Here is a 115,343-nt window from a genome sequence, read left to right as displayed (position 1 = left end):
GCGGGAGGAACATGATGGTCCGCGCCTGCTCGTGGACGATCTGGCCCAGGGACGTGGCCAGCACATTGTCGGAGAGCTCCACGAAGTTGCCGTGGGTCAGCTCGCAGCCCTTGGGCCGGCCGGTGGTGCCGGAGGTGTAGATGATGGTGGCGAGATCGTTGAGCGAGGCCTGACTGCGGCGGGCTTCGAGTTCCTCGTCGCTGATCCCGCTGCCGGCGGCGCGGACCTCGTCGAGGGCGTCACCTTCCAGCTGCCAGACGTGCCTCAGCCCGGTGAGGCCCTCGGAGCTGGCAGCCTGCCGGATGATGTCCTCATGGTGGGCGGACTCGCCGAAGGCGGCGACGGCGCCGGAGTCGCCGAGGTTCCAGGCAACCTGTGAGGGGGAGGACGTTTCATAGATCGGGACCGAGACGGCGCCGGCAAACCAGATCGCGAAGTCGATCAGGGCCCATTCGTACCGGGTGCGGGACATGATGCCGACCCGGTCGCCGGCAGCCACGCCGCTGGCCATCAGGCCCTTGGCGAGCAGGGAGACATCGGCCAGGAAATCGGTCGCCCGGACGTCCTGCCACTGGCCTGCGGCGTCGAGCCGTGAGAACAGGGCCGGGTTGGACGCCTTCGCGGCCTGGCGCAGGACCAGGTCCGTTACGTTCGTCTCCGGTGGGACGGTGACCAGGGGCGGGACACTGATTTCTCGCACGATAGCTCCTTTGATATCCATTGGCCCGCAAGGGGGGTACGACTAACAGTAGTATGTGGCCCCGGCGGGGTGTGTTCCACTTCACCTACTGGCGAGTAACTTTACGGTCAAGGCCCGTGTTGCGCCACCCGGGAGAGGGCCGGCGGCCCGGCCGCGCCGCTCGCTGAGGGCCCTAGAATGGGGAACGATGCATACTCCAACACCCGGCCAGAAGCCCGGACCGCAGCGCAGGACGGCCGCCTGGCGGCGCCGGATGCAGGGCTTTTCCGGCGCCTCCGAGGCCGGCAGTTTCCGTGAACACCTGCGGCTCGGGCGCAAGGGCCTCGCGATCGGCGTCGACATCGGCGGCACAAAGGTGGCGGCCGGCGTTGTGGACGCGGAAGGGCGCATCCTCAGCCAGGCCAAGCGGTCAACGCCGGGCAGCGATCCGCGCGCCGTCGAGCAGGTGATCGTCGAACTCGTGGAGGAACTGGGCCGGGGCCACCGCATCTGGTCGGTCGGCATCGGCGCGGCCGGGTGGATGGACCTCGACGGCGCCACCGTGCTGTTCAGCCCGCACCTGGCCTGGCGCAACGAACCGCTGCGTGAGAACCTGCAGCGGCTGCTCCGCCGTCCGGTGCTGCTGACCAACGACGCCGACGCCGCCGGCTGGGCGGAGTGGCGCTTTGGCGCCGGGAAGGGCGAGAGCCGGCTGGTCTGCATTACCCTGGGCACCGGAATCGGCGGGGCCATGGTGATGGACGGGCGGCTCGAACGTGGGCGCTTCGGCGTGGCCGGTGAATTCGGCCACCAGATCATCATGCCCGGCGGCCACCGCTGCGAGTGCGGCAACCGCGGCTGCTGGGAGCAGTACGCCTCGGGGAACGCCCTTGGCCGGGAGGCCCGGGAACTCGCCGCAGCCAACTCGCCGGTGGCCCAGGAGCTGCTCAAAGCAGTGCACGGCCATGCCGACCGGATCACGGGCGTGGTCGTCACCGAACTCGCCAAGGCCGGCGATCCCACCGCGCGTGAACTCCTCGAAGACGTGGGGGAATGGCTCGGCCTGGGACTGGCGAACCTGGCGGCGGCCCTGGACCCGGGAACCTTCGTCATCGGTGGCGGGCTCTGCGACGCCGGCGAACTCCTCGTGGAACCGGCGCGGAAGGCCTTTGCCCGGAACCTGACCGGCCGCGGGTTCCGCCCGGCGGCCACGATTGAACTGGCCGCGCTGGGCCCCAATGCCGGGCTGATCGGCGCGGCCGACCTTTCCCGGGTCAGCAGCCGCATGCGCAGCTAGCCGGCGCGCGGGCGGCTCCGCAGCCGCCAGCCGGACAGCAACCGGCTAAACGCGGGCCCCGTCGTCGTTCTCGTCCTTCTCCTGCGGCAGCTTCATGATCAGGAACACCACCGACGCCGCGAAGGCGACCACCATGCCGACGACCGCCAGCAGCGGTGCGCTCCGCCAGAAAATGGCGGACAGCATCAGCGCGATCGGGCCGCCGACGGCGCCCAGCCATGCGAGCATCGTCAGCGGGTCGGACCCGGCCAGGCTGGGCGGCTCTTCGGGGACGAACGCTCCGTCGTCGTCGTCCGGCTCGTAGTCCCGCGGGCCGGAGGCGCCCTGGCCGGCCGCGGCGTCGTCACTCCCGCCCAGCGAGGCCGCCCGGCCGCCGGCCGGGGGTTCGACCGGTGCCGGTGCCGGTGCCGCAAGGCCCAGCGGGTCGAAGTCGCGGAACGTCCGCGCGGCGGGGCTTCCGGCGTCGGCGCTGCCGGCCGGACCGGAGTCGGTGCCCTCCAGCCTGGCGACCAGATCCAGCCAGACAGCGTCGTCCTCGTTGGCGCTGGAGTCCGGGGAATCGGGGTCCGGCGAGCCCGGGTCGAATCTAGTCATCTGCCGTTTCTTTCTGGCTGGCACCGGCGGCGCCCGGGTTGGGCCCTTCCACGACCGACCGGATGAACTCCGCTGTGCCGCGGAAGATCTGTGGCGCGTCGTTGTCCATGGTAGCCACGTGGTAGCTGTTCTCCAGCCGGATGACCTCCAGCGCGGCGTTGCTCAGTCCGCGGCGCAGGGCGGCCAGGCTGGCGTCGGAAACGACGTGGTCCACGGTGGACCGGTAGACCCGGACCGGGGCCGTGATCCGGGGCAGCAGCCGCAGGGTGTCCTTGAACATCTTGTTCAGCTCGTGGGCCGCCGCGACCGGGGTCCGCGGATAGGCGCCTTCATCCACGCCTTCCTTGAGGATGTCATTGGCGATCGCCGGGGTGCTCTTCAGCACGAATTTCAGGATCCCGGCCAGCGGCGCGCGGGGATCATCGATGACCAGGCCGGGGTTCACCAGCACCGCCCCGGCCACGGGGCGGGTGGCCGCCAGCCGCAGCGCGAGGGCGCCGCCCATCGAGAGCCCGGCCACCACGACGTGGTCGCACTCCGAGGCCAGTTCCAGGTAGGCGGCGTCGAGTCCGGCATGCCAGTCCTGCCAGCGTGTCCGGGCCAGTTCCTGCCAGCTCGTGCCGTGCCCGGGCAGCAGCGGCATCCGGACCGCGTAGCCGGCCGCGGCCAGGGACTCGGCCCACGCCCGGACGCCGTGCGGGCTGCCGGTGAACCCATGGGAGACCACGACGCCGGTCCGGGGACCGGATCCGGTGAACGGACTGCTGAACGGCGAGTGGTCGGCGGCTGTGCTCATGGATGCTCCGTGGTTCATGGCTGTTCAGTTCTTACTGGCTGAGGGCCTGCGGGGACAGTGGACTGGGCTGGGGACGGGGCCGCGTGCTCCCGGAAGAAGCGGGCGGACTGCGAAAAGATTACGGGAGCGTCGACGTCGAGCGTTGCAACGTGGCCGCTGGACGGCAGCGGGACCACCGTAAGGTCCGGCGATCCGAGGCGCCCGCGGAGCAGCTCCAGCGAGGTCGGCGGCACCACCGCGTCCGTGTCGGACTTGAACACGATAGCCGGAACGTCGACGGCGGGCAGTTCGCGCAGGGTCGCGGTGAAGAGCTTGCGCAGTTGGTGGACGGCCGCGAGCGGGGTCAGTGAGTAGTCGCCGTCCTGGGTGGCGGCCGCCGTCGACTCCGTCTCCTGGAGCGGGACGGTGGTGCGCTGCAGGTACTTGAGCAACCCGATGTAGCGCACCCGGCGGTCGTAGAAACTGAGCCCGGGGTTCACGACGGCGACGCCGGCCACGCGGTGGCGGGCAGCGGTGCGCAGCGCGATGGTTCCGCCCATGGACAGGCCCGCCACGAAGCAAGAGCGGGTTCCGGCGGCCAGGTCCAGGTACGCGGCCTCGAAGGCGCCGTACCAGTCCTGCCAGCCGTGCCGGGCGAGATCCCGCCAGTCGGTGCCGTGGCCGGGCAGCAGCGGGACGGAGACGGCGAACCCGAGGGAGGCCAGGTGCTCGGCCCAGGGAAGCACACTCAGGGGGCTACCGGTAAAGCCATGGCAGATCGCGACGCCGGTGCCCGCATTGGCGCCGTGGCCGGGGTAGCGAAAAGCGGCAGGCGCCACTGGAGTGCTGCTTTCGCTCATGAGCCCATCGTGTCACTGTTCCCGACAAAACTCACTAGAGTAGGGTGTCACTGAAGTCCTGGCCGGGTCCGAAGAAGGGCCGGCCAGACGCCTGCCGGAGAGGTACACCACGTGTTTTATTGGTTCATGAAGACGTTCGTCCTTGGGCCGGTCCTGAAGACGCTCTTCCGGCCGTGGGTCAAAGGCCTGGACAATGTTCCGGCCGAGGGCGCCGCGATCCTGGCCTCCAACCACCTTTCTTTCTCCGATTCCATCTTCATGCCGCTGATGGTGCCCCGGCCGGTGGTGTTCCTGGCGAAATCCGAGTACTTCACCGGCAAGGGAATCAAAGGCAAACTGACCGCCGCCTTCTTCCGGCTGACCAACCAGCTGCCGATGGACCGGTCCGGGGGAGCGGCGTCCGCCCGCTCGCTTGATGCCGGCATGGATGTGCTGAAGAACGGTTCGCTCCTGGGCATCTACCCCGAAGGCACCCGCAGTCCGGACGCCCGCCTGTACCGCGGCAAGGTCGGGGTCGCCCGGCTCGCCCTGCAGGCCCGGGTCCCGGTGATCCCGGTCGCGATGATCGGCACCGACGAGGTCCAGCCCATCGGCAAGCGGATGCCCAACATCCGCCGGATCGGGATGATCTTTGGCGAACCGCTGGACTTCAGCCGCTACTGCGGCATGGAAGACGACCGCCTGATCCAGCGTTCCGTAACGGACGAAATCATGTACGAACTGATGCGGCTCTCCGGCCAGGAATACGTCGACGAGTACGCCGCCGTCGTCAAACTGCGTCTCGCCGGAAAAGCCACCGAGGCACCGGAGGCCGGCGCCGGCCAGGAACCGGAGACGCCCGGAACTGTGTGACGGGGCGCCCGCGGTCAATGACGCCGGGCGCCGCCGTTCAACGCGGAGGCAACTATCCTTAGAGGGTGACTGAGCTATCTGCGCCTTCGACGTCCCTGAACAACTCCACGCCGGCGGGCCCCGCCCCCGCAGGCTCCGCTTTTGCCGGTTCTGCTTTCACGAGCACGGCCCAGAGCGGCGCCGCCAACTATCCGGGACTGGACCACTGGCGGGAGCTGCCTGCCTCGCAACAGCCCAGCTGGTCCGACGCGGCAGTCTTTGAGGCCTCGGTCAAGGAACTCTCGGTGCTGCCGCCGCTCGTCTTCGCCGGCGAAGTGGACATCCTGCGCGAACGGCTCGCCGCGGCCGCGCAGGGCAAGGCGTTCCTGCTCCAGGGCGGTGACTGCGCGGAGACCTTCGAAGCCGCCACGGCGGACAAGATCAGCGCCCGGGTCAAGACCATCCTGCAGATGGCCGTCGTGCTCACCTATGGCGCGGCGATGCCCGTGATCAAGATGGGCCGGATGGCGGGCCAGTTCGCCAAGCCGCGCTCGTCCAACGACGAAACCCGCGACGGCGTCACGCTGCCGGCTTACCGCGGCGACATCGTCAACGGCTATGACTTCACGCCGGAGTCCCGCGCGCACGACGCCAGCCGGATGCTCAAGGCGTACCACACCTCGGCATCGACCCTGAACCTGATCCGGGCGTTCACGCAGGGCGGCTTCGCCGACCTGAGGCTGGTGCACCAGTGGAACAAGGGCTTCACCGAGAACCCGGCGCACGCGCGTTACGAATCCCTGGCCCGCGACATCGACCGGGCCATCAAGTTCATGTCCTCCTGCGGCGCGGACTTCGAGGCGCTTAAGCGCGTCGAGTTCTACGCCAGCCACGAGGCGTTGCTGCTGGACTACGAGCGGGCCCTGACCCGCATCGACTCGCGAACCGGCCTGCCGTACGACACCTCGGCGCATTTCCTGTGGATCGGGGAGCGCACCCGGGAACTGGACCACGCGCACGTCGATTTCCTCTCCCGCGTCCGCAACCCGATCGGCGTCAAGCTTGGCCCCTCGACCACCGGCGAGGACGCCCTCCGCCTGATCGACAAGCTTGACCCCAACCGGGAACCCGGCCGCCTGACCTTCATCACCCGGATGGGCGCCGGCAACATCCGCGAGAAATTGCCTCCCATCGTCGAGCGCGTCACCGCCTCCGGCGCCCAGGTCCTCTGGGTCACCGATCCGATGCACGGCAATACGGTGACCTCGCCCAACGGCTACAAGACCCGCAACTTCGACGACGTCATCGACGAGGTGCGCGGCTTCTTCGAGGTGCACCACGGCCTCGGCACCGTTCCGGGCGGCCTGCACGTGGAAATGACCGGCGACGACGTGGCCGAGTGCCTCGGCGGCGCCGACCCGATCGACCAGGACGCCTTCCTGGACCGCTATGAATCCGTCTGCGATCCGCGGCTGAACCACATGCAGTCCCTCGAAATGGCGTTCCTGGTGGCGGGAGCCCTCGCCAAGCGCTAAGCCGCGCCGGCCGACACGGGCCGATGCCGCAAGCGGCGACGCCACAGACAGTAAGAGCTCCGCCCCGGCTGTTTCCAGCCGGGGCGGAGCTTTTACTTATTTGGCAGAAGTCAGGTCACGGTGATCGTGACGAGTGAGCCTTCGGGCTGCCGCCCGGTCTTGTCCTGGCCGGCCACCAGGCCCAGCACGGATGAACCGAAGGCGTAGTTGACCTTCACCTCGAAGCCGGCATCCTTGAGGGCCTGCACCGCCTCCTCCTCCGGCTTGCGGAACACGTCCGGGACCTGGACGAATTTCGGCCCCTTGGAGATCGTCAGGGTCACGGCGCCGCCCTTGGTGAGATTCCCGGTGGCCGGGTCCTGGCCGGCAACCGCGCCCTTTGGCACCTCCCGGTCGAAAACGGCTTCCGGGGCGACGACGGCTTTGAGCCCGGCGGCTTCCAGCGTTTTCACCGCGGTCTCCTGGTCCTTGCCGCGCAGCTCGGGCACCGGGATGGGCCGCGGCCCCTTGGAGACCGTCAGCCCCACGGCTGTCCCGTGCTTGGCGGGGGTGCCTTTGCCCGGCTTCTGGGCCAGCACGGTTCCAGCCGCCGCGGCCTCGTCGTAGCGCTCGGTGACGGGGCCCAGCGCCATGCCGGCGCCATTGAGGGCCGTCTTCGCCGCATCGAGCGACTTGCCCGTCAGCTGGGGCAGGGGAAACAGCTCCGGACCCTTCGAAACGGCCAGCGAGACGGACTGGAATTTCCGGACCACCTGACCCGCCTGCGGCTCCGAGCCGACCACGAGGCCAGGGGACACGTCGTCGTCAAAGACGTCCCGGGTGGTCGACTCGAAACCGGCAGTGCGGAGCAGCTGCTGTGCTTCGGCCACGGTCTTGTTGGCCAACTGCGGAATGGTCCCCGGAGACCCCGGGCCCATGCCGAAGAACCAACCGGCGCCGGCCGCGAGCAGCGCCACCAGGACCAGCACCAGGATCCAGGCCAGGCCCCGGCGCCGCGGGTCGCCCGTCCGGAGGCTTCGGCTGGGGGTCGCGGCAGCACGCTGCCGCGCCTTTTCCTCCTCGCGGTCCTGCTTGCGTTGTGCACGCTTGCTTGCCGGCTCCGGACGGCCGTCCGGAGCATCCTCAGGATAGGCGCCAAACTCTCGTTCCTCCGGCGCGGCGAGCGGACCGTAAGCGCCGGGCCGTGACCTGCCGGCGAGGACGGTGGTGGGGTTGCTGCCGCGGTTGATGACTTCCGTGGGCTGCTGGAGGCCACCGAGGAATTCCGTGTGTGCCTCAGCGGCGGCCGGGCGGGGTTCCGTCGCGGGCCGCCCGGGTGTGGAACCGCCGGGGCCTGCCGCCGCGGCGCCGGCAACGGGCGCCGCAAGGGCGGCCGGGGGCCGCAGGTCCAAGTCGGCGTCGCTGAGGTTGGTGCGGATGTGTCGAAGTTCGAAGAGCAATGCATTGCCGTCGACGGGGCGCTTGTCCGGGTCGTTCGCCGTGCACCACTGCACGAGCTCGTCGAGTTCTTCGGCCAGCCCCGGGACCAGGGCCGACGGCGGCCCGACGGTCGAGTTCACGTGCTGGTAGGCGACCTGGATGGGAACCTCGCCGTCGAACGGCTGGCGACCGGTGATCATCTCGTAGAGCATGATCCCGAGTGAATAGATGTCGCTGCGGGCGTCGGCCTGCTGGCCCAGCACGAGCTCGGGGGAGAGGTAGGCGACGGTCCCGATCAGGGCGCCGGTGTTGGTCGTCGTCGTGATCGCCCGCGCCAGCCCGAAGTCGCCGATCTTGATCCGGCCGTCGTCGGCGATGAGCACGTTCTCGGGCTTGACGTCGCGGTGGATGAGGCCGGCCGCGTGGGCGGCTCCGAGTCCTTCCACGACCGGGTCGATCAGCGCCAGGGCAAGCCTCGGCGTGAGGGCTCCCTTTTCCTTGATCACGTCCCGCAGCGTGTGCCCCTTGATGTATTCCATCACCAGGTAGGCCAGCGGGCCGTCGTCGCCCTGGTCCAGGACGCCCACCACGTGCGGGTGCGACAGCCGGGCGGCGGCCTTGGCTTCGCGGCCCAGCCGGTCCAGGAACTGCGGGTCTCCGGCCATGTGCGGATGCAGGACCTTGAGCGCCACGTCCCGCTCGAGCCGCCGGTCGGTGGCGAGGTACACCGTGGACATCCCGCCTCGGGCCAGCTTGGATCGAATCAGGTACCGGTTGTCCACCAGGGTCCCGACGAGAGCGTCCGATGTGTATTCCTGCACCCTTTGATCCTAAGCTCTGCACGGAAACGGGCCCGGATTGACATGCAACCCGGACCCGTATCGTTACGCGACGGAGGTCTCAGCCCCGTGCGATGCTGGCGGTTCTAGCTGAAGGTCTTCTGCAGCGCCTTGATCGACGCCACATAGGCCTTCGTATCCTCGTACATGCCCTTCGTGCTCACCGAGTACTGGCCCTGGTAGTACCCCGCGATGGCGTAGTCCAGGTTCTTGCTGGTCGCGACCAGTTGGCGGATGATGGCGATGCCGGCCGTGGCGTTGTCGTACGGATCCAGCAGGTTCAGCTTGCGGCCCACGAGTTCCGAGGCCCACCCTCCGGAGGACGGAATGACCTGCATGGTGCCGATCGCGTTCGCGGGGGACACCGAGCGGTGGTTGAAGCCGGACTCCTGGTAGGCGAACGCCATGGCCAGCGACGGCGCCACACCCATCCGGCGTGCGGTGTCCGCCACGATCTGCTTCATCTGCTCGCGGGTGGGAACCGGCGAGGCATTCAGCAGCGCCTTGTTCTGGTTGGCGGAGCTGACGACAGCCTTCGGGTAGCTGAACCCCAGGAACGTGCTGGGCACGAGCGGGGTCACGGTCGCCGCGGGCTGGCTTGAGGCGGGCTTCAAGGTCCCGGTGCCGGCACCGGGAATGACGAGCTTGTGGCCGGGGTAGATGATGCTGCTCATGGTCAGCCGGTTCGCCGACAGGACGGCGGAGAGCTTTACGCCGTGCCGGGCGGCAATACCGGAGAGCGTGTCACCGGATTTGATCGTGTAGGACCCCGAGCTGACTGGGGCCGGGGCGGGCTTGGGGGCGGGCTTCGGCGCCGCGGTCCGGACCGGCGCGGGTGCTGCCGCGGCGGCGCCGATGTTGATCCGCTGGCCAGGGTGGATTACCGAGCGCATGTTGAGCCCGTTCCGGCTGAACACGTCCGACAGCTTGACCCCGTGGCGGGCGGCAATGCCGCTCAGGGTGTCGCCGGACTTGACCGTGTAAACGCTGCCGGCGGACCGGACCGGAGCAGCCTTCGCCGGGACTGCCTTGGCCGGAGCTGCCTTGGCCGGAGCTGCCTTCGCGGCGGGGCCGCCGGTGAGCTTGATTTTCTGGCCAGGGTAAATCACGGAGTTGGCGCGGAGCTTGTTCAGCGTAAGGACGGACTGGGTGCTCAGTCCAAACTTGTGGGCGATCGCGCTGATCGTATCGCCGCGGACGATCGTGTACTGGGCCGGTGCGGCGACCTTGGCGGGGCGTAACGCGGTCGGCAGCGCTACCGCAACCTCGGTTGCCGGAATCCGAGCCGAGGGCAGTGCCGCGGCGGCCTGACCCTGCGCCTTCATGGCCGCCGCCAGCGTCGCCGGGATCGCCCGGGGGCGGGATTCGGCAGCAGCGGGCTGTGCGATCGCCAAGGAGGAGAGCATGACGGCGGGGAGAGCCGCCGTCGTCGCCGCAATCAGCGGGAGGCCGGGCCTCGGGTTGGGCTTTGGCGAACGTGACGTCGTCATGGGAAAGATCCTCTTCTCAGCGGCGAACCCTGCAGCACGGACAGTGTTACTGGTGTTACCAGTGTGACTGAAGATACTGCAGTTACAAATGTGATCTATGCGAATCTCTCATGAATTGCGAATTAGCACAAGAACTGTTTGACATTCTGCAACGCGGCTATTGGGAGTGTCGGCCCAGGGGCCCCGGCCGGGGCCCGCGAAGGCGTCCGCGCCGGCGGCCATTTCGCAGTCCCTTTCATACGCCGGGTTAAGCGGTCGCATTATTGGGTCGTGGCTGACTAGGCGCATTCCGCCCCGGCATGGCAATCTTGATCCGTGAGTACTGTAGAAAGCCTTGTAGGCGAATGGCTGCCCCTGCCCGATGTAGCCCAGCTGCTGAACGTTTCCATCACTAAGGTTCATGCGCTGCTGGACGAGCGCGCGCTGGCGGCAGTGCGGATCGGCGACCGGCGGATCCGTTCCGTGCCCGCGGCGTTCATCCAGGACGGCCACCCGGTGGAGAGCTTGAAGGGCACAATTGTTGTCCTCGCCGACGCCGGCTATTCGGACGAAGAACTCATCACCTGGCTGTTCACGCCGGACGAGTCCCTGCGCGGCCGTCCGATCGATGCCCTCCGCGAAGGGCGCAAAACCGAAATCCGCCGCCGGGCACAGACCATGGCCTGGTAGTACGGCCCAAAAGTAAGCCCTGGTAATACGGCAAAGGCCGTGGACGGCGGATCCCGCTGTCCACGGCCTTTTTCGTCTCCGTTTTCGTCTGCCTGCGTGTTTTGGCCTTGCGTTTAGGCGGTGCGGCTGACGGCGGCCTCAGCCAGTTTCCGGAGCGCGGTCTTGGGCAGCTCCTCCAGCGGCAGCAGGTCCAAGGCGTCGAAGGCGGCCCGGCCGAATTCCTCGATCAGGACCTCCGTGGCCTGCAGTGCCCCGCAGTCGACAATGATGCGGCGGATCTCCTCGACGTCGGCGGTGCTCAGGTCCGGGCTGCCCAGCTTCGCGTCGAGAAAGCTCGATTCCGCCGGCGCGGCCTGGTCGAGGGCGAAGGCCACCAGTACCGTACGCTTGCCCTCGCGGAGATCGTCACCGGCCGGTTTGCCGGTGGTGACCGGGTCGCCGAAGACGCCCAGGACATCGTCGCGGAGCTGGAAAGCCTCGCCCAGTGGGAGGGCGAACGCGGAGTAGCCGCGCAGCAACTCGTCGGAGGCGCCGGCCAGGGCGCCGCCCAGCGCGAGCGGATGCTCGGTGGAGTACTTGGCCGATTTGAAGCGGATGATCGACTGGGCGCGGCTGACGGCGCCGGCACGGTCGCGGTGCGGCCCGGCCACCTCTTCCAGGATGTCCAGGTACTGGCCGGCCATAACTTCGGCGCGCATCAGGTTGAAGATGAGCCGGGCCTGGCTGCCCGAGGCGGCCCGGTCGCCGATTTCGGTGAACGATTCCTCGCTGAAGGACAGGCACAGGTCGCCGGTCAGGATCGCCGCCGCGTGGCCGAAGCGCTCCGGATCCAGGGCCCAGCCCTGGCTCGCGTGCAGTTCACTGAAGCGGCGGTGCACGCTGGGGCCGCCGCGGCGGGTGTCCGAGCGGTCAATGATGTCGTCGTGGATCAGTGCCGCGGCCTGGAACAGCTCCAGCGCCGAGCCGGCCGTGACCACTTCGCGGGCTCCGGCGCCGCCCCCGGCCCCGCGCCAGCCCCAGTAGCACATCAGGGCCCGGAGGCGCTTGCCGCCGGTGACCAGGTTGGAGATGGACCCCATCAGCGGGTCGATGTCGGGGGAAATGGCGGACATCACCGTGGTGCGGGCGGTGAGGAAGTCGGTCAGCTTGCCGGCGACGGCGGCCACGAAGTCCGTCTGCTCAACCCGCAGTTGTTCGGCCAGGCTCACTTGACGGACTCGGCGGCGACGTTGGCGCCGATCGTGAAGGTGGAGACCCCGGCGGCCTCGACGACGGCGAGATTCACGGTTTCATTGTCCCCGCGCAGGAAGTCCTTGGACGCCACCGAACCGACGGTGCCGCCGGGGACTGCCTTGAAGCCCTGGCTTTCCAGTTTCTTGCTGTAGTACGCGACCACTCCGGCCGCCGGCGAGGTGATTTTCGCCACCAGGGCGACGGTCGCGGGAGCACCGTTCTTGTCGAAACTGCTGGATTCCACCTGTGCGCCAGGCATGACCGGCAGCAGCTTCTTCGGGAAGCCCGCAACCAGGGCACCCACAGTGGCGGAGGTGCCGGGCTCGGCGGACGGGCTGGGAGGGGCCGTGGTGGAGGGCTGGGCGGTGGACTGCGCCGCCGGCGCAGACGCAGACGCCGAAGGCGACGGGGCTCCCGGGCCCGGGGTGCACGCGGCCAGGGCCAGCAAGGCGCCGGCGGCGGCAACGGCCGTCACGGCGCGTTTGCGCTCTCCAATAACCTTCACGGGGACATTCCTCCTGGTGTTGACGCCGGATCCAGCCTCCAGTTTAGTCAGTACCTGCGCATAGGATTGATGCGTGGGGCCGGACAGGGAAAATCACATCGATAAACACAGCGGGACACAATCCAGCGAGGCGGGCCTTCGCGAACTCCGGCGCAGCAGCATCCTGCACGTGGACATGGACGCCTTCTTCGTCTCGGTGGAACTGCGCACCCGTCCGGAGCTCAAGGGACGCCCGGTGATCGTGGGCTATCCGGCGGACCGCTCGGTGGTCCTCTCGGCTTCCTATGAGGCCCGCAAGTTCGGGGTCAAGTCAGCGATGCCCATGGCGGTGGCGGCGCGGATGTGCCCTTCCGCCGTCATCATCGAACCGCGGCACAAGCTGTACTACGAGGTGTCGGGACAGATCATGGCCATCTTCGGATCGATCACCGACCTCGTGGAACCCCTGAGCGTCGACGAGGCCTTCCTCGACGTCGGAGGTGCCATCCGGCGGCTCGGTCCGCCCCGGGACATCGGCGAACTGATCCGGCGCAGGGTCGAGGGCGAGCTGGGCATCACGGCGTCGGTGGGGATCGCGGCCAGCAAGTTCGTCGCCAAGATCGCCTCGACCCGGTGCAAGCCCGACGGCCTGCTGCTGATCGGTCCGGACGAGACGGTGCCCTACCTGCATACCCTGCCGGTCAACGCCCTCTGGGGAGTCGGTGCCAAGACCGTGGAGGTGCTCGCCCGGATGGGGATCCGGACGGTCGCCGACGTCGCCGCAACGCCGCTGCCGTCACTGCGCAAGATCCTCGGCGCCACGGGGGAGCACGTGTACCGGCTGTCGTGGGGGATCGACCCCCGGCCGGTGACGCCGGTCCGGCTGGAAAAGAGCATCGGGGCGGAAGAGACCTTTGCGGTGGACACCGCCGACGACGCCCTGCTGCACCGCGAGCTGCTCCGGCTTTCGCACCGCACGGCGGAAAGGCTCCGGAGCGCCGGGATGCATGCCAGGACGGTTGCCTTGAAGCTGCGCTACGCGGACTTCTCCACAATTACCCGCAGCCGCACCGTCAGCACGCCCATTGACAGCGCCCAGTTGCTTTACGGCGTCGCCGTGCAGTTGCTCGAGTCCGTTGGCCAGCGGCCCATGACCGTGCGCCTCGTGGGGATTAGGGCGGAGCAGCTCGAGGAAGCCGCCCAGGCGCCGCTGCAACTCAGCCTGGACCGCCGGGATGACAACTGGCGCGCCGCCGAGCAGGCCCTGGACCGCGTCACCCGCAAGTTCGGCAACAAGTCGGTTCTCCCGGCCCGGTTGCTTGACCCGGGGCCGGCCGCCGAGTGAGCTGGCAGTGCACGGGCGCAGGCCGTCCCGGTCGGCACTGGCGGGGCTGCGTCCAAGGGGCGGGCAGGCGCCGCGAAGCCGGGCCTAGCGTCTTTCAGAACAGGGCGCAACAATCTATCCTTAGATATACATAGTTTTCGAACGACTGGATCGAACGTTCGGGTTGCCGGCCATGCCAACTAAACACCTTTCAGGGAACCGCGGATCCTTATTTCACCAATGACGGGAAACAAGGAACCAGCCGGCCATCCCGGTCGTTAGGGTTTTAGGGACAAGGACCGCGTCAAATCTGGACGTTGGTCGACTTAAGGAGGTCGTGATGCCGCTCTCGGAGCACGAACAGAAGTTGCTTGAGCAACTTGAGAAGCAGCTGCACGAGGACGATCCCAAGTTTGCCAGCTCGATGGGCTCGGATCCGGGTCGCTCCTGGTCCACCCGTCATCTGGTCATCGGGGTCCTCGGTGCCCTCGCTGGCATCCTGTTGCTGTTGCTGGGCGTCTCGTTGCAGAGCATCATCGTGGGTGTCCTTGGCTTCGTCGTCATGGGTGCCGGCGTTTACTTCGCGACCATGCGCAGCGCGGGCGGCAAATCCAAGTCCGGAGCCGCCGGCCGGAAGCCGGGCAAGCCGCGCAGTTCCTTCATGAGCAACCTGGAGGAGCGGTGGGAGGAAAGGCACCGCGGGGACGCCTGACACGTTCCCGGTTCCGTCGCCGCAACCGCCCCTCCATTCCGCCCCACCGCGACCTCCGGTAGGCACCTAAAGACCCGCTTCGGCGGGTCTTTTGCCGTTAAGCCGGGCATCGACTGCTACGTAGGTGCCCTTCCGGCTGCCCGGCCTCCCCGGGGCAAATCCCTCCACTGCGCCCCACTTTTGACGCTTCCCTTTATTTGCAACGGACATTTGTTTGAAAACTCGCCCAAAATTGCTCCAAAATGTCCCCGATGTCGTTGACGGGGGAGCGAAGTGGAGTAATGTGGAGGACGTAAGAGGGTAGTGGCAGCACAGGGGACGTTGGACTTCCTACAACAGACAGGCGGTGGGCCGTGTTTCTCGGCACTCATTCGCCACGTCTGGACGAAAAGGGTCGAATCATCCTCCCGGCGAAGTTCCGCGAGGAACTTGCCGCCGGCCTGGTTCTCACGAGGGGCCAGGAACGTTGCATCTACGTCTTCAGCGAGGCGGAATTCGGCCGGGTTCACGAGCAGATGCGGGAGGCTCCAATCTCCTCCAAGCAGGCTCGTGACTACATCCGCGTTTTCCTCTCTGGAGCCTCCGACGAGGTACCTGACAAGCAGGGGCGCGTGACGATTCCGCCGGCGCTCCGGGAATACGCAGGTCTCGGCAGGGAACTGGCCGTCATTGGCGCCGGCACCCGCGCGGAGATCTGGGACGCCCAGGCCTGGAACGAGTACCTGGCCGAAAAGGAAACAGCCTTCTCGGAAACCGACGACGCCATCCCGGGGATTCTCTGAAGCCCCGCAGGCGCCGGCACCATCAGCACCAACCGTTTCTTGATCGAGATCTCCAGCCGCCCATCCGGCAGTTCACCTGGCTCACTTCCCCGGAGCCAGGCGGGCCGCAGGGTAGGCGCGGATGGGGATCTGGACCAAGAAGCACACCACCCGACAGGTACTTCCCGCAACGAAAGGACGCAGGCATGAGCGAAGACTCCAACCAGGCGAAGCCTACGTCCGAACGCCATGTACCGGTCCTCAAGGACCGGTGCATCAATTTGTTGGCACCGGCTTTCGAAGAAGCGCGACGCCGCGGCGAGACGCCCGTCGTCGTCGATGCGACGCTCGGCATGGGGGGCCACTCCGAAGCCATGCTGCAGCGGTTTCCGGACCTGCACCTGATCGGCATCGACCGTGACGAGGAGGCTCTCGCCCTGGCCGGCGAACGCCTCAAGCCTTTCGCGGACCGGATCGACCTGGTCCACGCGGTGTACGACGAAATCCCTGAGGTCCTCGAAGACCTTGGCTTCACCGAAGTCCACGGCATCCTGATGGACCTCGGCGTTTCCTCGCTGCAGCTCGACGAGCGCGAACGCGGCTTCGCCTACTCCTTCGACGCGCCGCTGGACATGCGGATGGACACCAGCCGCGGCCAGACCGCCGCCGACGTCGTGAACAACTACAGCGAAGAAGACCTCGTCCGGATCATCCGGAAGTGGGGCGAGGAGAAGTTCGCCGGCCGGATCGCCAACCGGATCGTCGCCGCCCGCGCCGAAAAGCCCTTCACTACCACCGGGGAACTTGTCGAGACCATCCGCGCCGTGGTGCCCTCCGGTGCCGCCAAGTCCGGCGGCCACCCCGCGAAGCGGACCTTCCAGGCCCTCAGGATCGAGGTCAACGAGGAACTCGAGGTCCTGGAGCGTGCAATTCCGGCGGCCGTGGCCTCGATCGCCCTCGGCGGCCGCGTCGTCGTCATGTCCTACCACTCGCTGGAAGACAAGATCGTCAAGGGAGTCTTCCAGGCCGGTTCCAAGTCCTCGGCCCCGCTCGGTTTCCCGGTGGAGCTTGAGGAACATAAAGCCGAACTCAAGACCCTGACGAAAGGCACCGAGGTGCCCACCGCCGCAGAAATCGCAGAAAACCCACGCGCTGCCTCCGCCAGGCTCCGCGCCGTGGAACGCATCAAAGCCAGGAGAGTCGCATGAGCACCGCCGCCGTCAACAGCTTCCCCGTTGCCACAGCTGCCACGGCCCGTGCCCTCCCGGACCTGCACCCGGGTGCGCCCGCACGCAAGTCCCGCACTCCGCTCTCCGTCGTCCGCTCCGTTCCGCGCAAGCGCCGGGCACCGTTCGTCGTGATGTGCTTCGGAATTCTGGCCCTTGCGCTGATGGCGGTGCTGGTCCTGAACATCTCCGTCTCCTCGGCGCAGTACCAGCTGGTGGAGCTGCGGGCCAAGCAGTCCACGCTGACCAAGCAGAACCAGGACCTCACCCAGCAGGTGCAGAATTTTGACGCCCCGCAGAACCTGGCTGCCAAGGCCACGGAGCTGGGCATGGTGGCCTCCACGGTCAAGGGCCAGATTGACCTGTCCACCCTCGCGGTGACCGGCCAGGCCAAGCCCGCCGTCAAGGGCGACGCCCCCGGTGCCGTCATTGCCGCGCCGGCCGTTGCCGGCCAGGTCAATGTGGTTCCGGCCGCCACGGCGAATGAACCCCTCCTGAGCCGCAAGCCGGCCGCGAGCATTCCGGCAGCTGCAGGCGGTGCACCGGCCGTGCCCGCTGCAAAGGCTCCGGCCGTCCGGGCGCCCGCCCTGTCCGTGAACCTGTACGGCGGCTCCGTTCCCGCCCCCGCGCAGAAGGTCCCCGGGAAATAGCCGACGGGACCGACCACCAGCCCAGGCAAGCAGCAAGGAAATATCGTGGCGCAGAACACCGGCAAGGCACGGACAGGCAAGACGCCGAGCGCCACGCGGCGACTGCGGCTCGGGCTGGGCATCATGCTCACGCTCCTGTTGGTAGTGGGCGGGAAGCTGTTCCTGGTGCAGGGCCTCGACGTCGGCGGCATGGCTGAGGCAGCCCTCAAGAACCGGCTGAAGCCGATTGAGCTGCCCGCGGAGCGCGGCAGCATCCTTGACGCCAACGGCACCGTCCTGGCCAGCAGTGTGATCCGTTACAACGTCGTGGTTGACCAGACCGTCAACACCAACACCGAATCCTTCCCGCGGCTCGAGAAGGTCGACGGGAAGGACACCGTCGTCAAGATCCCGCGTGACCAGGGCATCGAAGAGCTCGCGACCGTGCTCGGCATGAAGAAAGACGACCTCAAGGCGGCGGTGACCGGGACGTCGCGCTACTACATCGTGGCGAAGGACATCAGGCCCGACGTCGAGGACCGCATCTCCAAACTCCAGGTGCCCGGCATCGTCACCGAGGGCACCAGCAAGCGGGTCTACCCCAACGGCTCGGTGGCGGGCGGAATCGTCGGCTTCCTCAAGGACGGCACCACCGGCCAGGCCGGGCTGGAGCAGACCCAGGACGAGGTGCTCAAGGGCACAGCGGGCAAGCGGCTGTTCGAGATTGGCGCCGACGGGCTGCGCATCCCGGTGGGCGTGGACCAGTTCACGCCGGCCGTCAACGGCAAGGACATCAAGCTCACGCTGAACTCGGACCTGCAGTACTTTGCCCAGCAGGCCATCCAAAGCCAGAAGGACAAACTCAGCGCGGAGTGGGGCATCATCGTCGTCTCAGACGCCAAGAACGGCAACATTATCGCGATGGCCGACACCGACGCGCCGGACCCCAATGATCCAGGCAAGGTCGCCGCCAAGGACCGCGGAGTCCGTGCGGTGACCGCCGCCTACGAGCCGGGCTCGGTGGAGAAGATGATCACCGCCGCGTCCGCCATCGAGGAGGGCACCGCCCGGCCGCTGGATAAATTCATCATCCCGCCGAGCTACACGGTGGACGGCCAGACGTTCACCGACGCCTTCGAACACGGCACCGAGAAGAGGACCCTGGCGGGCATCGTAGGCTATTCCATGAATACCGGGACGGTCATGGTGGGCCGGCGGCTCAGCAAGGAAAAACGGCACGACTGGCTGCAAAAGTTCGGCATCGGCGAGGCACCGGACATCGGCTTGCCCGCCGAGTCCAAAGGCATCCTCACGCCGGCCGACCAATGGGACGGCCGCCAGCAATACACCGTGCTCTTCGGCCAGGGCGTGGCCCAGTCGACGCTGCAGACGGTCCGCGCCTACCAGAGCATCGCCAATGACGGCGTCATGGTCCAGCCGCGCCTGATCGACAGCTACATCAACCCGGACGGCACCGAAGAGAAAGTCCCGGCCAAGCCCACCCGCCAAGTTGTCTCCAAGAACACCGCCAAGCAGGTCCGCGACATCCTGGAAAGCGCCGTCACCGAAGGCGAGATCAAGGACGCCGCGATTGACGGTTACCGCGTGGGCGCCAAGACCGGCACCTCCGAGTCGCCGTGCGACGACGGCAAGTCGGGTTTCTGCGGCTACACGGCCTCGATGGTGGGGATGGCGCCGATGGACGATCCGCGGTTTATTGTTGAAGTGGTCCTGCAACGGCCCAAGGGCAGCATCTACGGCATCACGAACGGACCCGTGTTCCGTTCGGTCATGAGCCAGACGCTGCGCACGTACAACGTTGAGCCGTCCACCGGCAAACCGGTCAGGCTGCCGCAGTACGCCAAGTAGCACCCAGCTTCACGAGTCAGCAGCAACAACCAGTTCCACGCAGCAGGGCCTGCGTGCGGGGCAATCCTCCGCGCGCGGCGCACGCTGCCCCAGTACCGCAAACGGAGATCCCCTTGTCAGAGCTCAATGCCCAGGACGCGGCCGCCGCGCCGTCCGGCCAGGACTCCACTTCGGCGTTCCGGCCGACGGCGGTTGCCGCGGTGCCGCTCGAAACCATCGGTGAGTGGATCGGCGTCGTCGTACCCGGCTCCTCCGCCGCCGTCCCGGTCACCGGGATCTCGCTGAACTCCCGGGCCGTCCAGCCGGGGGACCTGTACGTCGCCCTGCCCGGCGCCACCCGGCACGGCGCGGACTTTGTGTCCCAGGCGGTCGACGCCGGCGCCGTCGCGGTACTGACCGACGACGCCGGCGCCCGCCTCCTGGCGCTCTCCAACGACATCTCCGTGCCGGTACTGCTGGCCGATGAGCCGCGCAGCCTGGTCGGGCGCCTCTCCGCGCTGATCTACCAGAGCCGGCCGGAACACGCCGCGGCGCCGGCCCTGTTCGGCGTCACCGGAACCAACGGCAAGACCACCACCACCTACTTCATCAACTCCCTGCTCCAGGCGCTGGGCAAAAAGACCGGGTTGATCGGGACCATCGAGATCCTGGCCGGCGGCGAAGCGATCCCCAGCCTCCTGACGACCCCCGAGTCGACGGACGTGCACGCCCTGCTGGCCCTCATGCGCGAACGCGGCCTGGACGCCGCGTCCATGGAGGTCTCCTCGCACGCCATCTCCTTCCACCGGGTCGACGGCGTGGTGTTCGACGTCGCCGGCTTCACCAACCTCACCCAGGACCATCTGGACCTGCACGGGACCATGGAGGAGTACTTCCAGACAAAGGCGCGGCTCTTCACGGCAGAGCGCGCCCGTGCCGCCGTCGTGACCGTTGACGATGAGTGGGGCCGAAAGCTGGCCGCTGACGCCGGCATCCCCGTCACCACGCTCGCCACGGGCTCCGACGCCGCAGAAGCGGTTGCTCCGGGAGCGGACTGGAGGGTTGTGGACCCACAGCCGCGCGGCCTCGGCACCGAGTTTGGCCTGCGCCACCGGGACGGTACCGAACTGCGCCTGCACACCGGGCTGCCCGGCAGCTTCAATGTCGCCAACGCCGCCCTGGCCACGGCCATGGTGCTCGCCACCGGTATCTCCGCGGCCGAGGTGCAAGCCGCCCTGGACAGCGCGGACCCCTTCACCGTGGCCGTCCCCGGCCGTATGCAGCTCGTTGCGACGGCTCCGGCCGCCGTGGTCGACTTCGCCCACAACCCGGATGCCCTCGCCCGGGCGCTCGAGGCAGTGCGCTCCCAGACGCCGGGGTCCAAGGTGATCGTCGTCTTCGGCGCCACCGGCCAGCGCGACCAGGGCAAGCGGCCGGCGATGGGAGCGATTGCGGCCCGGCTTGCGGACATCGTGATCGTCAGCGACGACGACCCGCACGATGAGGACGCGGCGGCCATCCGCGCCGACGTGATGGCCGGAGCCATCGAGGCCAAAACCGCGGAGGGCCTCGGCTGCACGGTCCTGGAGGTCTTCCCCCGCGACGCCGCCATCCGCAAGGCGGTGGAACTCGCCGGCCCGGAGGACACCATCCTGGTTGCCGGGCGCGGCCACGAGGTCTGGCAGGAAGTCAAGGGCGTCAACCTGGCGCTCGATGACCGGGTGGAGCTGCGGACCGCCTTGACAGTACGAGGATTCACCGTTCTCGATGACCAGCGGATAGAGTCCTAAACCGAGATGATTGCATTTACAGCGGCGGAAATCGCCGAAATAACCAACGGCCGGCTGGCCGCCGAACCGGGCCTCACGCCCGGCTCTGTGGTGACCGACTCCCGCGAGGCCACGGCGGGTTCCCTCTATGTGGCCAAGCCGGGGGAGGCCGCCGACGGGCACGATTTCGTGGCCGCCGCCTTCGAACGCGGTGCCGTCCTGGCCCTAGTGGAGCGCGACGTCGCCGCCGCTGACGGGCAGAATTTCCCCGCAGTCGTCGTTGCGGACTCGGTCCTTGCCATGGGCGCCCTCGCTGCTGAAGCGGTGCGCAGGATCCGTGCCCGCCGCGCAGCCCGCGGCGAGGAACTCACCGTGATCGGGATCACCGGGTCCGCGGGAAAGACCACCACCAAGGACCTGCTGGCCGGGATCCTCGCCGAACACGGCGAAACGGTGGCGCCCCAGGGTTCCTACAACGGCGAGGTCGGCGTTCCGCTGACCGTCTTCAAGGCCGGCTATGAGACCCGCTACCTCGTGATCGAGATGGGCGCCACCGGCGTCGGGCACATTCGCTACCTCGCGGACATGGTCCGCCCGGAGATCGGTGTGGTGCTGGCCGTCGGCACGGCCCACGCCGGTGAATTCGGCGGCGTCGAAAACATCGCCCTGGCCAAGGGCGAACTGGTCGAGGCCCTCCCCGCCGACGGCACGGCCGTGCTGAACCTGGACGACGCGAGGGTGGCTGCGATGTCCGCGCGGACCTCCGCGACGGTCCGCGGTTTCTCCGCCCAGCCCGCCCGGGGCGGCCAGCAGGCCGCCATCCAGGCCGAAAACGTCGAGTTGAACGCCGGGGGAAGCCCTGAATTCGACCTCCTGCTTCCGGGCGAGAGCGCGCGGCACCACGTCTCGGCCAAGCTGATCGGGGCCCACCACGTGGGCAACCTGCTCGCCGCGGCCGGGGCGGCCCACGCCGCCGGAATCCCCGGCGCGCAGATCGCCGCCTCGCTGAGCGCCCAGGCGGCTGCCAGCCGCTGGCGGATGGAACGCACCGAACGGCCCGACGGCGTGACCATCATCAACGACGCCTACAACGCCAACCCCGAATCGATGCGCGCCGCCCTGCGGACGCTGGCGGACCTGGGCCGTGGCCGCCGGACCTGGGCCGTGCTCGGCGCGATGCTGGAACTCGGCGAGGACTCCATCCGGGAGCACACCGCCGTCGGCACCCAGGTGGTCCGGCTCAACATCTCCCGGCTGCTGGTAATCGGACGCGAGGCCCGAGCGCTCTACGTCTCGGCCGTCAACGAGGGCTCCTGGGGGGACGAATGCCTGTTTGCCGAAACCGCGGACGAGGCCTACGAAATCCTGCGCTCCGAACTGGAGCCCGGTGACCTCGTCCTCTTCAAGTCTTCCAACAGCATCGGGCTGCGCCATCTGGGGGATCGGATAGCATTACCCCCACATGCGCCGGACGCGCCGGCCGGAAGCTCGGCCGGAAACGCTGCTGAATCCGCCGCCGGAACCGCCACTGAAGGGAGTGCGCTGCTGTGATCGCACTGCTGATGGGCTCCGGTCTGGCCCTGCTGCTCTCCTTCCTGGGGACCCCGCTCTTCATCCGCTTCCTGGTCCGCAAGAGCTACGGACAATTCATCCGGGACGACGGACCCACCTCGCACCACACCAAGCGCGGCACGCCGACAATGGGCGGGACGGTGGTGGTGGTCGCGGTACTGGTCAGCTACGGCATCACGCACCTGGTCATGTGGATGATGAACCCCCGGTCGCCGGGGCCGTCCGCCTCGGCCCTGCTCCTGCTCTTCCTCATGGTCGGCATGGGCCTGGTCGGGTTCCTGGACGACTTCATCAAGATTTCCGCGCAGCGCAGCCTGGGCCTCAATGCCAAGGCCAAGCTGATCCTGCAGGCCGCGGTCGGCATCATCTTCGCGGTCCTGGCCCTCAACTTCCCGGACGAGAACAACGTCACACCGGCGTCGTACCAGATCTCGCTGGTGCGGGACATCCCGTGGCTGAACCTCGCGTTCGGCGGCACCGTGCTGGGCGCCATCCTGTTTGTGCTGTGGTCCAACCTGATTGTCACCGCAGCGACCAACGGGGTAAACCTCACGGACGGCCTGGACGGCCTGGCCGCGGGCGCCTCCGTGATGGTCTTCGGGGCCTACACGATCATCGGGATCTGGCAGAGCAACCAGGCCTGCGGCTCGCCCCGGCAGGCCGGCGCCGGCTGCTACACCGTGCGTGACCCGCTCGACCTCGCCTTGCTTGCCGCCATCCTCAGCGCCGCGCTGGTCGGGTTCCTGTGGTGGAACACCTCGCCGGCGAAGATCTTCATGGGTGACACCGGGTCGCTGGCCATTGGCGGCGCCGTCGCCGGCTTCGCCATCCTGTCCCGGACCGAACTGCTGCTCGCCTTCATCGGCGGCCTCTTCGTCCTGATCACCCTCTCGGTCATCATCCAGGTCGGCTACTTCAAGATCACCAAGGGCAAACGGTTCTTCAAGATGGCCCCGCTGCAGCACCACTTCGAACTCAAGGGCTGGGCGGAAGTGACCGTCGTGGTCCGGTTCTGGATCCTCTGCGGGCTCTTCGTCGCCGCGGGCCTGGGCATCTTCTACGCCGAATGGGTGGTGCTGCTGTGAGCGGGAACATTCCCGAGCCGCTGGCCACGTCCCCGCGGCTGGACGCGCTGACCAGCTGGGACTCGGACTGGGCCGGCCTCCGCGTGGTCGTCACCGGCATCGGCATCTCCGGTTTCGCCGCCGCCGACACCCTGATCGAACTCGGCGCCCGGGTGGTCGTGGTGGACGCCGCGGACAGCGCGAAGGCGCGCGCCCAGGCGGACACCCTCCGGATCGTCGGTGCCGCGGACGTACTGCTCGGCGACGACGCCGTCGCGTCGGTGCCCAGGGTCGACGGCGAGAAGCCCGAACTGATCGTCACCTCGCCCGGCTGGCGGCCCGACCAGTCCCTGCTGGCCGCCGCCGCACGGGCACACATCCCGATCTGGGGCGACGTCGAACTCGCCTGGCGGGTCCGGGAACGCGAGGGCCGCAAGACGGCCGACTGGCTCACCATCACCGGCACCAACGGCAAGACCACGACCGTCGGCCTGACCGAATCGATGCTGCAGGCCGCCGGACTCAAGGCGATCGCGGTCGGCAACGTCGGCACGCCGATCCTGGACGCCCTCCGCGACCCGGTGGACTACGACGTCTTCGCCGTCGAACTCTCAAGCTTCCAGCTGCACTGGAGCCACTCCGTGTCGCCGGTCGCCAGCGTGTGCCTGAACGTCGCCGAAGACCACGTGGACTGGCACGGCTCCTACGACTCCTACCTGGCGGACAAGGCCAAGGTCTACGAGCGCACACAGAAGGCGTGCATCTACAACGCCGAGCAGATTGAAACCGAGCGCATGGTGGAAGACGCCGACGTCGTCGAGGGTTGCCGCGCGGTGGGCTTCACAACCGTCACCCCGGCGATCAGCATGGTCGGCGTCGTCGAAGGCCTGCTCGTGGACCGCGCCTTCATTCCCGAGCGCAAGGACAGCGCCGCCGAACTGGCGGCAATGTCCGACCTCGGACCCGTGGCGCCCCGGCACATGGTTGCCAACGCCCTCGCCGCGGCCGCCCTCGTGCGCGCCTACGGGGTGGAGCCGTCCGCCGTTCGCCAGGGGCTGCAGAACTACCTGCCGGGGGACCACCGCATCCAGCCGGTCGCCCGCCACGAAGGCGTGCTTTGGATCAACGACTCCAAGGCCACGAACCCGCACGCCGCGGCCGCCTCACTGTCCGCTTTCCAGAACGTGGTGTGGATCGCCGGCGGCCTGTCCAAGGGTGTGAATTACGACTCACTGGTCCGGGACAACGCCGCCCGGCTCAAGGCTGTGGTGCTGATCGGCACGGACTCGTCCGGCCTGCTGGCCTCGCTCCAGCGACACGCGCCGGATGTCCCCGTGATCGGCCAGGCCAAGGGTGACACTGAAAACGTGCAGACTGCCGAAACGGCCCACGCCGACGCAGGCCCCTCGCCAATTTACGGCGAGACCGTGATGGCACGGGCCGTCGCGTCGGCGGCACAGCTGGCCACCTCGGGGGACACTGTGCTTCTGGCCCCGGCAGCTGCATCCATGGATCAGTTCTCTTCCTATGCTCACCGTGGCGACGCCTTCATCGAAGCTGTCCGCGAGCTCGTGGAAGGGCAGGCTCAGACCACCGAGGAGTAGCAATGGTCAGCACGCCCACCCGTCCCGCCGCGGCGCGGACGGCCGCCCCAGGCAGTCAACCAAGCAGCAATACAGCCAGGACACCCGTTCGGACGGCGAGCACAAGAGCCGCGGCCGCCGGACCGGTTCCAACACCCGCAGCCCGGGTCCGGGGCTGGTACCGCGGCTTCTGGTCGGCACTGGAAGGCACCGGCAAGTCCCGGAACGGTTCCACGTACTACCTCATCCTCGGCTCCACCCTCGCGCTGACCGCGATCGGCATCATGATGGTGCTCTCCGCGTCGAGCGTGGAGGCGATCGCGGCAGGGGAGTCGCCCTACTCCGCAGCCCTGAAGCAGGGGCTTTTCGCGGCCATCGGCGTCTTCGTCATGTTCGTCCTGTCCCGTGTGAACGTGGTGTGGCTCAAACGCATCGCCTGGTTCGCCATCCTCGGGGCGCTCGTCCTGCTGGTCCTGGTGCTCCTGGTGGGCCGCAGCGCGCTGGGCAACCAGAACTGGATCGAAGTCGGCGGTATCACCTTCCAGCCTTCCGAGGCGGCCAAACTGGCGCTGGCGCTCTGGATGGCCACGGTGCTGCACGCCAAGGCCAAGCTCCTCCACCAGGCCAAGCACGCTCTAATTCCCGTGGTGCTCCCGGGGGCGGCCGCGGTGATCGGCCTGATCCTGCTGGGCAACGACCTCGGCACGGCCATGATCGTCATGATGATCACGGCCGCCGCCCTGTACTTCGCCGGGGTGCGGCTGTATCTCTTCGGCATCGCCGGTGTGGTCCTGGCCGTGGGCACGGTGGTGCTCGCCATCACCAGCCCCAACCGGGTTTGCCGCATCCTGTCCTGGACAGGACAGACCTGCGCCGACGGCTCGGACGTAAACTACCAGTCCACCAACGGCCTCTACGCCCTGGCCTCCGGCGGCTGGTTCGGCGTCGGACTGGGCCAGAGCCGGCAGAAGTACAGCTGGATCCCGGAGGCCCACAACGACTTCATTTTCGCCATCATCGGCGAAGAGCTTGGCCTGATCGGCACCGTCGTGGTCCTGGTCCTGTTCGCGGTCCTGGGCACGGCCATCTACCGCGTCGTGGTGGCCCAGCAGGATTTGTTCCACCGCGTCCTCGCCGGCGCGATCATGGTGTGGCTGCTGGGCCAGGCCACCGTCAACATGGCAGTGGTCACCGGCTTGCTCCCCGTTATCGGCGTACCGCTGCCGTTCATCTCCTACGGCGGCTCGGCCCTGCTGATGTCGCTATGTGCCATCGGCGTAGTGTTGTCGTTGGCCCGGGCCCAGATGGAGCCGAACATGCAGCCGAAGGGGATGCTCAAGTTCGGGCCTGCCGGCTTCGCCAAAGTACTCCGCAAGCGGGCGGGGGCCAGGAGCGCTGCCAGGCGTCCGGCCGCGGCGGCGTCCGCCAAGGCCCCGGCTGCCAGGCCGGCTGCCGGACCGATTACAGCCAGCTCGCCCGGCCGGAAGCCCGGCACCAGGACCCCCGCCCCCAAGAATCCCGCACGGAAGCGTACCTAGCCCACCATGAACACCAAGTCGTCCCTGTCCGTCGTCCTCGCCGGCGGCGGCACTGCCGGGCATATCAGCCCGCTGCTGGCCATCGCCAACGCCATCCTAGAGGTCCGGCCCGAGGCGCAACTCCTCGCCGTCGGCACCCCCGGCGGCATGGAAGCCCGCCTGGTCCCGGCCGCGGGGCTGGAGCTCGCCACGGTCAGCCGGGTTCCGTTTCCACGCAAACCTTCGATCGAACTGCTGCGGCTCCCCGGCAAGCTCGCCGGCGCCGTGCGGCAGGCCGGCGCCATCCTCGACGAAGCCAGGGCAGACGTCCTCGTCGGCGTCGGCGGCTACGTCTGCACGCCGCTGTACCTTGCCGCGTGGCGCCGCAAGATTCCGATTGTGGTGCACGAGGCCAACACCCGGCCCGGGCTCGCCAACCGCGTCGGTGCCCGGCTCAGCCGGCATGTGGCCGTAGCTTTCGCCGCGACCCGGCTGCGCGGGGCGCGGCACGTCGGCATGCCGATGCGGCGCGAAATCTCGGGCCTGGACCGGACGGCGGCCCGCGAGGCCGCACGCACGGCCCTCGGCCTGGAACAGGACAAGCCCACCCTGATCGTCACCGGCGGCTCCTCCGGCGCGCAGAGCATCAACCGCGCCGTCGCCGCCTCTGTCACGGCCCTGGCCGAGGCCGGCATCCAGACCCTGCACATCACCGGGCGGGGCAAGACCGTCCATGATGCCCAAGGCAAGCTGCTGGCCGCGCCCGGCTACCGCCAGGTGGAGTACGTCGACGGCATGGAACTGGCCTACGCCGCCGCCGACTTGCTGCTGGCGCGCTCCGGCGCCGCAACCGTCTGCGAGGTCGCCGCCGTCGGCGTCCCGGCCGTTTTCGTCCCGCTTCCGATCGGGAACGGCGAGCAGGCCCTGAACGCGGCCGGCCTGGTCGACGCGGACGCCGCGCTCCTGGTCGAAGACAGCGCCTTCGACGCCGGCTGGGTCGCCGGCCACATCATCCCGCTGCTGCGTGAGCCCGCCCGGCTGGACCGGATGGCCGCCGCCGCGGAACAGCTCGGCATCCGGGACGCAGACCGGCGGATGGCCGCCCTGGTCCTCGAAGCCGCGCAGTCCCCGGCCAGCACCGCCGCAACTCCGTGACCAGGACAGAACCGGCCGGAACAGCAGCTTTGAACGACCGAGCACTTTGAACGACCGAGCACTTTGAACAGCAGGCAGGAAGCGGTAAAGCAATGACCCAGGCCCAGAACGGCACCCCGCCGGCGGTCCGCACCCAGGACTCTCTGGGGCGCGTGCACTTCATCGGCATCGGCGGCGTGGGGATGTCCGCCGTCGCGCGCATCATGGTGGCCCGCGGCGTGCCGGTGAGCGGCTCCGACGCCAAAGACCTGCCGGTGATGGCCGAACTCGCCGCGGCCGGCGCGCGGATCGCCGTCGGCTATGACCCGGCAAACCTGGGCGACGCGCAGACCGTCGTCGCCGGTTCGGCCATCCGCCCGGACAACCCCGAGCTGGCCGCCGCCCGCGCCGCCGGGCTGCCGGTGCTGCACCGCTCCGAGGCCCTGGCCGCGACGATGGCGCAGGACACGGCCGTCACGGTCGCCGGCACGCACGGCAAGTCCACCACGACGTCGATGATCACGGTGCTCCTGCAGGGCGCCGGGCTGCACCCGTCCTTCGCCATCGGCGCCAACGTCCCCGCCCTGGGGGTCAACGCGGCCACCGGAACCTCCCCGGTCTTCGTCGCGGAAGCAGATGAATCGGACGGTTCGTTCCTGAACTACCGCCCGCAGATCGCGGTCGTGACCAACGTCGAGCCGGACCACCTGGATTACTACGGCACGGCGGAGGCCGTCTATGCCTCCTTCGACCGCTTCACCGAGCTGCTGCCCGCTGACGGCCTGCTGGTGGCCTGTGCCGACGACGACGGCGCCCGCGCCCTCGCGCTGCGCACCCGGGACCGGGGCAACACCCGCGTGCTCCTCTACGGCACCGCGGCGGACGCCGACGTGAGGCTGCACGACGGCGGACCGGGCGACGTCTGGATCTCGACGCCCGCAGGCCGCTTTGCCGTCGAACTCCAAGTGCCCGGCCGGCACAACGCGCTGAACGCCGCCGCGGCCTTCGCGGTGGCGCTCGAACTCGGTATCGCCCCGGAAACCGCCGCCGGCGCGCTGGCCAACTTCTCCGGCGCCTCACGCCGCTTCGAATTCAAGGGCGCGGGCCGCGGCGTGCGCGTCTACGACGACTACGCCCACCATCCCACCGAGGTCCGGGCGGCCCTCGCCGCGGCTCGCTCGGTGGCCGGCGAACACCGGGTCCACGTCCTCTTCCAGCCCCACCTGTTCTCCCGGACCCGGGAGTTCGCGCTCGAGTTCGCGGAGGCCCTCAACGCCGCTGACACCGCGCTGGTGCTGGAGATCTACCCGGCCCGGGAAGATCCCATTCCCGGCGTTACCAGCCAGCTGATCGCGGACCACCTCGGCCGGGGCGGACGGCTGGTGGGCCCCGGCGACGAGGCTGTCAAGGCTGTGCTCGAGGCCGCGGCTCCGGGGGACATCGTCCTCACGGCCGGCGCGGGCGACGTCACTGCCTACGGCCCGCTCATCGTCGAGGCGTTGACGGTCGAGGCGCCCGGTGGCTAGCACGCGCCGGCCCCCTTACCCCACCGGCCCGCGCGGGTCTGCCTCCGACCGGCCGGCGGCAGGGCAGGAGGACGTCATCTCGGCGTCCAAGGCGGACCACGCAGGCACCTCTTCCGCCGGCACGGCCCCAGCCGGAGACCCGGCCGGGGCCGGCACGCCGCAGCCTCGGCGCGGCAATGTGCTCGCCTTTCCCGAACCGAAGGCCAAACGGCGGCGCCGGATCATCCTCACGACGGTGGCCGCAATTGCGGTGCTCATCGCAGGGATCGTGGCAGCGGCCGTGTACTCGCCGTGGCTTGCCGTTCACACGGTCACCGTGGAGGGCAACCGGATCCTCAGCACGCAACAGGTCAAGGCCGCCCTGGCGCCGCTTCAGGGCAAGCCCCTGACACAGATCAGCGATGAGGAAGTGAGCGGGCTGTTGCAGCCCCTGGTCCAGGTCAAAGCCGTCACCACCCAGGCCCGGCCGCCGTCCACGCTTCAGGTCCGAATCACCGAGCGCGTCCCGGTGGCTCTGGTCAAGCAGGCCGAGGTGTACCAGCTGGTCGACGTCGACGGCGTGCAGCTCGGAAAGGCCAAGGACCCGGCTTCGATAAAGCTTCCGGTCATCGAAAGTGGCCGAGGCGCGCTGCCCAAGGACCTGTTCCACGCCATCACCGGGGTTCTCGGGGCGCTCCCGCCGGACGTCCTGGCCCGGCTCTCAGATGCCTCGGCCAAGTCCGTGGACGCCGTGGAACTCAAACTCGTGGACGGCCAGACGATCGTCTGGGGCAACGCGGGGGAGAAGGAGCTCAAAGCCAGGGTGCTCACGGCCCTGCTGAAGGCGCCCGCGGATCCCAAAAACCCAGTGGCAATCTACGACGTCAGCGTGCCCCGGCACCCGGTCACCCGATAGCTCTCCATCACTTACATCGCGCCGTGCGCGGGCGATAGTGGAAATGGTGCATCCGCCGGGACCCGGCGCAGCCACCAGGCAGCAAAAAAGCAGAAACGGACGGCATTTCCCCGGTATTACCGCGACACGCGGAGCCGGTTATTGAATGTCCTCTGGATAGGAAATAGCGTCACAGACATGAGTTACTTGACATAACTATAACCTTCAACTGGAAGGTTAAGGTTCAAAGCCTCAAGCTCGACTCCATCAGTTTTCGCAATAGAACACGAACAAGGGACACGTAACGTGGCAGCTCCGCAGAATTACTTGGCCGTCATCAAGGTCGTCGGCATCGGCGGCGGTGGCGTGAACGCAGTCAACCGCATGATCGAGGTCGGTCTTCGCGGCGTCGAATTCATCGCCATCAACACGGACGCGCAGGCGCTGTTGATGTCCGATGCAGACGTCAAGCTCGACGTCGGACGCGAACTGACCCGCGGCCTGGGAGCCGGTGCGAATCCTGAGGTCGGCAGGCAGGCAGCAGAGGACCACGCCGACGAGATCGAAGAGGTCATCCGTGGCGCCGACATGGTCTTCGTGACCGCCGGCGAAGGCGGCGGCACCGGCACCGGCGGCGCACCCGTCGTGGCCCGCATCGCACGCTCCCTCGGCGCGCTGACCATCGGCGTCGTCACCCGCCCGTTCACCTTCGAGGGCCGACGCCGCGCCGGCTCCGCCGAAGCCGGCATCGACGCCCTGCGCGACGAGGTCGACACCCTGATCGTCATTCCGAACGACCGGCTGCTCTCCATCAGCGACCGCAATGTCTCTGTGCTGGACGCCTTCCGCTCCGCCGACCAGGTCCTGCTCTCCGGTGTCCAGGGCATCACCGACCTGATCACCACCCCGGGCCTGATCAACCTTGACTTCGCGGACGTCAAGTCCGTGATGCAGGGTGCCGGTTCCGCGCTCATGGGCATCGGTTCGGCCCGCGGCGAAGACCGCGCCGTCAAGGCTGCCGAGCTGGCCATCGCCTCGCCGCTGCTGGAGGCCTCCATCGACGGCGCCCACGGCGTCCTGCTCTCCATCCAGGGCGGATCGGACCTGGGCCTGTTCGAAATCAACGAGGCAGCCCGCCTGGTGCAGGAAGTGGCCCACCCGGAGGCCAACATCATCTTCGGCGCCGTGATCGACGACGCCCTCGGCGACGAAGCCCGCGTGACCGTCATCGCGGCCGGGTTCGACGACGTCAAGGCCACCTCGCCGTCGATGGACCAGTCCCAGCCCGCTCCGGCCCGCCCTGCCGCTCCCGCCCCGGCTCCGGCCCAGGCGCCCGCTTCCGCGCCGGTCCAGCCGCTGCACGCCGGCGTCGGTGCGTCCGGGCTCAGCAACTGGGGCCAGCAGCGCCCCTCGGCCGTGCCTGCCGACTCGGGCTTTGATGTGGACCTGCCCTCCGTCGTCGAACCGGATCTCTCCGGCCGCCACTCGGACGACCTGGATGTGCCTGACTTCCTGAAGTAGGCATCGGTCCAAGAAGCAGCAATCAGCACCATGGCACTGCCTCCGGCGGTGCCATGGTGCTTTGGCGGGGTTACGGTGTTTGGTATGGGTTTTTCAATGATTTCGGTTCCTGAAGTGGCGGTGTGCTGAGTGTTCTCCTGGCGAGCTGAGGTGCGGCCCGGTGTCTGGGCGGCCTTCACCAACGTTGCGGCGGGCAACCTGGCGCTCCATGTCGGGGACAACCCGGCCGCGGTGCGCCGGCGCCGGGAAATGCTCGAGCGGGCCGCCGGGCTCGGCTCACGCCGCTTCCGGTTCATGAACCAGGTCCACGGCAGCGAGGTGGCCCTCATCTCCAGCGCCGGCACTGCCCTGGCCTCCGGCCCAGCGCACGCCGATGCGGCCACCGCCGATGCGCCAACCGCCGACGCCATGGTCTCCACCGGGGAGCCGCTGGCGGTCATGGTGGCCGACTGCGTGCCGATCGTGCTGGTGGGAGAGGGCGGCCCCGCGGAGCCGGTGCTCGGCGTCGTACATGCCGGAAGGCCGGGCCTGGCCGCCGGTGTGGTGCCGGCCGCGGTGGCGCGGATGCGTGCTCTGGGAGCCGCGGACATCGGTGCCTGGATCGGCCCTTCCATCTGCGGGACCTGCTATGAGGTTCCGGAAGCCATGCGCGCGGACGTCGCGGCAATCGTCCCGGCGGCCTGGTGCACGACCGCCCAGGGCACCCCGGGGCTGGACCTGCCGGCCGGGGTCCGCAGCCAGCTCGAAGCCGAGGGGGTCGCCGTCGAATACTCCGGCCGGTGCACCCGCGAGGACGAGGGCCTGTACTCCTACCGGCGCAACAGCCGCACGGGCCGGTTTGCGGGCCTGGTCTGGACCGGCGGCGAAGCTGCCGGAGCAGCCAAATGACCGTGCCGGCTGCAGCGGCAGGAGATCCGCGCCTCGAGCAGCTCCGCGAACGGCTCGACGCCGTGCGGCAGCGGATCAACGCCGCGGCGGCCGACGCCGGACGGGACGCCGCGCCGCAGCTGATCGTGGTGACCAAATTCCACCCGGCCGAGGATGTCGCGCGGCTCGCCGCCCTCGGCGTCACCGACGTCGGCGAAAACCGCGACCAGGAAGCAGCGGACAAGGCGGCCCGGCTGCAGGAACTGCAACTGCGCTGGCACTTCATCGGCCAGCTGCAAAGCAACAAAGCCAAATCCGTCGTGAAGTACGCCCACGCCGTGCATTCCGTGGACCGGCCGCAACTCGTCGACGCCCTGGCCAAGTCTGTACGCGCGGAGCAGGATCGAACCGGCCGCGGGGACCTCGAGTGCTTCATCCAGGTCAGCCTGGACGAGGACGCCGACGGGCACCGCGGCGGCGCATTGCCCGCGGACGTCCCGGCCCTGGGCGAACAGCTCTCCGCGGCGGCCGGACTCCGGCTGGCCGGCGTGATGGCCGTGGCGCCGCTGGGTGCGGCGCCCGAGGGGGCGTTCGAAAAGCTGGCGGAAATCTCCGCTCGGCTGCGCGCTGACCATCCGCAGGCCACGGCCATCTCCGCCGGAATGAGCCAGGACCTCGAAGCGGCCATCCGGTTCGGAGCGACACACCTTCGAATAGGCTCCGATATTCTCGGTCCGCGCCCGGCCTTGCGGTAGGTTCAACGTATTGGAAGGTAATGGCGGGGATTCCAATGAAGTGACTCCAGAACTGTCGAGTCACTAAGCGGCCCCCATACGGACACGATTAGGAGTCGACCATGGCTGGCGGTCTGCGCAAGACAATGATCTATCTTGGGCTCGCTGATGGCGACGAACACTACGAGTCCGAGCATCACACACCGCACAAGGATGAGGACGATTCCATGGAGCACGACCGCGAAGAGCGCCGCGCGCCGGCACCCGTCCGCGAAGCCCCCAGGGAAGAGCCCTACGCCGCTGAAGAGGAATACCGCGCACCCGTGACACCCATCAAGCGAGCGGCCGCCAGCCGCGAAGAGACCACCGGCCTCCGGCAGATCACCACGATCCACCCGCGGTCCTACAACGACGCCAAGCTCATCGGTGAAAGCTTCCGTGACGGCATCCCCGTCATCATGAACGTCACCGACATGGGGGAGGCGGACGCGAAGCGCCTCGTCGATTTCTCCGCAGGTCTGGTGTTCGGCCTGCGCGGCAGCATCGAGCGGGTGACCAACAAGGTGTTCCTGCTCTCGCCGTCGTACGTCGAAGTGATCGGTGACGACAAGAAGGTCAGCGAGACGCAGGCCGCCTTCTTCAACCAGAGCTAGCCCAGGATTCCCGTTCGGATGCCAGGCAGGGGTACCTGCCTGGCATCCGTGCTGAGGTTTCCGTGTTGGAATAGACGTGTTGGAATGGATGCGCAACCACTGTCAGGACACTGCGGTATCCGGAATGATCATGGAGATATGAGTTAACTCATGGGAATTGTTTTCGGACTTGTCTATATCGCACTGCTGCTCTTTTTTGTCGCCCTGATCATCCGCCTGATCTTCGACTGGGTGCAGATGTTCGCCCGCAGTTGGCGTCCGCGCGGCGTGGCGCTCGTCACCGCCCACACTGTGTACTCAATCACAGACAAGCCCCTCAAACTGCTTGGCCGGATCCTCCCGCCGCTGCGGCTCGGCGGAATCTCGCTGGACCTGGCGTTCCTGGTGCTCTTCCTGGCCGTCTCCGTGGCCATGGGCTTCGCCAGGTACTTCACCTACGCGCAGCCGATCGCCACGTAATCCGGCAACGGACCCGGTCCGCTTGCCACAAAAGATAAAAACTCCGGTTTGACACTGCGGTGTTGAATTAGAGGAACCAGACCATATTTAGGTACCGTAGTTTTGACGGCCGGAAGGCCTACTGACTAACTAGACCAACGAGGTGACCAGATGGCTTTGACGCCAGAAGACGTTGTCAACAAGCGCTTTCAGCCGACCAAGTTCCGCGAAGGCTACGACCAGGACGAAGTTGATGACTTCCTGGACGAGATCGTCGTTGAACTGCGACGCCTGAACCAGGAGAACGACGAGCTGCGCAAGAAGCTCGCCGAAGCCGGTTCCGGCACGGCCGCCAGCTCCGCTGCTGGCGCTCCCGTCGTGGAGAAGGTGCCGGCAGCCGTCAAGGCCGAGAAGGAAGACCGCGCCAAGGCAGAAGCCGAGGCAAAGGCCGCCGAAGCCGCCGCCGCCAAGAAGAAGGAAGCCGAGAAGGCTCCCGCTCCGGCAGCAGCCCCGGCCCCCGTCGCCGCCACCGCGTCCGCCGAGTCCGCTGCCGGCCTGCTGGCCATGGCGCAGCAGATGCACGACAAGCACGTCGCCGACGGCGAACAGCAGCGTGACAAGATCATCGCCGAAGCGCAGATCGAAGCCAGCAGCCTCGTCAACGACGCGCAGGAAAAGTCCCGCAAGATCCTGGGTGCCCTCGAGCAGCAGCGCTCCGTGCTGGAGCGCAAGGTCGAGCAGCTCCGCGGCTTCGAGCGCGACTACCGGTCCCGTCTGAAGGCCTACATCGAAGGCCAGCTGCGTGATCTGGACGCCCGTGGTTCGGTTGCGGCCCCCGAGGTCGAAGCCAACTAGGACGTTTTACAAGTATTCTGAAAGCCGGTGGCTGAGGACTCCTCGGCCACCGGCTTTTGGCATTAACCGCCGCCTTCGCGGCCTCCTTCGGGTGCCTGCACGCGCAAGCAGCAAGCCCCCAGCCACCCCCGGCACCGGAACGAAAGCACTATGACTGAAGCACCAACCCCAGACGCCGCCCAGCCCTCGCCGTCCGCGGACGCCGCAGCGGCGCCGGCGCGCAAACCGCGGCGCGCCCTGCTGCTCACCCTTTTCGCCGGATTCGCGGTATTCGCCTACGTGTTCGACCAGCTGACCAAACTCTGGGTCACGTCGACCATGACCGAGGGGGAACGGATCCCGGTGCTGCCGCCTCTGCTGCATTGGTACTACATCCGCAACTCCGGTGCCGCGTTCTCGATCGGTGAGAACGTCACGTGGGTCTTCACGATCATCATGGCGGCGGTGTCCATCGCGATCCTGCTGCAGCTGCGCAAGCTCGGCTCCGCCTGGTGGGCGCTGGCGCTGGGGCTGCTGCTGGGCGGCGCGTTGGGCAACCTCACCGACCGGCTGTTCCGCGAACCTTCGTTCGCGATGGGCCATGTGGTGGACTTCATCCAGCTGCCCAACTTCGCGATCTTCAACATCGCCGATTCCGCCGTGGTGTCCTCGGTCGTCATCATCTGCCTGCTGACGCTGCGCGGCGTGGCGCTTGACGGCTCACGGCTGAACCCGCGCCGGGACAGCAGCGCCGGCCGGCCGGCTGTGCTGGAAGAAAACGGACGGGAACACAATGTCTGAGCCCGGCCCGGCCAATGCGCCGGAACGCCGGCACTTCACCGTCCCGGCGGAGCTGGCCGGCGTCCGGGTGGACGCCGGGCTGGCGAAGCTGATGGAGATCTCCCGGTCGCAGGCGGCCACGCTGATCGCGGAGGGCAACGTCAGCAGCCATGGCAAAGCCGTGGGGAAGTCCCTCAAGCTCAGCGCCGGCGGCGAGCTCGACGTCGTCGTGCCGGAGCGCCGGGACCCGCTGGAAGTTGTGGAGGAAGTTGTGGAAGGCCTAAAAATCCTGCTGGACGACGACGAGTTCGTCGTCGTCGATAAACCCGTTGGTGTGGCAGCGCACCCGTCGCCCGGCTGGGTCGGGCCGACGGTCGTCGGCGGCCTTGCCGGCGCCGGTTATCGGATCTCCACCTCCGGCTCGCCGGAACGCGCCGGGATCGTGCACCGGCTCGACGTCGGCACCTCCGGGGTCATGGTGGTCGCCAAGACCGAGAACGCCTATACGGCGCTCAAGCGGGCCTTCAAGGAGCGCACCGTGGACAAGGTCTACCACGCCGTCGTCCAGGGCCTGCCGGACCCGCTGGCCGGCACCATCGACGCGCCCATCGGCCGCCACCCCGGCCACGACTGGCGCTTCGCCGTGATCGAGGACGGGCGCGACTCGATCACCCACTACGAGGTGCTGGAAGCCTTCGGCAAGGCCTCGCTCGTGGAGGTGCACCTGGAAACCGGCCGCACGCACCAGATCCGGGTGCACTTCGCGGCGCTGCGCCACCCCTGCGCCGGGGACCTGACCTATGGGGCTGACCCCCGGCTCGCGGCCACCCTGGGCCTGACCCGGCAGTGGCTGCATGCCCGGCAGCTGTCCTTCGACCACCCCCGGACCGGGGAGCGGGTCACCGTGACCAGCGAGTACCCGCAGGACCTGAAGTATGCCCTCGAAGTGTTGGAGTCCGGCAACGCCTAGCGGAGGTCCGCACCTACCGCCGCGCCGGGCACGTGGGTGTCGCTGCCCGGCACTAGAATGATTCGGTGACTTCCAGCAACAACTCGTTCGTCCACCTCCACAACCACACCGAGTACTCCATGTTGGACGGCGCGGCGCGCCTCGGGGAACTCTTTGATGAGACCGAGCGGTTGGGCATGCCCGCCCTGGCCACCACCGACCATGGCTACCTCTTCGGGGCGTTCGACTTCTGGAAGCGGGCCACCGACAAGGGCATCAAGCCGATCATCGGTGTCGAGGCCTATGTCACGCCGGGAACCGCGCGCACGGACAAGACCCGAGTGCGCTGGGGTGAAGAAAACCAGCGCAAGGACGACATCTCCGGCGGTGGCGCCTACACGCACATGACGCTGCTGAGCTACAACAACGTCGGCATGCGGAACCTGTTCCGTGCCTCCTCGATCGCCTCCCTGGACTCCGTCTTCGGCAAGTGGCCGCGGCTGGACCGCGAGCTGCTGAATACCTATTCCGAGGGCCTGATCGCGACCACCGGCTGCCCGTCCGGCGAAGTCCAGACGCGGCTCCGGCTCGGGCAGTACCGGGAAGCCCTCGAGGCCGCGGCCGAGTTCCGCGACATCTTCGGCGCCGAGAACTACTTCTGCGAACTCATGGACCACGGCCTGGACATCGAGCGGCGCGTCACCGGGGACCTGCTGCGGCTGGCCAAGGAACTGAACCTCCCGCTGGTGGCCACGAACGACCTGCACTACACGCACGAGCACGACGCCAAGGCGCACGAAGCCCTGCTGGCCATCCAGTCCGGCTCCACCCTGCTGGAGCCCACGTATGACAACGGCGGTTCACGCTTCGCCTTCTCCGGCAGCGGCTACTACCTGAAGTCGCCGCAGGAAATGCGGGAACTGTTCCGCGACCACCCCGACGCCTGCGACAACACGCTGCTGATCGCCGAACGCTGCGAAGTGTCGTTCAATACCGGCGCCAACTACATGCCCCGCTTCCCCTGCCCCGAAGGGGAGGACGAGACGTCCTGGCTGGTCAAGGAAGTGGACAAGGGCCTCCACTACCGCTACCCCCAGGGCATCCCGGACAAGGTCCGCCAGCAGGCCGACTACGAGCTCGAAGTCATCACCTCGATGGGTTTCCCGGGCTACTTCCTGGTGGTGGCCGACTTCATCAACTGGGCCAAGAACAACGGCATCCGGGTGGGCCCCGGCCGTGGCTCCGGTGCCGGCTCCATGGTGGCCTACGCCATGCGCATCACCGACCTGGACCCGCTGCACCACGGCCTGATCTTCGAGCGCTTCCTGAACCCGGACCGCGTCTCCATGCCCGACTTCGACGTCGACTTCGATGACCGGCGCCGCTCCGAAGTGATCGACTATGTAACACGCAAGTACGGCGACGAACGCGTCGCCATGATCGTCACCTACGGCACGATCAAGACCAAACAGGCCCTCAAGGATTCCTCCCGCGTGCTGGGCTACCCGTTCAGCATGGGCGAGCAGCTCACGAAGGCGCTGCCGCCCGCCGTGATGGCCAAGGACATTCCGCTGGCCGACATCCAGAACCCCGAGGCCAAGCGCTACGGTGAGGCCGGGGACTTCCGGCAGCTGATCAGCACGGACCCGGAAGCCGCTAAGGTCTTTGAGACCGCGCTCGGCATCGAGGGCCTGAAGCGGCAGTGGGGTGTCCACGCCGCCGGCGTCATCATGTCCTCGGACCCCATCATCGACGTCATCCCGATCATGCGCCGCTTCCAGGACGGCCAGGTCATCACGCAGTTCGACTACCCGACCTCCGAGGGCCTCGGCCTGATCAAGATGGACTTCCTGGGGCTGCGGAACCTGACGATCATTTCCGACGCACTGGAAAACATTAAGATGAACCGCGGCGTGGACCTGGACCTCGAATCCCTCGCCCTGGACGACGCTGCCTCCTACGAGCTGCTGGCCCGCGGCGACACCCTGGGTGTCTTCCAGCTCGACGGCGGCCCCATGCGCTCCCTGCTCAAGCTGATGAAGCCTGACAACTTCGAAGACATCTCCGCCGTGCTGGCGCTGTACCGCCCGGGACCGATGGGCGCCAACGCGCACACCGACTACGCGCTGCGCAAGAACAAGATCCAGGACGTCATCCCGATCCACCCCGAGCTCGAGGAGCCGCTCGCCGAGATCCTCGGCGGCACCTACGGCCTGATCGTGTACCAGGAGCAGGTCATGGCGGTGGCGCAGAAGCTCGCCGGCTACACCCTGGGCCAGGCCGATATCCTGCGCCGCGCCATGGGCAAGAAGAAGAAATCCGAGCTGGACAAGCAGTTCGCCGGCTTCTCCCAGGGCATGCAGGACAACGGCTACTCGATGGCCGCGGTCAAGACCCTTTGGGACATCCTGCTGCCCTTCTCCGACTACGCCTTCAACAAGGCGCACTCCGCCGCGTACGGCGTGATCTCCTACTGGACCGCGTACCTGAAGGCCCACTACGCGCCGGAATACATGGCGGCCCTGCTCACCTCCGTCGGCGACGACAAGGACAAATCGGCGATCTACCTCAACGAATGCCGCCGCATGGGCATCACCGTGCTGCCGCCGGACGTCAACGAGTCAGCGCTCAACTTCACCCCGGTCGGCAACGACATCCGCTTCGGCATGGGAGCCATCCGCAACGTCGGCGCCAACGCCGTCGACGCGATGGTGGCCGCCCGCGAACGCGAAGGCGCCTATACCTCCTTCAAGGACTACCTGATGAAGGTCCCGGCGGTGGTCTGCAACAAGCGCACCATCGAATCCCTGATCAAGGCCGGCGCCTTCGACTCGCTCGGCCACCACCGCCGTGCCCTGGCCATGATCCACGAAGAAGCCATCGACTCGGTCATCACGCTCAAGCGCAACGAGGCGATCGGACAGTTCGACCTGTTCGCCGGCATCGATGACACCGAGTCGGAGTCCTCGCTGAGCATCGAGATCCCCGAACTGCCCGAGTGGGAGAAGAAGGACAAGCTCTCCTTCGAACGCGACATGCTCGGACTCTACGTCTCGGACCACCCGCTGCAGGGCCTCGAGGGGCTGCTCAGCCAGCACGCGGACCAGTCGATCACCTCGATCATCGCCGAGGACGGGCCGCACGACGGCGCGATCATCACCATCGCGGGCATGATCACCTCGCTCAGCCGCCGGATCGCCAAGGCCAGCGGCAACGCCTACGCGCGCGCCGAGATCGAGGACCTCGGCGGCTCTGTGGAAGTGATGTTCTTCGGCCAGGTCTACGGCCCGATCGCCTCGGTTTTGGCCGAGGACCTGATCGTCGTCGTCAAGGGCCGGCTGCAGCGCCGCGACGACGGCGCGGTGGCCCTGAACTGCATGGAACTCTCGGTGCCGGACCTCAGCGAAGGCCTGGACGGGCCGCTGGTGATCACCATGCCGACGCACAAGGCCACCGAGGCCGTGGTCAACGAACTCGGTGAAGTCCTCAGGACCCACCGGGGCAAATCGGAGGTGCGCCTGCACCTGCACGGCGATTCCCGGGTGGAGGTCATGGGCCTGCCCGTGCATCTGCGCGTCAACCCCAGCCCGTCCCTGTTCGGCGACCTGAAGGTGCTGCTCGGCCCGACCTGCCTGGACAGCTGACGGCCGTTCCCGACCCCCGTTCCGACGGTTCCCTGCTGGCTCGACGCCGCTAAGCGTCCTGGCGGCAGGGAACCGTCGCAACGGCCCGGGCGGCCTAGATTTCGTAGTCGAGCGGCACCGGCTGGCCGTAGCTGCCGCCGTGGTAGAGCAGCGGCGCGCCCTCGCCGCCGATCGCGCCGTCGACCACCTCGACGACCACTACCGCGTTGTTTTCGAAAGAGAGCCGCATCTGGATCTTGCCGATCAGCCAGCCGGAGACATCCTTGAGGATGGGCACCTCATGGGGCCCGAGCTCCCAATGGTCGCCCTCGAAGCGGTCCCGGGAACGGGCGAAGCGGTCGGCGAGCTGCTGGTTGCCCAACCCCAGCATGTGCACGCCGATGTAGCCGGAATTCGCGACGGCGGGCCAGGAGCGGGAGGTCCGCGCCATGTTAAAGGTGAACCGGGGCGGCTTGGCCGACAGGGACGCCACCGAGGTTGCGGTGAAACCGTAAGGGACGCCGTCGTAGTTCACGGTGATGATGGCGACTCCGGCCGCATGGCGGCGGAACATTTCCTTAAACGTTCCTTCGAAGGCTTCTTCGGCTGAGGCCACGGTGGGTCATCTCCCTGCTGTTCTGCGACTGGTGCTCACTGCCAGCGTATTCCTGCGGGCGCCGCCTGCGGTATTCGGCCGGCGCCCGGGAGGGATCCGGGCGTCACGTCCCGTGCGGCGGCGTAATGTCCGGCGCCGCCGGATCCTTTGTTAAGGTTTGTTGCATGACACAACCTGCGGTGCACGTGCCCGTTCACGACCACGACGGCGGACCCTGGCCTGCCGCGCCCGGGCGGCCGGGCGCGTCCGTGCCGTGGACGGGGCTGGCCGTGATCGCCGCTGCAGGTGTTCCGGTGGGACTGTTGTGGTGGCTGCTGGCGCCGACCGGGCTGAACCTCATTACCCGGGACCCGGCATTGGCCGCCGGCAGCAACCCCGAAGCGTGGCTGCCGCGGGACCTTGTCCTGGCCGGGCTGTTCCTGCTGGCCGGCTGCCTGTCCGGGATCTTCATTGCCGGCAACCGGCCCGCCCGGCTGGGAACCGCGACGGTGGTCCTGGCCGTCGCCGCGGGTGCCGTTGGGGCCCTGCTGGCCTGGGGGACCGGCGTGCTCGCCGGAACCTGGTGGAGCGCTCCGGTGGATACTTCGGCCAGCGCCAGCATCGCCTTCTCGCTCCGGGCCTACGCGATGCTGGTCATCTGGCCTGCCGCCATCGCCCTCGCGATCTTCCTCTCCACAGTGTTTGGCTCATCGGAGCCCAAGCCGGCGTCCGGGGGCACCGCGCCGGAGCGTAAAATGGACGAGTGACTCCAACTGCTGACAGCCCTGTGCCCTCCGCTCCCTCCGCCCTCAACTTCCGCACCGTGGACGTGCGCGGGCAGCGGTTGTCCCTCGCCGGGCTCCGCGCCGCCGTTCCGCGGGCGCAGCACGGCACCGTGGCCGACGCGGAGCAAAAGGTCCTGGACATTATTTCGTCGGTCCGGACGCGCGGCTTCGAGGCGCTGAGCGAGCTGGCGCTGAACTTCGACGGCGTCGAACAAGCCCAGCCGCGGGTTCCCGCTGAAGCCCTCAAGGCAGCCCTGGACGGCCTGGACCCCGCAGTGCGCGCCGCCCTGGAGGAGTCCATCCGCCGGGCACGCCGCTTCGCTGACGCTCAGCGTCCGGCCGACACCGACGTCGAACTCGGCGAAGGTGCCGTGGTCAGCCAGAACTGGGTCCCGGTGGCCCGGGTCGGGCTCTACGTCCCCGGCGGTCTGGCGGTCTACCCCTCCTCGGTCATCATGAACGTGGTCCCGGCGCTGGCAGCAGGCGTGGAATCCATTGCCCTGGCCTCGCCGCCGCAAAAGGACTTCGGCGGCCTCCCGCACCCCACGATCCTGGCGGCGGCATGCCTGCTGGGCATTGAGGAGGTCTATGCGATCGGCGGCGCCCAGGCCATTGCAGCGTTCGCCTACGGCATCCCCGGTGGAACCGGGACCGGAGCCGGCGCTGCCGCCGGCATCGACGCCGGTATCGACCCGGTCGATGTCGTCACCGGACCCGGAAACATCTTCGTGGCCACCGCCAAACGGCTCGTGAAGGGTGTGGTGGGAATCGACTCGGAGGCCGGCACCACCGAAATCGCCATCCTGGCCGACGCCACCGCGCGCCCGGGCCTCGTCGCGGCCGACCTGATCAGCCAGGCCGAGCACGACCCGCAGGCCGCTTCCGTGCTGATCACCGACTCCGAGGAACTCGCCGCCGCCGTCCGCCGCGAGCTCGAACTCCAGGCCGCCGCGACCAAGCACAGCGCCCGGGTCCGGCAGGCCCTGTCCGGTCCGCAGTCCGGCGTCGTGCTGGTCGAGGACCTTGAGCAGGGCATCGCTGCCTGCGACGCCTACGCAGCTGAACACCTCGAAATCATGACCGCGGACGCCGCCGGCGTCGCCGCCCGGATCCGCAACGCCGGCGCCATCTTCGTGGGGGACTACAGCCCGGTCAGCCTGGGCGACTACTGCGCCGGTTCCAACCACGTGCTGCCCACCAGCGGAACGGCCGCGTTCTCCTCCGGGCTCAACGTGACCACATTCCTGCGCGCCATCCAGGTGATCAACTACAGCCGGAGCGCGCTGGAGGAGGTCAGCAGGCACATCGTCAGCCTCTCCGGCGCGGAGGACCTGCCTGCTCACGGCGAAGCAGTCACCGCACGGTTCTCGGCCAGCAGTTAGGGCGGCTGGCGGGCAGTCCCGCCGGAACAGCGCCCAACCACAACATGTAGTAATTACAGGCTTGTTATTCAGCAACATCTAGTCGTAAACTGATCCCGGAAGCACCAAACGTGGTGCCTCGGCTCTCTACAGGGATCCAGCTTGCGGCAGGGGAGGAACCGACGTGTATTGCCCGTTCTGTCGTAACCCTGATTCGCGCGTGGTGGACAGCCGCATCGCCGACGACGGCTCCGCCATTAGGCGCCGCCGGCAGTGCCCCGAATGCGGACGCCGGTTCACCACGGTGGAAACCACTAGCCTGACCGTGATCAAGCGCTCCGGCGTCGGCGAGCCGTTCAGCCGCAGCAAGGTCATCAACGGCGTTCGTAAGGCCTGCCAGGGCCGCCCCGTCACCGAAGACGACCTCGCCATGCTGGCCCAGGAAGTCGAGGAGACCATCCGGGCCTCCGGCGCGGCCGAGATCGATGCCCATGAGGTGGGCCTGGCGATCCTCAACCCGCTGCAGCGCCTCGATGAGGTGGCCTACCTGCGCTTTGCGAGCGTGTACCAGGCCTTCGAATCGCTGGAAGACTTCGAGTCCGCCATCGCCCTGCTCCGCCATGAGGCCGAGTCCAAGGGGCTGGAAGGCAAGAGCTCGCAGAAGAGCCCGCTCTAGGCTCAACCAAGTTCCGGTGGTGGCAGCGGAGGGGAAGCCGTGGCCACCACCGGCTCCAACCCAACTGACTCGCAGTTGTTGTCGCTTTGAGCGTTCAAAACGACACCTAGTGCCAGTCAGTTGGGTTGTTGTGCGTCCGGGACTACTTGGCCAGCTTGTGCGTGAGGGCGACCTCGATGGCCGCGCCCACGATGCCGGCGTCGTTCTTCAGCTCGGCCGGAACGATCGGCGTGCGCAACGACATGTGCGGCAGGTATTCGTCGGCCCGCTTGGAGATGCCGCCGCCCACGATGAACAGTTCCGGTGAGAAGAGGAACTCGACGTGGGAGAAGTAGCGCTGCAGCAGCACGCTGTATTCGGCCCAGCTCAGGCCGTCGCGCTCACGGGCGACGGCGGAGGCCTTGCTCTCGGCGTCGAAACCGTCGATTTCCAAGTGGCCCAGTTCGGCGTTGGGGACGAGCTTGCCGTCGAAGATGAAGGCGGAGCCGATGCCGGTGCCGAGGGTGATCACCAGGACGGTGCCGGAGATGCCTTCGCCGGCACCGTAGCGGGCCTCGGCCAGGCCGGCGGCGTCGGCGTCGTTGATGACCTCGACCGGGCGGCCGAGCCGTGCGGTGAGCAGGGCATCGATGTCCAGGTTCAGCCAGGAGTTGTCGACGTTCGCCGTCGAGTGGACCACGCCGTGCTGGATGATGCCAGGGAAGGTCACGCCGACCGGAGAGTCGGCTGCGGGGGCGTCGGGACGCTTGGACAGCTCCGCTACCACCTGCGCCACGACTTCGGCAACGGCCTCCGGAGTGGACGGCTGCGGGGTGGGCACGCGGAGCCGGTCGCCGACGAGCTTGCCCTTCTTCAGATCAACGATTCCGCCCTTGATGCCGGTGCCACCGATGTCGATGCCGATCAGCGGTGCGTTCTTCTTCGACTTCTCGTCCTTCTTGGCCAATGTTGTTCCGTTCGTGGCAGGGGCGGGGTGGGTCTTGTTGTTGATTTTTGAAAGGCGGTGGGATCAGGGGAGGGTCAGGACTTCGGCGCCGGACTCCGTGACCAGCAGGGTGTGCTCGAACTGTGCGGTCCGTTTGTGGTCGCGCGTCACCACCGTCCAGTCATCGGCCCACATGTCCCATTCGACCGTGCCCAGCGTGAGCATCGGCTCGATCGTGAAGACCATGCCGGCCTCCATGACGGTGTTGTAGGCCGGGGCGGCATCGTAGTGCGGGATGATCAGCCCGGTGTGGAAGGCCTCACCGACGCCGTGCCCGGTGAAGTCCCGGACTACGCCGTAGCCGAATCGCTTGGCGTAGGACTCGATGGTCCGGCCGATCACGTTGATTTCGCGGCCCGGGGCCACGGCGCGGATGGCGCGGCGCAGGGACTCTTCGGTGCGTTCGACCAGCAGCCTGGACTCCTCGTCGACGTCGCCCACGAGGAAGGTGTAATTGGTGTCGCCGTGCACGCCGCCGATGAAGGCCGTGATGTCGATGTTCAGGATGTCGCCGTCCTGGACCACGGTGCTGTCCGGGATGCCGTGGCAGATCACTTCGTTGAGCGAGGAGCACAGGGACTTGGGGAAACCACGGTAGCCGAGGGTGGACGGGTAGGCGTTGTGGTCGAGCAGGAATTCGTGCCCCACCTTGTCCAGCTGGTCGGTGGTGACGCCGGGGACGATGTGCTTGCCGACCTCCACGATGGCCTGGGCGGCAATCCGTGAGGCGATCCGGATCTTCTCGATGGTCTCGGCTGACTTGACCTCTGAGCCCGTGAACTTGGCCGGAGCAGGCTTGCCGACGTATTCAGGGCGCGGTATGGACGCCGGCACGGCAAGCTGCGGGCTGACTGTTCCCGGGACAAGGGTGCCGATGGGTGCAGTCGAGGTGAGGGAAGGCATAGATTGATTCTATAAGCCCCCGGGCGCAGCCCGGAAAATACAGCGGAAAATGCATCCGGAAAAACAGCCGGAACCAGGCACACGCAGAAGGAGCCCCGATGACCGAATACTGGTACAACGTCAACACCCACGAGATCGAGGAAGACGCCATGTCCGACTGGAGCCAGCTGATCGGCCCCTACAAGACCCGCGAGGAAGCCGAACACGCCCTCGAAAAGGTCAAGGCCCGCAACGAGGCCTGGGAAAAGGGCGACGACGACGCGTAACGGCGTGCCGGCTCCCGTTGTCCTCCTGGTTCACGGGTTGCCCGGCTCCGGCAAGTCCACGCTCGCGGCGCAGTGGAAGTTGAAGCGCTGTGCCGGCAGCTCCGGCCCCTGCTGGAACCCGTTGCTTTGCAGTTAGAAGGAATGTTCCGGGCCGGGGAAGTGGCCTGAGCGGACGTCGTCGCCGTAGGCCTTCGCGGCGTCGCTGAGGGTGGTCCGCAGATCCGCGTACTGCTTGACGAACTTGGCCATCTTTCCGCCGCGCAGCCCGGCCATGTCCTGCCACACCAGCACCTGGCCGGTGGTCGCGTTGCCGGCGCCGATGCCGATCGTGGGGACCTCGACGGCGGCGTCCACGGCGGCCGCCGTCGGCGCCGGAACCATTTCCATCAGCACACAGAACGCGCCGGCGTCGGCCAGCGCGACGGCGTCGTCGATCAACCGCTGGGCGTCGTCGCCGCGGCCCTGGACCCGGTAGCCGCCGAGGGCGTGCTCGCTTTGCGGCGTGAAGCCGATGTGCGCCATCACCGGGATGCCGGCCTGGACCATGGCCCGGACGGTCTCGGCATAGAACTTGCCGCCCTCGATCTTGACCGCGTGCGCGAGTCCTTCCTTGAGGAAACGCACGCCCGTCGCCACTGCCTGCTGGGCGGAGACCTCGTAGCTGCCGAAAGGCAGGTCGGCCACCACGAGGGCGCGCCGCGCGGAACGGGTTACCGCGCGGCACAGCGGGATCAGCTCGTCCACGGTGACGGGCAGGCTCGTTTCATTGCCGAAGACATTATTGGAGGCCGAATCTCCGACCAGCAGCACCTCGATGCCGGCCGCATCGAAGATCTCGGCGGTGTACTGGTCGTAAGCCGTCAGCATGGCGAAGCGCTCACCGTTGAGCTTGGCCTGGCGCAGGTGGTGCGTGCGGATTCGGCCGGCGGGTTTGGCGGCAGTGTCCTTGGCGGCAGTGTCCTTGGCGGCGCTGTCCGGCGCCGGCTCCTGGCCTGCGCCGGCCGCGCCCGTTGCGGGGCCATTGCCGTAGGGGGCAGTGAGTTCTGCGGACGTGCTGGGTTCGGGGCTGTTGCTGGGGGCCATGCCACGAGCGTAGTGCGATACCCGGCGTCCTAGCTACCGGGCGGCCGCGCCGGCCCGGTGATAGCCGTCACAAACGGCGCCAGCCGGCGGGGCGGGAGGGACACCCAAGCGGCGGTTCGGCGGCCGTTGTGTTAACGGTGTGTTACGCCGGTGCGCTACGCCAGCAATCCCCGGGAATGCTTAGTAGAGTGATTCGAGAGCAGCTGCGGGCGCCAGCCAGGACGAGTAGTCGGGACGGGTCCGGGGCACGGACGTAGACCCGGAAAGAGGCACCATGGACCGCCAGCAAGAGTTTGTCCTGCGGACGATCGAAGAGCGTGACGTGCGCTTTGTGCGCTTGTGGTTCACCGACGTCGTGGGATCGCTGAAGTCTGTGGCCCTCGCCCCGGCCGAAGTTGAAGGCGCCTTCGAAGAGGGCCTGGGCTTCGACGGGTCCTCGATCGAGGGCCTGGCCCGCGTCTTCGAATCCGACATGCTGGCCCAGCCGGACCCCTCCACCTTCCAAATCCTGCCGTGGCGCGGTGAGACGGAAGCGACCTCGCGGATGTTCTGCGACATCCTGACGCCCGACGGCGAGCCCTCGGCGGCGGATCCGCGCAACGTCCTCAAGCGCAACCTCGCGAAGGCCGCGGACATGGGCTTCACCTGCTACACCCACCCCGAAATCGAGTTCTACCTGCTCAAGTCCCAGCAGCCGGGCCCGGACGGCGCGCCGGTTCCGGTGGACGAGGGCGGCTACTTCGACCACGTTCCCGGGGGCGTGGCGCAGGACTTCCGGCGGACCGCCGTGACCATGCTGGAGTCGGTGGGCATCTCGGTCGAGTTCAGCCACCACGAGGCCGGCCCGGGCCAGAACGAGATCGACCTGCGCTACGCGGACGCCCTGCAGACCGCGGACAACATCATGACCTTCCGCACCGTGATCAAGGAGGTCGCGCTGCAGCAGGGGACCTACGCGACCTTCATGCCCAAGCCGTTCACCGCGCACCCGGGCTCCGGCATGCACACGCACTTCTCGTTGTTCGAGGGCGACACCAACGCCTTCTACGAAGCCGGGGCGGAATTCCAGCTCTCCGAAACGGCCCGGCAGTTCATCGCCGGCATCCTCAAGCACGCCCCCGAATTCACCGCCGTGACCAACCAGTTCGTGAACTCCTACAAGCGCCTCTGGGGCGGGGGAGAAGCGCCCAGCTACCTGAGCTGGGGCCACAACAACCGCTCGGCCCTGGTCCGGGTTCCGCTGTACAAGCCCGGCAAGGGCCAGTCCGCGCGGATCGAATACCGCGGCATCGACTCGGCCGCCAACCCTTACCTCGCCTACGCCGTGCTGCTGGGTGCCGGGCTGAAGGGCATCGAAGAGGGCTACCAGCTGCCCGCCGCCGCCGAGGACGACATCTGGTCGCTGAGCTCGGCCGAGCGCCGTGCCATGGGCCACGATCCGCTGCCGGCCAGCCTGCACGACGCGATCCGGACCATGGAGGATTCCGAGCTCATGCCGCAGATCCTGGGCGAGCAGGTCTTCGAGCACTTCCTGCGCAACAAGCGGGCCGAGTGGCAGGACTACCGCCTCCAGGTGACGCCCTACGAGCTGCAGCGCAACCTGGCCATCCTTTAGGCGGCCGCAGTGAGCCTGGCACGGCGCCTCATCGCCGCGGGTTTTAACGACCTGGACAAGGGCGAGCGGTTCCTGGCCGCCCCGGAGCTGGCGGGCCTGGATGAGGATGCCCTGTTTGCCGGGCTGCAGCTGGCCGCCAACCCGGACACGGCGCTGCAGTCCCTGGTCCGGCTGATCGAGAAACACCCGAAGCTGCGGGACTTGGCCGCGGCCGAGCCGGACCGCAGCGAGCCGCTCTACCGGGTGCTCGGCGCTTCCGAGGCGCTGGGCGAGTTCCTCATCCGGCACCCCGAGCACCTGGACGCCTTCGACACGACGGCCAGCCCCGAGCCGCAGGCAGCCGACGCCGCCGGGATGCGCACCCGGCTGCTGCAGTCGGTCCGCGCCGACCCGAAGGCCGCCCGTCCGGTCGCGGCCGTGACCGGGCAGGAAGGGTACGAGGCCCTCCGCACGGCGTACCGGCGGGGGCTCGTGGAGCTCGCCATCAAAGACCTTTGCGCCGCCGATCCGCTGGACTTCATGCCCGCCGTCGGTGCCGAACTGGCTGACCTGGCCGGCGCCGCGATCGAGGCAGCCCTGGCCGTGTCCCGGGCCGAGGCGGCGGAGCAGTTCAGCGCAGCGGACGTGGCCGACATCGGTCTGGCCGTGATCGGGATGGGCAAGTGCGGCGCCCGCGAACTGAACTACATCTCCGACGTCGACGTCATCTATGTGATCGACGCCGGCGCCCTGGAGGACTCGCGGGCGAACACCATCGGCACCGCCCTGGCCTCGGGGATTTCACGGGCCATCATGTCCACCGGCCGGGAGCCGGGGCTCTGGGAGGTCGACGCCAACCTCCGGCCGGAGGGGAAGTCCGGGCCCCTGGTGCGCACCTTGGCCTCGCACGAGAGCTACTACGCGCGCTGGGCCGAAAGCTGGGAATTCCAGGCCCTGCTCAAGGCCCGCACCATCGCCGGCGACGCCGGGCTCGGCGCCCGCTACGAGGCCGCCGTCGCGCCGCTGATCTGGTCCTCCGCGGGCCGCGAAGGGTTCGTCGAGTCGGTCCGTTCGATGCGCCGCCGGGTCACCGAGCACATCCCGGCCGAGGAGGAGCAGCGGCAGATCAAACTGGGCCGCGGCGGGCTGCGCGACGTCGAATTCACCGTCCAGCTGCTCCAGCTGGTGCACGGCAAATCCGACGAAACCCTGCGCTGCCGGGACACCACCTCGGCCATCGCTGCGCTTTCCGCCGGCGGCTACATCGGACGCTCCGACGCCAAGGAATTCGACCGCGACTACCGGTACCTGCGCCTGCTCGAGCACCGGATCCAGCTCTTCCAGCTGCGCCGCACCCACCTGATGCCGGTCAAGGAAGCGTCGCTGCGCTCCCTCGCCAAGGCGGTGCTGGGCCCGTTCTCGAACGAACGTCCGCACCCGGACGCGCTGCTCAAGGCCTGGCGCCAGACCAAGCGTTCCGTGCGGGAACTGCATGAACGCATCTTTTACCGGCCGCTGCTCAACACCGCGGCCGCGCTGAGCAGCGAGGAGGCCAAGCTCACGCCCGAAGCCGCGCAAGGCCGCCTCGCCGCGCTCGGCTACCTCGATCCTCCCGGCGCCATGCGGCACATCGAGGCGCTAACCGGCGGCGTGAGCCGGCGCGCCGCGCTGCAGCGCCAGCTGCTGCCGATCCTGCTCGGCTGGCTCGCCGAGGGCGTGGACCCCGACGGCGGGCTGCTGGCCTTCCGCCGGGTCAGCGAGGCGCTCGGCACCACGCACTGGTACCTCGGCCTGCTGCGCGATTCGACGGCGGCGGCCGAGCGGCTGTGCCATGTGCTCTCCAATTCCCGGCTCATCTCGGACCTGCTGGAGGTCTCGCCAGAGTCCGTGGCCTGGCTCGGCTCGGACAAGGACCTGGCGCCGCTCAGCTACGAGGCGCAGTGGCTGGAGATCACCTCCAAGATGTCCCGGCACTCGGACCCGGAAAGCGCCATGCGCCTGATCCGGCTGATCAGGCGCCGGGAGATCCTGCGCATCGCCATCGCGGACAGCGCCGGACTGCTGGACCAGGACCAGGTGGGCGCGGCCCTGGCCGATACCGACCGGGCCGCCGTCCTCGGCGCCCTGCGGGTGGCCGAGACGGTTGTTGCCGCCGGGGAACCACTCAAAACCCGGGTGCTGGTGGTGGCTATGGGGCGTCAGGGCGGCCGCGAGATCGGCTACGGCTCGGACGCCGACGTCATGTATGTGCACCGCGGCCTGCCCGGCGTGCCGGAGGACGAGGCGCAACAGCAGGCAGCCCGGATTGTCGGCAAGCTCTCCAGCCTGCTGACCCAGCCGCTCAAACCTGCCATCCTGGCCGAACGCGTGCTGATGGTGGACGCGGACCTGCGCCCGGAGGGCAAGAGCGGACCGATGGTGCGTTCGCTGGAGTCCTACGCCGAGTACTACCGCCGCTGGTCCCTCATCTGGGAGGCCCAGGCGCTGCTGCGTGCCCGGCCGATGGCCGGCGACGACGAACTTGCCGCCGATTTCGTAGCGCTGATCGATCCCATCCGCTACCCGGAGACCGTTGCGGAGCAGGATGTCCGTGAGGTCAGGCGGGTCAAGGCCCGCATGGAGTCCGAACGTCTGCCACGCGGCGCGGACCCGGCCCGGCACCTGAAACTGGGCCGCGGCGGCCTGAGCGACGTCGAATGGCTCGCGCAGCTGCTGCAGCTGCGGCATGCCGGCAGGCATCCGGAGCTGCGGACGACTTCCACCGTCCAGGCCCTCGAAGCAGCCGCCAGCCTGGAGCTGCTGGAGGCCGGGGAAGTGGTGCTGCTGCTGCGGGCCTGGCGGCTGGCGAGCCGGATCCGCTCCGCCAACGTGATCTGGACCGGACGCGCCTCGGACGTGCTGCCGTCCTCGCGCCGCGACCTGGAAGCCGTGGCCCGCTGGTGCGGCTACGGCCACGGCAACGCCGCCGAGCTTGAGGAGGACTACCTGCGGCTCAGCCGGCGGGCACGGGCCGTCTTCGAGCGCGTCTTCTACGGCCAGTAGGCGGCCGGGCCGACATCTGCCTCGCCGTCGGTCAAATGCGGGTAGCCTCGAGGGGTACTTTGCCGGTCCTCCGGACCGGCTGCCGCACTTACCTAGGGGTTGTTTAACTTGCCCAGACTCCAGCAGACCGGGGCCGCCCGGCCGCGGACGGCCACGGTCATCGGAGCGTTGCTGGCCTTCGCCGCCATGCTCTTCGGTGCCTCAGGTGCCGCCGCGGCCCCCGCGGCCGCACCCGCAGCGCACCAGTCCGTCGATCGGGCCCAGCCGGCCGCCGCGCCGTCGAGCCTTTCCGGAAAGACCTTCGTCATCGGCACGGACACCACGTTCGCCCCCTTCGAATTCCGTGACGCCGGCGGTGAACTGACCGGAATCGACATGGACATCATCCGTGAGATCGCCAAGAGCCAGGGATTCGCCGTCGAGATCAAGTCGCTCGGCTTCAACGCGGCCCTGCAGGCGCTGTCCTCCAACCAGGTCGACGGCGTGATCGCCGGCATGTCGATCACGGAACCCCGCAAGCAGATCTACGACTTCTCCGACCCGTACTTCGAATCGGGCGTCCAGATGGCCGTCGCCAAGTCCAACAAGGACATCGAGGGCTACGAGGACCTCAAGGGTAAGACGGTCACCGCCAAGACCGGCAGCGAGGGCGAGACGTTCGCCAAGTCGATCGCCGGCAAGTACGGCTTCACGGTCAAGTCCCTGGACCAGTCCGCCACCATGTACGAACTCGTGAAGTCCGGCAACGCCGTCGCAGTCTTCGATGACTACCCGGTGCTGGCCTACGGGATCAGCCAGAACAACGGCCTCAAGGCCGTGTCCGAGAAGGAAAAGGGCGGCTCCTACGGTTTTGCCGTCAACAAGGGCAAGAACCCGGAACTGCTGAAGGCGTTCAACACCGGGTTGGCGGAGCTGAAGTCCAGCGGCAAGTACCAGGAAATCCTGGACAAGTACCTCAAGGACCCCACGCAGGCCGCCCAGTCCAGCTTCTGGGAGCTGCTGGCCAACAGCTTCCCCGCCCTGATGAAGGGCCTCGGGAACACCGTCCTGGTCACCGCGATTTCCTTCGCCCTGGCCATGCTGATCGGCCTTTTCATGGGGTTCATGAAGATCTCCACGAGCGCGCTGCTGCGCGGGATCGCCACCACCTTCGTCAGCATCTTCCGCGGGACCCCGCTGCTGGTCTGGGCCTTCTTTTTCTACTTCGGCATCCCGCAGCTAACCGGCCAGCCGATCGACATCTGGGTGGCTGGCGTGCTGACCCTCAGCCTCAACGCCGGCGCCTACATCACCGAAATCGTCCGGGGCTCCATCCAGTCCGTGGACCCGGGCCAGCTCGAAGCCAGCCGCAGCCTGGGCCTGGGCTACGCGAAATCCATGCAGAAAGTCGTGGTCCCGCAGGCGTTCAAGATCATGACGCCGTCCCTGATCAACCAGCTCATCATCATGCTCAAGGACAGCTCGCTGCTGCTCGCCATCGGCTTCGCCGAACTGCTTTACCAGGGCCAGCAGATCTACGCCGGGAACTTCCGGATCACCGAAACCCTGCTGATCGTCGCGGTCCTGTACTTCGTGGTGATCATGCTGCTGACCAAGCTGGCCAACGTTGCGGATAAGAGGTTCAACAAATGAGCACGGCAGTCACTGCACCCAGCAAGATTTCCGTCCGGGAGCTGAAGAAGTCCTTCGGCGCCAATGAAGTCCTCAAGGGCATTAACGCGGAGGTTGCCGAAGGCGAGGTGGTCTGCGTGATCGGGCCCTCCGGCTCCGGCAAATCCACTTTCCTGCGCTGCCTGAACAAGCTGGAGGACATAACCGCCGGCCACGTCACGGTGGACGGTTTCGACGTGACCGACCCCAAGGTGGACATCAACGAGGTGCGCCGGCACATCGGCATGGTCTTCCAACACTTCAACCTGTTCCCGCACATGTCCGTGATCGAGAACATCATGCTGGCACCGGTGGAGTCGAAGAAACAGGGCAAGGACGAAGCCCGGGCCAACGCCCTGAAACTGCTGGAGCGCGTTGGTCTCGCCGAGAAGGCCGATGCCCGTCCGGCGTCGCTCTCCGGCGGCCAGAAGCAGCGCGTGGCGATCGCCCGGGCGCTGGCGATGAACCCGGACATCATGCTCTTCGACGAGGCCACATCCGCGCTGGACCCGGAAATGGTCGGCGAGGTGCTGCAGGTGATCAAGGACCTTGCCCGTGAGGGCATGACGATGGTGCTGGTCACCCACGAGATGGGCTTCGCCCGTGAAGTGGCCGACCGAGTGCTGTTCATGGCCGACGGCGTCATCTGCGAGCAGGGCGCTCCGGAGGAGTTGTTCGGCAACCCGCAGCAGCCGCGGACCCGGGAATTCCTCTCCAAGGTCCTCTAGGCGTTGTCCGCCGGGCTGCCCGACGGCGGGGCAGCCCGGCTTTGGATACGCTTCTGATATGTCTGAACACGTGTGGCTGATCGCCTTGAAGAACCTCGACGACGACGCCCGGGCCATCAAGCTCGGGGAGGTCGCCGGACTGGAGCTGGGCGAGGGGCAACGGAAGTTCGTCGGGGATCCGCTGCGGATGATGCTTATGGGACTCGAAGAGGGTAGCCGCTTTCCCTATGTCATGGATTCCAACGGCTCGGCCGTCGGCGTGGCAACCCTGCAGGCCGGGGCCGCACGCGCCGCCGGCTGGGCCGACGACGATTCCGCCTGGCTGCTGCGCGGTTTCCTCGTGGACCGGCGGCAGCAGGGCAGGGGATTCGGTGCGGCCGCGGCAGCCGCGGCCGTGCGTGAAGCCGCCAGGCTCACGTCCGCGCTGGGCGGGGAGCAGCGCGGCGTCGTCCTGTCCGTCAACGAGGCCAACCCGGCGGGTCAGGCCGCCTACCGCAAGGCCGGATTCGAGGACCGCGGGCAATACCTGGGCGGCGACGCCGGCCCGCAGCGGATCATGTACCGGGGGTTTTGAACGGCGCACGAGACAGTCCGCCCGGGCTGCTGATTGTGAGGTTACGTGCGGAACGCGCCGCACTCATTCGTGGGTCGCGGCCCACTCCGGGTCGAAATCTGGGTGGTCCTCGTAACCTGCGGCGAGGATGTTGAGCATGGCGCGGCGGGCCATGGCCAGTTCGCCCTGGGCGTCCGTGCTGTCGAAGAGGTCCGCCGAGGCCCGCTTCCAGCGCGCCAGGATCTCCCGCTTCTGGGCACACTCGGCGCGCATTGGCGCGGCGAGCGGGGGAGACGCGGTGTGGTCCGGAACGGGGGCGTGCCGGAGCTCTGCTTCTTCTTCATCGATTCGAGCTTCTAGAAACTCCACAATATCCACACCACGGATTGTGCCACGCCACTACGCCGGGTGGGAGGTTTCGTCGCCCGGGGGACGATTGTCATCCGCTGAGGTGAGGGCTGCCCGGATGAGCCGGGAGTAGTGCCGGTCATGGGGAGCGAGGCGGTCCAGGTGCGCAGCCAGTTCCTCCACCCGCTCAATCACGGTCCGCCGCTCTTCAACGAGGGCTAGCAGGTAGCGCCTGTCCCGGGCGGACTGGTCGGCCACGCCGCCGACAAATTCGTTCTCGTCTGCCGTGAGTCTTTCCTCAATTGCGGCGAGAGCCGCGTCCGGGGAGTCTGCCGGGGCGGGTGCGGGGGTGGGCGCCGTCGGGGATCCTGCTGGCTCGCCCGGCGTTGCCGCAACCGCCGCCGATTCCCCGAGGCCGTCGCGGCGGTCCAGACGGGAGTAGCCGGGTGCCGGGTCGTCGGCCACGAGGTGTTGGCGTATAAAGCTTCGGAACCGGGACATCACCGCTCCTCGATGTAGTTCCTGGGACCAAGCGTAGCCTCGATTTGGCGGAGACGGACGGCTAATTATCTCCGGGTGCGGCACAAAGCGGCTTGGCCCCGGCCTGGACAGCGCGGCTAAGCGGCACATGACACAAAAAGGCCGGCCCAGAGGTTTCGCGAACCTCCGGACCGGCCTTTTGTCTGCGGGCTAGACGCCGTAGTAGAGCTCGAACTCGTACGGGTTCGGGCGCAGCGAGAGCGGGCGGATCTCGTTCTCGTACTTGTACTCGATCCACGTGTCGATCAGGTCCTGGGTGAAGACGCCGCCGGCCTGCAGGAACTCGTTGTCCTCGGCCAGGGCTTCCAGGGCTTCCTCCAGCGTGCCCGGGGCCTTGGGGATGTCCTTGGCTTCCTCGGCGGGGAGCTCGTAGAGGTCCTTGTCGATCGGAGCCGGCGGTTCGATGCGGTTGCGGATGCCGTCAATGCCGGCCATCAGCTGGGCCGCGAAGGCCAGGTACGGGTTGGAGGAGGGGTCCGGAGCGCGGAACTCGATGCGCTTGGCCTTCGGGTTCGAGCCCGTGATCGGGATGCGGATACCGGCGGAGCGGTTGCCCTGCGAGTACACCATGTTGACCGGAGCTTCGAAGCCCTTGACCAGGCGGCGGTAGGAGTTCACCGTCGGGTTGGTGAAGGCCAGGACGGCGGAGGAGTGCTTCAGCAGGCCGCCGATGTACCAGCGGGCGGTGTCGGACAGGCCCGCGTAGCCCTTCTCGTCGTAGAAGAGCGGCTCGCCGCCGTTCCACAGCGACTGGTGGCAGTGCATGCCCGAGCCGTTGTCACCGAAGACCGGCTTCGGCATGAAGGTAACCGACTTGCCCCAGGCATCGGCGGTGTTCTTGATGACGTACTTGAACTTCTGCAGGTCATCGGCCGCGTGGGTCAGGGTGGTGAACTTGTAGTTGATCTCAGCCTGGCCGGCGGAACCGACCTCGTGGTGGCTGCGCTCGACCTCAAGGCCGGCCTCATCCAGCGCGATGCACATGGCGTCGCGCAGGTCGGCCTGCTTGTCGGTCGGGGAGACCGGGAAGTAACCGCCCTTGACGGGGGTCTTGTAACCGAGGTTTCCGCCTTCTTCTTCGCGGCCGGTGTTCCAGTGGGCTTCCTCGGAGTCGATCTTGTAGAAGCTGCCCTGCGGGGAGGACTGGTACTGAACGTTGTCGAAGACGAAGAACTCGGCCTCGGGGGCGAAGAACGCGGTGTCGGCAATGCCGGTGGAGGCCAGGTAGGCCTCGGCCTTCTCGGCCACGCCGCGGGGATCGCGGTGGTACGGGTCGCCCGTGCGCGGGTTCACGATGGAGAAGTTCAGCGCGAGGGTCTTCTCGATGCGGAAGGTGTCAACGAACGCCGTCGTGACGTCCGGGATGAGCTGCATGTCCGACTCGGCGATGCCCTGGAAACCGCGGATCGACGATCCGTCGAAAAGCTGGCCGTTGACGAAGAAGTCCGCGTCAACACTCTTGGCGGGGACGTTGAAGTGCTGCTGAACGCCCGGGAGGTCGGTGAAGCGGATATCAACGAATTTGATGTCTTCGTCTTTGATGAACTTGAGGACTTCGTCCGCAGTCTTGAACATCTATGCTCCTTACGCATATGAAAGATCTGGCCGTGAGGCCGTGTGGTCCAGCGCAGTCCGACGTCGGGGAAAACGCAGTGTTCACCCCGCCTACGGTGCCGCTAGCAACTGTTACCACCCTAAGGACACGGGATTTCCCCGCGGTGTCCGCTTTGTTTCGGGCAGGTTACAGAATGCGCTGACGTGTTAAAGCTAGTCGCTGTCCACAGTGTGGCCTATCCGGGTCCGCTCTGTGACCGCCCAGCGTCCAGATGGTGAACACCCCCGAGGGCCGCCCGGGAGCCGATAGGCTTGGGGGGTGGTTGATCGTAAAGACATAGGCTCGTGGCTCAGCGGACCGGACACGTCCGGCATCTCCAAGTATCCGGGGGAGCGGCTGGGCCTGCCCGAGTCCGGCCCCGGCTCGATTGCCCGCGCGGGCCGGCGGATCCTGGCCATCTGCATCGACTGGGGGATCGCTCTGTTGATCAGCAACTTCGCTTTTGGCGGGAACTCCTGGGCCACGCTGGCGGTGTTCGCCGTCGAACAGGCCCTGCTGGTCGGAACCCTGGGCTACAGCATCGGGCACCGGATCATGGGGATCCACGTCATCCGGCTTGGCGGCGGTCCGGCGGGTCCGCTCCCGGCCCTGGTCCGGAGCGTGCTGCTTTGCCTGGTGATTCCCGCCGTCATCTTCGACCCGGACCACCGCGGCCTGCACGACAAGGCCATGAACACGGTGCTCGTCCGGATGTAGCCGCCGCGGGGTTGGGCTTCGGCGACGAACCGCCGCCGTTCTGTGCCGAAAGCGGCTGCGAATTGCCGAAAATGGCCGCTATGGCACCCGACTAAGCGGCCGTTTGTGGTGAATGGACGGGCGTGGAGCCGCAAGGTGATCCCTCCGGACCATGCTGACTCTAGACCCGGGTTGTTTCCTCGGCCGGGGTCGATGTGACTCCGTGCGGCCCTTCCGCCAGATAGCCGCGCCCTCCGGCCCAGCGTTCGAACCAGATGGTGGTGAACGGCAGGACCGCGGAGAGCCCTGCGAACAGCGCCACCCGGAACGGCCAGCGCTGCAGCCGCCACAGCGCCAGGGCGGACAAGCCGTAGCCGATGAAGAACGCCCCGTGGACCGGCCCCGCCAGTTCGACGCCCAGTTCGGTGGTCCGGAGCACCCACTTGAGGAACATTCCCACCAGCAGTGCTGCCCAGCTGAATGCTTCGGCGACGGCCAGGATCCGGAAGATCCTGATCACGGCGGTCTTGGCGGGAAATTTCATGGGGCAGTCTCCGGATTCGGTCGTGGCGGTGCCGCGCGCTGAGGCCGGCGCCGGCGTCGTACGGTCGGTCGTAAGGGATAACGCAGGGGTTAAAGTGGACCGCCCCGGCTCCCGGCAAGATGCCGGCAACCGGGGCGCCCCCGAAAAGCTGTGGCCAACGGGCGTCCCTAGCGGCCGCGGGCCGCCTTGCGGTCGGGGCGGGCCTTGTAGGGGTCGATTCCCTTGGGGATCGGCAGGCGGTTGCCGAGCGAGGAGATGCGCTTCGAAACGGTGCTGACCTCGGTCTTGGTCAGTTCGTTCTTCATCTTGCCCATCTTCTTGGCGACCTGGCTGATCGGCACCTGGCCCTCGCCCCGGCCGCTCTCGATCACGTGGATGGTGACGTTGGGCAGGATGCGGGCGAGGCGCTTGCGTTCGCCGTCGAGCAGTGGCTTGACCCGGTGGCTGGGGCCCTCGCTGACCAGTACGACGCCGGGGCGTCCGATGGCGCGGAAGACGGCGTCCTGGGTGCGCGGGTTGACGGCGACCGGCTGGTCCTCGGTGATCCAGCCGCGGCGCAGGGTGCCCAGCGCGGCGCCCGAGGCGCCCGGCTGGTTCTCAATCTGGGCGAACGCGGCGCGCTCGGCGCGGCGGGACAGGATCAGGGTGGCGGCCAGGATGCCCAGCGGAATGCCGATGATCAGGCCCGTGATCCAGTTATCCAGCAGGAACCCGACCAGGAAGCTGACCGCGACGACGCCGAGGAACGCCAGCAGCATGAGCCACGGGACCATCGGATCGTGGCGGCGGGTCATCTGGAAGACTTCCCTGATCTGCTTCAGCCGGCTCGGCTTCTTGGCCTTGGCTTCCTTGGGCTTGCGGGAAAAAAGGCCACGCTTCGGCTCATCGGCTGAAGAAGTGGACGTGCTGGAGTCAGGGAAATTCGCCATAGTGCCTTAATTCTACGTGATGCACGGCTCAGGGCCGGACACCGGATTGCTCCGGTGCCGGCCCTGGGCGGCAATGGTGTGCGGTGTCTGTCAGGAGTGCGCCGCGAGCAGCGAACTGGCTTCCTGGCGGGTGCTGCCGGAGCTTTCGATGTGCGCCAGCTCGGCCGGGATTTCCCAGCCCTTCTTGCGCATCGCGGTGGCCCAGAGCCGGCCGGCACGGTAGGAGGAACGCACCAGCGGTCCGCTCATCACGCCGAGGAAACCGATCTCGTCGGCCTCCTGCTGCAGGTCCACAAACTCCTGCGGCTTGACCCAGCGGTCCACCGGAAGGTGGCGTTCGGAAGGGCGCAGGTACTGGGTAATGGTGATCAGGTCGCAGCCGGCCTCGTGCAGGTCGCGCAGTGCCTCGGAGATCTCCTCGCGGGTCTCTCCCATGCCCAGGATCAGGTTGGATTTCGTGACCATGCCCAGCTTGCGGCCCTGCGTGATGACGTCCAGGGACCGCTCGTAACGGAACGCGGGACGGATCCGCTTGAAGATCCGGGGGACAGTCTCGACGTTGTGCGCGAACACCTCGGGCTTGGAGTCGCAGATCGCCTCGATGTGCTCGGGCTTGCCGGAGAAATCGGGGATCAGGAGTTCGACGCCGGTGCCCGGGTTCAGCTCGTGGATCTTGCGGACCGTCTCGGCGTAGAGCCAGACGCCCTCGTCGGCGAGGTCGTCGCGGGCCACTCCGGTGACGGTGGCGTAGCGCAGCTGCATGGACTGGACCGAGCGGGCCACCTTGGTGGGCTCGAACATGTCCACGGGGGAGGGCTTGCCGGTGTCGATCTGGCAGAAGTCGCAGCGCCGGGTGCACTCGGAGCCGCCGATCAGGAAGGTCGCTTCCTTGTCTTCCCAGCATTCGAAGATGTTGGGGCAGCCGGCCTCTTCACAGACGGTGTGGAGGCCTTCCTTCTTGACGAGGTTCTTGAGCTGGACGAACTCCGGGCCCATCTGGACCTTGGCCTTGATCCACTCGGGCTTCCGTTCCACCGGGGTGGCCGCATTGCGCTGCTCAATACGCAGCATCTTCCGGCCTTCTGGTGCCAGTGTCACAGTAGAGCTCCTTCGTGGGTTGCAACTAGGGCTTCTTCATTGTTGCGCAGTTCCTCGGTGATCCGCGACACGAGGTCTGCCGGGGCGACATCCCGGCCGGTCTCCTGCGCGATCGTGGTGACGCCGGCGTCGGTGATGCCGCAGGCGATGATCTGGCCGTAGGGGGCGAGGTCATTGTTGCAGTTGATGGCGAAGCCGTGCATGGTGACGCCCTCGTGGACCCGGATGCCGATCGCGGCAATTTTGCGCGCCGGGCCCTTCTCGTCCTGCTCGATCCAGACGCCGGCACGGCCCTTGATCCGGACGGCGTCGATGCCGTAGTCGGCCAGGACAGCGATGATGACGGCTTCGAGCCGTTCGACGTAGTCACGGATGCCGGCCGGGTTCTTCAGCTTGATGATGGGATAGCCCACCAGCTGGCCCGGGCCATGCCAGGTCAGTTTGCCGCCGCGGTCCACCGGCACCACGGGGGTCCCGTCGAAGGGGCGTTCGTGGTCCTCGGTGCGTTTACCTGCGGTGTAGACCGGGGAATGTTCGAGCAGCAGAACGGTGCTGGGTGCGGTTCCGGCGACGACTTTCTCGTGGAGTTCGCGCTGGATGTCCCAGCCGCGGGTGTAGTCGACGAATTCAGGGGCGAGACCCAGCTGGGAGAACTCAAGAGTCATGGCATCCAGCTTAGTCCTCGGCTGTCGCGCCCACCGATTCTGTGGTGAAGCTCTCATGCCTGTGGATAACTCCTGCAGGGAAATCGAAGATCCGCTATTCCTAAACCATGGATGATTACGAACGGTCCGCGTCCCCTGCTTCCGCTTCCGATCCCGCCCCGGCCCCGGAGGTTTCCGGATACGACGTCGGGCGGCTGCTGGGCCGCGGCGGCAGCGCCGCCGTCTGGCTCGCCACTGACCACGTGACGCGGCGTGACGTGGCGCTGAAGTGCTTCAACGCCGTCGGTCCAGCGGGAGAGCCGCAGCGGGAACGACGACGGGCGGTGGATGCCGAGGAAGCCGTGCGGCGTGAGGTGCGGATCCTCTCCGCCCTTGACCATGAGCACCTCGTCAAGGCGCATGCCGTGGTGCGGGTGGCTTATGGGACCAGCGGCGGCCCCGGGCTGGGGCTTGTGCTCGACTACGCCGCCGGCGGCTCGCTAGCCGAACTCCTTGGGGCCCGGGGCAGCCTGGCGCCGGGGGAGACCGTCACGGTGCTGACCCCGATCGCCCAGGCGCTGGCGTACCTGCACCGGAACGGATTTACCCATGGCGACGTCTCACCGGGCAACGTGCTGTTCACTGCGCAGGGAAAGCCGCTGCTGGCCGACCTCGGGGTGGGGCGGATGCTGGCGGAGCCGCAGGATGCCTCCGGCGCCGGCACGGACGGGTTCCGTGACCCGGCCCCGGTGGATGCCGTCCGGGCCGGGCTCCAGCCTGAAAGGGATGTCTACTCCGTGGCGGCGCTGGGCTGGTTTTGCCTCACCGGCCGGGCGCCGGAGCCGGAACCCCAGCGTCCGCCGCTGCCGCTGCTGGTTCCCGCCGTTCCGGCGGAGCTCGCGGACGCGCTCGAGGCGGGACTGTGCAGTGACCGACGCCGGCGGCCGTCGGCCGCGGAGCTGGCCGAGGCGATTTTCCGCGGCGCCCCGGCGGCGCCCGTGGATCTTTCCGTGTCGGTGCATTCGACCGTGCTGCCGCAACTGCTGACCCGGCGCTCCCTTCCGGCCGGCGCGCGGGAAAGGCGGGCGTCGCGGCTGTGGCGCTGGCGGCGCCGGGTGGCGCTGCGCCCCCCGGTCGGACCAAGTGCGCGGCACGCGTCCATGCCGGTGCGCCGCCAGCCGGGAGCTCGGCCGGGCGTCCGGCCGGGAATTAGGCGCGTGAGCGTTCGGCGTGGCCTGGCGGTCCTCGTGACGGCGGTGCTCTTCACGGCGGCAGGCGTCTTCGGGACGTTGCTGCTCGCCGGGAGGCTGGCGGTGGGGGAATGGGCCCCTGAGGTCCGGCCGCTGTCCGGACCGGCAGCGGTACCGGTGACCGGGGCTGCCACCGATCCGCAGGTCGCGGCGGCCGGAGCCGTGCCGCCCGCTCTGCAGAAGCTGCTCGCCGCGCCACGGCCCGAAGACGCGGTGCGCGGCCTCGCTGGCCTCCGTTCCTACGCCTTGAGCACGGGGAACCTCGGGCTTCTGGAACAGGTCAATGCGCCCGCGTCCCCTGCCGCGGCAGCAGACGCCGGCGTCGGCTCCCGGCTGGCGGTGTCCGGCCACGTCCTCGACGGCTTCGAAGCCCGCCTGAGCCTGGTCAAGCGGCAGCCGGAGAGCACAGCCGCGCGGGCCGTGGTGTCGCTCAGCGTGGCCTCGCCGTCGTACCGGGAGCGCGACGCCGCGGGGACGGTGGTGGCCGAGGCGGCGGCCGTCCCGCAACAGCGGCTTCGCCTGGTGCTGGTGCCGGTGGACGGCAAATGGCGGATCCAGGAGGTCCTCCGCGCCGCCGGGGACTAGGACGGGCGCCTCCGGCGCCGCCCGGTCAGCCGCGGGCCGCCACCCAGGCCGCGGCCTGGGCCAGCGAGGGGTGCTGCCACTGGAACCCGGCGCCGGCCAGGGCAGCCGGTTCCATCCGCTGGCTGGCGAGCAGCAATTCATTGGCCAGTTGGCCCATCACGAGGCGCAGTACGGGCGCCGGCACCCGCAACAGAGCCGGCCGGTGGAGTGATTCGGCCAGCCGGGAGATCAACGAATTCACGTCCGCGCTCTCCGGGGCGCAGACGTTCACCGGTCCGGCCAGCGGCGCGGTGAGCAGGAAGTTGAAAGCGCCGGCCACGTCCGGAAGCGTGATCCACGGCCAGTACTGCCGGCCGTTACCCAGCGGGCCGCCCACGCCCAGGCGCAGCAGCGGCAGGAGCCGGCCGAGGGCGCCGCCGCTGCGGCTCAGGACGACGCCGGTGCGCGCGGTAACAACGCGGACCCCGGCCGGCGCCTCCTGGGCCGCGGCCTCCCAGTCGGCGCAGATCCGGGCCAGCACGCCGCTGCCGGCCGGCGCGTTCTCGCGCAGCACCGCCTGACCGGCATTTCCGTAGTAACCGGAGGCGGACTGGCTCAGGAAGACCGGCGGCGGGTTGTCCATCCGGCCCATCGCCGCGGTCAGGGTCCGCGTCGGGCCCAGCCGCGAGGCGCTGAGCTCGTTGATCCGGCCCCGCGTCCACGGCCGGTCGCCGATCCCGGCACCGGAGAGGTTGATCACCGCGTCCGCACCCTTGAGGGCCGTGTCGTCGATGCGGCCCGCGGCGGGATCCCACTGGAACTCGCCGGGCGAGGCGGGCGGGCGCCGGACCAGGCTCGCGACCTCGTGCCCGCTGTCGCGCAACGTGCTGGAAAGGGCGGTTCCGATCAGCCCGGAGGCGCCTGCTACAAGGATTCGCATGATCCATCTCACCATGCCCGGCACGGCAGGGAAACCTCCCCGGGGCTAGGGGAGGTTTTGACTATGATCGAACGATGACCTCTTCGAGCTACCTCCGTTTCCCGCATCTGCATGGCGATCTGGTCACCTTCGTGGCCGAGGACGACGTCTGGATCGCGCCCCTCGACGGAGGCCGCGCCTGGCGGGTCTCCTCGCTGCAGCTGCCGGCCCGCAACCCGCGGTTCACCCCCGACGGAAAGCGCCTGGTCTGGACGGTCGTCCAGGGGACCGCCCCGGAGGTTGTCACGGCGGACGTCGATGGCGGCGGGTACCGCCAGCTCAGTTACTTCGGCCACAGCTCCACCAAGGTCAAGGGCTTCACCCCGGACGGCGACGTGGTGGTCACGAGCGCCTTCCGGCAGGCGGACAGCCGCCTCACGCACGCCTACAGCCTGCCCGTCGACGGCGGCTGGGCCGAGGAGCTGCCCTACGGACCGGTCGAGTCCGTGGCCTACGGCACCGTCGTCGGGGATGAACGGCCCGTGGTGCTGGCCAGTGTGCTCTCCCGTGAACCGGCCTGGTGGAAGCGGTACCGGGGCGGCGCCGCCGGGAAGTTGTGGATCGACGCGGACGGCAACGGCGAATTCGAGCGGCTCGCGCCCGAACTTGACGGCAACCTCACCGACCCGATGTGGGTCCAGGGCCGGATCGCCTTCCTCTCCGACCACGAGGGCTACGGCAACCTGTATTCCGTGCTGCCCAACGGCACGGACCTCCGCCGCCACACGGACCACGAGGACTTCTACGTGCGGCACGCGGCCACCGACGGTGAACGGGTGGTCTTTGAGTCCGCAGGCGAACTCTGGCTGCTGGCCGGTCTCGACGCCGACGCGGTCAAGCTCGACGTCACGCTCGGCTCCGCTTCGCAGGCCCGGCGCTCGTCGGCGCTGAAGCCCTCCCGCCACCTCGGTGACGTCATCCCGGACCACACCGGCGACTCCAGCGCTGTGGAAGCCCACGGCACCCTGCACTGGCTGCGGCACAAGGACGGTCCGTCGCGCATCCTCGAGGCGACTCCGGGTGTCCGGGCACGACTGCCGCGCCCCTTCGGTGCCGGCCGGATCGCCTACATCGCGGACCACGAGGGCGCCGAGGCGCTCTACCTCAAGCCCATCGCCGCGCCCGTGCACGGCGGCCACGGATCCGGCAACCACGCATCCGGCGGCCAAGCATCCGGCAACCAGGTGCAGGCCCCCGCACCGGCCGCCGCCGCGGAGGCCGGGCAGGACGCCGACGGCGGGACTCCGCTGCCGCGGCCAGTCTCCGCTGCCGCCCTCACCCGCCCCGACGCCGCGCCGGCGACCGCCGTCGTCGCCGCTGCCGAGGCCGTGCCGGTGGTGGTCGCGGATGCCGCCTCCGGCAGCGCCTCTTCGGGTGGCGGCTCCGCGCCGGAGCAAGCCGACAGCGGTCGACCGACCCGGATCGACTTCCCGAAGCCCAGCCGGGCCAGCGCGATGGAGGCAAGCCCGGACGGCAACTGGATCGCCGTCGGCACCTCCTTCGGCGATATCTTCCTCGCAGACACCCGCACCGGCGCCCTGTCGCTGCTGAGCAGCATCGGCGAGGGCAGCATCGACGGCTTCAGCTGGTCTCCGGACTCGGCGTGGCTGGGCTGGGCCGAGCCGGTCACCTCCTTCGGCTCCAGGACCCGGCTGCGGCTGGCCCGGATCGATCGGGCAGGAACGGCAACGCCCGCCGCGGCCGGGGCGGATAAGCCTGCGATCATCGACGTCACCGACGGCCGCTTCCGGGACGAGTCGCCGGCGTTCACCCCGGACGGCAAATTCCTGGCCTTCCTGTCCAACCGCAGCTTCGACCCGGTGTACGACGGGCACTCCTTCGACCTGTCCTTCCCGAGTCCGATCAAGCCCTACCTCGTGGCCCTGGCAGCCGACACACCGTCCCCGTTCGGGCCGAGCGTCGCACTCCCCGAAGACTCGGAGGATTCCCGGGACGGGGCCGCCGCCGAAAGCGGTGCCGGAGACGCAGCCAAAACCGCCGCGCCGGTCAGGGTCGACGCCGAGGGCCTGGCGCACCGCGTCATCAGCGTCCCGGTCCCGCAGGGCAACTACTCGGACCTAGCCGCCACCGCGGGCGCGCTGCTCTGGCTCGACCACGAGCTGGCCGGCGTGACCGGCGACGGCCGGGCCAGCCTGGAGGACAAGAACGCCGCCCCGAGCCTGGTCCGCTTCGACCTCGCCAAGCGCCGAGCCACCACGATCGTCGACGCGCTGGACAGCTACCGGCTCACCGGCGACGGCGAAAAGGTCGTCCTGGTCCAGGACAAGCAGATCCGTGTCTCGCCCGCGGCATCGAAGGCCGACGAGGAATCCGGCCAACTGGTCAAGGTGGATCTGAACCGCATCCGGGTCCGGCTTGACCCGGTCAGTGTGTGGGGCCAGGCCTTCGACGAGGCCTGGCGCCTGCAGCGCGACTTCTTCTGGACCGCGGACATGGCCGGCCAGGACTGGGATTCGGTGCACGCCCGCTACCGGCCGATCGTGGACCGGCTCGGCTCCCACGATGACCTCGTGGACCTGCTCTGGGAACTTCACGGCGAGCTGGGAACCTCCCACGCCTACGTCCGCCCCGCCCTGGTGACGGAGAACGGCAGCAACGGCCAGGGCCGCCTCGGCGCCGACCTCGCGTTCACCGGCGAGGGCTGGGAAATCACCCGCATCCTGGCCGGGGAATCTTCGGACCCGCTGGCCACCTCGCCGCTGACCCGGCCGGGCGTGGACGCGCGGCCCGGGGATGTGTTGCTGGCAATCGACGGCGTCGAACTCTCGGCGTCGCTGACGCCGGCCGTGCAGCTGGCCGGAGCCGCCGGCCGCGCCGTGGAACTGACCCTGCGCAACGGTGCCGGCCACGGCGCCCGGGCAGGGGAGCAGCGCCGCGTCGCCGTCGTGCCGGTCAAGGACGAGGAACGGCTGCGCTACCAGGAATGGGTCGCGTCCAACCGCCGCACCGTGCGGGAAGCCTCGCAGGGCACCTTCGGTTACCTGCACATACCGGACATGATGGCCAACGGCTGGGCGCAGCTGCACCGCGACCTGGATACCGAGACCTCCCTCGACGGCCTGATCGTGGATGTCCGCCGCAACCGCGGTGGCCACACCTCGCAGCTCGTCGCGGAGCTGATCGGCCGCAAGGTGACCGGCTGGAGCATGCCCCGCGGCGAGCGTCCGCGCACCTATCCGCACCACGCACCGCGCGGCCCGGTCATCATCCTCACCGATGAGTTTGCCGGCTCCGACGGCGACATCATCACCCAGGTCTCCAAGCTGCGCGGGATCGGACCGGTCATCGGCACCCGGACCTGGGGCGGCGTCGTCGGTATCGACAACCGGTTCGCCCTGGCGGACGGCACCGGGGTCACCCAGCCGCGCTACGCCACCTGGTTCACCGGCGGCGTGGGCTGGGGCGTAGAAAACTACGGTGTTGCCCCCGACATCGAGGTCTCCTTCCCGCCGCACGCCTATGCGGCCGGCACGGACCCGCAGCTCGAATACGGCATCGGCGCGCTCAAGGAAATGATCCAGGAGCTTCCCACCGACCGCCCGCCGCTCCGCGAGGGCTACCGCACGGTGCGGCCCGCCCCGCTGCCGGCCCGCCGGCAGGGCAACTAGCGCACACGGCGAAGGCCCCCGCTCCGGACAATCCGGGGCGGGGGCCTTCGTGTATCTGCGGTTGCCGGCTGCTAGGCGGCCAGGGTGGCGTCCAGGGTGATCTTGATGCCCGTCAGGGCAGCCGAGACCGGGCAGCCGGTCTTGGCGTCCTCGGCGATGCGCTGGAACTCCTCCTCGGAGATGCCGGGCACCCGGGCGTTCAGGGTGAGGTGGCTGCCGGTGATGCCGGTGCCGGGTTCGAACGTGACGTCGGCCTTGGTGTTGACTTCCTCCGGCGTGTGGCCGGCCTGCGCCAGGGCGTGGCTGAATGCCATCGAGAAGCATGCGGAGTGCGCGGCGGCGATCAGTTCTTCCGGGCTGGTCTTCCCCTCGGCCGCTTCGGCGCGGGCCTTCCAGGTGACGTCGAAGTTGCCGAGCCCGGAGCTGTCGAGGCTGGTGTTGCCCGCCCCCGACATCAGGTCGCCGTTCCATACAGTGTGTGCGGTGCGTGTTGTTGCCATGTCCACTCCTCAGCGTCGTTGAGTCAGCGATCCGGCCAGGTAAGCGGATCCTGCCGTGTCCCATCCTAGGGACTCGGTCCGGTCGCCGCACCCGGTGTCCGCTGTCAGAGAATTGCCTCGACATGGCGGGGCGGCAGGGATAAAGCCCAGCCGCTGTCCCGCCGGGAGGAACGGGTTAACGACGACGGCGGCGCACCCCGGTTGGGGGTACGCCGCCGTCGCTGCGGTCGGGTGCCTACTGCCAGAGGGTGGCGATGGCGACGTTAAGCAGCGCCAGGCCGCCAACGCTGTGGGCGAGGCCCCTGCTGACCGGCTCGTCCTTCTTGTACTTGCGGCTGCCGATGAACGCGAGCACGGCCACGGCGAGGGCGATCACCAGTTTGAGGCCGAGCTTGGCGTAGTTGGCGTCCATGTTCAAGGCCGGGATGAGCCCCATCATGACAATGCCGGTGATGAGCTGGAGGGCGGCGCCGTCGAACTGGCGCGGGTGCACGGTGGGGTTCTTCATCTGGGCGATCCAGATACCCACGATCATGGCGGCGCCGATGATGTGCAGGAAGACCATGATGTTATAGACGATGTTCATGGGACCTAGCTTAGCGACAAAGTGTCCATAAAGAGCGAAGGGCACCTTCCCTTGCGGGGAGGTGCCCTTCTCTCACCCAGATGGATGAGCTGGCTGCTAGAGGCCGAGGTCTGCTTCGAACGCGCCTTCTTCAAGGCGTGCCTTCAGCGTCTGCAGGAAGCGTCCTGCGTCGGCGCCGTCCACCAGGCGGTGGTCGTACGTCAGCGACAGGTACATCATCGAACGGATGGCGATCGAGTCGTCGCCGTTCTCATCGGAGACCACGACGGCGCGCTTGACGATCGCGCCGGTGCCGAGGATGGCCACCTGCGGCTGGTTGATGATCGGGGTGTCGAAGAGGGCGCCCACGGAACCGATGTTGGTGATGCTGAAGGTTCCGCCGGAGAGCTCGTCCGGGCCGATCTTGCCGTTGCGGGTGCGGTCCGCGACGTCGGCGATCTTGCCGGCCAGGCCGGCCAGGTTCAGGTTGCCGGCGTCGGCGATGACCGGAACCAGCAGGCCCTTGTCGGTGTCCACCGCAATCGCCAGGTGCTCGGCGTTGTGGTAGGTGATCTCCTGCTTGTCCTCGTCGTAGGAGGCGTTGACCTTCGGGTGCTGCTTCAGGGCCTCGGCGACGGCCTTGGCAATGAAGGGCAGGAAGGTCAGCTTGGAGCCGTTCTGCGCCTGGAAGGAGTTCTTGGCCTTGGCCCGCAGCTTGGCGACCTTGGTCATGTCCACCTCGTGCACCTGGGTCAGCTGGGTGGAGATGTCCAGCGACTCGCGCATGCGGCGGGCGATGACCTGGCGGATCCGCGGGGCCTTCTGCACGGTGCCGCGCAGCGACGAGGCCTCAGCAGATGCTGCAGGGGACGCTGCTGCCGGGGCTGCGGACGACGCGGCCGGCGCGGAAGCTGCGGCCGCCGGGGCGGCCTTGGCCTCGGCTGCGGCCAGCACGTCCTGCTTGCGGATCCGGCCACCGACGCCGGTGCCGGTCAGCGAGGAGATGTCCACGCCCTGCTGGTTGGCGAGCTTGCGGACCAGGGGAGTGACGTAGCCGGACTCGGCAGGAGTCGCAGCTGCGGCGGGGGCAGCTGCCTGCTTCGGGGCCTCCTGCTTGGGGGCTTCCTGCTGGGGAGCGGCGGCCGGAGCGGGTGCCGCGGGGGCTTCCTGCTTGGGAGCCGCGGCCGGAGCCGGGGCCTCCTGCTTGGGAGCTTCCTGCTTCGGCGCCTCCTGCTTGGGAGCCTCCGGAGCCGGAGCAGCGGCCGGCGCGGCAGCGCCGGAGCCGATCACGGCGAGGACGGAGCCGACCTCGGCCGTTTCATCCTCGGCAACGCGGATTTCCTGCAGCGTGCCGGCGACCGGAGACGGGATCTCGGTGTCGACCTTGTCCGTGGAAACTTCCAGCAGCGGCTCGTCCACTTCGACAGTGTCACCGATGCTCTTGAGCCATCGGGTGACGGTACCTTCGGTGACGCTCTCGCCCAGGGCGGGGAGCGTGACTTCGTGGCCTTCGCCGGCCGGCGCGGCCTCCGCGGCGGGTGCCGGAGCGGCAGCCTCGGCGGCCGGGGCGGGGGTTTCGGCTTCGGGGGCCGGGGCCTCGGCAGCGGACGGCGATTCGGCCGGCGCTTCCTCGGCGGCCGGAGCGGCAGCCTCGGCGGAGCCGGAGCCGTCGCCGATGCGGACCAGAGGTGCTCCGACTTCAGCGGTCTCGTCTTCGGCGACGAGGATTTCCTCGATCACGCCGGCGATCGGAGAGGGGATCTCGGTGTCTACTTTGTCGGTGGAAACTTCGAGCAGGGGCTCGTCCACCTCTACCCGGTCACCGACCTGCTTGAGCCAGCGGGTGACGGTTCCTTCGGTGACGCTCTCACCGAGGGCGGGCAAGTTAACGGATTCAGACATGTCGTCCCCGTTCTCCTTATTGATCTTTAGTGCGGATGGTTGCTGCCTTGTTCGAGCTTAGTGCACCCGGTTTTTCGGGCCGGGTGCACTAAACACGGAGTTCTTGCGGTGCTGCGGGCGGAACTGCTAGCCGTGCAGGGGCTTGCCGGCGAGGGCGAGGTGGGCTTCGCCCAGGGACTCGTTCTGCGTCGGGTGGGCGTGGACCAGCTGGGCCACGTCCTCCGGGTAGGCTTCCCAGTTCACGATCAGCTGGGCCTCGCCGATCTGCTCGCCCATACGGGCGCCGATCATGTGGACGCCGACGACGGGGCCGTCCTTCTGGCGGACCAGCTTGACCAGGCCGGACGTGCCCAGGATGGAGCTCTTGCCGTTGCCGGCGAGGTTGTATTCCTGGGTTTCGACCTGGTCGTCGCCGAACTTGGCCTTGGCGGCCTTCTCGGTGTAGCCGACGGTGGCGATCTCCGGCTCGGAGTAGGTGACCTTGGGGATGTTGACGTCCTCAACGACAACCGGCTTGAGGCCGGCGATTTCCTCGGCCACAAAGATGCCCTGCTGGTAGCCGCGGTGCGCGAGCTGGACGCCCGGGACGATGTCGCCCACGGCGTAGATGTTGCCGACGCCGGTGTGCAGGCGCTCGTTGGTGATGACGAAGCCGCGGTCGATCGTCAGACCGGCTTCTTCGTAACCAAGGTTGGCGGTGACCGGGCCGCGGCCGACGGCGACCAGCATGAGGTCCGCTTCGAAGGTCTTGCCGTCGACGAGGGTGACCTTGACGCCGTCGTCGTTCTGCTCGACGCCCTGGAAGAAGGTGCCGGTGGAGAACTTGATGCCGCGCTTCTTGAACGCACGCTCGAACGCCTTGACGATTGTCGCGTCCTCGTTCGGGACGAGGGAGGGCAGGCCTTCGATGATGGTGACGTCGACCCCGAAGGACTTCCAGACGGAAGCGAACTCGACGCCGATCACGCCGCCGCCGAGGATGATGGCGCTCTTGGGGATGAAGTCCATGGTGAGGGCTTCGTCGGAGGTGATGACCTTGCCGCCGATTTCGAGGCCGGGCAGCGTGCGGGAGTAGGAGCCGGTCGCGAGGACGATGTTCTTGCCCTTGTACGCGGTGCCGTTCACGACGACGGTGTCGGAGCCCTGGAGCTTGCCCTCACCCTCGATGACGGTGATGCCCTTCTTGCCCTTGATGAGGCCCTGGAGACCCTTGAACTTGCCGGCAATGATGCCGTCCTTGTAGGCGTTGACGGCGTTGATGTCGATGCCGTCCAGGGTCACGTTGACACCGTACTTGGCGGAGTCACGGGCGTGGTCGGCCAGTTCCGCGGAGTGCAGCAGGGCCTTGGTGGGGATGCAGCCGTTGTGCAGGCAGGTGCCGCCGAGCTTTCCCTTTTCGATGAGTCCGACGGTAAGGCCGAGCTGGACGGCGCGGAGCGCAGTTGCGTAGCCGCCGCTGCCGCCGCCGAGTACCAGGATGTCGAATTCTTGCGCAGTTGCCTGATCGGCCACTAAAACGCTCCCTCGCGTGAACGATGACACGAGAGTACGCATCATCTGGTCTTGGAACTGTCTGCCGTGATTATGCCAGCAGGCCGGTTCCCTTTCGTTTGGAATTGCTTCTATGAAGCTAATTGCTGTGAAACTACGGTTCACCTTAGCGAACCACTAATACATGCTCCACCTTGCCATGGCGTTTGTGGAGCGCTTGTGTCCAGTGTCACGCGGCCCTGTGGCCGGGGTATCAGCCCCGTGGCCGCAAGGCCGCGTGAACGGACAGTGCTTCAGGACCGGCGGTTCCGGACGCCCGCCGGCGGCCCCGCTCAGACGGCTTGGGCGAGGATGTCCTCGACGTAGGCCACCAAGGTGCGCACGGTACTGCCGGTGCCCTGCTTGTGGTTGTAGCCGTAGGGGCTGCCGTTGTTGAAGGACGGTCCGGCGATGTCGATGTGGGCCCACGGGATCTGCTCGCCGTCCTTGCCCTTGCCGACGAACTCGCGCAGGAACACCGCGGCCGTCATCATGCCGCCGTGGCGTTCGCCGATGTTGGCGATGTCCGCGACCTGCGAGTCCAGGCTGGGGCGCAGCTCTTCGGGCAGCGGCATCGGCCAGACCAGTTCGCCGGCGCGGTCCGCGGCGGCCTTGAGCGCGCCGGTGACGGAGTCCGAGCCCATAACGCCGGCGGTGCGGTCGCCGAGGGCGATCAGCTGGGCGCCGGTGAGGGTCGCGACGTCGATGATCGCGTCCGGGTACTCCTGGCTGGCGGCGACGATGCCGTCGGCCATGACCAGGCGGCCCTCGGCGTCGGTGTTCAGGACCTCGACGGTCTTGCCGCCGAAGATGGTCAGCACGTCGGCGGGACGCTGCGCGGCGCCGGAAGGCATGTTCTCCGCGATGCACAGCCAGGCGGTCGCCTTGACCGGCAGGCCCAGTTCCGCGAGGGCCAGAACGGTGTTCAGCACGACGGCGGCGCCGGCCATGTCGGACTTCATGTCGCCCATGCCGAGGTGCGGCTTGAGCGAGATTCCGCCGGTGTCGAAGGTGATGCCCTTGCCCACCAGCGCGATCTTGGCGGTGGCCTTGGCGGGGGCGTATTCGACCTTGACAAGGCGCGGCTGGCGGGTGGAACCCTTGCCGACGCCGAGGATGCCGCCGAAGCCGTCCTTCTCCAGGCGCTTCTCGTCCCAGACGGTCACCTTGACCGGCAGGCCCTTGGCCAGTTCCTTGGCGGCGTCGGCGAACGTTTCGGGGTAGAGGTGGCTCGGCGGCTGGTTGACCAGCGAGCGGGTGGCGTTGACGGCCTTGCCGATCAGGGCGGCGCGCTCCAGCACCGGTGCCAGCGCCTTGTCCGCGGCGAAGTCGGTGAGGATGCGGACACTCTTGACCGGATCCTTGAGGCCGTCCTTGGTGGAGCGGTACTCGTTGAAGGAGTAGGCGCCCATCGCGGCACCTTCGGCGACAGCCGCGACGGCGGCAAGGTCCGGCGTCGGGAGCGCGAGGGTCACAGTGGCGACGCCGGCGAGCTGGCGGACGGCCGAGCCGGCCGCGCGGCGCAGTGCCTCCTCGGAGAGCGGGGTGCCCGCGGAAACCTTGCCGACGCCCGCGAGGACCAGGACGGAAGCTCCAGCTTCCGGCAGGCCGGGGAGGCGGTGCGCCTGGTCGGCGGCACCGGTAAGGCCAAGAACGCCCAGTGACTCGGCCAGCGCCTCGGCCGCCTTGGCCGTTAGCGGGTTGTCCAGCAGCACGGGGCCGTCGGTGCCCTGTCCCACGCCCACGACTAGGGCGTCGGACGGGGACTTCTTCAAGTCTCCGGCGATCGCACTGAGTTTGACTTCGGTATTCTTGACCACGAGGACAGTCCTCAATTCTCTGTGATTTTTCGGCAGGAACTGCATGTTCGGCGCCCTGCCATGGGTACCTGAGCCACCGTCGGCACTGCACGTAACCGGGTGTCTGCAAGGCCGTCTATAAGGCCAGTTCCGATCGTAGTCTCTCCCCGGCGCCGGAGTTCAATTTAATGAGAGCTGGCACACAGTCAGGGCAGGAATTCCCCCGGCCGACGGCGCGTTGTAGCTGGTATCGGCACTTCGGGAACCGTCTGCGCGCGGGTCTTGTCTGCGCATCGACCCGACGGTCCGCCACGGCGGCTGCTGCCGCCCACCTGCTACTGCGAAAGGAACATGTCGTGATGGAACGGATTTCCGGCTCCTTGCTGGACCCTGAAACGCTCTACGTCCGTGATGACGCGCTGTTCCGCAGCCCCGAACTGCACGGGCTGAACCTGCTTATGGGCTTCACCGGTTTCGCCGACGCCGGGCACGTGGTGAGCCAGATCACCACGGAACTGCTCGACACCCTCGACTCCGAACTCGTAGCCGAGTTCGACGCCGACCAGCTGATCGACTACCGCTCCCGGCGCCCGCAGGTGAGCTTCGTCGAGGACCACCTGCAGGACTACCAGGCCCCGCGCCTGGCCCTGTACCGGCTGATCGACGGGCTGGGCAACCCCTTCCTGCTGCTGGCCGGGTTCGAGCCGGACCTGCAGTGGGAACGGTTCGCCCGCGCCGTCGTGGGGATCGTGGAGGAACTGGACGTCAACCTGGCGGCCTGGATCCACTCCATCCCGATGCCGGTGCCGCACACCCGGCCGGTCGGAGTCACCGTGCACGGCAACCGGCCGGAGCTGATCGAGGGGATCTCGGTCTGGAAGCCCACCATCGAGGTTCCTGCCGCCGTCGGCCACATCCTTGAACTGCGCCTCGTCGAGGCAGGCCGGAACATCGCCGGCTACGTGATCCATGTCCCGCACTACCTGGCCGAGGCCGAATACCCGACGGCCGCCGTCGCGGGACTGGAGTACCTGGGTGCGGCCACCTCGCTGATGCTTCCCACGGACCGCCTCCGCGAGGCGGGCCGGGAAGTCGGCCGGCAGATTGCCGAACAAATCAATGCCTCCGAAGAAGTCCAGCAGGTTGTCTCCCGGCTGGAGACACGGTACGACGAGAAGGCGGAGGGAACCGTGCGCCGGTCGCTGCTGGCCGACGAGAACGACCAGATCCCGAACGCCGACGCGCTGGGCGCCGCCGTCGAGGCCTACCTGGCCCGTAAAGAACCCGGCGAATAAATACTATTTATGACGTCCGGGGCATAATGGGGGAGTGACCTCCCCCCGCGCCTGGCTGATCTGGATTATCGGGATCTTCGCATACCTGGTGGCGGTCAGCCAGCGCACCTCCTTCGGTGTCGTCGGGCTGGAAGCCACGGCCCGTTTCCATGCCAGCGCCGCCGAAATCTCCTTCTTCACCGTGCTGCAGCTGCTGGTCTACGCGGGCCTGCAGATCCCGGTCGGCGTCCTGGTGGACCGCTTCGGCTCCCGGGCCATGATCGCCGGCGGCGCCCTGCTGATGGGCCTGGGCCAGCTCCAGCTCGCGTTCGCGGACAGCATCCCGGGCGGCGTCCTGGGCCGCGTGCTCGTGGGCGCGGGCGATGCCATGACCTTTATCTCCGTGATCCGGCTGATCCCGCTGTGGTTTGCCCCGTCCCGGGTGCCGCTGCTGACCCAGCTGACCGGCATGTCCGGCCAGCTCGGCCAGCTCTTTTCCGTGGTGCCGTTCGCGATGATCCTGCACTCGGCCGGCTGGACCCCGGCGTTCCTGACCCTGGCCGGCATGTCCGGGCTCGCCGTCGTGCTGACGGTGCTGCTGCTGCAGGACCTGCCGCCCGGACACCCCGCGCCGGAGCCGTCGCAGGGCCTGCGCGCCACCGGCGTTTCACTCTCCCGGGCGTGGAAGCAGCCGGGCACCCGGCTGGGGCTGTGGAGCCACTTCACCGTGCAGTTCAGCGGCACCGTTTTCGCAATGACCTGGGGCTACCCGTTCCTGATCTCGGCCCAGGGGCTGGAGGCCGGCACCGTGTCGGCGCTGATGGCCCTCTACGTGGCAGCCGCGATCGCCGCCGGGCCGCTGATGGGCAGCTTCGTGGCCCGCCACCCGCTGCGCCGGTCCACCATGGTGCTGCTGATCTCCGGCGCCACGGCCGCCGCCTGGGCCGCGGTGCTGCTCCAGCCGGGCCGTTCGCCGCTGTGGCTGCTGGCCGGCCTGGTGGTGGTCCTGGCGATCGGCGGGCCCGGTTCGATGATCGGTTTCGACTTTGCCCGGACCTTCAACCCGGCGCACCGGATCGGGACGGCCACCGGAATTGTCAATGTCGGCGGGTTCATCGCCGCTCTGCTGTCCATCTACCTGATCGGGCTGGCCCTGGACGCGCTGCACCTGGCCGGGGCCTCACCGGGCGGGCTGTACAGCCTCGGGGCCTTCCGGATCGCGCTGAGCGTGCAGTTCCTGCTGCTGGCGGTGGGCGCCGCAGCCATCCTCATCACCCGGCGGAAGGTGCGCCGTCAGATGGCCGCGCAGGGCGTCATCGTGCCGCCGCTGCTCAAGGCCCTGGCCCAGCAGCGCCGGCTCGTCGCGGAACGCCGCCGTACGCCCTGACGGACTTGTCCACATAAGGAAACTCCCCGGCTGACGCCCGCCGCGGGCGCGGGCGAAGCTGGACTTATGACAGCTCCCGACCACCTGAAAATCACCGGCCCCGAGGACATCCTCGGGTTCATTCCGCATTCGCTGGGCTACTGGCCAGCCAACAGCCTCGTTGCCATGACCATGCAGGGAAAACGGCTTGGGGCGACGCTGCGAGTCGACCTCCCGGACGCTTCGCGCTGCCGCGGCCCCGGGCTGGCGGCCTTCGCCCGGACCGTCCGGGACTACCTGGAGTCCGACGACGCGGCCGACGGCACGCTGCTTGCCTTTTTCACCGGCGCGCCGGCGGACGCCGAGGCCGGCGATCCAGTCGACGATGCGACCGACAGGGCTGCGGGGGAGCCCGGTGCGGATCCCGCTGTTGATCCCGCCCCGGATCTTGCCTTGGATCCCGCCGTGCTGGCCCGGCTGCTGCGTGAACTGGAGCGTACCCTCGGCAGAGCCGGGCTGCCGGTACGCGACGCGTGGCTGGTCGGGGAGCGGTACTGGCGGAACGCCTTCTGCGCAGACCCCTCGTGCTGCGCCCCGCCCGGCCGGCCGATCGAGGAGATCCGGAACAGCCGACTCAATGCGGAGCTGGTCTTCCGCGGCAGCAGCGTCGGCGCGGCCCCGGGGAGGTCCGCGCCCGCCGCGCTGCCCGAGCTGGGCGAACCGGCCGTGCTGGAAGCCGAGGAGGGCTGGGCGCGGGAGTTCTCGGGCCGGTGGCGGGACCGGGCGCAGTTCGGTGCAGTGCTGGACGTGTGGCAGCGCGTGTTCGACGCCGGCGGCCGCCAGTCAGCGCGGGCGGCCAAGGCCCGCGAGGCCGCCCTGCCGGCCGGGCTCGCCGGCTACCTGCGCGCCTCGCTGCGCGTCGCGGCGTGGCGCGACGCGGTCCTCGTCATGGCCGCCGCCGGGCGCGACGCCGCCGAGGCCGGTGCCGAGGAGTTCGGCATGTTCGACGGCGGCCCGGGCAACCCGGCCGCGCTGCCCGGGCTCGACGGCCTCCCGGTTGCGGAGAGTGCCGGGAATCCAGAGGAAGCCGGTCCGGCCGGGGCAGCAGCCGCCGAGACCCCGGGCTACGGGGACGTCCTCCTTGGCCTCGCGCCGCCGGCGCCCGACTGGGGCCGGCTGGCCGAACTCGACCGGGTCCTCCGTCAGCTCGGCAACTGCGGCGGCGGCGAAGCGCGGGCTGCGGCCCTTACAGCGCGGGGCTGGATCGAATGGTGCCGGGGCCGGGGATCGTTCGCCGATGCGCTCTTCACCGCGGCCGGAGCGGAGCAGCCGGGCTACCGGCTGGCGGAGCTGCTGGCCGAGCTGGGCCGCCGCGGCACGCTGTGCGGCTGGGCCCGCCGGCGGGAGGCGGCCTGGCAGAAGTTCGATCCGGGTGCGGCCTGAGCCTCGGCGCCCGGGCCGCAACATTGGGTCGACGCGTGCGCTCCGAGGTCCCGTTCCGGAAAATCGTGAGACAATGGTTGGCGAGACCCGGTTGGGTCCGTGTATCGAGTGCGTGTAGCGAACCTTGGAAACAGGGAACATTACGGTCGCCCCGGCAGTTCTACTAAGTGGCTCTGCTGGACGTGATTGCGCCTGATGTGAAACACGGACTTGACAGGGTCATAGTGGTGTTGCCCGTATGGTGATTCCACAGACCGCCGCTAGAAAGGTTTTCTGTGACCCCGTCTTCCGCGAAGAAGGAACCCGCCGACCAGGCCGTATTGTCCCCCGAGGATAAGAAGGCGGCGGCAAACGCAAAGCGTGCCGCCACGCGTGCAGCCAACAAGGCCGCAAAAGACGCCGCCTCCGCAGCGGGTGATGACACCGCCTCGGCTGTCGCCAAGCCTGAGCCCAAGAAGCGCGGGCCCAAGCCCGGCGCCAAAGCCGCGGCCGAAGCCGCCAGTAAGTCCCGGGACGAGGACTCCGACGACGTCGAGGTCGAAGAGGACCTGGATGAAGTGACCCCGGATGCCGTCGAGCTCGGTGAAGACGGCGAAGAGGTAGCCGGCAAGGCAGCGGTAGCCGCCACCGGCTCAGGCTTCGTCTACTCCGACGCCGACGACGATGACGCCCCCGTGCAGCAGGTCATGTCAGCGGGCGCCACCGCCGACCCCGTCAAGGACTACCTGAAGCAGATCGGCAAGGTTGCCTTGCTGAACGCCGAGCAGGAAGTCGACCTGGCCCTGCGGATCGAGGCCGGGCTGTTCGCCGAGGAGAAGATCGCGGCGGACGACGGCTCCATGGACCCCAAGCTCAAGCGCGAGCTCGAGTACGTGATCCACGACGGCAAGCGCGCCAAGAACCACCTGTTGGAGGCCAACCTCCGCCTCGTGGTCTCGCTGGCTAAGCGCTACACCGGCCGCGGCATGCTGTTCCTGGACCTGATCCAGGAAGGAAACCTGGGCCTGATCCGTGCGGTCGAGAAGTTCGACTACACCAAGGGCTTCAAGTTCTCCACCTACGCCACCTGGTGGATCCGCCAGGCGATCACCCGCGCCATGGCCGACCAGGCCCGCACCATCCGTATTCCGGTGCACATGGTGGAAGTCATCAACAAGCTGGCCCGCGTCCAGCGCCAGATGCTGCAGGACCTCGGCCGCGAACCCACCCCGGAAGAGCTGGCCCTCGAGCTGGACATGACCCCCGAAAAGGTCGTCGAAGTCCAGAAGTACGGCCGCGAACCGATCTCGCTGCACACCCCGCTTGGCGAGGACGGCGACTCCGAATTCGGCGACCTGATCGAGGACTCCGAAGCCGTGGTTCCGGCCGACGCCGTCAGCTTCACCCTCCTGCAGGAACAGCTGCACTCGGTTCTGGATACCCTCTCCGAGCGTGAGGCCGGGGTCGTGGCGATGCGCTTCGGGCTGACCGACGGACAGCCGAAGACTTTAGACGAAATCGGAAAGGTCTACGGCGTGACGCGCGAACGCATCCGCCAGATCGAATCGAAGACGATGTCCAAGCTGCGCCACCCCTCCCGCTCGCAGGTCCTGCGCGACTACCTGGACTAAGCGGCTCGGAGCAAACGCCGGTTCCGGCAACGCGGGGCCACGTCCCGCCTGTGATCTACGAATCACGGGCGGGACGTGGCCCCGCGTTTCCTGCTTAAACAGCGGCTTGGGCCGTTGTCCCAGTCCAGGAAGTTAAAGCAGAAGGACCCCTCCGCGTGGGAGGGGTCCTTCGGGCGGATCCCAATCGGGATCACTGTGGGACGTCTAGTCGACCGGAACCGGTGCCTTCTCGTGGAGGCGGCCCGTCTCGTCGTGCCAGTCGGAGCTGAGCGGACGAAGGTTCGCTTCCACGGCACGGGCGTGGTGACCGCAGAAGAGCAGTTCACCGCCGGAGGCGCCGAGAACAACCCGGACGTATGCCTGAGCTCCGCAACGGTCACACCGGTCAACGGTGGTGAGTGTGCGGTCCGCTACTGCTGTTGTCATGTTCGGCCTCCTTGGTAGATCGATACATCTATATAACCAGCATTCGCTGCCGTTCCATGGCAAGGATGGGGCACTTTCGCTGTCCGCGTATCACGGCTCAGTAACAGCGGCAGGATCTTGACGGCCGTGTTGTCTCTTCGGGGAGTGGCAACCCGGAGTCCGGCGCCGGGCCGACTAACCTAGGAAGAGCGTCTCTGCGTTCCATCCCTGAAGGAGTTTCCGACCCGTGGCACCAAGTTCTGACTACACCGCCCGGCATCTGTCCGTGCTGGAAGGCCTCGAGGCCGTCCGCAAGCGCCCGGGTATGTACATCGGCTCCACGGACTCCCGCGGTCTCATGCACTGCCTCTGGGAGATCATCGACAACTCCGTCGACGAAGCCCTCGCCGGCTTCGGCCACGACATCAAGATCATCCTGCACGCCGACAACTCGGTGGAGATCCATGACGACGGCCGCGGCATCCCGATCGACGTCGAGCCCAAGACCGGACTCACCGGCGTCGAGGTGGTCTTCACCAAGCTGCACGCCGGCGGCAAGTTCGGCGGCGGTTCCTACACGGCCTCAGGCGGCCTGCACGGCGTCGGCGCCTCGGTCGTGAACGCCCTGTCCTCCCGCCTGGACGTCGAAGTGGACCGCGGCGGCAACACCTACAAAATGTCCTTCCGCCGCGGCGAGCCGGGCCGGTTCAAGGACCCGGGCACCAAGCCGGATCCGGCCGCCGTGTTCGAGCCCTTCGTCGACGGCTCCGTGCTCGACGTCGTTGGCAAGGCCAAACGCGGTGTCACCGGCACCCGGATCCGCTACTGGGCCGACCGCCAGATCTTCACCCCGGACGCGAAGTTCTCCTACGACGAGCTCGCCGCCCGCGCCCGGCAAACGTCCTTCCTGGTGCCCGGGCTGAAGCTCACCGTCCGGGACGAACGCAAGGTCGCCGGCACCCCCGGGGAGTTCGGCCCGCACGAGGAGATCTTCCACCACGACGGCGGCCTCTCCGAGTTCGTCGAATTCCTCGCCGCGGATCCGGCCGTCACCGACGTCTGGCGCCTGCACGGCGCCGGCAAGTTCAAGGAAACAGTCCCCGTCTTGGACGAGCGCGGCCACAGCCAGCTCGCCGAAGTGGAGCGCGACTGTGAGGTTGACGTCGCCCTGCGCTGGGGCATCGGCTACGACAGCACCGTGCGCAGCTTCGTGAACATCATCTCCACCCCCAAGGGCGGAACGCACCAGTCCGGCTTCGAACAGGCTCTGCTCAAGACGTTCCGCAAGGCCGTGGAAAGCAATGCCCGCAAGCTCAAGGCCGGCAACGACAAGATCGAAAAGGACGACATCTTCGCCGGGCTCACGGCCGTGCTGACGGTCCGCCTCGCCGAGCCTCAGTTCGAGGGCCAGACCAAGGAGATCCTCGGCACCTCGGCGGTCCGCGCCATCGTGGCCAAGGTGGTGGAGCAGGAGATCAACGCCAAGCTCACCTCGTCCAACCGCAACGACAAGGCCCAGTCGGCGCTGCTGCTTGAAAAGGTCGTCAGCGAGATGAAGTCGCGCATCTCGGCCCGCGTCCACAAGGAGACGCAGCGGCGCAAGAACGCGCTGGAGACCTCCTCGATGCCCACCAAGCTGGCGGACTGCCGGACGGACGACGTCGGACGCTCCGAACTGTTCATCGTCGAAGGTGACTCCGCCCTTGGCACCGCCAAGCTGGCGCGTTCCTCGGACTTCCAGGCGCTGCTGCCGATCCGCGGCAAGATCCTGAACGTGCAGAAGGCCTCGGTGGGGGACATGCTCTCCAACGCCGAATGCGCCGCCCTGATCCAGGTCGTCGGCGCCGGATCCGGCCGCAGCTTCGATATCGCCGCCGCGCGTTACGGCAAGGTCATCCTGATGACCGATGCCGACGTCGACGGCGCCCACATCCGGACCCTGCTGCTGACGCTGTTCTTCCGCTACATGCGCCCGATGATCGATGAAGGCCGCGTCTTCGCCGCTGTGCCGCCGCTGCACCGGGTGGAAGTCATCAACGCCGGACAGAAGGCCAACGAGATGATCTACACGTACTCGGAGGCGGAGCTGCACGTGCTGCTCGCCCGCCTGGCCAAGGAAGGCAAGCGCTACAAGGAACCGATCCAGCGCTACAAAGGCCTGGGCGAAATGGACGCCGAGCAGCTCGCGGAGACCACGATGGACCCGCGGCACCGCACCCTGCGCAAGGTCGGGATCGAAAACGCGAAGCAGGCCGAGGAGACCTTCGACCTGCTGATGGGCTCGGACGTGGCGCCGCGCAAGGACTTCATCATCGCCGGGGCGGCGAGCCTGGACCGCGAACGCATCGACGCCTGAGCGGGCGCAACCCGTCCCGCGCGCCGGGCAACCCCGCGCCGGCAGGGAATCCGGTTCAGCCGAGCAGGCCCGGCACGATCAGCAGCGCCGTGGGCACCGCCAGCAGCAGCAGGCAGGCGCCCAGCACGGCGTAGCGAAGGACCTCCGGCAGCGGCGGCTGCGGGGAGAGCAGCCGGCTGACCCGCGAGGCCGTGGTCACCGCCGAACCGGCACCTCCGGTGGCTCCGGGCTGGCCGGCGTCGGCCTCGGTGCCGGCGTCGCCGAACGCCATCCGGGCCGCCGGCGCCGCCGTCGCAGCGCCAGGGCCGGCGGAACCGCTCGCCACGATCGCGATCGCCTTGATCAGGGTGGCCTTGCTTTCGGTCTTCAGGGCAACGTCGTCGGCGAGCATCTCGATCAGCGAGTTGACGGCCTCCTGCGCGAGCCGGGTGGTCGGCAGCCAGGGCAGCGCCTGCCGCCAGGCCGCGAACGCCCACAGCAGCAGATGGTGGCGTTGGCTCAGGTGGGCGTTCTCGTGGATCAGGACCGCACGCAGTTCGTCCGGCTCCAGTGCCGCCATCAGTCCATCGGAGAGCACCGTGACGGAGCGGGCGCCGCCCGGCAGGCAGTAGGCCACGGGGGAGTCATGGCTGATCACCATGGTCCGGGCGCCGTCCGTCGAGGGGGAAGCGAGCAGCGCGAGCAGCTCGCGGTGCCGCCGCCGCTGGCGCTGGATCTTGTAATAGGTGAGCAGCAGGGTGAAGACCAGATGGGCGCTCAACAGGGCCGCTGCCGAGAGGGCGAAGATATGCCAGAAGCCCAGCGCCGTGGTCGGCTCGTTGCGCAGGACCATGCCGGCCAGCGAGCGGAGGCCGGCCAGCAGGTTGTCCCCGACCGGCTCCAGGCCGTAGACAAGCATGGCCCCGATCATCGACAGGCCGCCGGCGAGGGCGATTGCCTGCCAGAGCAGCATGGCCGTAAAAGGGGAGCGGGCCGGCCATTGGGCACGCGAAAGCAGGATAGGTACCGGCCACGCCAGAACTATCGCCAGGACCGCCAGAAAGTATGAGGTCCAGAACACCGGTGTTAGCTGTGGTCCAGCAGTTTGCGCAGCGTTTCAGCTTCGGTCGCGGACACGGAACCAATGAAGCGGGCCAGCACGGCCTCCCGGTCGGGGGCGGAGCCGAGCACCTCATGCATCAGTTCCGCGGTGTGGTCCGCGCGGCTGGAGACGGCCTGGTAACGGTGCGGGCGGGTGCCGCGTTCCCGCTCCACCAGGCCCTTCCGCTCAAGCCGGGACAGGACGGTCAACACGGTGGTGACGGCCAGGTCCTTGCCCTCGTGACCGGCAGAGCCGCCCGCCGCCTGCGTGCTCTGCGCGAGCAGGTCCCGCAGGGTGTTCGCGGTCGCAGCCTCCTGGCCTGCCCAGAGCAGGTCCATCACTGCCCGTTCCAGTTCGCCGAGACTTGCCATTCCGTACGTCCTTCTTGAGTGCCGCCTTGGGCGGTGGTCCCGCCCGGGTGGTTTGCCGGATACTTCAGCTTTAAATTTACCGCGTTTTCCGCCCAGTTTCTACATGAGGTAGAACAGGGCCGCCGCGGCGTGTCGCCTGCGGCGCCGGGGCGGGGCGGCCCGGCGCCCGCTGCCCGCGCCGATCCATTGCGGGGCAGGGCACGCCGTGCCACGCTGGGGTGCGGGAGGGTGTGAACTTGTTCTACACTCTGTAGAAGTATCAGTTCTACACGACGTAGAAATCTCTCGGGAACCTAGCCAAAGGGACTGCCTTGGACGCCTTGGAAATCGCACGCTGGCAATTCGGCATCACCACCGTCTACCACTTCATGATGGTGCCGCTCACGATCGGCCTGGGGCTGGTGGTGGCGGTGATCCAGACTCTCTGGTACCGCACCGGCCGGCCCGAGTACCTCCGGATGACCAAGTTCTGGGGCAAACTCTTCCTGATCAACTTCATCATGGGCGTGGCCACCGGCATCGTGCAGGAGTTCCAGTTCGGCATGGCGTGGAGCGAGTACAGCCGCTTCGTCGGGGACGTCTTCGGGGCGCCGCTCGCCATGGAGGCGCTGCTGGCCTTCTTCGTGGAATCCACTTTCCTGGGCCTCTGGATCTTCGGCTGGAAGCAGCTCAAGCGCGGCGTCCACCTCGCCTGCCTCTGGATCGCCGTCATCGGCTCAGTCTTCTCCGCCTACTTCATCATTGTGGCCAACAGCTGGATGCAGCACCCGGTGGGCGTCGAGATGATTGACGGGCGTCCGGTAATGACCGACGCCTGGGCCGTCTTCACCAACAACACGGCGCTCGTGGCCGTGCCGCACACCCTTTTCGGCGCCCTCGCCGTCGCCGGGGCCTTCCTCCTCGGCATCGCGTGGTACCACCTGTGGCGCCGCCGCCACGACGGCATCGACACCGTGGGAGCCGACGGCAAGGTGATCCCCGGGGAGTCGGAGATCCCGGGCCGGGACCGCGCGGACCACGCCGTCTGGATCCGCTCGCTGCGGATCGGCGCCGTCGTCGCGATGATCTCCTTCGCGGGCACCGCCATCACGGGCGACCTGCAGGGCAAGCTCATGTTTGAGCAGCAGCCCATGAAGATGGCCGCTGCCGAGGCGGCCTGCCACGACGGCACCGGCTTCTCCATCCTGAGCGTCGGCAACGTCGGCTCCAAGAACTGCGACGACGTCGTCGCCGTGATCGAGGTCCCCGGCATCCTGTCCTTCCTGGCCAAGGGCGACTTCACCACCGAGGTGAAGGGCGTCAACAGCCTGCTGGAGCAGTACAAGGCCGACTACGGCACACACCTGCCGGACAACCCGATCTACGGTGACCGCGCCGGCCAGGAAATCCAGTACGTCCCGGTCATGGAAGTCACCTACTGGGGGTTCCGGATGATGATCGGCTTCGGCGGCGTCGCAGCCCTCGCAGCCCTCGTGGCACTCTGGATCACCCGCAAGGGCACCGTCCCGGCCTCCCGCGGCCTGATGCGGCTCGCCGTGTTCGGCATCCTGGCCCCCTTCGGCGCCAACGCCGCCGGCTGGATCTTCACCGAAATGGGCCGCCAGCCCTTCGTGGTTGCCCCCAACCCGGATCCCAGCGGGATCGACCAGGTCTTCATGTTCACCGCCGCGGCGGTGTCCCCGGGCGTCTCCGCCGGCGAGCTGCTGACCTCCCTGGTGGTGCTGACGGCCGTGTACGCGGTGCTGCTGGTGGTGGAGGTGAAGCTACTGGTGAAGTACATCCGCGGCGGTGTGGTCTCCGCGATGCCCGAGCTGGCCCACGCCCCGGCGGACGAAAACGAGGACCAGACCCCGCCCGGCGGCACGCCCGGCAAACCCGGGGCCGACGACGTCCTGGCCTTCGCCTACTAACGCCCCCCGAACAAGAAGCAGAGGAAATTCAGCATGGAACTGCTACCCACCATCTGGTTCATTGCCATCGCGCTGCTGTGGACGGGCTATCTATTCCTGGAGGGCTTCGACCTCGGAGTCGGCATGCTCATGAAGGGCTTCGCCCGGAACAACACCGAACGCCGGGTGCTGCTCAACACCATCGGCCCGGTCTGGGACGGCAACGAGGTGTGGCTGCTCACCGCCGGCGGCGCCACCTTCGCGGCCTTCCCGCTCTGGTACGCCTCCCTCTTCTCCGCCCTGTACCTGCCGCTGCTGCTGGTCCTGGTCGCGCTGATCTTCCGCGCCGTGGCCTTCGAATACCGCGGCAAGGTGGACACCCCGCAGTGGCGTGCCCGCTGGGACTGGGCCATCGCGCTGGGCTCCCTGGTCGCCGCCTTCGGGGTCGGCGCGGCTCTGGCGCTGACCACCACGGGACTGCCGCTGAACGCCAACGGTGACCGCGAGGGCGGCCCGTTCGCCTGGTTCAGCGCTTACGCCGTGCTGGGCGGACTCGCCGTCGTCGGCTTCTCCCTGCTGCACGCGCTGGCGTTCCTGGCGTTGAAGACCGACGGCGACGTCCGGCACCGCGCACGGCAATGGTTCGTCCGGCTGCTGCCGGTGCTGCTCCTGCCGATCGCCGGCTGGGCGATCGTGCTGCAGTTCCAAAGCGGCAAGGCCTGGACCGTGGCCGCCGTCGTCGCCGCCGTCGTGGCGGCCGCCCTGGCCTGGAACTTCGCCCGTGGCGGCGCCGAAGGCAGGGCCTTCCTGTCGCTGGGCGTCTTCCTGCTGCTCGGCAGCGCCTCGATTTTCGGCGCGGCCTTCCCGGTGGTGCTGCCCTCGACCCTCAACCCGGACTTCAGCCTGACGGTCGCCAACGCCTCCTCCTCGGACTACACCCTGGGCCTGATGACCATCGTGGCCTGCATCGGGCTGCCGCTCGTCCTCGCCTACCAGGCCTGGACCTACTGGGTGTTCCGGCGCCGGGTGAGCGCCGCCCACATCCCGGAAGCGCACAGTTTCCTGCCCGCGATTGCCGCCAAGGCCCTGGCGCCGAAGGACTAGCCGCCGATGAGACCGCAGTTCCCCGCGGGCCCCGCCACCCGCTCCGCGCTCTACCTGCTGGGGCTGCTGGCTGCCCTCAAGGCCCTGTCCCTCGTGCTGCTGGGCCAGGCGGTCGCCGGCATGCTGTCCGGCCTGATGGCGCACAACCCCGCCTGGGCCGAGCAGGTCGGCTGGGGAATGGCCGGGGTGGTGCTGCGCTCGCTCACCGTGTGGGCGCAGGCGGTGGCAGCCCGCCGCGCCGCACTGGGGGTCAAAGAGGAGCTGCGCTCAGAGCTCCTGGACCGGGCCCTGCATACCGGCATCCGCAGCGCCGGGCCGGCCGACGGAGGACTCGCGGTCCTGGCGACGCGCGGACTGGACGCCCTGGACAACTACTACACCCAGTTCCTGCCCGCCCTGGTGAACTGCGCCGCCATCCCGCTGCTGCTTGGGGCCAGGATCCTCTTCGCGGACTGGATCAGCGCCGTGGTGATCGTCCTGACCGTTCCGCTCGTGCCGCTGTTCATGGTCCTGATCGGCCGCTACACCGAGGACCGGGTGCGGGAAGCGCAGTCGGCCCTGTCCCGGCTCTCCGGGCACATGCTGGAGCTCGCCAAGGGCCTGCCCGTGCTGGTGGGCCTGGGCCGCGCGGCCGCCCAGCGCAAGGCCCTCGAGGACATCTCGGAGGAATACCGCTCCAAGACCATGGGGACCCTGCGCACCGCCTTCCTCTCCGCCCTGGCGCTGGAGCTCATCGCCACGATCTCCGTCGCCGTGGTGGCCGTTTTCATCGGTGTCCGGCTGGTGCACGGGGACATGGCGCTCGAGGCCGGGCTGCTGGCCCTGATCCTGGCCCCCGACTGCTACCTTCCGCTGCGCGAACTCGGCACCGCCCACCACGCCAGCGACGAAGGACGCGCCGCGCTCGCCGACACCACGGAGGTCCTCGACGCCGTCCAGGCCGCACCGCTCGTCCCCGCCGCGGTCCGCCGCGACGGCGGCGCTCCCGTTCCGCCGGCCGTCACGGTCCGCGGGCTGACCGTGCGCTACGCCGGCCGCGCGGAGGCCGCCGTCGGACCGCTGAGCTTCACCGCCGCCCCCGGCGGGATCACGGCCCTGGACGGCCGCAGCGGCGCCGGAAAGAGCACCGTCCTGGGCGTCCTGGCCGGCACCATCGGCTCCGGCACCGGGACTGAGGTCACCGGACGGCTGGAGGGGTTCGCGACGGCGGACCTCGCCTGGGTGCCGCAGCACCCCGTGATGGTGGAACCCACAGTCCTTGCGGAGGTCCTGCTATACCTCGGTGCCGGCCCGGACCGGTCCCCGGCGCAGGCCAGCACCGAGGACATTGCCGAAGCCTGCCGCTGCCTCGCCGCCTGCGCCGCGGAACACCTCGCCGCGAAGCATCCCGCCGAGCTCAGCCCGGGGGAGTTGCGCCGGGTGGCCGTGGCCCGCGGGCTGGCCCGGATCGCGGCCGGCGCCACGGTGCTGCTGCTGGACGAGCCCACCGCGCACCTGGACCGGGCGTCCGCCGATGCGGTCAGCCGCACCATTTCCGGACTGCGCGGGAAGGCCACGGTGCTGCTGGTGGCCCATGACCGGCAGACCCGCGAACTCGCGGACCGGCTGGTGACCGTCGGGGGGCGTGCCGGAGGCGCCGTCGCCGCGGCCGTGGCGCCGCCCTTGGCCAGCCGAGACCGCGCCCCGGACGGGCAAGACCTCCCGCCGGCATTAGCCGACGCGGCCGCCTTCGACGCCGGCAATCCCGGCGACGCCGGCACTCCTGCCGAGGCCGCAACGTCGGCCGCCGGAGCTGCGCGCTTTGGAACTGCTGCCGCCCAGCTGCGCCGGCTGCTTGCGCCGGTGGCCGGGAAGTTTGCCGCCGCCGGCGCGGTCGGGGTCCTGGCCGCGCTGTTCGCCGTCGCCCTGTCCGGGCTCTCCGGCTGGCTCATCATCCGCGCCAGCGAGCAGCCGCCCATCCTGTACCTGCTCACCGCAATCGTGGGGGTGCGCTTCTTCGGCGTCGGCCGAGCCGCCCTGCGGTACACCGAACGGCTGCTCCTGCACGACGCGATCTTCAGGGCGCTGACGCGGCTCCGCGGCCGGCTGTGGGAGTCTCTGAGCCGGCGGGCGCTGTCGCTGCGGCGACTTCTGCAGGGCGGCAACGTCCTGGGGGCCGTGGTGGACGACGTCGACACCGTCCGCGAGCTGCTGCCGCGCGTCGTGCTGCCGCCGCTGACCGCCGTGGCCGTGGGCGCGGCCGCGGTCACGGGCGTCGGGCTGCTGCTCCCGGCAGCGCTCCCGGCCGTGGTTGCCGCCGCCGTCGTCAGTCTCGCGGCCTCGCCGGCCTTGGCACTGCTCGCGGACCGGATGTCCGCCGGAACCGAGCAGCAGCTGCGGTCCGGGGTGCTGCGGCGGGTTGCCGCGGCGCTGGATGCCCGCGCCGAACTCCATGCCAACGGTGTGGGCGCCCCGGTCCTTGCCGATATCCACCGTGCCGACCGGGAGGCGACTGCCGCGTCGCAGCGTTCGGCCCTGGCCGAGGGGCTCGGGCAGGCGCTGACGGTGCTGGCCTGCGGGGCCGCCGCGCTGGCCAGCGCGGTGCTGGCCGCCCCGCTTGCCCTCAGCGGCGCCGCCGAGCCGGCGACCGTTGCCGTCGTCGTGCTGCTGCAGCTGGCCCTCGTGGAACCGTATTCGGCGATCACGACGGCGGTGCGGCAGTATCCGGCGCTGCGCTCGGTGCTGCGGCGCATCGGCGGCTCCGGTGTCCTGGCTGCGGAGCTGCCCGAAGGATCCGGCGGACCAGTGCCGGTACCGGCGCGGCCCGGCGGACGTCCCGGCGTGGAACTCGACCACCTGGTGGCGGCGTGGCCGGGCGGCACGGAGGTCTTCACCGGGCTGACCGCCAGCGCCGAACCGGGCCGCTGGCTCGCCGTGACCGGCGCCTCCGGTTCCGGAAAGTCCACCCTGCTGGCCGTCATGCTCGGCTTCCTCCCGGCATCGGACGGCCAGCTCTTCCTGACCGGACGCGCGGCCTGGTGCCCGCAGGAGGCGCACCTCTTCGACTCGACCATCCGCGGCAACCTGATGCTGGGGCTGCCCGAGGGCGATCGTCCCACGGACGGAGCAACAGGCGCGGCCACCGGGCTCGACCTGCAACTTTCCGCTGCGCTGTCCGCGGTCGGCCTGGAACCGCTGCTGCAGCGGCTCGACCGGGGCCTGGACACGCCCATCGGGCCCGGCGGGGCGTTCCTCAGCGGCGGGGAGCGCCAACGCCTGGCGGTGGCCCGCACACTGCTGACCGGAGCCGATGTGATCCTGCTCGACGAACCCACGGCCCACCTGGACGCGGAAGCCGGCCGCGAAATGCTGGCCGAGCTGCGCCGCGGGCTGGCCGGCCGCACGGTCGTCCTGGTGACGCACAACCCGGAGGACATCAGCCCGGAGGACAACCGGCTGGACCTGGACCGGGATCGGGACCAGAACCTGGACCTGGACCGGGCAGGGTCGCCACAGCCGGAGCGGCTACTGGCGCGGGGGTAGGGCCGCCGTTAGCCTGTAGCCATGACCGGACGCACCGACCCGCAGGCCAGCCTGGATCCCCGACTTTCGTGGCGGCCGGCCGGCGCCGCGGAGCTGGACGACTGGGCCGCCCTGATTGCCCGTACTGCGGCCGTCGAGCGGCCCGTCTGGTTTGAGCGGCGCGAGGACCTGGCGCAGATCCTGGAATCCCGGACAAACCCCGTGCCCGCGAACAGCATTCTCGGCTTCGACAGCCGGGGAGTTGCGCGGGCCTATGCCAGGCTGACGAAAAACCCGGCCGGAGACAAGGCCGTCGGCTTCGGCTGCGTGGACCCCGAGTGGCAGGGCAAAGGGATCGGAACCGGGCTCCTGGGCTGGCTGGAGTCCCGAACGCTGCAGCGGTTCGCCGAGGATGCCGGCGCCGCCGCTCCGAGGCTGCGCCTCTACATGGAGCAACAGCACATCCATCAGGCATCACTCTTCGAGGGCCGCGGCTACCGAATTGTCCGCTACTACAACGAGATGCACCGGCCGCTGGATGCGGACTTCCCGGAGCCGGAGCTCGACGACGCGCTGGAACTCGTGGACTTCGGGCCCGGCCTGCATGAGGCCGTGCGGCTGGCCCACAACGAGGCCTTCCGGGACCACTGGGGCAGCGAGCCCCGCGACGAGGAAGCCTGGGGATTCGTGGTGAACGATCCGCGGGCGCGGCCGGACCTGAGCGGCGTCGTCGTCGAGACGGCCAGCGGCCGCGTGGCCGGCTACCAGATCGCCAGCCACGATGCCGACAGCGCCGCGGACCGGGGCTTCAAGGAGGGCTACACGGACCTGCTTGGGGTGCGCCCGGAGTTCCGGGGCCGGGGGATTGCCCAAGCCCTGCTGGCTGATGCCATGCGCCGCTTCGCCGCAGCAGGAATGGACAAGGCCTCGCTCGACGTCGACGCGGAGAACCCCACCGGGGCACTGGCGCTCTACACGAAGATGGGGTACGTCGCGGTCAACCGCAGCATGGCCTGGGACAAGGAGCTGTAGGCGTTCACGCTGCGCTAGCCATCCCGGCTATCCATCCACGCGCTATCCATCCACATCGTGGAGGTGGTGCACGACGTCGTGCAGGAAGTACTGTGCGAACGTCAGGACCGTGAATTCCGAGCCGTTGCTGCGGGTGCCTTTGCGGTCCCAGTCCCGCTCCGGGACGCGGCCAAAGGACGCAGCGATCTGCTCGCCCTCGGCCGTCAGGGCGGCACTCACCTCGGCCGGATCGGAGTCGGCGTAGTCCTGCTCGACGGCTGTCCGGTCCTGGTCCCAGTCCTCGAAGCGCGCGTCATCCTCAGTGAGCATGAGGTCGAGGCGGTGGTCGAAAAGCGTGAACACGTCCCGGACGTGGCAGGCGTACTCCAACGGAGACCAGGTGTCCTCATCCGGGCGCACTGCGGCGTCCGGGCGCCGCAGCACGGCGCGCCAGCGCGGCAGCATGCTGGCGACCCGTCCCGGCGCCGTGGCGGGGGTGCAGGCGGAGATGTCGAAACCGCACTCGGGGCACGGCCGTGACAGCACCCAGGTCCAGTCTTTTTGATCGGGCACGATAGGCATGTCTGCAGTCTAGGCGAAGGAGTAGGATGCGTTCCGGGGGAAGGGCCTGGAAAGGAACATAGCCATGCTCAAAGACCACCCGGTTGGCGCCGTCCTGCCGGCCGCGGACCTCGCCCGTGCGCGGGGTTTCTACCGCGACAAACTCGGACTCGAACCGGATAACCCGGATGCCGAGGACAACCTGATGTACACGTGCGGCGCCGGCAGCAGATTCCTGGTGTACCAGACGCAAAACGCCGGTTCGGCCAAGAATACCCAGATGGGATGGATGGTCCCCGATGTGCCGGCCACCGTCGCCGAGCTCCGCGCGGCGGGGGTCGTCTTCGAGGACTACGACTTCCCGGGCCTGAAGACCGAAGACGGCATCGCCACGCTGCCGGACGGCAGCACCGCTGCATGGTTCCTGGACAGCGAAGGCAACATTCTAAACATCAACTCGGGGATGTAAGACCCGCCAGATGACCCCGGGCGGCCGCTCATGGCGGCGGCCCGGAGTCAGTCGCGGGGATCAGTCACCCGAACAGGGACACCCTGAGCAGCACAGCTAGCGTCCATTCATGCTCGGAGTTTTTGTCGATGGAGCATTATGCACTTCACTGTGCCTAGATCCGAGCTATGTCTGACTGCCGGCCTGTGCTCTGCGTGGGTGGATGTGAATCCAGACGATTCGAGCGCCCCAGATCAAGGTTGCGGCCCCAGGGATGACCGCAAGAACCATCGGGTAGTACCTGACGTAAAAGGAGTCAGCTATCGTTCCATCGACCATGACGAAAGTGCACTCCACTCCGAGCGGGACGAACTCGTAAGTTCCTCCGGGCGCAGACGGGAATCCCTCGGGGTTGTGCACCGTGTCGGCAGGCAGATGCTCGGAATAGCAGTACTGCGAGAATGTCTGATGATCGTGAGACATGATAAGCCGGTCAAACGCGCCTACAGCTAAGTACCAAGCAACGGAAAGAATCACGCAGGTCAGAAACAAGATCATTTTCCGTGCCATTCGCCCCCCGGAATGTTGTTTTAGGGGAACACTATTGCACACTGCCCACAACTTGCCTCACGGGGTGGACTTGCCACACGCAATCGCCCGCGGGCCCCACGGTCCAGTACGGAATGCAGGGCGCAGCGTTCAATAGGGACATACTGACAAGTTGTCCCGTTGCCTCATCCAGTGTGTCCTTACGGTCGAATCCAGGCGGGGGTAGGATTCACGCAAGTGGAACCTGAAGGATATTAGCCTTCCGTTCCAGCCGTGGGCCAAGCATCGATGGGGGTGTGCACCCTCGAGCCGGGCACGACATAGAGCGTGCCGAGTTCGCCGCAATTCAGGACCTACACCAATGTCCGTTTGCTCGAAAATTCCCTATCCAACACTCTGGTCTGCGGAGCTGGCCCTTCGTGCCATCCAAAGAATCGCTTCGACGCGGGGACGAAAGTCGCCAACCGGTGCCTACTTTTGCAGCCACTGCCGGCAGTGGCACCTCACCTCGAAGTCGAGAACTCGGGTGCCACCATGGTCCCCGCGGGCTGGCTCCGCCACAATGCGGGTTCGCAACTGATTGCGCCCGGCCGTTTGCCAGAAATGGCCGCTAAGCCGGGCAAGTTAGCGGCCATTCGTGGCGAATGGGTGGACCTGGAAGCTTGCGCCGGCCCGCACTGCACCGGATGCCCGGTCTAGCGGCCCGCCTAGGCCTCCGGCGCCGCTTCTTCCCGGGCCCAGGCCATGCTCGGACCGATCGCGTCGACGGCCTGGGACAGCGGAATGCCGGAGCCGTCGCGGCGGCCGTGCTCGCCCGGAAGCGAGCGGGCCACCCCGGCCAGCGAGGATGCCTTCGCCGGGCCGTGACCGGCCCAGGCGAGGAGCAGGGTGTCCTCGCCCTTGAGGAAGCGGTGCGCGCGGACACCGGCCGTGCCGCGGCCCTTGGCCGGGTACTCCGCCAGCGCCGTGACCTTGGCGGCGCCCGGGGCGGTGCCCGGCAGCGCGCCTTCGGTGCCGGCGATGGTGACCACCACGGCGGCGTCGTCGTCTGGGCGCGCCGTGCCGAAGTGCAGCACCCGGTCACCGGCAGCCAGCTTGATCCCGGCCATACCGCCGGCGGTGCGGCCCTGCGGCCGGACCGCGGAGGCGCTGAAGTGCAACAGCTGGGCCTGGCGCGTCACGAAGACCAGCTCGACGTCGTCGGCGGCGGCGGGCTCGACGCCCACCACGGTGTCCTTGTCCTTGAGCGCGATCACTTCCCAGTCCTCGCGGTTCAACGGGTAGTCCGGCTGGACGCGTTTGACCACGCCCTGCGCGGTTCCGATCGCAAGGACCTGATCCAACGGCGCGAAGGCCACGAGGGTTTCGCCCTTGAGCAGCGTGATGAAGTCCTTGGCGGGGACGCCGCCGGCCATGTTGGGGGTGCCCGAGGTGGGCGGCAGCACCGGCATGTCCATCACCTGGAGCCGCAGCATCCGGCCCTGCGACGTGACCGCGGCAATCTCGCCGCGAGCGGAGGTCCTGACCACGGAGCGGAACACGTCGTGCTTGGCCCGCGGGCCCGACTCGGCGAGGCTGTCCTGGTTGGCCGTGCGGGCGATCTGGCCGGAGGCCGTGAGGATGGCCCAGCAGGGGTCGTCCGCGATCTCCAGGGCCAGCGGCGCGGCCTTGCCCTTGGCGCCGGGTGCGGCGGCGAGGGCGGCGGCCACCGCGGGGGAGACGGCCTCGGATTCGAGCAGCACGGTCCGTCGCGGCGTGCCGTACTTGTCGGCGAGTTCGCCGAGCTCGTCGGAAACCAGCCCGCGCAGCAGCTCGGGGGAGTCCAGAATGGCCTGGAGTTCCGCGATCTCGCGGCGCAGCTCCTCCTGTTCCTTCTCCAGCTCGATCCGGGAGTACTTGGTCAGCTGACGGAGCCGCAGCTCCAGGATGTAGTTGGCCTGGATCTCGGAGAGATCGTAGATGGACATCAGCCGGGTGCGGGCCGCGGCGGCCTCGTCCGAGGAGCGGATGATCTGGATGACCTCGTCGATGTCCACGATCGCGATGAGCATGCCCTCGACCAGGTGCAGGCGGTCCTTCTTCTTGCCCAAGCGGAAGGAAGTGCGGCGGCGGACCACGTTGATGCGGTGGTTCACGTAGACGGAGAGCAGCTCCAGCAGGCCCAGGGTCTGCGGCTGGCCGTCGACGAGCGTGACGTTGTTGATGCCGAAGGAATCCTCCATCGGCGTGAAGCGGTAAAGCTGCTGGAGCACCGCGTTCGGGTTGAAGCCGTTCTTCAGCTCGATCACGAGCCGCAGCCCGTGCTTGCGGTCGGTGAGGTCCACGATGTCGCTGATGCCGGTCAGCTTCTTGCCGTTGACCGCGTCCTTGATCTTCTCGATCACCTTCTCCGGGCCCACCATGTACGGCAGCTCCGTGACCACGAGGCCGGTGCGGCGCGCCGAGAGCTGTTCGACGTCGACCTTGGCTCGGGTCTTGAAGGAGCCGCGGCCGGTGGCGTAGGCGTCGCGGATGCCGTCCAGGCCTACGATCCGGCCGCCGGTGGGCAGGTCGGGGCCCGGGACGAACTTCATGATGTCCTCGAGCGAGGCGTCCGGATGCGCGATCAGGTGCCGCGCCGCCGCCACCACTTCACCCAGGTTGTGCGGGGCCATGTTGGTGGCCATGCCGACTGCGATGCCGGTGGCGCCGTTGACCAGAAGGTTCGGGAACGCGGCCGGGAGCACGTCGGGCTGGGTGAGCTGGTTGTCGTAGTTCGGGACGAAGTCCACCACGTCTTCGTCGAGGTGGTCCGTCATGGTCAGCGCCGCCGCCGCCAGCCGGGCCTCGGTGTAGCGCGGGGCGGCCGGACCGTCATCGAGCGAGCCGAAGTTGCCGTGGCCGTCGATCAGGGGCAGCCGCAGGGAGAAGTCCTGCGCCATCCGGACCATGGCGTCGTAGATCGCGGTGTCGCCGTGCGGGTGCAGCTTGCCCATCACTTCGCCTACCACGCGGGCGCTCTTGACGTGTCCGCGGTCGGGGCGCAGGCCCATCTCGCTCATCATGTACAGGATGCGCCGCTGCACGGGTTTGAGGCCGTCGCGGGCGTCGGGCAGGGCCCGGGAGTAGATGACCGAATAGGCGTACTCCAGGAACGAGCCTTCCATTTCGGAAGTGACGTCGATGTCGACGATGTTCTCGATGAAGTCCGGGGATTCCCCTGCCGGGGGCGTGGTTTGGCGGCGTGCCATGAGGCTGGTGGGTCCTTCTACGGGTTACTCAGTTGATGGTGCGTTGGACTTGCGTGGCTGTTGAGGCGCGATGACGGCGGGCAGCTCAAGTTTATGGCTAGGCTAAGCCTATGGTGGATCAGCCCGCGGACGGCGTATATCCGGAACATTGGGAAGCCGATGTCGTGCTGCGCGACGGCGGGACAGCGCACCTGCGCCCCATCCACCCCGCCGACTCCGACGCGGTGCAGGCCTTCCATGTGGGCCAGTCGCAGAAGTCGATCTACATGCGCTTCTTCGCCTTCAAGTCCAAGCTGTCCGCCAAGGAACTCAAGCGCTTCACCGAGGTCGACTACAAGGACCGGGTGGCCCTGGTGATCACCATCGGCGGCGAAATCATGGGCATCGGCCGCTACGACCGGCTCGACGACCCGGAAGAGGCGGAGGTGGCGTTCAACATCGCCGACGCGCACCAGGGCCGCGGGATCGGCTCCATCCTGCTCGAACACCTCGCCGCCGCGGCCCGCGAAAACGGCATCCGCAAGTTCAGCGCCGAGGTGCTGCCGGAGAACCGCAAGATGCTGATGGTCTTCTCCGACGCCGGTTACGACGTCAAACGGCACTTCGACGACGGCGTCGTGAGCCTCGAGTTCAACATCGACCCCACGGACAAGTCCCGGGCCGTGATGGAGTCCCGCGAACACCGCGCCGAGGCCCGCAGCATCCAGGAACTGCTCGCCCCGTCCTCGGTGGCCGTCATCGGTGCCAGCCGCAAATGGGGCACCGTCGGCTACCAGCTGCTGGAACACATCATCGAGGGCGGCTTCACCGGCCCGGTCTACGCGATCAACCCCGAGGCCCTGGAACTGGCCGGCATGCTGTCCTTCGCCAAGCTCTCCGAGGTCCCCGGACCGGTCAAGCTCGCCATCATCGCGGTCCCGTATGACGAGGTGCCCAAGGTGGTCCAGGAGTGCGGGGAAGCCGGGGTCAAGGGGATCGTGGTGGCCACCGCCGGCTACGCGGACGACGGCGAACGCGGCCTCGCCCGGCAGCGCGACCTGGTCCGCCAGGCCCGCGCCAACGGCATGCGCGTGATCGGCCCGGCCTCGCTGGGCATCGTCAACACCAACCCCGCCGTGTCCCTCAACGCCTCGATGGCTCCCTCGCTGGCGCGCCGCGGCGGCCTCGGCCTGTTCAGCCAGTCCGCGGCGATCGGCGTCTCGCTCTACGCCGCCTCCAGCCGCCGCCGGGTGGGCATCTCCACCTTCCTCTCCGCCGGGAACCGCGCCGACGTGTCCGGCAACGACATGATGCAGTTCTGGGAGGACGACGCCGACACCACGGCCGTCGGGCTCTACCTCGAATCGATCGGCAACCCGCGCAAGTTCTCCCGACTGGCCCGGCGGCTCGCGCGGACCAAGCCGGTGATCGTGGCCAAGTCCGATGCGATGGGCCTGAACCTGCCTCCCGGCCACGCCGTGCGCACCACGCAGGCGCCGCCCGAGGCCCTGGACGCCATGATGCGGCAGGCCGGCGTGATCCGGGTGGAGACCATTGAAGAGCTGATGGACGTCGCCCAGATCGTCTCCAGCCAGCCGCTGCCGAAGGGGCCCGGCGTGGCCGTGTTCAGCAACTCAAGCGCGCTCGGCAAGGTGGTGGCCGACCGGGCAACCGCGGCCGGTCTCGGCGTGGAGCGCATCGTGGCCGACGTCGACCTGGACGCCGGCATGTCCAAGTCGCTGCCGGCACTACGCCGCAGCCTGCAGGAGACCCTGACCGTCGACTCGGTGCACGCCGTCGTGGTCGCGCTGTTGCCGGCCCGGGGGCTGACCGTCGAAAAGATCGGCGCGGTGCTGGCCGAGTGCTCGGCGGCCGCAGGGAAGCCTGTGGTTGCCGCGTTCACCGGCCTTCTTGACCCGTCCATCTACGTCGAGGGCATGGTCGGCGCTCCCGCCGAAGCCGGCGCGAAATCCGCGGCCGCGGGAGCCGCCGCGGAAGCCACAGCTGCGGAACCGGCCGCCGGGGTGCCCTGCTACTCCAACCCCGGGGCCGCCGTCGCCGCCCTCGCCGCGGTGGTGCGCTACGCCCACTGGGTGGTCCGCGACCAAGGGCTGTTTGTGGAGCCCGAAGGCTGCGACCCGGAGGGCGCCCACGAGGACCTGGAGGAGCTGCTCCGGCCCGTGAGTGGCGAGCAGCTGGTCCGGTTGGACCCTCCGTCCGCCGCGAAGCTGCTGGGCCGCTACGGCATCCGGGTGCTGCCCTCGGAGGGCTTCGAGTCGGAAGACGACGCCGTCGCCGCGGCGGAGCGGCTCGGCTGGCCGGTGGCGCTGAAGACCACGGACCCGGCTCTGCGGCACCGCCTCGACCTTGGCGGGGTACGCCTGGACATCCAGGACGCCGACTCGCTGCGCCGCAACATCGCCCAGATGCGCAAATCACTGCAGCGCTACGGCTCACCGTCCCTCGAGGTCCAGTCGATGGCCCCGGTGGGGCAGGCCTGCACCTTCCGCGCCATCGAGGACCCGCTGCTGGGCCCGGTGGTGTCCTTCGGGCTGGCCGGCGACGCCGTGAACCTCCTCGATGACTGGGCCCACCGTGTGCCGCCGCTCTCCGGCTCCGACGTGCACGACTTCATCCGCGCGCCCCGCGCGTCGCGCAAACTCTTCGGCTACCAGGGCCTGCCCGCCGTCGACGCTGCCGCGCTCGAGGACCTGGCGGCCCGGCTGACCAGGCTCAAGGACAACCACCCCGAGATCGCCCTGGTGGAGTTCAACCCGGTGCTGGCCGGACCAGACGGCGCCGTGATCCTGGCCGCCGACGTCCGGATTGCCAACGCCGCCCAGCGCACGGACACGGCCAGGCGGGCCATGCGCAGTTAGCATGTCCCCAGCCGATCTGTGAAAATGGGAGCCATGAGTTCCCAGCCTCCAGCATCCCAGCCCCAGGCGTCCGTCTCCGGCCGCCACGGCTCCCCGCACCATGGCCTGCACGACCACAGCGCGCAGGGCCAAAGCCTGGACGGCGCCCTCCAGCAGGCAGGCTTCTACCCCCGCCTGGTCGCCGACGTCGTCGCCGACGCCCTGGACGGCCGCGACTGCGTGGCCCACCTGGTCCACCTCGAGACCCACTTTGACCGTGCCGAAGTGCGCCGGCACATCACCGTGCTCGTGCTGACCGAGGACATGCTGGTGATCACCCATGTGGACGACCAGCAGCTCGACGAGGCCGGCGAGCAAATCGTCGCCCAGGTTTCCACCGAGTCCGTCCCCGTCACGCAGATCCGCTCGGTGGTGCTCAGCTACGTCTACGCCCAGCCGCAGGACTACAAGCCCTCGGACCCGGTCCGTGAGCTGACCCTCTCGATCGCCTGGTCCGGCGGCCAGCGCCTCGACATGGGCCCCGCCAGCTGCGGTGACCCGCAGTGCGAGGCCGACCACGGCTACAGCGGCACCATCGCGCAGGAGGACATCGTGCTGCGGATCAGCGCCGAAGCCGACGGCCTGCAGGCCGTGCAGGACGCGAAGCTCTTCGCCCGCGCACTCCGGGCCGTGAACACCGGCTCCACGGCCCCCGCGCCGCACGGTGTCCCCACGCTTCCGCCGCGCCCGCGTACCGGCGTCTTCGGAAACCGCCTCAGCCGCGGCCACCAGCGCTGAGATGGTGCCGGTCCGCGCCTCCGGGTCCCCGCTGCCTTCGCCGCAGGCGTCCGTCCGTGCTCCCGGCGGCCCCGCCGGGATGCCCGCGCCCCCGGCCTATGGGGAACGTTCCATCGCGGAGGTGCTCAGCAGCGCCGCGGCCAGCCTCGGCGTCCCCGGTTTCCAGAACCGGCTGAACCTCCCTTCGGCAAAGCACGTCTGCGTCGTCCTGGCCGATGGCCTCGGCCGGCAGCTGCTCAAGCAGAAGATCGCCCACACCCCGTTCCTGCGCTCGGTGCTGCAGGCCGGCCAGGGAGCCGTGCCGGTGTGGCTCGATGCGGCCTTCCCCTCCACCACGGCCGCGTCGCTGGCCAGTTTCGGGACCGGGCTGGCCGCCGGGCAGCATGGGATGGTCGGCTACGACGTGCTGGACCCGGACCAGGACCGGGTGGTCAACATGCTGGGCAACTGGGACGACGGCGTCGACCCTCAGCTCTGGCAGCCGCTGCCCACCGTGTTCGAGCGGGCCGCCGGGCACGTCGACGTGAGCACTGTCGCCCTGCCGCGGTTCAGCGACTCCGCCATGACCCAGGCCGCGCTGCGGGGCGGACGCTTCCTGGCCGGAACCACCTCGCACGCCCGGACCGCGGCCGCGGCGGAAGCCATGGCAGGGGCGGACAGCTCGCTGATGTACTTCTACGTCCACGAACTGGACAAGGCCGGGCACCGCTACGGCTGCCAGTCGCCGCAGTGGGAACACCAGCTCGAAGAGCTCGACGCGACCGTCCGCCGGCTCAATGCCACCCTCCCCGTCGGCACCACCGTGCTGGTCACCGGGGACCACGGCATGCTCGACGTGCCTGAATCGCAGCGGATCGACTACTCCGCCGAGCCGGACCTCATCGCAGGCGTCCGGCACACGGCAGGGGAGCCGCGCATGGTCCACCTCTACCTGGGGGATGGAGCCGGCGACGCCGGCCGGCTGCGGCTACTGGAGGCCTGGCAGGCCCGTTTCGGTGACCGGATCTGGGCCTTCACCCGGGAAGAGGCCGTGGCTGCAGGACTCTTCGGCGAGGTCCGGGGCCCGGTCGGGCCGCGGATCGGCGACATCATGATCGCTGCCCGCGACGCGCTGGCGTTCTACGACACCCGCAGGGTCCAGGCCAGGGCGCTGGAGGTGGTGGGGCAGCACGGCTCGCTGACCAAGGCGGAGCGCGAAATACCGCTGCTGTGCTTCGCCGCGGAAGGAAAGCCGGGTGGGCCCAAGGCCGCCGGAAAGGCCGCCAATAAAGCTCCGCGCCGCTGATTTGGTCCCTGGCGGGGCGGAGACCCTAGTCGCTGCGGGTGCCGAAGACGATTTCGTCCCAGCTGGGCACACTGGAGCGCTTGGGCTTGGAGGGCTGGCGCTCCGGCGTTTCGGGCTCACGTTCGTTCCGGGAGGCTTCGTTCCGGGAGGCTTCGGTCCGGGAGGCGTCGCTGCGGGATGCCGCTGATGACTCGTTCTGCGCCCGCCGGGACGGTCCGCCGCCCAGGAGCTCATCCAGTCCGGGGCTGGACGTGGGACCGGTGCGTACCGGGCGCAGCTGCGAGGCCGCGATGGTGATCTCGCGGGTCTCGGTGCTGACCCCGTCGTGAAGCTTCAGCGCGTCGTCTTCGCTATTGTCCTGGTGCCGTGGCGCCAGGCTCAAGCGGGAGAGCATGGACGGCCGGGCGTCCCGGCGTCGGGTCAGGGCGTCGGGGTTGGGAATCGAATGCGGTTCGGCTGACGCCGCGGGCGGGGTTGCTTCCTCTGCCGGCTCGTCCTCCCGGGGCGCCTCAACCTCCACCACGTCGTCTTCGGTCTCGTTCAGCGACGGAACCTCGGACGGCCGCGGGTGGGCGGCGGGAACACCGTTTGTCAGCAGCAGCGCCAGGGCGTCGTCGGCGTCTTCATCCAGGCCGAGACGCTGCCCGCGGCGGGAACGGAGCATGTCCAGCAGCCCGTCGGCGTCCTTCTCCTGCTGAACTCCGTGCTGCTGAACGATGCTGAGCTGCGCCGTGGCACTGCGTGCCGCGGCTTCCGCATCGGTCTCGAAATCAAAGGGCCGGTCCGAAACCGCCGAGAGGCGGCGGGCCGGGACAGGGCCGTCCATCGGCTCGAGTTCGCTGAGCTGCTGGGCCCAGCGGTTGGCGTTCTGCAACGACTTGCGCGCCGGGCTGAACGTCCACATGGCCGGCGGCTCTTCACCGATCGCGGCGTGGGCGCCGGGCTGTGCATCGAAACGGGCCACCACGTTCCAGCTGCCGTCCGGGCGTCGCCAGGAGTCCCATTCCACCGTTGAAGGCTCGATTCCATGGGCCCGCAGCCGGTGCATGACCATGTCGTCCAAGGTCGCTGGCTGGTCGCCGAAGAAGGAACGGTAGCTGTCGTGACCCGCGGAAGGGGAGGCCACTTCGATTTTGCGTGCCTGCTGGGCGACGTACTCGCGTTCGGCCAGCACGGGGCCCTCGTACCGCTGCACCTTGGCCAGCGGAATGCCGGAAAGAGCGGCCACCTCCGCGGCGGTCGCACCGCTGCGGATCCTGGCCTGGATATCGCGGGGGGACATGGCAATGGGATCCGCGCCCCCGCCGGAAGCAGCCCTCGCCGGCGTCCGGCTCGCAGCCGCCCGAAGAGCCTCAGCGATCGGCAGCTGGAACATCTCGCCGCCGGTGCCACTCAACAGGAGATGCTCCCCGTCGTCGTGGACGCCTACAAGCCGTAGATCCTGCATACAAATCCTCCACCCTGGCATTACTAACATTCGAAACTCTGCCACCGTTGGGTCCCAATTCGGGTTAGGAGGGAGGGCGCGCCGTGATTTTCCGCGACTTTCCGCCGGATGGGGGCCGTCCGGAGCGGACGGCGCCGCCGCCGGACCACTGGCCTCTGGCGCTCGGCAGGGGTTTGGGCAAAAATGACCCGACATCGGGCACAAAAAGCGATTGTCCGGCGTTGACATCGGTGAACCGAACCCGGACCGGGGCGGGGGCTACCAGCCCCGCCGGTGCGGCGGAGGCGGACCAACCCAACGAATGCGGAGTGTGAGCAACAACTAATGGCGACAGACTACGATGCGCCGCGCAAGACTGAGGAAGACCTTAACGAGGACTCCATCGAGGAACTGAAGTCGCGGCGTACGGACAAGCCTTCCGCGGTGGTCGATGAAGACGAAACCGACCTCGCCGAAGGCTACGAACTCCCGGGCGCCGACCTGTCCGGCGAGGAGCTGCTGGTCCGGGTGCTGCCCGCCCAGGCAGACGAATTCACCTGTGCCTCCTGCTTCCTGGTCCGCCACCGTTCGCAGATCGCCCGCGAAAAGGACGGCCTGAAGTACTGCAAGGACTGCGAGGGCTAAGGGCCGCCGCCCTCCTGCCGGCCTGGGACCGGCCCGGGCTGTTGTTAGCCGGGGTTGTTAGCGCGACAGCGCCGTGACGAGCTCGTCGGGGTGCCGCGTGGACGCCAGCCAATACGGGGTGCGGTCCGAGGGGTCGGTGATCTCGATGCGGACCACCGGGTCGATCCAGCCGCGGATGCACATGAAGGCGAGGCCGTTGAGCCGGGTGCCGCGCTCGGCCGTCGCCTCCGCGCCGCGGAAGGCCGTGGCCTCGCCGACGAAACGGCGTTCAATCGTCGCCCGGCCCACGCGCAGCGTTGTGGCCGTCACCGTGATGGACGGCGTGGACACGATCAGCAACACCGCCAGGATCGTGAAGAGCACGACGGCGGCGGTGATGCCGGCGGCCATACTGATCGGCGCGAACACCAGGATGCCGGCCGCGGCCAGCCCGGCAGCCACCAGCCAGATCCAGAAATTCGGCCAAAGCTTTTCGCTGAACAGGACGGTGGCGTCGTTGGGGGTGCTGTTGGAGGCCGGCATGGCTGCGCTGGATTCGGGCATGAGCCCAGCTTTCCACTTTTCCCGGGCCATTTCACCTTGGCCGCCAGGCCGCCGCCCGCGGACACCGGGGGCGGCGGCGCGGTAGGTCTATCCTCCCCGCGGGCGTTACAGTGGGGAACTGTGACTGAAGAAACCACTGCCGTGAATACCCCGGCGGCAGACCCCTCGGCCAGCGGCCTTCCGGCCTACGGAGCCCCCACCCTGACGGTGCAGCTGAAGATGCTCGACGACGGCCTGCAGCCGCCGTCGTACGCCCACCCGGGCGACGCCGGCGCGGACCTGCGTGCCCGCGAGGACGTTGTGCTCGGGCCGGGGGAGCGGCGGCTGGTGCCCACCGGGGTGTCCATCGCGCTTCCTGACGGCTTTGTCGCCTTGATCCACCCCCGTTCCGGCCTGGCCACCAAGCACGGCCTGACCGTGGTGAACGCACCCGGCACGGTGGACGCGGGCTACCGCGGGGAGATTGCCGTGACTCTGCTGAATACTGACCGCGACGAGGCGATTGAACTGCGCCGCGGCGATAGAATTGCACAAATGGTCATCCAGCGCGTGGAGTACGCGGAGTTCGTGCCCGTCCAGGAGCTCAGCGATTCGGTCCGCGGCGCCGGCGGCTTCGGCTCCACCGGCGGTTTCGGCGCCCCCGGGGCCTGAGCCCCGCCCGTTTGACGCATCTGTTCCCTGTCCCGAGGCCAAGCGCCTGGCACAGGATCACAACTAAGGAGACAACACCATGGTTTTTGGGCGTGGCAGGAAAGCCAAGCAGGAGCAGTTGACGGACACCGGCGACACCCGGGAGGACGCAGCTGTTGACGCCGGCGCGCCCGCCGACGGCACGGCTGGCGCCCTGCGGAGCGCCGGTCCCCATGACGTCGCGGACATCGACAACCAGGACGGCTACGTCGACCTCGGCGCCCTGTTGATTGCTCCGCGCGAAGGCCTGCAGCTCCGCCTTGAGGTCGAAGAAGCCACCCAGCGCGTCGTGGCCGTCACCATGGACCTGGAAGGTTCGAGCCTGCAGCTGCAGGCCTTCGCCGCGCCCCGCTCCGAAGGCCTCTGGGACGAAATCCGTGAGCAGATCGGCCAGTCCGTGGGCAGCCAGGGCGGCCAGGTTGAGGAGATTGAGGGCCACTTCGGCATCGAGCTCGTCGCCAAGCTGCCTGCCGGCGACGGCAGCGAGGGCTATCGGGTGGCTCGGTTCATCGGCGTCGACGGCCCCCGCTGGTTCCTCCGCGGTGTCCTCGGCGGAGACGCCGCACTGGACCGCGATGCCGCCGCCGGACTCGAGGAACTGTTCCGCCAGATCGTCGTGGTGCGGGGCGAGAGCCCCATGCCGCCGCGCGAGCTGCTTCAGCTCCGCCTTCCCCGGGACTCCGGCGTCGCGGCACCGCAGGGTGCCCCGGAGTTCGAGCAACCCGAGCGCGGACCGGAGACTACCCAGATTGGTTGATGCCGCCGGCAAGAAAGCTGCCGCAGCTGTCCCCGTGCGGGGGCTGCCCGAGCGCGGACGTGTGCTGTGCCGCGGCTTCATTGAATCTGTGACCTATGCCCCGGCCAGCGAGGTGGCAGCTTTCACAGCCATCGTCACCGACCATGACGCCCCGCCGGCCAAGGCGCGGCCGGCCGCTTCTGCGGTCCAGGCCGCCCAAGCCGGCCAGCCCGGCGTCCGGCGCAAGCGGCCTGCCGCGGCCGCCGACCGGCTCCGCGTGATCTGGCTGGGACGGCGCCGCATCCCCGGCGTGAAGGCCGGCCTGGAGCTACGGCTCGAGGGCATGGTCACTGTCCGGGACGGGCTGCCCACCATGTTTAATCCGCGCTACGAAATACTCTCCCGCCTGGAGGAACAATGAGCACGCCCGAAGACCAGCAGCCCTCGGTGGCCCAGCTCGCCGAAGGCTACGCGGCGAAGGCGGGACTGCACCGCACCAGCAACGGCAACATCGACGTGCTCAAGAGCGCCGGCGGTGTCCAGGGCATCGCCGAAAGCATCCTTCCGGGGCTGGTGTTCCTGATCGCCTTCACCGTGACCCGTGAACTTCCGCTGGCCCTGATCGCCGCGCTGGCGGTGGCCGCGGCGTTTACCGTCGCCCGGCTGATCCAGCGCAAGCCGCTGACGCAAGCGCTGGCCGGCATTGTCGGCGTCGGGCTATCAGCCTGGCTCGCGAACTCGACCGGCAAGGCCGAGGACTTCTACGTCCTGGGCTTCTTCACCAACCTCGGCTACATCCTTGCGATGTCGATCTCCATCGCGGTGCGCTGGCCCTTCGCCGGGCTGCTGTTCGGTTTCATCCGGAACGAGGGCCTGGACTGGCGCAAGCATCCGGCCCGGGTGAAGGCCTACCGGATCGGCACCTGGGTGATCATTTCGGTCCTGGCCCTGCGCCTGATCGTGCAGGTCCCGCTGTACCTAATGGGGGAGCAGGGCCTCGCAGGCCTCGCCACCACCAGGCTCATCATGGGCGCGCCGCTGTACATCCTGGGCATGTGGGTCGCCTGGCTGCTCACCCGTCCCGCGCCGGCCCCGGCTGACCAGCCGAGCGAAGCCGACTAACCCGCAGTTGTTGTCGTTTTGAGCGGTCAAAACGACAACAACTGCGAGCCAGTTGGGCGGTTCAGCCGTCGAAGCCGTCGTCGCCGGCGGGCTGGGTCTCGCGGCCATGCAGGTCCGCGTTGACCGGGTGCTGGCCGGCGCTCGAAGGTTCACCGGCTGACTCGACCTCGGACTCCGGGGCCGAGAGCAGGGCCCGCAGCCCGTCCTCGGCAACGATGGTGGTGACGAAGAACAGCTCGTCGCCGCCGTCGATCACGTCGTCCCGGCTCGGCGTGATGGGCGCCTGGTCGCGCAGGATCGCCACCAGGGTCGCGTCCTCGGGCCAGTCGATGTCGCCCACGGTCAGGCCAATCACGTGCGAATCATGCGGCACCGTGAACTCCACCAGCGAGGACACCCCGGTCTGCAGGGTGAGCAGGCGGACCAGGTCGCCGATCTCCACGGCCTCTTCCACGAGGGCTGTCATCAGCTGCGGGGTGTTCACCGCGACGTCGACGCCCCAGGAATCATCGAACATCCAGTCGTTCTTCGGGTTGTTCACCCGGCCGACGGTCCGTCCCACACCGAACTCGGTCTTGGCCAGCAGCGAGACCACAAGGTTCACCTTGTCGTCGCCCGTCGCGGAGACCACGACGTCGGCGTCTTCCAGCCGGGCGTCCTTGAGGGTGCTGAGCTCGCAGGCGTCGCCGACCAGCCAGTGCGCGCCGCGCAGCCCGCTGCGGCCGATCACCTCGGGCTTGAGGTCGATCAGCAGGATCTCGTGCTTGTGGGCCAGCAATTCACGGGCGATCGAGGAACCGACGCTGCCCGCCCCGACGATGACAACTTTCACTTAGGACTCCTTGGCGGGGGACTTGGCAAGAATGTGGGCGACCTCGGAGGTGCGGTCCACGCTGAGCATGGCGTGGACGGTGTCGCCGTCCTGGTACGAGGTTCCGGGCCCGGGGAGGATACCCTCGCCGAAGCGCGTGAGGTAGGCGACGCGGATGTCGGCGGCCTTCTCAAGCGCGGACACCGGGTGGCCGATCCAGCCGGAGTCCACGTCCACCTCGGCCAGCACCAGCCGGCCGGAGGGGTCGCGGAAATCACCGGCGAGGTGCTGTTCCGGAAGGATCCGCCGGAGCACCTGGTCCGCGCTCCAGCGCACCGCCGCGACCGTGGGGATGCCGAGGCGCTGGTAGATCTCCGCGCGGCCCGGATCGTAGATCCGCGCCACGACGTGCGGAACGTGGAACGTCTCGCGGGCCACCCGGGTGGCCAGGATGTTGGAGTTGTCGCCGCTGGACACGGCAGCGAAGGCGTAGGCCTCCTCGACCCCGGCCTGCTTGAGGGTTTCCCGGTCAAAGCCGACGCCGGTGACCTTGCGGCCGGAGAAACCGGTCCGGAGCCGGCGGAACGCACGGTCGTCCTGGTCGATGATCGCGACCGAATGGCCGGCGTCCTCCAGTGTGTGCGCCAGGGTTGCCCCGACACGGCCACAACCCATGATCACGAAGTGCGCCACACGTGCCTCCTCAAGCTTCTGTGTCTGTTGCTGCGTAAAACTCTACCGGCCACCGGGGCCCCGGAGCCGGTCCGACGGCGGTGCGGCCGGGCGCCTGCCCGCAGGCAGGCTTCGCCGTCATGACATCGCGTCCGAATCAGACTAGCTTTGTCTGGTGCTGACAATTTTCAATGCCGTGAAGCGGGTGCTGGTAGGCAGGCCCTTCCGGAACGACCGTCTGGCCCACACCCTGCTGCCGAAGCGGATCGCGCTCCCCATTTTCGCCTCCGACGCCCTGTCTTCGGTGGCCTACGCGCCGGACGAAATCCTGTTGACCCTGGCGCTGGCCGGCGTCAGCGCGGTGGCGTTTTCCCCCTGGGTGGGGCTCGCCGTCATGGTGGTGCTGCTCACAGTGGTGGCCTCCTACCGCCAGAATGTGCACGCTTACCCCTCCGGCGGCGGCGACTACGAGATCGCCAACGAAAACCTGGGCAAGTACGCCGGCCTCACCGTCGCCTCGGCCCTGCTGGTGGACTACGTGCTCACCGTCGCGGTGTCGATGTCCTCGGCCGCCGCCTACCTGACCACTGCCGTCCCCTCGCTGCACGGCCAGCAGGCAGCGATCGCCACGATCGGCGTCGTAATCCTGGCCCTCGTGAACCTGCGCGGCATCCGCGAAGCCGGCAGTGTCTTCGCGGTGCCCACCTACATCTTTATGTTCTCAATCCTCGGCATGACCGCCGTCGGCGTCTTCCAAGCCGCCACCGGCCAGCTCGGCCAGGCGCCGTCGGCCGAGTTCCAGATCGTCCCGGCCCCCGGCTTCGACGAGGGACTGGTCGGACTCACCGGGGCGTTCCTGCTGCTCCGTGCGTTCTCCTCCGGCGCCGCGGCCCTCACCGGCGTGGAGGCCATCAGCAACGGCGTGCCGAACTTCCGGAAGCCCAAGAGCAAGAACGCAGCCACCACGCTGCTGCTGCTCGGCGTGATAGCGGCCTCCATGCTGGCCGGCATCATCTATCTGGCCAACGCCACCAAGGTCCACATCGTGCTGGACCCGGCGAAGGAGTTCCTGCTCAACGGCAAGCCGGTGGACGAGGACTACATCCAGAACCCGGCCATCAGCCAGATCGCTCAGACCGTCTTCGGCGCCGGTTCCATCCCCTTCTACATCGTGGTCGCCGCCACCGGCGTGATCCTGGTGTTCGCCTCCAATACCGCCTTCAATGGCTTCCCGGTCCTTGGCTCGATCCTTGCCCAGGACGGCTACCTGCCCCGCCAGCTCCGCACCCGCGGGGACCGGCTCGCGTTCAGCAACGGTGTGCTGGCGCTGGCCGCCGGCGCGCTGGTGCTGATCATCGCGTTCAACGCCGACGTCACCAAGCTGATCCAGCTCTACATCGTGGGCGTTTTCATCTCCTTCACGCTGAGCCAGCTCGGCATGATCCGGCACTGGGGACGCGAGCTGAAGCTCGCCAAGGACCCGGCCACCAAGCTGCGGATGGTCAAGTCCCGCACCATCAACACGATCGGCTTCGGCATGACCGGCCTGGTCCTGGTGATCGTGCTGATCACCAAGTTCGAGCAGGGCGCCTGGATAGCGCTGCTGGCCATGTTCATCCTGTTCCTGATCATGTGGAGCATCCGGGCCCACTACGACAACGTGGCCAAGGAACTCGCCGTGGACGAGGACTCCTCGCCCCGGGCGCTGCCCACCCGGGTGCATGCCGTGCTGCTCGTCTCGCACGTGCGCAAGCCCGTGCTCCGGGCGCTGGCCTACGCCCGTGCCTCGCGGCCCTCCCGGCTGGACGCCATCACTGTGGACATCAGCCCGGAGGAAACCGAACAGACCCTGGCGGATTGGGAGAAACTGGAAATCCCGGTGCCGCTGACGGTGCTGGCCAGCCCGTTCCGCGAAACGGTCACGCCGATCATGGAGTACATCAAGAACATGCGGCGCGACTCGCCGCGCGACCTGATCGTCGTCTACATCCCCGAATACGTCGTCGGCAAGTGGTGGGAGCAGCTGGTCCACAACCAGACGGCGCTGCGGATCAAGACGCGGCTGCACTTCGAGCCCGGCGTCATGGTTGCGAGCGTGCCGTGGCAGCTGAAATCGTCCGAGGAAGCCAAGAGACTGCAGGATATCCAATGAGCACCGACACCACGACGCCCGCCCGCACCGAGCTCGTCGTCGACGTCGGCCCCGTCGCGCACGGCGGCCACTGCGTGGCCCGGCACGAGGGCCGCGTGATCTTTGTCCGTCACGGCATCCCCGGCGAGAAAGTCCGGATCCGGCTGACCGACGAGGGCGAGTCCGCCAAGTTCTGGCGCGCCGACGTCGTTGAGGTGCTGGAGGCCTCCCCGGACCGGGTGGAGCACTTCTGGCACGCGGCCGACGCGCAGCGGTCCTGGTCCCACGGCCACCCTCCCGTCGGCGGCGCCGAGCTGGGCCACATCTCGCTGGACCGCCAGCGCAGCCTCAAATCCGAGGTGCTGGCCGAGCAGCTGCACCGCCTGGCCGGCGTCGACGTGCCCGTCACGGTCGAGGCCGTGGGGGAGGCAGCCGCCGGCGCGGCGACCGGCCTGGCCTGGCGCACCCGCGCAGGTTTCGCCGTGACGCCGGGTGGCAAGCTCGGCATGCATGCGCACCGCTCCGACGCCGTGTTCCCGGTCCGTGAGATGCCGCTGGCCGTCGAGGGCATCAACGCCCTGAAACTCTGGGACATCGACCTGCAGGGGATTGAACGGATTGACGTCGCAGCTCCTGCCAACGGGTCGCGGCCGCTGGTGCTCCTGGTGCCCTCGGCCGGAACCCGGGCCAAGCGGCTCAGCGCCGTCCTGGCCCAACTGCCGGACGACGTCTCGGTGGCGCGGGTGGACCCGGGCACGGGCGAGGTGACGCAGTTGCGGGGCCGCACCTGGGTGCAGGAAACGGCGGCCGGCCACGAGTACCGGGTCACCGGCGACGGCTTCTGGCAGATCCACCGCGACGCCCCGGACACCCTGGTGGGGGCCGTCACCGGCTTCCTGCACGACGGCGGCTACCTGGCCGCCGGGGCAGTGGTGGCGGACCTTTACGCCGGCGCGGGGCTCTTCACCGCGCCCCTCGCCGACGCCGTCGGCGTCACCGGCTCCGTGCTGTCCGTGGAAGGGGCGCCCGGCACCAGCAGGGATGCCCGCAAGAACCTGCACGGCGCCTCCCAGGTCGAGATCGTGCAGGGGAAAGTGGAGCGGGTGCTGCGGCAGAAGCCGCGCAACTTCGACGCCCTGGTCCTGGACCCGCCCCGGGCCGGCGCCGGCAAAGCCGTGGTCAACCAGCTGGTCGCGGCCGGTCCCCGGGCGATCGCCTACGTCTCCTGCGATCCGGCGTCATTTGCCCGCGACGTGGGCTACTTCCAGCAGGCCGGCTGGGTACTCGGGGAGCTGCGTGCCTTCGACCTGTACCCGCACACCCACCACATGGAGACTGTGGCGTTACTGACTCCCCGGGGCTAAGGCCACTAGGATGGGCGGAGTAGTCCGACCTCGCGCACTGCAGTCCCTGAAATGAGTTTCACTACACATGTCCTAGTTAGGCTGCCCTAACTAGCAAGGGGTCTGCGGCGCGACAAAGATGAAACTGTTGCGAGAGGAGTCCTGCGATGAGCATTGTGGACAGCTTCGGTTCAAAAGGCAAACTTAATGTAGCCGGTACCGAATACGAAATTTTCCGGTTGAACTCCGTTGAAGGTGCAGAAAACCTTCCGTTCAGCCTCAAGGTATTGCTTGAAAACCTGTTGAGGACCGAGGACGGCGCCAACATCACGGCCGATCACGTCCGAGCACTGGCCGGTTGGGACCCCAACGCCGAGCCCGACACTGAAATCCAGTTCACGCCGGCGCGCGTGATCATGCAGGACTTCACTGGCGTGCCCTGCGTTGTCGACCTCGCCACCATGCGCGAGGCCGTGAAGGAACTCGGCGGCGACCCCAAGCGGGTCAACCCGCTGGCGCCGGCGGAAATGGTCATCGACCACTCCGTCCAGATCGACGCCTTCGGCAACTCCGGCGCACTGGAGCGCAATATGGAGATCGAGTACCAGCGCAACGGTGAGCGGTACCAGTTCCTGCGTTGGGGCCAGACCGCGTTCGACGACTTCAAGGTCGTCCCGCCGGGAACCGGCATCGTGCACCAGGTCAACATCGAATACCTGGCCCGCACCGTCATGACCCGCGAAATCGACGGCGTCGTCCGTGCCTACCCGGACACCTGCGTCGGCACCGACTCGCACACCACCATGGTCAACGGCCTGGGCGTGCTCGGCTGGGGCGTCGGCGGCATCGAGGCCGAGGCTGCCATGCTCGGCCAGCCCGTCTCCATGCTGATTCCCCGCGTCGTCGGCTTCAAGCTGACCGGGTCCATCCCGGCCGGCGCCACCGCCACCGACGTCGTGCTCACCATCACCGAGCAGCTGCGCCAGCACGGCGTGGTCGGCAAGTTCGTGGAGTTCTACGGCGAAGGCGTCGCGGCTGTGCCGCTGGCCAACCGCGCCACCATCGGCAACATGAGCCCCGAGTTCGGCTCCACCGCCGCAATGTTCCCGATCGACGACGTCACGCTCGACTACCTGCGCCTCACCGGCCGCTCGGACGAGAACGTGGCCCTCGTGGAGTCCTACGCGAAGGAACAGGGCCTCTGGCACGATCCCTCCCGCGAGATCAAGTTCTCCGAGTACCTTGAGCTGGACCTGTCGACGGTTGTCCCGTCGATCTCCGGCCCGAAGCGCCCGCAGGACCGCATCATCCTCACCGAGTCCAAGGCACAGTTCCGCGAGGACCTGCGCAACTACGTGAAGGAAGAGCTTGTCGACGGCAGCCTGGACGAAGCGATCGACGAAAGCTTCCCGGCTTCCGACTCGCCGTCGTTCACCGCCTCGGCGACCCACCTCACGGACCAGGCGCCGCACGCGCACGGTCCGAAGTCCAACGGCCGCCCTTCCAAGACCGTGGCCGTCAAGACCGCCGACGGCCGCGAGTTCGAGCTGGACCACGGTGCTGTGTCGATCGCCTCGATCACCTCCTGCACCAACACGTCCAACCCGTCCGTGATGCTGGCCGCCGCCCTGCTGGCCCGCAACGCCGTGGACAAGGGCCTCACCTCGAAGCCCTGGGTCAAGACCTCCGTGGCCCCCGGGTCCAAGGTCGTCACCGACTACTACAACAAGTCGGGCCTGACCCCGTACCTGGAGAAGCTGGGCTTCTACATCGTCGGCTACGGCTGCGCGACCTGCATCGGTAACTCCGGTCCGCTCGACGCCGAAATCTCGGAGGCCATCCAGGCCAACGACCTTTCCGTCACCGCAGTCCTCTCCGGTAACCGCAACTTCGAAGGCCGGATCAACCCGGACGTCAAGATGAACTACCTGGCCTCCCCGCCGCTGGTCATCGCGTACGCCCTGGCCGGCACCATGGACTTCGACTTCGAGAACGACGCGCTGGGCCAGGACGAAGCCGGCAACGACATCTTCCTGAAGGACATCTGGCCGAACCCGGTCGAGGTCCAGCAGGTCATCGACTCCTCGATCGACAAGGGCATGTTCGCCCGCGGCTACGAGGGCGTCTTCGACGGCGACGACCGCTGGAAGGCACTCGACACCCCGGCCGGCGACACCTTCGCCTGGGATGAGAAGTCCACCTACGTCCGGAAGCCCCCATACTTCGAGGGCATGAAGGCCAAGCCGGAGCCGGTCCAGGACATCACCGGAGCGCGCGTGCTGCTCAAGCTCGGCGACTCGGTCACCACGGACCACATCTCCCCGGCCGGTTCCTTCAAGTCGGACACCCCGGCCGGCCAGTACCTGCTGGCCAACGGCGTGGAGCGCAAGGACTTCAACTCCTACGGCTCACGCCGTGGCAACCACGAAGTCATGATCCGCGGCACCTTCGCCAACATCCGGATCAAGAACCAGCTCCTCGACGGCGTCGAGGGCGGCTTCACGCGCGACTTCACGCAGGCCGACGCCCCGCAGGCCTACGTCTACGACGCCGCGCAGAACTACCAGGCCGCCGGCACCCCGCTGGTTGTCCTGGCCGGTAAGGAATACGGCTCCGGCTCGTCCCGTGACTGGGCCGCCAAGGGCACCGCACTGCTGGGTGTCAAGGCTGTCATCGCCGAGAGCTACGAGCGCATCCACCGCTCCAACCTGATCGGCATGGGCGTCCTGCCGCTGCAGTACCCGGCCGGCCAGAACGCCGCCAGCCTGGGCCTGACCGGCACGGAGACCTTCGCGGTCTCCGGCGTCACCGCGCTCAACGAAGGCACCACGCCGAAGACCCTCACGGTCACCGCGACGGCCGAAGACGGCTCCACCACCTCCTTCGATGCGGTCCTGCGCATTGATACCCCGGGTGAAGCCGACTACTACCGCAACGGCGGCATCCTGCAGTACGTGCTGCGCCAGATCTCCGCTAGCTAGCGGCAGCCAGGCAGCACCACCCGAAAGCCCCGGCCCGTCCCTGACGGGCCGGGGCTTTCGCGTTCCGGCACCCGGCCCGGTTCCGAGGCGTTAGAGTTAAAAGGCATGTCTACTACCCGGAGGAGGGGCCGTTGGGAATTTTGGAGACCATCCGGAGTCCGCAGGACCTGAGTAAGTTGTCCCAGGCGCAGCTGGACCAACTGGCCGCCGAGGTCAGGGAATTCCTGATCGGCAACGTCTCCCAGACGGGAGGCCACCTCGGGCCGAACCTTGGCGTCGTTGAACTCACCATCGCGGTACACCGGATCTTCGACTCCCCCCGCGACAGCATTGTCTTCGACACCGGCCACCAGTCCTACGTGCACAAGCTCCTCACCGGGCGCCAGGACTTCAGCACACTGCGCCAGCAAGGCGGCCTGTCCGGCTACCCGGACCGGGCAGAATCCGCGCACGACATCGTCGAAAGCTCGCACGCGTCCTCCTCACTCTCCTGGGCCGACGGCATCTCCCGCGCCCGGCAGCTGACCGGCGACGGCGACCGCTACGTGATCGCCGTCGTCGGTGACGGCGCCCTGACCGGCGGCATGGCCTGGGAAGCGATCAACAACATTGCCGCGGACAAGAAGCGCCGCGTTGTGATCGTGGTGAACGACAACGGCCGCTCCTACGCCCCGACCGTCGGCGGCGTCGCCGACTACCTCGCCTCGCTGCGCCCCACCATCGATTCGCTCCGTGCCGCCCCGGCATACGAGGGCGCGCTGGACTGGTGGAAGAAGCGGCTGCAGAACGGCGGCCCGGCGGGCCAGTTCACCTACAAGAGCCTGCACGCCATGAAGAAGGGCATCAAGGACTGGTGGGCGCCGCAGGGCATGTTCGAGGACCTTGGCATGAAGTACATCGGCCCGGTGGACGGCCACAACCTCCAGGCCATGGAAAACGCGCTGTCCACGGCCAAGAACTACGCCGGCCCCGTGATCGTCCACGCCATGACCGAAAAGGGCCACGGCTACGCGCCGGCCCGCGCGCACGAGGCGGACCAGTTCCACGCCGTCGGCATCATTGATCCGGAAACCGGCGAGCCCACCGAGGCCGGCGGGGCCAAGTCCTGGACCTCCGTCTTCGCCGACGAAATCGCCGACATCGCCGACG

At 68.3% G+C, this 115,343-nt stretch carries 95 protein-coding genes (2 of these 95 cut by a window edge); 61 read left to right on the top strand and 34 right to left on the bottom strand.

Features of this window, described 5'->3' with window-relative positions; all coding sequences use genetic code 11:
* Positions 1-700, bottom strand: partial view of an AMP-dependent synthetase/ligase gene (locus AC1DBL_RS13145; protein ID WP_476926283.1) — the 5' portion only. The gene continues 1,121 nt to the left of window position 1, outside the view; the window shows 700 of its 1,821 coding nt (coding positions 1-700); it begins with the start codon at positions 698-700; the stop codon falls past the left edge of the window.
* Positions 701-953: 253 nt separating this feature from the next.
* Between AC1DBL_RS13145 and AC1DBL_RS13140 the strand changes: the two genes are divergently transcribed.
* Positions 954-1,976, top strand: coding sequence for an ROK family glucokinase (locus AC1DBL_RS13140; protein WP_476909556.1), 1,023 nt, complete (start codon positions 954-956; stop codon positions 1,974-1,976).
* A 45-nt stretch (positions 1,977-2,021) separates the two neighbouring features.
* Here the strand turns inward: AC1DBL_RS13140 and AC1DBL_RS13135 are convergent, their stop codons facing one another.
* The 3 genes from AC1DBL_RS13135 to AC1DBL_RS13125 are packed head-to-tail and all read right to left on the bottom strand — an operon-like array spanning position 2,022 to position 4,205.
* Positions 2,022-2,570 carry a hypothetical protein gene (locus tag AC1DBL_RS13135; RefSeq protein WP_441418897.1) on the bottom strand — a complete coding sequence of 183 codons (549 nt, stop codon included), beginning with the start codon at positions 2,568-2,570 and terminating at the stop codon, positions 2,022-2,024.
* Positions 2,563-3,366, bottom strand: coding sequence for an alpha/beta hydrolase (locus AC1DBL_RS13130; RefSeq protein WP_441418896.1), 804 nt, complete (start codon positions 3,364-3,366; stop codon positions 2,563-2,565). Before AC1DBL_RS13130 ends, AC1DBL_RS13135 begins: the two co-directional genes overlap by 8 nt.
* A 14-nt stretch (positions 3,367-3,380) precedes the next feature.
* The gene (locus AC1DBL_RS13125; RefSeq protein WP_476926282.1) at positions 3,381-4,205 is read right to left on the bottom strand and encodes an alpha/beta hydrolase; all 825 of its coding nucleotides are present in this window, start codon (positions 4,203-4,205) and stop codon (positions 3,381-3,383) included.
* 111 nt (positions 4,206-4,316) lie between these two features.
* On the opposite strand from AC1DBL_RS13125, the gene AC1DBL_RS13120 reads away from it, so the two are divergent.
* Both AC1DBL_RS13120 and AC1DBL_RS13115 read left to right on the top strand, forming a co-directional pair.
* On the top strand, positions 4,317-5,057 hold the full coding sequence (locus AC1DBL_RS13120) for a lysophospholipid acyltransferase family protein (protein WP_476926281.1): 741 nt from the start codon (positions 4,317-4,319) through the stop codon (positions 5,055-5,057).
* Positions 5,058-5,122: 65 nt separating this feature from the next.
* Positions 5,123-6,571, top strand: a complete 1,449-nt coding sequence (locus tag AC1DBL_RS13115) for a class II 3-deoxy-7-phosphoheptulonate synthase (protein WP_441418894.1) — start codon at positions 5,123-5,125, stop codon at positions 6,569-6,571.
* 110 nt (positions 6,572-6,681) lie between these two features.
* Here AC1DBL_RS13115 and AC1DBL_RS13110 read toward each other — a convergent pair whose 3' ends face one another.
* Positions 6,682-8,811 (bottom strand): protein kinase domain-containing protein, encoded by a 2,130-nt coding sequence (locus AC1DBL_RS13110; protein ID WP_476926280.1) that lies wholly within the window; start codon positions 8,809-8,811, stop codon positions 6,682-6,684.
* Between the two features lie 104 nt (positions 8,812-8,915).
* On the bottom strand, positions 8,916-10,319 hold the full coding sequence (locus tag AC1DBL_RS13105; protein ID WP_476926279.1) for a lytic transglycosylase: 1,404 nt from the start codon (positions 10,317-10,319) through the stop codon (positions 8,916-8,918).
* A 315-nt stretch (positions 10,320-10,634) separates the two neighbouring features.
* Here AC1DBL_RS13105 and AC1DBL_RS13100 point away from each other — a divergent pair, with 315 nt between their 5' ends.
* Complete coding sequence (locus AC1DBL_RS13100) at positions 10,635-10,988, top strand: Rv2175c family DNA-binding protein (protein WP_441418891.1); 354 nt, start codon at positions 10,635-10,637, stop codon at positions 10,986-10,988.
* Between the two features lie 113 nt (positions 10,989-11,101).
* Here AC1DBL_RS13100 and AC1DBL_RS13095 read toward each other — a convergent pair whose 3' ends face one another.
* A complete protein-coding gene (locus AC1DBL_RS13095; RefSeq protein ID WP_476909497.1) occupies positions 11,102-12,196 on the bottom strand; it encodes a polyprenyl synthetase family protein in 1,095 nt (364 codons plus the stop codon).
* Complete coding sequence (locus AC1DBL_RS13090; protein ID WP_441418889.1) at positions 12,193-12,726, bottom strand: hypothetical protein; 534 nt, start codon at positions 12,724-12,726, stop codon at positions 12,193-12,195. Before AC1DBL_RS13090 ends, AC1DBL_RS13095 begins: the two co-directional genes overlap by 4 nt.
* 73 nt (positions 12,727-12,799) lie before the next feature.
* Between AC1DBL_RS13090 and dinB the strand changes: the two genes are divergently transcribed.
* The 23 genes from dinB (at position 12,800) to dnaE (ending at position 40,664) form a co-directional block, all read left to right on the top strand.
* Positions 12,800-14,050, top strand: coding sequence for a DNA polymerase IV (dinB, locus tag AC1DBL_RS13085; RefSeq protein WP_441418888.1), 1,251 nt, complete (start codon positions 12,800-12,802; stop codon positions 14,048-14,050).
* Positions 14,051-14,369: 319 nt separating this feature from the next.
* Complete coding sequence (locus tag AC1DBL_RS13080) at positions 14,370-14,741, top strand: DUF3040 domain-containing protein (protein ID WP_175321592.1); 372 nt, start codon at positions 14,370-14,372, stop codon at positions 14,739-14,741.
* 353 nt (positions 14,742-15,094) lie between these two features.
* Positions 15,095-15,523 carry a division/cell wall cluster transcriptional repressor MraZ gene (gene mraZ / locus AC1DBL_RS13075; protein ID WP_056740915.1) on the top strand — a complete coding sequence of 143 codons (429 nt, stop codon included), beginning with the start codon at positions 15,095-15,097 and terminating at the stop codon, positions 15,521-15,523.
* A gap of 185 nt (positions 15,524-15,708) precedes the next feature.
* Positions 15,709-16,710, top strand: coding sequence for a 16S rRNA (cytosine(1402)-N(4))-methyltransferase RsmH (rsmH, locus tag AC1DBL_RS13070; protein WP_441418887.1), 1,002 nt, complete (start codon positions 15,709-15,711; stop codon positions 16,708-16,710).
* Positions 16,707-17,378, top strand: a complete 672-nt coding sequence (gene ftsL, locus AC1DBL_RS13065) for a cell division protein FtsL (protein ID WP_441418886.1) — start codon at positions 16,707-16,709, stop codon at positions 17,376-17,378. Before rsmH ends, ftsL begins: the two co-directional genes overlap by 4 nt.
* A 45-nt stretch (positions 17,379-17,423) precedes the next feature.
* Positions 17,424-19,226: a peptidoglycan D,D-transpeptidase FtsI family protein gene (locus AC1DBL_RS13060; RefSeq protein WP_476892755.1), complete on the top strand. Its 1,803-nt coding sequence runs from the start codon at positions 17,424-17,426 to the stop codon at positions 19,224-19,226.
* A gap of 113 nt (positions 19,227-19,339) precedes the next feature.
* Positions 19,340-20,995 (top strand): UDP-N-acetylmuramoyl-L-alanyl-D-glutamate--2,6-diaminopimelate ligase, encoded by a 1,656-nt coding sequence (locus AC1DBL_RS13055; RefSeq protein WP_476892754.1) that lies wholly within the window; start codon positions 19,340-19,342, stop codon positions 20,993-20,995.
* Positions 20,996-21,001: 6 nt separating this feature from the next.
* The gene (locus AC1DBL_RS13050) at positions 21,002-22,525 is read left to right on the top strand and encodes a UDP-N-acetylmuramoyl-tripeptide--D-alanyl-D-alanine ligase (RefSeq protein WP_476892753.1); all 1,524 of its coding nucleotides are present in this window, start codon (positions 21,002-21,004) and stop codon (positions 22,523-22,525) included.
* Positions 22,522-23,631 carry a phospho-N-acetylmuramoyl-pentapeptide-transferase gene (gene mraY / locus AC1DBL_RS13045; protein ID WP_175321598.1) on the top strand — a complete coding sequence of 370 codons (1,110 nt, stop codon included), beginning with the start codon at positions 22,522-22,524 and terminating at the stop codon, positions 23,629-23,631. Before AC1DBL_RS13050 ends, mraY begins: the two co-directional genes overlap by 4 nt.
* On the top strand, positions 23,613-25,214 hold the full coding sequence (murD, locus tag AC1DBL_RS13040; RefSeq protein WP_476892752.1) for a UDP-N-acetylmuramoyl-L-alanine--D-glutamate ligase: 1,602 nt from the start codon (positions 23,613-23,615) through the stop codon (positions 25,212-25,214). Before mraY ends, murD begins: the two co-directional genes overlap by 19 nt.
* Positions 25,215-25,216: 2 nt before the next feature.
* Positions 25,217-26,731, top strand: coding sequence for a putative lipid II flippase FtsW (gene ftsW, locus AC1DBL_RS13035; protein WP_476926278.1), 1,515 nt, complete (start codon positions 25,217-25,219; stop codon positions 26,729-26,731).
* 6 nt (positions 26,732-26,737) lie between these two features.
* Positions 26,738-27,865: an undecaprenyldiphospho-muramoylpentapeptide beta-N-acetylglucosaminyltransferase gene (murG, locus tag AC1DBL_RS13030; RefSeq protein WP_476926277.1), complete on the top strand. Its 1,128-nt coding sequence runs from the start codon at positions 26,738-26,740 to the stop codon at positions 27,863-27,865.
* 92 nt (positions 27,866-27,957) lie between these two features.
* The gene (murC, locus tag AC1DBL_RS13025; protein ID WP_476926276.1) at positions 27,958-29,370 is read left to right on the top strand and encodes a UDP-N-acetylmuramate--L-alanine ligase; all 1,413 of its coding nucleotides are present in this window, start codon (positions 27,958-27,960) and stop codon (positions 29,368-29,370) included.
* Positions 29,363-30,265 (top strand): cell division protein FtsQ/DivIB, encoded by a 903-nt coding sequence (locus AC1DBL_RS13020; protein WP_476892748.1) that lies wholly within the window; start codon positions 29,363-29,365, stop codon positions 30,263-30,265. The genes murC and AC1DBL_RS13020 overlap by 8 nt, the downstream gene beginning before the upstream one ends.
* Before the next feature lie 285 nt (positions 30,266-30,550).
* Positions 30,551-31,765, top strand: coding sequence for a cell division protein FtsZ (gene ftsZ, locus AC1DBL_RS13015; RefSeq protein WP_175321604.1), 1,215 nt, complete (start codon positions 30,551-30,553; stop codon positions 31,763-31,765).
* Positions 31,766-31,894: 129 nt separating this feature from the next.
* A complete protein-coding gene (locus tag AC1DBL_RS13010; protein WP_476926275.1) occupies positions 31,895-32,653 on the top strand; it encodes a purine nucleoside phosphorylase YfiH/LACC1 family protein in 759 nt (252 codons plus the stop codon).
* Positions 32,650-33,387 (top strand): YggS family pyridoxal phosphate-dependent enzyme, encoded by a 738-nt coding sequence (locus AC1DBL_RS13005; RefSeq protein WP_476909507.1) that lies wholly within the window; start codon positions 32,650-32,652, stop codon positions 33,385-33,387. The genes AC1DBL_RS13010 and AC1DBL_RS13005 overlap by 4 nt, the downstream gene beginning before the upstream one ends.
* Before the next feature lie 101 nt (positions 33,388-33,488).
* Positions 33,489-34,019 (top strand): cell division protein SepF, encoded by a 531-nt coding sequence (locus tag AC1DBL_RS13000; protein ID WP_175321607.1) that lies wholly within the window; start codon positions 33,489-33,491, stop codon positions 34,017-34,019.
* A gap of 150 nt (positions 34,020-34,169) precedes the next feature.
* Entirely contained in the window at positions 34,170-34,478 is a 309-nt protein-coding gene (locus tag AC1DBL_RS12995; RefSeq protein ID WP_441418875.1) for a YggT family protein, read from the top strand.
* 150 nt (positions 34,479-34,628) lie between these two features.
* Entirely contained in the window at positions 34,629-35,312 is a 684-nt protein-coding gene (locus AC1DBL_RS12990) for a DivIVA domain-containing protein (RefSeq protein ID WP_441418874.1), read from the top strand.
* A 150-nt stretch (positions 35,313-35,462) separates the two neighbouring features.
* Complete coding sequence (lspA, locus tag AC1DBL_RS12985) at positions 35,463-36,092, top strand: signal peptidase II (RefSeq protein WP_476926274.1); 630 nt, start codon at positions 35,463-35,465, stop codon at positions 36,090-36,092.
* On the top strand, positions 36,085-37,041 hold the full coding sequence (locus AC1DBL_RS12980; protein ID WP_476892745.1) for an RluA family pseudouridine synthase: 957 nt from the start codon (positions 36,085-36,087) through the stop codon (positions 37,039-37,041). The genes lspA and AC1DBL_RS12980 overlap by 8 nt, the downstream gene beginning before the upstream one ends.
* A 65-nt stretch (positions 37,042-37,106) precedes the next feature.
* A complete protein-coding gene (dnaE, locus tag AC1DBL_RS12975; RefSeq protein WP_441418871.1) occupies positions 37,107-40,664 on the top strand; it encodes a DNA polymerase III subunit alpha in 3,558 nt (1,185 codons plus the stop codon).
* Positions 40,665-40,758: 94 nt separating this feature from the next.
* Here dnaE and AC1DBL_RS12970 read toward each other — a convergent pair whose 3' ends face one another.
* Positions 40,759-41,217 (bottom strand): flavin reductase family protein, encoded by a 459-nt coding sequence (locus AC1DBL_RS12970; protein WP_175321743.1) that lies wholly within the window; start codon positions 41,215-41,217, stop codon positions 40,759-40,761.
* Positions 41,218-41,423: 206 nt separating this feature from the next.
* On the opposite strand from AC1DBL_RS12970, the gene AC1DBL_RS12965 reads away from it, so the two are divergent.
* From AC1DBL_RS12965 to nrdR, 3 genes are all read left to right on the top strand, one after another.
* Positions 41,424-42,005: a hypothetical protein gene (locus AC1DBL_RS12965; protein WP_476926273.1), complete on the top strand. Its 582-nt coding sequence runs from the start codon at positions 41,424-41,426 to the stop codon at positions 42,003-42,005.
* A complete protein-coding gene (gene hisD / locus AC1DBL_RS12960; RefSeq protein WP_476926272.1) occupies positions 42,002-43,405 on the top strand; it encodes a histidinol dehydrogenase in 1,404 nt (467 codons plus the stop codon). Before AC1DBL_RS12965 ends, hisD begins: the two co-directional genes overlap by 4 nt.
* A 163-nt stretch (positions 43,406-43,568) precedes the next feature.
* Entirely contained in the window at positions 43,569-44,060 is a 492-nt protein-coding gene (gene nrdR, locus AC1DBL_RS12955; RefSeq protein WP_175321615.1) for a transcriptional regulator NrdR, read from the top strand.
* Positions 44,061-44,202: 142 nt separating this feature from the next.
* Here nrdR and ppgK read toward each other — a convergent pair whose 3' ends face one another.
* Both ppgK and map read right to left on the bottom strand, forming a co-directional pair.
* The gene (gene ppgK / locus AC1DBL_RS12950; protein ID WP_441418868.1) at positions 44,203-45,006 is read right to left on the bottom strand and encodes a polyphosphate--glucose phosphotransferase; all 804 of its coding nucleotides are present in this window, start codon (positions 45,004-45,006) and stop codon (positions 44,203-44,205) included.
* Positions 45,007-45,069: 63 nt separating this feature from the next.
* Complete coding sequence (gene map / locus AC1DBL_RS12945; RefSeq protein WP_441418867.1) at positions 45,070-45,948, bottom strand: type I methionyl aminopeptidase; 879 nt, start codon at positions 45,946-45,948, stop codon at positions 45,070-45,072.
* A gap of 98 nt (positions 45,949-46,046) precedes the next feature.
* Between map and AC1DBL_RS12940 the strand changes: the two genes are divergently transcribed.
* A complete protein-coding gene (locus AC1DBL_RS12940) occupies positions 46,047-46,214 on the top strand; it encodes an SPOR domain-containing protein (RefSeq protein WP_175321618.1) in 168 nt (55 codons plus the stop codon).
* 132 nt (positions 46,215-46,346) lie between these two features.
* On the opposite strand, the gene panB is transcribed toward AC1DBL_RS12940, so the two are convergent.
* Positions 46,347-47,297, bottom strand: a complete 951-nt coding sequence (panB, locus tag AC1DBL_RS12935) for a 3-methyl-2-oxobutanoate hydroxymethyltransferase (RefSeq protein ID WP_476926271.1) — start codon at positions 47,295-47,297, stop codon at positions 46,347-46,349.
* Between the two features lie 274 nt (positions 47,298-47,571).
* Between panB and glnA (AC1DBL_RS12930) the strand changes: the two genes are divergently transcribed.
* The 5 genes from glnA (AC1DBL_RS12930) to AC1DBL_RS12910 all read left to right on the top strand — a co-directional run bounded on the left by glnA (AC1DBL_RS12930) (position 47,572) and on the right by AC1DBL_RS12910 (position 54,885).
* The gene (gene glnA, locus AC1DBL_RS12930; RefSeq protein WP_138769615.1) at positions 47,572-48,912 is read left to right on the top strand and encodes a type I glutamate--ammonia ligase; all 1,341 of its coding nucleotides are present in this window, start codon (positions 47,572-47,574) and stop codon (positions 48,910-48,912) included.
* Positions 48,913-48,921: 9 nt separating this feature from the next.
* On the top strand, positions 48,922-51,933 hold the full coding sequence (locus AC1DBL_RS12925; protein WP_476926270.1) for a bifunctional [glutamine synthetase] adenylyltransferase/[glutamine synthetase]-adenylyl-L-tyrosine phosphorylase: 3,012 nt from the start codon (positions 48,922-48,924) through the stop codon (positions 51,931-51,933).
* A gap of 186 nt (positions 51,934-52,119) precedes the next feature.
* Entirely contained in the window at positions 52,120-53,565 is a 1,446-nt protein-coding gene (locus AC1DBL_RS12920) for an amino acid ABC transporter substrate-binding protein/permease (protein WP_441418934.1), read from the top strand.
* On the top strand, positions 53,562-54,311 hold the full coding sequence (locus AC1DBL_RS12915; protein WP_441418864.1) for an amino acid ABC transporter ATP-binding protein: 750 nt from the start codon (positions 53,562-53,564) through the stop codon (positions 54,309-54,311). Before AC1DBL_RS12920 ends, AC1DBL_RS12915 begins: the two co-directional genes overlap by 4 nt.
* 58 nt (positions 54,312-54,369) lie before the next feature.
* Positions 54,370-54,885, top strand: coding sequence for a GNAT family N-acetyltransferase (locus tag AC1DBL_RS12910; RefSeq protein WP_441418863.1), 516 nt, complete (start codon positions 54,370-54,372; stop codon positions 54,883-54,885).
* Between the two features lie 63 nt (positions 54,886-54,948).
* Here AC1DBL_RS12910 and AC1DBL_RS12905 read toward each other — a convergent pair whose 3' ends face one another.
* The 3 genes from AC1DBL_RS12905 to glnA (AC1DBL_RS12895) all read right to left on the bottom strand — a co-directional run bounded on the left by AC1DBL_RS12905 (position 54,949) and on the right by glnA (AC1DBL_RS12895) (position 57,327).
* Positions 54,949-55,242 (bottom strand): DUF6221 family protein, encoded by a 294-nt coding sequence (locus tag AC1DBL_RS12905; protein WP_476926269.1) that lies wholly within the window; start codon positions 55,240-55,242, stop codon positions 54,949-54,951.
* 21 nt (positions 55,243-55,263) lie between these two features.
* Positions 55,264-55,713, bottom strand: coding sequence for a hypothetical protein (locus AC1DBL_RS12900; RefSeq protein ID WP_476926268.1), 450 nt, complete (start codon positions 55,711-55,713; stop codon positions 55,264-55,266).
* Positions 55,714-55,902: 189 nt separating this feature from the next.
* Positions 55,903-57,327, bottom strand: a complete 1,425-nt coding sequence (glnA, locus tag AC1DBL_RS12895; RefSeq protein WP_138769611.1) for a type I glutamate--ammonia ligase — start codon at positions 57,325-57,327, stop codon at positions 55,903-55,905.
* Positions 57,328-57,625: 298 nt separating this feature from the next.
* Between glnA (AC1DBL_RS12895) and AC1DBL_RS12890 the strand changes: the two genes are divergently transcribed.
* A complete protein-coding gene (locus AC1DBL_RS12890; RefSeq protein ID WP_441418860.1) occupies positions 57,626-58,063 on the top strand; it encodes an RDD family protein in 438 nt (145 codons plus the stop codon).
* 160 nt (positions 58,064-58,223) lie between these two features.
* Here the strand turns inward: AC1DBL_RS12890 and AC1DBL_RS12885 are convergent, their stop codons facing one another.
* The 4 genes from AC1DBL_RS12885 to lipB all read right to left on the bottom strand — a co-directional run bounded on the left by AC1DBL_RS12885 (position 58,224) and on the right by lipB (position 61,278).
* The gene (locus tag AC1DBL_RS12885) at positions 58,224-58,586 is read right to left on the bottom strand and encodes a DUF3817 domain-containing protein (RefSeq protein WP_476926267.1); all 363 of its coding nucleotides are present in this window, start codon (positions 58,584-58,586) and stop codon (positions 58,224-58,226) included.
* Between the two features lie 167 nt (positions 58,587-58,753).
* The gene (locus AC1DBL_RS12880; RefSeq protein WP_175321643.1) at positions 58,754-59,515 is read right to left on the bottom strand and encodes a DUF4191 domain-containing protein; all 762 of its coding nucleotides are present in this window, start codon (positions 59,513-59,515) and stop codon (positions 58,754-58,756) included.
* A 90-nt stretch (positions 59,516-59,605) separates the two neighbouring features.
* Positions 59,606-60,613 carry a lipoyl synthase gene (lipA, locus tag AC1DBL_RS12875; protein ID WP_175321644.1) on the bottom strand — a complete coding sequence of 336 codons (1,008 nt, stop codon included), beginning with the start codon at positions 60,611-60,613 and terminating at the stop codon, positions 59,606-59,608.
* Positions 60,610-61,278, bottom strand: a complete 669-nt coding sequence (gene lipB, locus AC1DBL_RS12870; RefSeq protein ID WP_441418858.1) for a lipoyl(octanoyl) transferase LipB — start codon at positions 61,276-61,278, stop codon at positions 60,610-60,612. Before lipB ends, lipA begins: the two co-directional genes overlap by 4 nt.
* A gap of 107 nt (positions 61,279-61,385) precedes the next feature.
* Between lipB and AC1DBL_RS12865 the strand changes: the two genes are divergently transcribed.
* Positions 61,386-63,092: a serine/threonine-protein kinase gene (locus AC1DBL_RS12865; RefSeq protein WP_476926266.1), complete on the top strand. Its 1,707-nt coding sequence runs from the start codon at positions 61,386-61,388 to the stop codon at positions 63,090-63,092.
* A gap of 25 nt (positions 63,093-63,117) precedes the next feature.
* On the opposite strand, the gene AC1DBL_RS12860 is transcribed toward AC1DBL_RS12865, so the two are convergent.
* The gene (locus tag AC1DBL_RS12860; RefSeq protein ID WP_441418856.1) at positions 63,118-64,011 is read right to left on the bottom strand and encodes a TIGR01777 family oxidoreductase; all 894 of its coding nucleotides are present in this window, start codon (positions 64,009-64,011) and stop codon (positions 63,118-63,120) included.
* 74 nt (positions 64,012-64,085) lie between these two features.
* On the opposite strand from AC1DBL_RS12860, the gene AC1DBL_RS12855 reads away from it, so the two are divergent.
* Positions 64,086-67,679 (top strand): S41 family peptidase, encoded by a 3,594-nt coding sequence (locus AC1DBL_RS12855; protein ID WP_441418855.1) that lies wholly within the window; start codon positions 64,086-64,088, stop codon positions 67,677-67,679.
* Positions 67,680-67,750: 71 nt separating this feature from the next.
* On the opposite strand, the gene AC1DBL_RS12850 is transcribed toward AC1DBL_RS12855, so the two are convergent.
* The 5 genes from AC1DBL_RS12850 to AC1DBL_RS12830 all read right to left on the bottom strand — a co-directional run bounded on the left by AC1DBL_RS12850 (position 67,751) and on the right by AC1DBL_RS12830 (position 73,996).
* Positions 67,751-68,179 (bottom strand): OsmC family protein, encoded by a 429-nt coding sequence (locus AC1DBL_RS12850; RefSeq protein ID WP_441418854.1) that lies wholly within the window; start codon positions 68,177-68,179, stop codon positions 67,751-67,753.
* Between the two features lie 235 nt (positions 68,180-68,414).
* On the bottom strand, positions 68,415-68,765 hold the full coding sequence (locus AC1DBL_RS12845; protein ID WP_441418853.1) for a hypothetical protein: 351 nt from the start codon (positions 68,763-68,765) through the stop codon (positions 68,415-68,417).
* Positions 68,766-68,861: 96 nt separating this feature from the next.
* The gene (gene sucB, locus AC1DBL_RS12840) at positions 68,862-70,646 is read right to left on the bottom strand and encodes a 2-oxoglutarate dehydrogenase, E2 component, dihydrolipoamide succinyltransferase (protein ID WP_441418852.1); all 1,785 of its coding nucleotides are present in this window, start codon (positions 70,644-70,646) and stop codon (positions 68,862-68,864) included.
* Between the two features lie 126 nt (positions 70,647-70,772).
* Positions 70,773-72,158 carry a dihydrolipoyl dehydrogenase gene (gene lpdA, locus AC1DBL_RS12835; RefSeq protein ID WP_441418851.1) on the bottom strand — a complete coding sequence of 462 codons (1,386 nt, stop codon included), beginning with the start codon at positions 72,156-72,158 and terminating at the stop codon, positions 70,773-70,775.
* Positions 72,159-72,469: 311 nt separating this feature from the next.
* A complete protein-coding gene (locus tag AC1DBL_RS12830; protein ID WP_476892737.1) occupies positions 72,470-73,996 on the bottom strand; it encodes a leucyl aminopeptidase in 1,527 nt (508 codons plus the stop codon).
* 335 nt (positions 73,997-74,331) lie between these two features.
* Here AC1DBL_RS12830 and AC1DBL_RS12825 point away from each other — a divergent pair, with 335 nt between their 5' ends.
* From AC1DBL_RS12825 to AC1DBL_RS12810, 4 genes are all read left to right on the top strand, one after another.
* Complete coding sequence (locus tag AC1DBL_RS12825; RefSeq protein WP_476926265.1) at positions 74,332-75,270, top strand: proteasome assembly chaperone family protein; 939 nt, start codon at positions 74,332-74,334, stop codon at positions 75,268-75,270.
* Between the two features lie 34 nt (positions 75,271-75,304).
* Positions 75,305-76,636 (top strand): MFS transporter, encoded by a 1,332-nt coding sequence (locus tag AC1DBL_RS12820; RefSeq protein WP_441418848.1) that lies wholly within the window; start codon positions 75,305-75,307, stop codon positions 76,634-76,636.
* A gap of 66 nt (positions 76,637-76,702) precedes the next feature.
* The gene (locus tag AC1DBL_RS12815) at positions 76,703-78,058 is read left to right on the top strand and encodes a DUF4192 family protein (protein ID WP_476926264.1); all 1,356 of its coding nucleotides are present in this window, start codon (positions 76,703-76,705) and stop codon (positions 78,056-78,058) included.
* A 275-nt stretch (positions 78,059-78,333) separates the two neighbouring features.
* Positions 78,334-79,668: an RNA polymerase sigma factor gene (locus AC1DBL_RS12810; protein ID WP_476926263.1), complete on the top strand. Its 1,335-nt coding sequence runs from the start codon at positions 78,334-78,336 to the stop codon at positions 79,666-79,668.
* A 204-nt stretch (positions 79,669-79,872) separates the two neighbouring features.
* Here AC1DBL_RS12810 and AC1DBL_RS12805 read toward each other — a convergent pair whose 3' ends face one another.
* Complete coding sequence (locus tag AC1DBL_RS12805) at positions 79,873-80,094, bottom strand: DUF7455 domain-containing protein (protein WP_441418845.1); 222 nt, start codon at positions 80,092-80,094, stop codon at positions 79,873-79,875.
* Between the two features lie 226 nt (positions 80,095-80,320).
* Here AC1DBL_RS12805 and AC1DBL_RS12800 point away from each other — a divergent pair, with 226 nt between their 5' ends.
* A complete protein-coding gene (locus AC1DBL_RS12800) occupies positions 80,321-82,429 on the top strand; it encodes a DNA gyrase/topoisomerase IV subunit B (protein WP_476926262.1) in 2,109 nt (702 codons plus the stop codon).
* A 55-nt stretch (positions 82,430-82,484) separates the two neighbouring features.
* Here the strand turns inward: AC1DBL_RS12800 and AC1DBL_RS12795 are convergent, their stop codons facing one another.
* Positions 82,485-83,489 carry a M56 family metallopeptidase gene (locus tag AC1DBL_RS12795; RefSeq protein WP_476926261.1) on the bottom strand — a complete coding sequence of 335 codons (1,005 nt, stop codon included), beginning with the start codon at positions 83,487-83,489 and terminating at the stop codon, positions 82,485-82,487.
* Positions 83,490-83,494: 5 nt separating this feature from the next.
* The gene (locus AC1DBL_RS12790) at positions 83,495-83,881 is read right to left on the bottom strand and encodes a BlaI/MecI/CopY family transcriptional regulator (RefSeq protein ID WP_441418842.1); all 387 of its coding nucleotides are present in this window, start codon (positions 83,879-83,881) and stop codon (positions 83,495-83,497) included.
* A 311-nt stretch (positions 83,882-84,192) separates the two neighbouring features.
* Here AC1DBL_RS12790 and AC1DBL_RS12785 point away from each other — a divergent pair, with 311 nt between their 5' ends.
* Genes AC1DBL_RS12785 through AC1DBL_RS12770 form a run of 4 tightly spaced genes read left to right on the top strand, consistent with a single transcriptional unit; the run spans position 84,193 to position 91,407 of the window.
* A complete protein-coding gene (locus AC1DBL_RS12785; protein WP_476917425.1) occupies positions 84,193-85,791 on the top strand; it encodes a cytochrome ubiquinol oxidase subunit I in 1,599 nt (532 codons plus the stop codon).
* 33 nt (positions 85,792-85,824) lie between these two features.
* Positions 85,825-86,874, top strand: a complete 1,050-nt coding sequence (gene cydB, locus AC1DBL_RS12780) for a cytochrome d ubiquinol oxidase subunit II (RefSeq protein ID WP_441418840.1) — start codon at positions 85,825-85,827, stop codon at positions 86,872-86,874.
* Positions 86,875-86,880: 6 nt separating this feature from the next.
* Entirely contained in the window at positions 86,881-90,396 is a 3,516-nt protein-coding gene (gene cydD / locus AC1DBL_RS12775) for a thiol reductant ABC exporter subunit CydD (RefSeq protein WP_476926260.1), read from the top strand.
* A gap of 21 nt (positions 90,397-90,417) precedes the next feature.
* Positions 90,418-91,407, top strand: a complete 990-nt coding sequence (locus tag AC1DBL_RS12770) for a GNAT family N-acetyltransferase (protein WP_476926259.1) — start codon at positions 90,418-90,420, stop codon at positions 91,405-91,407.
* Between the two features lie 42 nt (positions 91,408-91,449).
* On the opposite strand, the gene AC1DBL_RS12765 is transcribed toward AC1DBL_RS12770, so the two are convergent.
* On the bottom strand, positions 91,450-91,968 hold the full coding sequence (locus AC1DBL_RS12765; protein ID WP_441418837.1) for a DinB family protein: 519 nt from the start codon (positions 91,966-91,968) through the stop codon (positions 91,450-91,452).
* A gap of 64 nt (positions 91,969-92,032) precedes the next feature.
* On the opposite strand from AC1DBL_RS12765, the gene AC1DBL_RS12760 reads away from it, so the two are divergent.
* Positions 92,033-92,416 carry a VOC family protein gene (locus tag AC1DBL_RS12760; RefSeq protein WP_441418836.1) on the top strand — a complete coding sequence of 128 codons (384 nt, stop codon included), beginning with the start codon at positions 92,033-92,035 and terminating at the stop codon, positions 92,414-92,416.
* A gap of 1,235 nt (positions 92,417-93,651) precedes the next feature.
* On the opposite strand, the gene AC1DBL_RS12755 is transcribed toward AC1DBL_RS12760, so the two are convergent.
* Positions 93,652-96,174, bottom strand: coding sequence for a DNA gyrase/topoisomerase IV subunit A (locus tag AC1DBL_RS12755; protein WP_476926258.1), 2,523 nt, complete (start codon positions 96,172-96,174; stop codon positions 93,652-93,654).
* A gap of 110 nt (positions 96,175-96,284) precedes the next feature.
* Between AC1DBL_RS12755 and AC1DBL_RS12750 the strand changes: the two genes are divergently transcribed.
* From AC1DBL_RS12750 to AC1DBL_RS12740, 3 genes are all read left to right on the top strand, one after another.
* Positions 96,285-99,032 carry a bifunctional acetate--CoA ligase family protein/GNAT family N-acetyltransferase gene (locus AC1DBL_RS12750; protein ID WP_476926257.1) on the top strand — a complete coding sequence of 916 codons (2,748 nt, stop codon included), beginning with the start codon at positions 96,285-96,287 and terminating at the stop codon, positions 99,030-99,032.
* A gap of 33 nt (positions 99,033-99,065) precedes the next feature.
* Positions 99,066-99,809, top strand: coding sequence for a DUF5998 family protein (locus tag AC1DBL_RS12745; protein WP_476892726.1), 744 nt, complete (start codon positions 99,066-99,068; stop codon positions 99,807-99,809).
* Positions 99,810-99,888: 79 nt separating this feature from the next.
* Positions 99,889-101,094: an alkaline phosphatase family protein gene (locus tag AC1DBL_RS12740; RefSeq protein WP_476926299.1), complete on the top strand. Its 1,206-nt coding sequence runs from the start codon at positions 99,889-99,891 to the stop codon at positions 101,092-101,094.
* Between the two features lie 25 nt (positions 101,095-101,119).
* On the opposite strand, the gene sepH is transcribed toward AC1DBL_RS12740, so the two are convergent.
* A complete protein-coding gene (gene sepH / locus AC1DBL_RS12735; RefSeq protein WP_476926256.1) occupies positions 101,120-102,541 on the bottom strand; it encodes a septation protein SepH in 1,422 nt (473 codons plus the stop codon).
* Between the two features lie 324 nt (positions 102,542-102,865).
* Between sepH and AC1DBL_RS12730 the strand changes: the two genes are divergently transcribed.
* Positions 102,866-103,165, top strand: a complete 300-nt coding sequence (locus tag AC1DBL_RS12730; protein ID WP_138769577.1) for a DUF4193 domain-containing protein — start codon at positions 102,866-102,868, stop codon at positions 103,163-103,165.
* A gap of 57 nt (positions 103,166-103,222) precedes the next feature.
* Here AC1DBL_RS12730 and AC1DBL_RS12725 read toward each other — a convergent pair whose 3' ends face one another.
* Positions 103,223-103,708, bottom strand: coding sequence for a DUF3093 domain-containing protein (locus AC1DBL_RS12725; RefSeq protein ID WP_476926255.1), 486 nt, complete (start codon positions 103,706-103,708; stop codon positions 103,223-103,225).
* A gap of 120 nt (positions 103,709-103,828) precedes the next feature.
* On the opposite strand from AC1DBL_RS12725, the gene dut reads away from it, so the two are divergent.
* The 4 genes from dut to AC1DBL_RS12705 all read left to right on the top strand — a co-directional run bounded on the left by dut (position 103,829) and on the right by AC1DBL_RS12705 (position 106,256).
* The gene (dut, locus tag AC1DBL_RS12720; RefSeq protein ID WP_476892723.1) at positions 103,829-104,359 is read left to right on the top strand and encodes a dUTP diphosphatase; all 531 of its coding nucleotides are present in this window, start codon (positions 103,829-103,831) and stop codon (positions 104,357-104,359) included.
* A 79-nt stretch (positions 104,360-104,438) separates the two neighbouring features.
* Positions 104,439-105,155, top strand: a complete 717-nt coding sequence (locus AC1DBL_RS12715) for a DUF3710 domain-containing protein (protein WP_476926254.1) — start codon at positions 104,439-104,441, stop codon at positions 105,153-105,155.
* Entirely contained in the window at positions 105,148-105,555 is a 408-nt protein-coding gene (locus AC1DBL_RS12710; protein WP_441418828.1) for a hypothetical protein, read from the top strand. The genes AC1DBL_RS12715 and AC1DBL_RS12710 overlap by 8 nt, the downstream gene beginning before the upstream one ends.
* Positions 105,552-106,256, top strand: coding sequence for a DUF3159 domain-containing protein (locus AC1DBL_RS12705; protein ID WP_441418827.1), 705 nt, complete (start codon positions 105,552-105,554; stop codon positions 106,254-106,256). Before AC1DBL_RS12710 ends, AC1DBL_RS12705 begins: the two co-directional genes overlap by 4 nt.
* A 61-nt stretch (positions 106,257-106,317) precedes the next feature.
* On the opposite strand, the gene AC1DBL_RS12700 is transcribed toward AC1DBL_RS12705, so the two are convergent.
* Both AC1DBL_RS12700 and AC1DBL_RS12695 read right to left on the bottom strand, forming a co-directional pair.
* Positions 106,318-107,088, bottom strand: coding sequence for a potassium channel family protein (locus tag AC1DBL_RS12700; RefSeq protein WP_441418826.1), 771 nt, complete (start codon positions 107,086-107,088; stop codon positions 106,318-106,320).
* Positions 107,089-107,760 carry a potassium channel family protein gene (locus AC1DBL_RS12695; protein ID WP_441418825.1) on the bottom strand — a complete coding sequence of 224 codons (672 nt, stop codon included), beginning with the start codon at positions 107,758-107,760 and terminating at the stop codon, positions 107,089-107,091. It abuts the gene before it with no gap.
* A 154-nt stretch (positions 107,761-107,914) separates the two neighbouring features.
* On the opposite strand from AC1DBL_RS12695, the gene AC1DBL_RS12690 reads away from it, so the two are divergent.
* The 4 genes from AC1DBL_RS12690 to dxs all read left to right on the top strand — a co-directional run.
* Positions 107,915-109,891: an APC family permease gene (locus tag AC1DBL_RS12690; RefSeq protein WP_441418824.1), complete on the top strand. Its 1,977-nt coding sequence runs from the start codon at positions 107,915-107,917 to the stop codon at positions 109,889-109,891.
* On the top strand, positions 109,888-111,234 hold the full coding sequence (locus tag AC1DBL_RS12685; RefSeq protein ID WP_476926253.1) for a class I SAM-dependent RNA methyltransferase: 1,347 nt from the start codon (positions 109,888-109,890) through the stop codon (positions 111,232-111,234). The genes AC1DBL_RS12690 and AC1DBL_RS12685 overlap by 4 nt, the downstream gene beginning before the upstream one ends.
* Before the next feature lie 146 nt (positions 111,235-111,380).
* Positions 111,381-114,194: an aconitate hydratase gene (locus tag AC1DBL_RS12680; protein ID WP_476926252.1), complete on the top strand. Its 2,814-nt coding sequence runs from the start codon at positions 111,381-111,383 to the stop codon at positions 114,192-114,194.
* 131 nt (positions 114,195-114,325) lie between these two features.
* Positions 114,326-115,343, top strand: partial view of a 1-deoxy-D-xylulose-5-phosphate synthase gene (dxs, locus tag AC1DBL_RS12675; RefSeq protein ID WP_476926251.1) — the 5' portion only. It continues 956 nt past the right edge of the window; the window shows 1,018 of its 1,974 coding nt (coding positions 1-1,018); the start codon lies at positions 114,326-114,328; its stop codon lies off the right edge, out of view.

The organism is Arthrobacter sp. 10T44, from assembly GCF_056393885.1.
Note: the sequence above shows the minus strand (reverse complement) of the source record. Positions and strands in the feature narration are given on the sequence as shown.

What these genes read in the sequence shown, in the direction of transcription:
- cydD (WP_476926260.1), top strand. Translation starts at nt 86,881, where the DNA reads ATGAGACCGCAGTTCCCCGCGGGCCCCGCCACCCGCTCCGCGCTCTAC.
- AC1DBL_RS12995 (WP_441418875.1), top strand. Translation starts at nt 34,170, where the DNA reads ATGGGAATTGTTTTCGGACTTGTCTATATCGCACTGCTGCTCTTTTTT.
- AC1DBL_RS13130 (WP_441418896.1), bottom strand. Translation starts at nt 3,366, where the DNA reads ATGAGCACAGCCGCCGACCACTCGCCGTTCAGCAGTCCGTTCACCGGA.
- lipB (WP_441418858.1), bottom strand. Translation starts at nt 61,278, where the DNA reads ATGACTCTTGAGTTCTCCCAGCTGGGTCTCGCCCCTGAATTCGTCGAC.
- AC1DBL_RS12970 (WP_175321743.1), bottom strand. Translation starts at nt 41,217, where the DNA reads ATGTTCCGCCGCCATGCGGCCGGAGTCGCCATCATCACCGTGAACTAC.
- AC1DBL_RS13050 (WP_476892753.1), top strand. Translation starts at nt 21,002, where the DNA reads ATGATTGCATTTACAGCGGCGGAAATCGCCGAAATAACCAACGGCCGG.
- AC1DBL_RS12880 (WP_175321643.1), bottom strand. Translation starts at nt 59,515, where the DNA reads ATGGCGAATTTCCCTGACTCCAGCACGTCCACTTCTTCAGCCGATGAG.
- AC1DBL_RS12705 (WP_441418827.1), top strand. Translation starts at nt 105,552, where the DNA reads ATGAGCACGCCCGAAGACCAGCAGCCCTCGGTGGCCCAGCTCGCCGAA.
- AC1DBL_RS12715 (WP_476926254.1), top strand. Translation starts at nt 104,439, where the DNA reads ATGGTTTTTGGGCGTGGCAGGAAAGCCAAGCAGGAGCAGTTGACGGAC.
- glnA (WP_138769615.1), top strand. Translation starts at nt 47,572, where the DNA reads ATGGACCGCCAGCAAGAGTTTGTCCTGCGGACGATCGAAGAGCGTGAC.
- AC1DBL_RS12910 (WP_441418863.1), top strand. Translation starts at nt 54,370, where the DNA reads ATGTCTGAACACGTGTGGCTGATCGCCTTGAAGAACCTCGACGACGAC.
- murD (WP_476892752.1), top strand. Translation starts at nt 23,613, where the DNA reads ATGGGTGGTGCTGCTGTGAGCGGGAACATTCCCGAGCCGCTGGCCACG.
- AC1DBL_RS12760 (WP_441418836.1), top strand. Translation starts at nt 92,033, where the DNA reads ATGCTCAAAGACCACCCGGTTGGCGCCGTCCTGCCGGCCGCGGACCTC.
- rsmH (WP_441418887.1), top strand. Translation starts at nt 15,709, where the DNA reads ATGAGCGAAGACTCCAACCAGGCGAAGCCTACGTCCGAACGCCATGTA.
- murG (WP_476926277.1), top strand. Translation starts at nt 26,738, where the DNA reads ATGAACACCAAGTCGTCCCTGTCCGTCGTCCTCGCCGGCGGCGGCACT.
- panB (WP_476926271.1), bottom strand. Translation starts at nt 47,297, where the DNA reads ATGGCCCCCAGCAACAGCCCCGAACCCAGCACGTCCGCAGAACTCACT.
- AC1DBL_RS12865 (WP_476926266.1), top strand. Translation starts at nt 61,386, where the DNA reads ATGGATGATTACGAACGGTCCGCGTCCCCTGCTTCCGCTTCCGATCCC.
- murC (WP_476926276.1), top strand. Translation starts at nt 27,958, where the DNA reads ATGACCCAGGCCCAGAACGGCACCCCGCCGGCGGTCCGCACCCAGGAC.
- AC1DBL_RS12900 (WP_476926268.1), bottom strand. Translation starts at nt 55,713, where the DNA reads ATGTCCCGGTTCCGAAGCTTTATACGCCAACACCTCGTGGCCGACGAC.
- AC1DBL_RS13140 (WP_476909556.1), top strand. Translation starts at nt 954, where the DNA reads ATGCAGGGCTTTTCCGGCGCCTCCGAGGCCGGCAGTTTCCGTGAACAC.
- AC1DBL_RS12750 (WP_476926257.1), top strand. Translation starts at nt 96,285, where the DNA reads ATGGTGGATCAGCCCGCGGACGGCGTATATCCGGAACATTGGGAAGCC.
- AC1DBL_RS12805 (WP_441418845.1), bottom strand. Translation starts at nt 80,094, where the DNA reads ATGACAACAGCAGTAGCGGACCGCACACTCACCACCGTTGACCGGTGT.
- AC1DBL_RS12725 (WP_476926255.1), bottom strand. Translation starts at nt 103,708, where the DNA reads ATGCCCGAATCCAGCGCAGCCATGCCGGCCTCCAACAGCACCCCCAAC.
- AC1DBL_RS12980 (WP_476892745.1), top strand. Translation starts at nt 36,085, where the DNA reads ATGTCTGAGCCCGGCCCGGCCAATGCGCCGGAACGCCGGCACTTCACC.
- AC1DBL_RS12680 (WP_476926252.1), top strand. Translation starts at nt 111,381, where the DNA reads ATGAGCATTGTGGACAGCTTCGGTTCAAAAGGCAAACTTAATGTAGCC.
- ftsL (WP_441418886.1), top strand. Translation starts at nt 16,707, where the DNA reads ATGAGCACCGCCGCCGTCAACAGCTTCCCCGTTGCCACAGCTGCCACG.
- AC1DBL_RS12730 (WP_138769577.1), top strand. Translation starts at nt 102,866, where the DNA reads ATGGCGACAGACTACGATGCGCCGCGCAAGACTGAGGAAGACCTTAAC.
- AC1DBL_RS12940 (WP_175321618.1), top strand. Translation starts at nt 46,047, where the DNA reads ATGACCGAATACTGGTACAACGTCAACACCCACGAGATCGAGGAAGAC.
- AC1DBL_RS12885 (WP_476926267.1), bottom strand. Translation starts at nt 58,586, where the DNA reads ATGAAATTTCCCGCCAAGACCGCCGTGATCAGGATCTTCCGGATCCTG.
- sucB (WP_441418852.1), bottom strand. Translation starts at nt 70,646, where the DNA reads ATGTCTGAATCCGTTAACTTGCCCGCCCTCGGTGAGAGCGTCACCGAA.
- AC1DBL_RS13005 (WP_476909507.1), top strand. Translation starts at nt 32,650, where the DNA reads ATGACCGTGCCGGCTGCAGCGGCAGGAGATCCGCGCCTCGAGCAGCTC.
- AC1DBL_RS12685 (WP_476926253.1), top strand. Translation starts at nt 109,888, where the DNA reads ATGAGCACCGACACCACGACGCCCGCCCGCACCGAGCTCGTCGTCGAC.
- AC1DBL_RS12845 (WP_441418853.1), bottom strand. Translation starts at nt 68,765, where the DNA reads ATGAACATCGTCTATAACATCATGGTCTTCCTGCACATCATCGGCGCC.
- AC1DBL_RS12815 (WP_476926264.1), top strand. Translation starts at nt 76,703, where the DNA reads ATGACAGCTCCCGACCACCTGAAAATCACCGGCCCCGAGGACATCCTC.
- AC1DBL_RS13105 (WP_476926279.1), bottom strand. Translation starts at nt 10,319, where the DNA reads ATGACGACGTCACGTTCGCCAAAGCCCAACCCGAGGCCCGGCCTCCCG.
- AC1DBL_RS12855 (WP_441418855.1), top strand. Translation starts at nt 64,086, where the DNA reads ATGACCTCTTCGAGCTACCTCCGTTTCCCGCATCTGCATGGCGATCTG.
- AC1DBL_RS12920 (WP_441418934.1), top strand. Translation starts at nt 52,120, where the DNA reads ATGCTCTTCGGTGCCTCAGGTGCCGCCGCGGCCCCCGCGGCCGCACCC.
- lspA (WP_476926274.1), top strand. Translation starts at nt 35,463, where the DNA reads ATGACTGAAGCACCAACCCCAGACGCCGCCCAGCCCTCGCCGTCCGCG.
- AC1DBL_RS12740 (WP_476926299.1), top strand. Translation starts at nt 99,889, where the DNA reads ATGCCCGCGCCCCCGGCCTATGGGGAACGTTCCATCGCGGAGGTGCTC.
- AC1DBL_RS12790 (WP_441418842.1), bottom strand. Translation starts at nt 83,881, where the DNA reads ATGGCAAGTCTCGGCGAACTGGAACGGGCAGTGATGGACCTGCTCTGG.
- AC1DBL_RS13080 (WP_175321592.1), top strand. Translation starts at nt 14,370, where the DNA reads ATGCCGCTCTCGGAGCACGAACAGAAGTTGCTTGAGCAACTTGAGAAG.
- AC1DBL_RS12915 (WP_441418864.1), top strand. Translation starts at nt 53,562, where the DNA reads ATGAGCACGGCAGTCACTGCACCCAGCAAGATTTCCGTCCGGGAGCTG.
- ftsW (WP_476926278.1), top strand. Translation starts at nt 25,217, where the DNA reads ATGGTCAGCACGCCCACCCGTCCCGCCGCGGCGCGGACGGCCGCCCCA.
- AC1DBL_RS13000 (WP_175321607.1), top strand. Translation starts at nt 33,489, where the DNA reads ATGGCTGGCGGTCTGCGCAAGACAATGATCTATCTTGGGCTCGCTGAT.
- AC1DBL_RS13135 (WP_441418897.1), bottom strand. Translation starts at nt 2,570, where the DNA reads ATGACTAGATTCGACCCGGGCTCGCCGGACCCCGATTCCCCGGACTCC.
- AC1DBL_RS12755 (WP_476926258.1), bottom strand. Translation starts at nt 96,174, where the DNA reads ATGGCACGCCGCCAAACCACGCCCCCGGCAGGGGAATCCCCGGACTTC.
- AC1DBL_RS12965 (WP_476926273.1), top strand. Translation starts at nt 41,424, where the DNA reads ATGACACAACCTGCGGTGCACGTGCCCGTTCACGACCACGACGGCGGA.
- AC1DBL_RS12860 (WP_441418856.1), bottom strand. Translation starts at nt 64,011, where the DNA reads ATGCGAATCCTTGTAGCAGGCGCCTCCGGGCTGATCGGAACCGCCCTT.
- AC1DBL_RS12770 (WP_476926259.1), top strand. Translation starts at nt 90,418, where the DNA reads ATGACCGGACGCACCGACCCGCAGGCCAGCCTGGATCCCCGACTTTCG.
- map (WP_441418867.1), bottom strand. Translation starts at nt 45,948, where the DNA reads ATGCCTTCCCTCACCTCGACTGCACCCATCGGCACCCTTGTCCCGGGA.
- AC1DBL_RS12850 (WP_441418854.1), bottom strand. Translation starts at nt 68,179, where the DNA reads ATGGCAACAACACGCACCGCACACACTGTATGGAACGGCGACCTGATG.
- AC1DBL_RS12745 (WP_476892726.1), top strand. Translation starts at nt 99,066, where the DNA reads ATGAGTTCCCAGCCTCCAGCATCCCAGCCCCAGGCGTCCGTCTCCGGC.
- glnA (WP_138769611.1), bottom strand. Translation starts at nt 57,327, where the DNA reads ATGTTCAAGACTGCGGACGAAGTCCTCAAGTTCATCAAAGACGAAGAC.
- AC1DBL_RS12990 (WP_441418874.1), top strand. Translation starts at nt 34,629, where the DNA reads ATGGCTTTGACGCCAGAAGACGTTGTCAACAAGCGCTTTCAGCCGACC.
- cydB (WP_441418840.1), top strand. Translation starts at nt 85,825, where the DNA reads ATGGAACTGCTACCCACCATCTGGTTCATTGCCATCGCGCTGCTGTGG.
- AC1DBL_RS12765 (WP_441418837.1), bottom strand. Translation starts at nt 91,968, where the DNA reads ATGCCTATCGTGCCCGATCAAAAAGACTGGACCTGGGTGCTGTCACGG.
- sepH (WP_476926256.1), bottom strand. Translation starts at nt 102,541, where the DNA reads ATGCAGGATCTACGGCTTGTAGGCGTCCACGACGACGGGGAGCATCTC.
- AC1DBL_RS13125 (WP_476926282.1), bottom strand. Translation starts at nt 4,205, where the DNA reads ATGAGCGAAAGCAGCACTCCAGTGGCGCCTGCCGCTTTTCGCTACCCC.